At 59.7% G+C, this 113161-nt stretch carries 109 protein-coding genes and 1 pseudogene (2 of these 110 only partly in view); 48 read left to right on the top strand and 62 right to left on the bottom strand.

What is annotated here, in order from left to right; all coding sequences use genetic code 11:
* The 6 genes from BT204_RS17610 to tsaA all read left to right on the top strand — a co-directional run.
* Positions 1–32 carry the 3' portion of an addiction module antidote protein gene (locus BT204_RS17610; protein ID WP_060764521.1) on the top strand. 304 nt of this gene lie to the left of the window's left edge, so the window shows 32 of its 336 coding nt (coding positions 305–336); its start codon lies beyond the left edge, outside the window; its stop codon occupies positions 30–32.
* A gap of 193 nt (positions 33–225) precedes the next feature.
* Positions 226–1554 (top strand): 30S ribosomal protein S12 methylthiotransferase RimO, encoded by a 1329-nt coding sequence (rimO, locus tag BT204_RS17605; protein WP_169855583.1) that lies wholly within the window; start codon positions 226–228, stop codon positions 1552–1554.
* A gap of 100 nt (positions 1555–1654) precedes the next feature.
* The gene (locus BT204_RS17600) at positions 1655–2125 is read left to right on the top strand and encodes a GNAT family N-acetyltransferase (protein ID WP_072447648.1); all 471 of its coding nucleotides are present in this window, start codon (positions 1655–1657) and stop codon (positions 2123–2125) included.
* Between the two features lie 207 nt (positions 2126–2332).
* Positions 2333–3043 carry an rRNA pseudouridine synthase gene (locus BT204_RS17595; protein ID WP_014717183.1) on the top strand — a complete coding sequence of 237 codons (711 nt, stop codon included), beginning with the start codon at positions 2333–2335 and terminating at the stop codon, positions 3041–3043.
* 68 nt (positions 3044–3111) lie between these two features.
* Positions 3112–3573, top strand: coding sequence for a YehS family protein (locus BT204_RS17590; protein WP_005785469.1), 462 nt, complete (start codon positions 3112–3114; stop codon positions 3571–3573).
* A gap of 3 nt (positions 3574–3576) precedes the next feature.
* On the top strand, positions 3577–4272 hold the full coding sequence (gene tsaA, locus BT204_RS17585; RefSeq protein WP_054897101.1) for a tRNA (N6-threonylcarbamoyladenosine(37)-N6)-methyltransferase TrmO: 696 nt from the start codon (positions 3577–3579) through the stop codon (positions 4270–4272).
* A gap of 57 nt (positions 4273–4329) precedes the next feature.
* Here tsaA and BT204_RS28315 read toward each other — a convergent pair.
* A pseudogene (locus BT204_RS28315) lies at positions 4330–4428 on the bottom strand (outer membrane lipoprotein carrier protein LolA); the annotation flags it as partial.
* Positions 4429–4453: 25 nt separating this feature from the next.
* Positions 4454–5233 carry a ferredoxin-NADP reductase gene (fpr, locus tag BT204_RS17580; protein ID WP_003189055.1) on the bottom strand — a complete coding sequence of 260 codons (780 nt, stop codon included), beginning with the start codon at positions 5231–5233 and terminating at the stop codon, positions 4454–4456.
* 125 nt (positions 5234–5358) lie between these two features.
* Here fpr and BT204_RS17575 point away from each other — a divergent pair, with 125 nt between their 5' ends.
* Positions 5359–6285 carry a LysR family transcriptional regulator gene (locus tag BT204_RS17575; RefSeq protein ID WP_003189054.1) on the top strand — a complete coding sequence of 309 codons (927 nt, stop codon included), beginning with the start codon at positions 5359–5361 and terminating at the stop codon, positions 6283–6285.
* Between the two features lie 3 nt (positions 6286–6288).
* On the opposite strand, the gene BT204_RS17570 is transcribed toward BT204_RS17575, so the two are convergent.
* The 3 genes from BT204_RS17570 to BT204_RS17560 all read right to left on the bottom strand — a co-directional run bounded on the left by BT204_RS17570 (position 6289) and on the right by BT204_RS17560 (position 8348).
* Complete coding sequence (locus BT204_RS17570) at positions 6289–6651, bottom strand: diacylglycerol kinase (protein ID WP_003189051.1); 363 nt, start codon at positions 6649–6651, stop codon at positions 6289–6291.
* Positions 6652–6726: 75 nt separating this feature from the next.
* Positions 6727–7377 (bottom strand): response regulator transcription factor ErdR, encoded by a 651-nt coding sequence (erdR, locus tag BT204_RS17565; protein ID WP_003189050.1) that lies wholly within the window; start codon positions 7375–7377, stop codon positions 6727–6729.
* A 251-nt stretch (positions 7378–7628) separates the two neighbouring features.
* Positions 7629–8348 carry a tRNA-uridine aminocarboxypropyltransferase gene (locus BT204_RS17560; RefSeq protein ID WP_072447646.1) on the bottom strand — a complete coding sequence of 240 codons (720 nt, stop codon included), beginning with the start codon at positions 8346–8348 and terminating at the stop codon, positions 7629–7631.
* Between the two features lie 178 nt (positions 8349–8526).
* On the opposite strand from BT204_RS17560, the gene BT204_RS17555 reads away from it, so the two are divergent.
* Positions 8527–8961: a PA3611 family quorum-sensing-regulated virulence factor gene (locus BT204_RS17555; RefSeq protein ID WP_034126491.1), complete on the top strand. Its 435-nt coding sequence runs from the start codon at positions 8527–8529 to the stop codon at positions 8959–8961.
* 295 nt (positions 8962–9256) lie between these two features.
* Positions 9257–10369, top strand: a complete 1113-nt coding sequence (locus BT204_RS17550; protein WP_034126490.1) for an LOG family protein — start codon at positions 9257–9259, stop codon at positions 10367–10369.
* Positions 10370–10426: 57 nt separating this feature from the next.
* On the opposite strand, the gene recX is transcribed toward BT204_RS17550, so the two are convergent.
* The 24 genes from recX to BT204_RS17440 all read right to left on the bottom strand — a co-directional run bounded on the left by recX (position 10427) and on the right by BT204_RS17440 (position 26762).
* Positions 10427–10894, bottom strand: coding sequence for a recombination regulator RecX (gene recX, locus BT204_RS17545; RefSeq protein WP_034126489.1), 468 nt, complete (start codon positions 10892–10894; stop codon positions 10427–10429).
* Positions 10895–10902: 8 nt separating this feature from the next.
* The gene (recA, locus tag BT204_RS17540) at positions 10903–11961 is read right to left on the bottom strand and encodes a recombinase RecA (protein WP_014717176.1); all 1059 of its coding nucleotides are present in this window, start codon (positions 11959–11961) and stop codon (positions 10903–10905) included.
* 83 nt (positions 11962–12044) lie between these two features.
* Positions 12045–12545, bottom strand: coding sequence for a CinA family protein (locus BT204_RS17535; RefSeq protein WP_054897099.1), 501 nt, complete (start codon positions 12543–12545; stop codon positions 12045–12047).
* A gap of 81 nt (positions 12546–12626) precedes the next feature.
* Complete coding sequence (locus BT204_RS17530) at positions 12627–13121, bottom strand: lysis system i-spanin subunit Rz (protein ID WP_034126487.1); 495 nt, start codon at positions 13119–13121, stop codon at positions 12627–12629.
* Positions 13109–13666 carry a glycoside hydrolase family 19 protein gene (locus BT204_RS17525; RefSeq protein WP_054897097.1) on the bottom strand — a complete coding sequence of 186 codons (558 nt, stop codon included), beginning with the start codon at positions 13664–13666 and terminating at the stop codon, positions 13109–13111. The genes BT204_RS17530 and BT204_RS17525 overlap by 13 nt, the downstream gene beginning before the upstream one ends.
* 22 nt (positions 13667–13688) lie before the next feature.
* Positions 13689–14690: a contractile injection system protein, VgrG/Pvc8 family gene (locus BT204_RS17520; RefSeq protein ID WP_057976031.1), complete on the bottom strand. Its 1002-nt coding sequence runs from the start codon at positions 14688–14690 to the stop codon at positions 13689–13691.
* 9 nt (positions 14691–14699) lie between these two features.
* On the bottom strand, positions 14700–14912 hold the full coding sequence (locus BT204_RS17515; protein WP_054897095.1) for a tail protein X: 213 nt from the start codon (positions 14910–14912) through the stop codon (positions 14700–14702).
* On the bottom strand, positions 14905–15288 hold the full coding sequence (locus BT204_RS17510) for a phage tail protein (protein ID WP_034126484.1): 384 nt from the start codon (positions 15286–15288) through the stop codon (positions 14905–14907). The genes BT204_RS17515 and BT204_RS17510 overlap by 8 nt, the downstream gene beginning before the upstream one ends.
* Positions 15288–17429 carry a phage tail tape measure protein gene (locus tag BT204_RS17505; protein WP_083544071.1) on the bottom strand — a complete coding sequence of 714 codons (2142 nt, stop codon included), beginning with the start codon at positions 17427–17429 and terminating at the stop codon, positions 15288–15290. The genes BT204_RS17510 and BT204_RS17505 overlap by 1 nt, the downstream gene beginning before the upstream one ends.
* Before the next feature lie 87 nt (positions 17430–17516).
* Positions 17517–17642 (bottom strand): hypothetical protein, encoded by a 126-nt coding sequence (locus BT204_RS28300; RefSeq protein ID WP_014717169.1) that lies wholly within the window; start codon positions 17640–17642, stop codon positions 17517–17519.
* Positions 17639–18211 carry a phage tail assembly protein gene (locus tag BT204_RS17500; RefSeq protein WP_072447642.1) on the bottom strand — a complete coding sequence of 191 codons (573 nt, stop codon included), beginning with the start codon at positions 18209–18211 and terminating at the stop codon, positions 17639–17641. The genes BT204_RS28300 and BT204_RS17500 overlap by 4 nt, the downstream gene beginning before the upstream one ends.
* Positions 18212–18391: 180 nt before the next feature.
* Entirely contained in the window at positions 18392–18898 is a 507-nt protein-coding gene (locus tag BT204_RS17495; RefSeq protein ID WP_072447640.1) for a phage major tail tube protein, read from the bottom strand.
* Entirely contained in the window at positions 18898–20064 is a 1167-nt protein-coding gene (locus tag BT204_RS17490; RefSeq protein WP_072447638.1) for a phage tail sheath protein, read from the bottom strand. Before BT204_RS17490 ends, BT204_RS17495 begins: the two co-directional genes overlap by 1 nt.
* 2 nt (positions 20065–20066) lie before the next feature.
* Positions 20067–20240: a hypothetical protein gene (locus BT204_RS27905; RefSeq protein ID WP_172415461.1), complete on the bottom strand. Its 174-nt coding sequence runs from the start codon at positions 20238–20240 to the stop codon at positions 20067–20069.
* Between the two features lie 87 nt (positions 20241–20327).
* Positions 20328–20564, bottom strand: coding sequence for a tail fiber assembly protein (locus BT204_RS17485; RefSeq protein WP_054917790.1), 237 nt, complete (start codon positions 20562–20564; stop codon positions 20328–20330).
* An 11-nt stretch (positions 20565–20575) separates the two neighbouring features.
* Positions 20576–21340, bottom strand: a complete 765-nt coding sequence (locus BT204_RS17480; RefSeq protein WP_072447636.1) for a hypothetical protein — start codon at positions 21338–21340, stop codon at positions 20576–20578.
* 94 nt (positions 21341–21434) lie between these two features.
* Positions 21435–21971: a phage tail protein gene (locus tag BT204_RS17475; RefSeq protein ID WP_072447634.1), complete on the bottom strand. Its 537-nt coding sequence runs from the start codon at positions 21969–21971 to the stop codon at positions 21435–21437.
* Complete coding sequence (locus tag BT204_RS17470) at positions 21968–22606, bottom strand: phage tail protein I (protein ID WP_072447632.1); 639 nt, start codon at positions 22604–22606, stop codon at positions 21968–21970. Before BT204_RS17470 ends, BT204_RS17475 begins: the two co-directional genes overlap by 4 nt.
* Complete coding sequence (locus tag BT204_RS17465) at positions 22603–23598, bottom strand: baseplate J/gp47 family protein (protein WP_072447630.1); 996 nt, start codon at positions 23596–23598, stop codon at positions 22603–22605. The genes BT204_RS17470 and BT204_RS17465 overlap by 4 nt, the downstream gene beginning before the upstream one ends.
* Positions 23595–23927: a hypothetical protein gene (locus BT204_RS17460; RefSeq protein ID WP_060772877.1), complete on the bottom strand. Its 333-nt coding sequence runs from the start codon at positions 23925–23927 to the stop codon at positions 23595–23597. Before BT204_RS17460 ends, BT204_RS17465 begins: the two co-directional genes overlap by 4 nt.
* Positions 23928–23936: 9 nt before the next feature.
* Complete coding sequence (locus BT204_RS17455; RefSeq protein ID WP_057976049.1) at positions 23937–24548, bottom strand: phage baseplate assembly protein V; 612 nt, start codon at positions 24546–24548, stop codon at positions 23937–23939.
* 3 nt (positions 24549–24551) lie between these two features.
* Positions 24552–25067: a hypothetical protein gene (locus BT204_RS17450; protein ID WP_072447628.1), complete on the bottom strand. Its 516-nt coding sequence runs from the start codon at positions 25065–25067 to the stop codon at positions 24552–24554.
* A 22-nt stretch (positions 25068–25089) separates the two neighbouring features.
* Positions 25090–25428 (bottom strand): phage holin family protein, encoded by a 339-nt coding sequence (locus BT204_RS17445; RefSeq protein WP_034126475.1) that lies wholly within the window; start codon positions 25426–25428, stop codon positions 25090–25092.
* 590 nt (positions 25429–26018) lie between these two features.
* Entirely contained in the window at positions 26019–26762 is a 744-nt protein-coding gene (locus BT204_RS17440; protein ID WP_169918753.1) for a LexA family transcriptional regulator, read from the bottom strand.
* A 225-nt stretch (positions 26763–26987) separates the two neighbouring features.
* Here BT204_RS17440 and BT204_RS17435 point away from each other — a divergent pair, with 225 nt between their 5' ends.
* From BT204_RS17435 to fdxA, 4 genes are all read left to right on the top strand, one after another.
* On the top strand, positions 26988–27476 hold the full coding sequence (locus BT204_RS17435; protein ID WP_034126473.1) for a Panacea domain-containing protein: 489 nt from the start codon (positions 26988–26990) through the stop codon (positions 27474–27476).
* Positions 27469–27840 carry a hypothetical protein gene (locus tag BT204_RS17430; protein WP_032893301.1) on the top strand — a complete coding sequence of 124 codons (372 nt, stop codon included), beginning with the start codon at positions 27469–27471 and terminating at the stop codon, positions 27838–27840. Before BT204_RS17435 ends, BT204_RS17430 begins: the two co-directional genes overlap by 8 nt.
* A gap of 384 nt (positions 27841–28224) precedes the next feature.
* Complete coding sequence (gene mutS, locus BT204_RS17425) at positions 28225–30816, top strand: DNA mismatch repair protein MutS (protein WP_057976051.1); 2592 nt, start codon at positions 28225–28227, stop codon at positions 30814–30816.
* 142 nt (positions 30817–30958) lie between these two features.
* A complete protein-coding gene (gene fdxA / locus BT204_RS17420; RefSeq protein WP_003172109.1) occupies positions 30959–31282 on the top strand; it encodes a ferredoxin FdxA in 324 nt (107 codons plus the stop codon).
* A gap of 524 nt (positions 31283–31806) precedes the next feature.
* Here the strand turns inward: fdxA and apbC are convergent.
* Positions 31807–32901, bottom strand: a complete 1095-nt coding sequence (gene apbC / locus BT204_RS17415) for an iron-sulfur cluster carrier protein ApbC (RefSeq protein WP_034126470.1) — start codon at positions 32899–32901, stop codon at positions 31807–31809.
* 172 nt (positions 32902–33073) lie between these two features.
* On the opposite strand from apbC, the gene metG reads away from it, so the two are divergent.
* From metG to BT204_RS17395, 4 genes are all read left to right on the top strand, one after another.
* Positions 33074–35125 carry a methionine--tRNA ligase gene (gene metG / locus BT204_RS17410; RefSeq protein WP_072447624.1) on the top strand — a complete coding sequence of 684 codons (2052 nt, stop codon included), beginning with the start codon at positions 33074–33076 and terminating at the stop codon, positions 35123–35125.
* Between the two features lie 88 nt (positions 35126–35213).
* Positions 35214–36182 (top strand): electron transport complex subunit RsxB, encoded by a 969-nt coding sequence (gene rsxB, locus BT204_RS17405; protein WP_072447622.1) that lies wholly within the window; start codon positions 35214–35216, stop codon positions 36180–36182.
* A gap of 60 nt (positions 36183–36242) precedes the next feature.
* Positions 36243–36881 carry an endonuclease III gene (gene nth / locus BT204_RS17400; protein ID WP_072447620.1) on the top strand — a complete coding sequence of 213 codons (639 nt, stop codon included), beginning with the start codon at positions 36243–36245 and terminating at the stop codon, positions 36879–36881.
* 107 nt (positions 36882–36988) lie between these two features.
* On the top strand, positions 36989–37171 hold the full coding sequence (locus tag BT204_RS17395) for a PA3496 family putative envelope integrity protein (protein ID WP_014717144.1): 183 nt from the start codon (positions 36989–36991) through the stop codon (positions 37169–37171).
* An 83-nt stretch (positions 37172–37254) separates the two neighbouring features.
* On the opposite strand, the gene BT204_RS17390 is transcribed toward BT204_RS17395, so the two are convergent.
* The 3 genes from BT204_RS17390 to BT204_RS17380 all read right to left on the bottom strand — a co-directional run bounded on the left by BT204_RS17390 (position 37255) and on the right by BT204_RS17380 (position 40755).
* Positions 37255–37887: a response regulator transcription factor gene (locus tag BT204_RS17390; RefSeq protein ID WP_072447618.1), complete on the bottom strand. Its 633-nt coding sequence runs from the start codon at positions 37885–37887 to the stop codon at positions 37255–37257.
* Between the two features lie 612 nt (positions 37888–38499).
* Positions 38500–39717 carry an argininosuccinate synthase gene (locus tag BT204_RS17385; protein ID WP_003188984.1) on the bottom strand — a complete coding sequence of 406 codons (1218 nt, stop codon included), beginning with the start codon at positions 39715–39717 and terminating at the stop codon, positions 38500–38502.
* Between the two features lie 129 nt (positions 39718–39846).
* Positions 39847–40755 carry a flagellar protein MotY gene (locus tag BT204_RS17380; protein ID WP_072447617.1) on the bottom strand — a complete coding sequence of 303 codons (909 nt, stop codon included), beginning with the start codon at positions 40753–40755 and terminating at the stop codon, positions 39847–39849.
* Between the two features lie 156 nt (positions 40756–40911).
* Here BT204_RS17380 and pyrC point away from each other — a divergent pair, with 156 nt between their 5' ends.
* Together pyrC and rnt are read left to right on the top strand one after the other, a co-directional pair.
* Positions 40912–41958 carry a dihydroorotase gene (gene pyrC, locus BT204_RS17375; protein WP_032893318.1) on the top strand — a complete coding sequence of 349 codons (1047 nt, stop codon included), beginning with the start codon at positions 40912–40914 and terminating at the stop codon, positions 41956–41958.
* Complete coding sequence (gene rnt / locus BT204_RS17370; protein WP_003188980.1) at positions 41955–42626, top strand: ribonuclease T; 672 nt, start codon at positions 41955–41957, stop codon at positions 42624–42626. Before pyrC ends, rnt begins: the two co-directional genes overlap by 4 nt.
* Before the next feature lie 65 nt (positions 42627–42691).
* On the opposite strand, the gene BT204_RS17365 is transcribed toward rnt, so the two are convergent.
* Complete coding sequence (locus BT204_RS17365; RefSeq protein ID WP_003172097.1) at positions 42692–43294, bottom strand: peroxiredoxin; 603 nt, start codon at positions 43292–43294, stop codon at positions 42692–42694.
* A gap of 243 nt (positions 43295–43537) precedes the next feature.
* Here BT204_RS17365 and BT204_RS17360 point away from each other — a divergent pair, with 243 nt between their 5' ends.
* Together BT204_RS17360 and bfr are read left to right on the top strand one after the other, a co-directional pair.
* Positions 43538–43756, top strand: a complete 219-nt coding sequence (locus tag BT204_RS17360) for a bacterioferritin-associated ferredoxin (RefSeq protein WP_017526354.1) — start codon at positions 43538–43540, stop codon at positions 43754–43756.
* Positions 43757–43956: 200 nt separating this feature from the next.
* Complete coding sequence (gene bfr / locus BT204_RS17355; protein ID WP_054898039.1) at positions 43957–44427, top strand: bacterioferritin; 471 nt, start codon at positions 43957–43959, stop codon at positions 44425–44427.
* Between the two features lie 68 nt (positions 44428–44495).
* Here bfr and grxD read toward each other — a convergent pair whose 3' ends face one another.
* Together grxD and BT204_RS17345 are read right to left on the bottom strand one after the other, a co-directional pair.
* Positions 44496–44834, bottom strand: coding sequence for a Grx4 family monothiol glutaredoxin (gene grxD, locus BT204_RS17350; RefSeq protein WP_054898038.1), 339 nt, complete (start codon positions 44832–44834; stop codon positions 44496–44498).
* A gap of 77 nt (positions 44835–44911) precedes the next feature.
* Positions 44912–47020 (bottom strand): molybdopterin oxidoreductase family protein, encoded by a 2109-nt coding sequence (locus tag BT204_RS17345; protein ID WP_072447615.1) that lies wholly within the window; start codon positions 47018–47020, stop codon positions 44912–44914.
* A 433-nt stretch (positions 47021–47453) separates the two neighbouring features.
* Here BT204_RS17345 and argF point away from each other — a divergent pair, with 433 nt between their 5' ends.
* Both argF and BT204_RS17330 read left to right on the top strand, forming a co-directional pair.
* Complete coding sequence (argF, locus tag BT204_RS17335) at positions 47454–48374, top strand: ornithine carbamoyltransferase (RefSeq protein ID WP_034126463.1); 921 nt, start codon at positions 47454–47456, stop codon at positions 48372–48374.
* Complete coding sequence (locus BT204_RS17330; RefSeq protein ID WP_034126462.1) at positions 48371–49480, top strand: ABC transporter ATP-binding protein; 1110 nt, start codon at positions 48371–48373, stop codon at positions 49478–49480. The genes argF and BT204_RS17330 overlap by 4 nt, the downstream gene beginning before the upstream one ends.
* A gap of 134 nt (positions 49481–49614) precedes the next feature.
* Here the strand turns inward: BT204_RS17330 and ybaK are convergent, their stop codons facing one another.
* A complete protein-coding gene (ybaK, locus tag BT204_RS17325) occupies positions 49615–50085 on the bottom strand; it encodes a Cys-tRNA(Pro) deacylase (protein ID WP_014717137.1) in 471 nt (156 codons plus the stop codon).
* A gap of 325 nt (positions 50086–50410) precedes the next feature.
* Here ybaK and BT204_RS17320 point away from each other — a divergent pair, with 325 nt between their 5' ends.
* The 3 genes from BT204_RS17320 (at position 50411) to BT204_RS17310 (ending at position 53700) form a co-directional block, all read left to right on the top strand.
* Complete coding sequence (locus BT204_RS17320) at positions 50411–51268, top strand: MIP/aquaporin family protein (RefSeq protein ID WP_014717136.1); 858 nt, start codon at positions 50411–50413, stop codon at positions 51266–51268.
* Positions 51269–51344: 76 nt separating this feature from the next.
* On the top strand, positions 51345–52850 hold the full coding sequence (gene glpK, locus BT204_RS17315; protein ID WP_032893327.1) for a glycerol kinase GlpK: 1506 nt from the start codon (positions 51345–51347) through the stop codon (positions 52848–52850).
* 94 nt (positions 52851–52944) lie between these two features.
* Positions 52945–53700: a DeoR/GlpR family transcriptional regulator gene (locus BT204_RS17310; RefSeq protein WP_003188962.1), complete on the top strand. Its 756-nt coding sequence runs from the start codon at positions 52945–52947 to the stop codon at positions 53698–53700.
* A gap of 54 nt (positions 53701–53754) precedes the next feature.
* Here the strand turns inward: BT204_RS17310 and BT204_RS27565 are convergent, their stop codons facing one another.
* Positions 53755–53973, bottom strand: coding sequence for a hypothetical protein (locus tag BT204_RS27565; protein ID WP_139271523.1), 219 nt, complete (start codon positions 53971–53973; stop codon positions 53755–53757).
* Between BT204_RS27565 and glpD the strand changes: the two genes are divergently transcribed.
* From glpD to BT204_RS17270, 8 genes are all read left to right on the top strand, one after another.
* Positions 53960–55498: a glycerol-3-phosphate dehydrogenase gene (gene glpD, locus BT204_RS17305; RefSeq protein WP_072447611.1), complete on the top strand. Its 1539-nt coding sequence runs from the start codon at positions 53960–53962 to the stop codon at positions 55496–55498. The two genes, BT204_RS27565 and glpD, sit on opposite strands and share 14 nt — an antisense overlap.
* A 370-nt stretch (positions 55499–55868) precedes the next feature.
* Positions 55869–56795, top strand: coding sequence for a glutamate/aspartate ABC transporter substrate-binding protein (locus BT204_RS17300; RefSeq protein ID WP_003188957.1), 927 nt, complete (start codon positions 55869–55871; stop codon positions 56793–56795).
* 194 nt (positions 56796–56989) lie between these two features.
* Positions 56990–57736, top strand: a complete 747-nt coding sequence (locus BT204_RS17295) for an amino acid ABC transporter permease (protein WP_014717132.1) — start codon at positions 56990–56992, stop codon at positions 57734–57736.
* Positions 57736–58407 carry an amino acid ABC transporter permease gene (locus BT204_RS17290; protein ID WP_003188954.1) on the top strand — a complete coding sequence of 224 codons (672 nt, stop codon included), beginning with the start codon at positions 57736–57738 and terminating at the stop codon, positions 58405–58407. Before BT204_RS17295 ends, BT204_RS17290 begins: the two co-directional genes overlap by 1 nt.
* Positions 58404–59138, top strand: coding sequence for an amino acid ABC transporter ATP-binding protein (locus tag BT204_RS17285; protein ID WP_003188952.1), 735 nt, complete (start codon positions 58404–58406; stop codon positions 59136–59138). The genes BT204_RS17290 and BT204_RS17285 overlap by 4 nt, the downstream gene beginning before the upstream one ends.
* A gap of 172 nt (positions 59139–59310) precedes the next feature.
* Positions 59311–61212, top strand: a complete 1902-nt coding sequence (locus BT204_RS17280; protein ID WP_054897713.1) for a two-component sensor histidine kinase AauS — start codon at positions 59311–59313, stop codon at positions 61210–61212.
* The gene (locus BT204_RS17275) at positions 61209–62546 is read left to right on the top strand and encodes a two-component response regulator AauR (RefSeq protein ID WP_034126459.1); all 1338 of its coding nucleotides are present in this window, start codon (positions 61209–61211) and stop codon (positions 62544–62546) included. Before BT204_RS17280 ends, BT204_RS17275 begins: the two co-directional genes overlap by 4 nt.
* Positions 62546–62884 (top strand): GlpM family protein, encoded by a 339-nt coding sequence (locus BT204_RS17270; protein ID WP_014717129.1) that lies wholly within the window; start codon positions 62546–62548, stop codon positions 62882–62884. The genes BT204_RS17275 and BT204_RS17270 overlap by 1 nt, the downstream gene beginning before the upstream one ends.
* Positions 62885–63023: 139 nt before the next feature.
* Here BT204_RS17270 and BT204_RS17265 read toward each other — a convergent pair whose 3' ends face one another.
* The 6 genes from BT204_RS17265 to BT204_RS17240 all read right to left on the bottom strand — a co-directional run bounded on the left by BT204_RS17265 (position 63024) and on the right by BT204_RS17240 (position 70415).
* The gene (locus tag BT204_RS17265) at positions 63024–64421 is read right to left on the bottom strand and encodes a sigma-54-dependent transcriptional regulator (protein ID WP_034126458.1); all 1398 of its coding nucleotides are present in this window, start codon (positions 64419–64421) and stop codon (positions 63024–63026) included.
* The gene (locus tag BT204_RS17260) at positions 64411–66189 is read right to left on the bottom strand and encodes a sensor histidine kinase (protein ID WP_057976061.1); all 1779 of its coding nucleotides are present in this window, start codon (positions 66187–66189) and stop codon (positions 64411–64413) included. The genes BT204_RS17265 and BT204_RS17260 overlap by 11 nt, the downstream gene beginning before the upstream one ends.
* Positions 66189–67313: a GNAT family N-acetyltransferase gene (locus BT204_RS17255; protein ID WP_054917754.1), complete on the bottom strand. Its 1125-nt coding sequence runs from the start codon at positions 67311–67313 to the stop codon at positions 66189–66191. Before BT204_RS17255 ends, BT204_RS17260 begins: the two co-directional genes overlap by 1 nt.
* A gap of 165 nt (positions 67314–67478) precedes the next feature.
* Positions 67479–68327, bottom strand: coding sequence for an alpha/beta hydrolase (locus BT204_RS17250; RefSeq protein WP_072447609.1), 849 nt, complete (start codon positions 68325–68327; stop codon positions 67479–67481).
* Complete coding sequence (locus BT204_RS17245; RefSeq protein WP_072447608.1) at positions 68324–69718, bottom strand: aspartate aminotransferase family protein; 1395 nt, start codon at positions 69716–69718, stop codon at positions 68324–68326. The genes BT204_RS17250 and BT204_RS17245 overlap by 4 nt, the downstream gene beginning before the upstream one ends.
* Complete coding sequence (locus BT204_RS17240; protein ID WP_054897708.1) at positions 69711–70415, bottom strand: MtnX-like HAD-IB family phosphatase; 705 nt, start codon at positions 70413–70415, stop codon at positions 69711–69713. Before BT204_RS17240 ends, BT204_RS17245 begins: the two co-directional genes overlap by 8 nt.
* 241 nt (positions 70416–70656) lie before the next feature.
* Between BT204_RS17240 and BT204_RS17235 the strand changes: the two genes are divergently transcribed.
* Complete coding sequence (locus BT204_RS17235) at positions 70657–71427, top strand: MipA/OmpV family protein (RefSeq protein WP_054897707.1); 771 nt, start codon at positions 70657–70659, stop codon at positions 71425–71427.
* Positions 71428–71560: 133 nt separating this feature from the next.
* Here BT204_RS17235 and BT204_RS17230 read toward each other — a convergent pair whose 3' ends face one another.
* The 5 genes from BT204_RS17230 to BT204_RS17205 all read right to left on the bottom strand — a co-directional run bounded on the left by BT204_RS17230 (position 71561) and on the right by BT204_RS17205 (position 75780).
* Positions 71561–71965: a transporter gene (locus tag BT204_RS17230; RefSeq protein ID WP_054917752.1), complete on the bottom strand. Its 405-nt coding sequence runs from the start codon at positions 71963–71965 to the stop codon at positions 71561–71563.
* Positions 71962–72342 carry a DMT family transporter gene (locus BT204_RS17225; RefSeq protein WP_003188930.1) on the bottom strand — a complete coding sequence of 127 codons (381 nt, stop codon included), beginning with the start codon at positions 72340–72342 and terminating at the stop codon, positions 71962–71964. Before BT204_RS17225 ends, BT204_RS17230 begins: the two co-directional genes overlap by 4 nt.
* On the bottom strand, positions 72339–73259 hold the full coding sequence (locus BT204_RS17220; protein ID WP_057976072.1) for an arginase family protein: 921 nt from the start codon (positions 73257–73259) through the stop codon (positions 72339–72341). Before BT204_RS17220 ends, BT204_RS17225 begins: the two co-directional genes overlap by 4 nt.
* 789 nt (positions 73260–74048) lie before the next feature.
* Positions 74049–74702: a DsbA family oxidoreductase gene (locus BT204_RS17210; RefSeq protein ID WP_034126450.1), complete on the bottom strand. Its 654-nt coding sequence runs from the start codon at positions 74700–74702 to the stop codon at positions 74049–74051.
* Between the two features lie 58 nt (positions 74703–74760).
* Positions 74761–75780 (bottom strand): alpha/beta fold hydrolase, encoded by a 1020-nt coding sequence (locus tag BT204_RS17205; protein ID WP_034126527.1) that lies wholly within the window; start codon positions 75778–75780, stop codon positions 74761–74763.
* 182 nt (positions 75781–75962) lie between these two features.
* Here BT204_RS17205 and metR point away from each other — a divergent pair, with 182 nt between their 5' ends.
* Positions 75963–76880 carry a transcriptional regulator MetR gene (gene metR, locus BT204_RS17200; RefSeq protein WP_003188924.1) on the top strand — a complete coding sequence of 306 codons (918 nt, stop codon included), beginning with the start codon at positions 75963–75965 and terminating at the stop codon, positions 76878–76880.
* Between the two features lie 132 nt (positions 76881–77012).
* Here the strand turns inward: metR and BT204_RS17195 are convergent, their stop codons facing one another.
* Positions 77013–77513, bottom strand: coding sequence for a GNAT family N-acetyltransferase (locus tag BT204_RS17195; RefSeq protein WP_072447606.1), 501 nt, complete (start codon positions 77511–77513; stop codon positions 77013–77015).
* Positions 77510–77920 carry an NUDIX hydrolase gene (locus tag BT204_RS17190; protein ID WP_034126447.1) on the bottom strand — a complete coding sequence of 137 codons (411 nt, stop codon included), beginning with the start codon at positions 77918–77920 and terminating at the stop codon, positions 77510–77512. The genes BT204_RS17195 and BT204_RS17190 overlap by 4 nt, the downstream gene beginning before the upstream one ends.
* Before the next feature lie 197 nt (positions 77921–78117).
* Here BT204_RS17190 and BT204_RS17185 point away from each other — a divergent pair, with 197 nt between their 5' ends.
* Complete coding sequence (locus BT204_RS17185; protein WP_072447604.1) at positions 78118–82299, top strand: dermonecrotic toxin domain-containing protein; 4182 nt, start codon at positions 78118–78120, stop codon at positions 82297–82299.
* On the opposite strand, the gene BT204_RS17180 is transcribed toward BT204_RS17185, so the two are convergent.
* Positions 82300–83613 (bottom strand): response regulator c-di-GMP phosphodiesterase, NosR family, encoded by a 1314-nt coding sequence (locus tag BT204_RS17180; protein ID WP_072447602.1) that lies wholly within the window; start codon positions 83611–83613, stop codon positions 82300–82302.
* 200 nt (positions 83614–83813) lie between these two features.
* Between BT204_RS17180 and BT204_RS17175 the strand changes: the two genes are divergently transcribed.
* From BT204_RS17175 to BT204_RS17160, 4 genes are read left to right on the top strand one after another with little or no spacing between them, the layout of a single operon-like run.
* On the top strand, positions 83814–85688 hold the full coding sequence (locus BT204_RS17175; protein ID WP_072447600.1) for a putative bifunctional diguanylate cyclase/phosphodiesterase: 1875 nt from the start codon (positions 83814–83816) through the stop codon (positions 85686–85688).
* Positions 85689–85722: 34 nt separating this feature from the next.
* On the top strand, positions 85723–86688 hold the full coding sequence (locus BT204_RS17170; protein WP_072447598.1) for a cytochrome-c peroxidase: 966 nt from the start codon (positions 85723–85725) through the stop codon (positions 86686–86688).
* Entirely contained in the window at positions 86685–88502 is a 1818-nt protein-coding gene (locus tag BT204_RS17165) for a DAHL domain-containing protein (RefSeq protein WP_054897696.1), read from the top strand. The genes BT204_RS17170 and BT204_RS17165 overlap by 4 nt, the downstream gene beginning before the upstream one ends.
* The gene (locus BT204_RS17160) at positions 88499–89878 is read left to right on the top strand and encodes an ATP-binding protein (RefSeq protein WP_072447596.1); all 1380 of its coding nucleotides are present in this window, start codon (positions 88499–88501) and stop codon (positions 89876–89878) included. Before BT204_RS17165 ends, BT204_RS17160 begins: the two co-directional genes overlap by 4 nt.
* A gap of 20 nt (positions 89879–89898) precedes the next feature.
* Here the strand turns inward: BT204_RS17160 and BT204_RS17155 are convergent, their stop codons facing one another.
* Positions 89899–90171, bottom strand: coding sequence for a type B 50S ribosomal protein L31 (locus tag BT204_RS17155; RefSeq protein ID WP_034126440.1), 273 nt, complete (start codon positions 90169–90171; stop codon positions 89899–89901).
* 160 nt (positions 90172–90331) lie between these two features.
* Positions 90332–91210 (bottom strand): hypothetical protein, encoded by an 879-nt coding sequence (locus tag BT204_RS17150; protein WP_072447594.1) that lies wholly within the window; start codon positions 91208–91210, stop codon positions 90332–90334.
* Between the two features lie 253 nt (positions 91211–91463).
* On the opposite strand from BT204_RS17150, the gene BT204_RS17145 reads away from it, so the two are divergent.
* The 4 genes from BT204_RS17145 (at position 91464) to BT204_RS17130 (ending at position 94994) form a co-directional block, all read left to right on the top strand.
* The gene (locus BT204_RS17145) at positions 91464–93083 is read left to right on the top strand and encodes an FMN-binding glutamate synthase family protein (RefSeq protein ID WP_054897693.1); all 1620 of its coding nucleotides are present in this window, start codon (positions 91464–91466) and stop codon (positions 93081–93083) included.
* A gap of 12 nt (positions 93084–93095) precedes the next feature.
* Positions 93096–93380 carry a putative quinol monooxygenase gene (locus BT204_RS17140; protein ID WP_054897692.1) on the top strand — a complete coding sequence of 95 codons (285 nt, stop codon included), beginning with the start codon at positions 93096–93098 and terminating at the stop codon, positions 93378–93380.
* A gap of 61 nt (positions 93381–93441) precedes the next feature.
* Complete coding sequence (locus BT204_RS17135; protein WP_054897691.1) at positions 93442–93738, top strand: cupin domain-containing protein; 297 nt, start codon at positions 93442–93444, stop codon at positions 93736–93738.
* Positions 93739–93863: 125 nt separating this feature from the next.
* A complete protein-coding gene (locus BT204_RS17130; RefSeq protein ID WP_054897690.1) occupies positions 93864–94994 on the top strand; it encodes an OpgC family protein in 1131 nt (376 codons plus the stop codon).
* Positions 94995–95193: 199 nt separating this feature from the next.
* Here BT204_RS17130 and BT204_RS17125 read toward each other — a convergent pair whose 3' ends face one another.
* Together BT204_RS17125 and BT204_RS17120 are read right to left on the bottom strand one after the other, a co-directional pair.
* The gene (locus tag BT204_RS17125; protein WP_054897689.1) at positions 95194–96612 is read right to left on the bottom strand and encodes an amino acid permease; all 1419 of its coding nucleotides are present in this window, start codon (positions 96610–96612) and stop codon (positions 95194–95196) included.
* Between the two features lie 376 nt (positions 96613–96988).
* The gene (locus tag BT204_RS17120) at positions 96989–101569 is read right to left on the bottom strand and encodes a hypothetical protein (RefSeq protein ID WP_072447592.1); all 4581 of its coding nucleotides are present in this window, start codon (positions 101567–101569) and stop codon (positions 96989–96991) included.
* Between the two features lie 183 nt (positions 101570–101752).
* On the opposite strand from BT204_RS17120, the gene BT204_RS17115 reads away from it, so the two are divergent.
* Positions 101753–104851, top strand: coding sequence for a transglycosylase domain-containing protein (locus BT204_RS17115; RefSeq protein ID WP_072447590.1), 3099 nt, complete (start codon positions 101753–101755; stop codon positions 104849–104851).
* A gap of 776 nt (positions 104852–105627) precedes the next feature.
* Here BT204_RS17115 and BT204_RS17105 read toward each other — a convergent pair.
* The 5 genes from BT204_RS17105 to BT204_RS17085 form a co-directional block, all read right to left on the bottom strand.
* Positions 105628–106110 carry a CS1 type fimbrial major subunit gene (locus BT204_RS17105; protein WP_034127990.1) on the bottom strand — a complete coding sequence of 161 codons (483 nt, stop codon included), beginning with the start codon at positions 106108–106110 and terminating at the stop codon, positions 105628–105630.
* Between the two features lie 5 nt (positions 106111–106115).
* Complete coding sequence (locus tag BT204_RS17100) at positions 106116–106874, bottom strand: pilus assembly protein (protein ID WP_072447588.1); 759 nt, start codon at positions 106872–106874, stop codon at positions 106116–106118.
* Positions 106875–106940: 66 nt separating this feature from the next.
* Entirely contained in the window at positions 106941–108188 is a 1248-nt protein-coding gene (locus BT204_RS17095; RefSeq protein WP_054922508.1) for a hypothetical protein, read from the bottom strand.
* A 21-nt stretch (positions 108189–108209) separates the two neighbouring features.
* Entirely contained in the window at positions 108210–110732 is a 2523-nt protein-coding gene (locus BT204_RS17090) for a CS1-pili formation C-terminal domain-containing protein (RefSeq protein ID WP_072447689.1), read from the bottom strand.
* 112 nt (positions 110733–110844) lie between these two features.
* Positions 110845–111345 (bottom strand): CS1 type fimbrial major subunit, encoded by a 501-nt coding sequence (locus BT204_RS17085; protein ID WP_054897684.1) that lies wholly within the window; start codon positions 111343–111345, stop codon positions 110845–110847.
* 462 nt (positions 111346–111807) lie between these two features.
* On the opposite strand from BT204_RS17085, the gene BT204_RS17080 reads away from it, so the two are divergent.
* Both BT204_RS17080 and BT204_RS17075 read left to right on the top strand, forming a co-directional pair.
* On the top strand, positions 111808–112317 hold the full coding sequence (locus BT204_RS17080; protein ID WP_034127994.1) for a PadR family transcriptional regulator: 510 nt from the start codon (positions 111808–111810) through the stop codon (positions 112315–112317).
* The gene (locus BT204_RS17075; RefSeq protein WP_072447586.1) at positions 112314–113081 is read left to right on the top strand and encodes a siderophore-interacting protein; all 768 of its coding nucleotides are present in this window, start codon (positions 112314–112316) and stop codon (positions 113079–113081) included. The genes BT204_RS17080 and BT204_RS17075 overlap by 4 nt, the downstream gene beginning before the upstream one ends.
* A 47-nt stretch (positions 113082–113128) precedes the next feature.
* On the opposite strand, the gene BT204_RS17070 is transcribed toward BT204_RS17075, so the two are convergent.
* Positions 113129–113161, bottom strand: the final stretch of a protein-coding gene (locus tag BT204_RS17070) for a Pr6Pr family membrane protein (RefSeq protein ID WP_054897682.1). Its footprint extends 594 nt past the window's final position; the window shows 33 of its 627 coding nt (coding positions 595–627); its start codon lies beyond the right edge, outside the window; its stop codon occupies positions 113129–113131.

The following is a 113161-nucleotide window of genomic DNA, read 5'->3' as shown; positions in this document are numbered from 1 at the left end:
CGCACCGAACAGAACAAGACGTCCAGGCTTAAGCGCGCGCCAGTAGCTATGGGGATTACCCGGCGCAGCACTCGTCGCATTTCCCTGCATAAAGCTGGTCAAGTGCGCTGCCCGTCGATAGAATTGCGCACTTTTTGATCAGAGGCGCACCAAGCGCCCATCCGTTGCCTTGTCGTGCACGACCGGCAGCGTCATTCAATACCGAGGTTAGACATGTCCACCACCATCGCAAAAGCCAACCCCAAGGTTGGCTTTGTTTCCCTGGGTTGCCCGAAGGCGCTTGTCGACTCCGAGCGCATCCTCACGCAATTGCGTATGGAAGGCTACGACGTCGTGTCCACTTACCAGGACGCCGATGTGGTGGTGGTCAACACCTGCGGCTTCATCGACTCGGCCAAGGCCGAATCGCTGGAAGTGATCGGCGAAGCCATCAAGGAAAACGGCAAGGTCATCGTGACCGGTTGCATGGGGGTGGAAGAAGGCAATATCCGCAACGTGCACCCGAGCGTGCTGGCCGTGACCGGCCCGCAGCAGTACGAGCAGGTGGTCAACGCCGTGCACGAAGTGGTGCCGCCACGTCAGGACCACAACCCGCTGATCGACCTGGTGCCGCCCCAGGGCATCAAGCTGACCCCGCGTCACTACGCGTACCTGAAGATTTCTGAAGGCTGCAACCACAGCTGCAGCTTCTGCATCATCCCGTCGATGCGCGGCAAACTGGTAAGCCGCCCGGTGGGTGATGTGCTCGACGAGGCCCAGCGCCTGGTCAAGTCCGGCGTCAAGGAGCTGCTGGTGATCTCCCAGGACACCAGCGCCTACGGCGTCGATGTGAAATACCGCACCGGTTTCTGGAACGGCGCGCCGGTGAAAACCCGCATGACCGAGCTGTGCGAAGCCCTCAGCAGCCTGGGCGTGTGGGTGCGCCTGCACTATGTTTACCCGTACCCGCACGTGGACGAATTGATCCCGTTGATGGCCGCCGGCAAGATCCTGCCGTACCTGGACATCCCGTTCCAGCACGCCAGCCCGAAAGTGCTCAAGGCGATGAAACGCCCGGCGTTCGAAGACAAGACCCTGGCACGCATCAAGAACTGGCGCGAAATCTGCCCGGAGCTGATCATCCGCTCCACCTTCATCGTCGGTTTCCCCGGCGAGACCGAGGAAGACTTCCAGTACCTGTTGGACTGGCTGACCGAAGCGCAGCTAGACCGCGTCGGTTGCTTCCAGTACTCGCCGGTGGAAGGTGCACCGGCCAACCTGCTGGACTTGGCCGTGGTACCGGACGACGTCAAGCAAGACCGTTGGGAGCGCTTCATGGCGCACCAGCAGGCCATCAGCTCGGCACGCCTGCAACTGCGCATCGGCAAGGAAATCGAAGTGCTGATCGATGAAGTCGACGAGCAAGGCGCGGTAGGTCGTTGCTTCTTCGACGCCCCAGAAATCGACGGTAACGTATTTATCGACGATGCCAGCGGCCTGAAGCCGGGTGACAAAGTCTGGTGCACCGTGACCGACGCCGACGAGTACGACTTGTGGGCTGAAAAGCGCGACTGATCGCACGGTGATAAAAAAGCCTCGCCTCTGAGAAGATGCGGGGCTTTTTTAGGTCTATCGTATTGTCCATCAACCCCGAATACAGCAAGGGACAGCGGGCATGCGTCAGCATTCGGTGATTCACACACCTAAAACCAGCGACTACGCACGCCTGGTGCAGATCTGGGAGGACTCGGTACGCGCCACCCACGACTTCCTCCCGGACAGCTATATCGACATGTTGAAAAACCTGGTGCTGAGCCGCTATCTCGATGCGGTCATGCTGATCTGCACCAAGGACGTGCGCCAGCACATTACCGGCTTCGCCGGGGTGTCGGCGGGCAAGGTGGAAATGCTGTTTATCGACCCGCGCTACCGTGGCCAGGGGCTGGGCCGGCAATTGCTGGGCTACGCGATCGAACACATGAACGCCGATGAACTGGACGTCAACGAACAGAACCCCCAGGCCCTGGGTTTTTACCTCAAGCAAGGCTTCGAGGTGATCGGGCGAACGGACCATGATGGGCTTGGGCAGCCTTATCCGTTGTTGCACCTGCGTCTGCGCCAGCAGCAACAGGCCCGTAATGCCTGAACTGTGGGAGCTGGCTTGCCTGCGAAGGCGTCGGGTCAGTCTACCCATCCGGTGCTGGTATACCGCCATCGCAGGCAAGCCAGCTCCCACATTTAACCCGTGTTGTGTCAGTTAAGTAATTGTTATGGCCCATGTGCTGAAATGGGGCCGGGATTAACCGGCGCCAGGCAGGTACAATAGTGGCCCCCTTTTGTTACGGCCCTTGTCATGACTGACCCCATACGCCTCTCCAAACGCCTTATCGAACTGGTCGGTTGCTCCCGTCGGGAGGCTGAGTTGTTTATCGAAGGCGGCTGGGTCTCGGTGGACGGCGAAGTGATCGACGAGCCGCAGTTCAAGGTCACTGACGAGAAGGTCGAGCTGGACCCGGAAGCTAAAGCCACCGCGCCAGAGCCGGTGACCATCCTGATGCACGCCCCCGCAGGCATGGATGCTGAAACCGCCATGGCCTCGATCAGCGCCGAAACCCTTTCTGAAGAGCACCGCTTCGGCAAGCGCCCGCTCAAGGGGCACTTTCTGCGCCTGAGCGCCAGCGCCGACCTGCAAGCCAAGGCCAGTGGCCTGCTAGTGTTCACCCAAGACTGGAAGATTCTGCGCAAGTTGACCGCCGATGCCGCCAAGATCGAGCAGGAATACGTGGTGGAAGTCGAAGGCGACATGGTTGCCCACGGCCTTAACCGCTTGAACCACGGCCTGACCTACAAAGGCAAAGAGCTGCCTGCCGTCAAAGCCAGCTGGCAGAACGAGAACCGCCTGCGCTTTGCGATGAAAAACCCGCAACCCGGCGTGATCGCGCTGTTCTGCGAAGCCGTTGGCCTGAAAGTCATCGCCATCCGCCGCATCCGCATCGGCGGCGTGTCCATTGGCAAGGTGCCAGTCGGCCAATGGCGTTACCTGTCCGGCAAAGAAAAGTTTTAAGCCGTTCCCTTTTCCCGACACCGCCTGATTCCGGCGGTGTCATCAGTTGAATACCAGGATTGCCCATCATGATTCACAACGACGTACTGCGCAGCGTGCGCTACATGCTCGACATCAGCGACAACAAGATGGTCGAGATCATCAAGCTCGGCGGCATGGACGTGACCAAGGAAGACCTGCTGACCTACCTCAAGAAAGATGAGGAAGAAGGCTTCGTGTTCTGCCCGGATGAAGTCATGGCTCACTTCCTCGATGGCTTGGTGATTTTCAAGCGCGGCAAGGACGAAAGCCGCCCGCCGCAGCCGATCGAAACCCCGGTGACCAACAACATCATCCTGAAAAAGCTGCGCGTGGCCTTCGAACTGAAGGAAGACGACATGCATGCAATCCTCAAGGCGGCGGAGTTCCCGGTGTCCAAGCCAGAGCTGAGCGCGCTGTTCCGCAAGTTTGGTCATACCAACTACCGCACCTGTGGCGATCAGTTGCTGCGCAACTTCCTCAAGGGCCTGACCTTGCGGGTCCGTGCCTAAGCCATGAGTTACCAGGTCTCGCCCGTCGGCTTCGTACGCTCCTGTTTCAAGGAGAAGTTCGCCATCCCGCGCCAACCGCAACTGGCACCGGCTGCCCGTGGCGTGCTGGAGCTGGTGGCGCCGTTCGACCAGGGTGAGGCGGTGCAGGGGCTGGAGCAGGTCAGCCATGTGTGGCTGCTGTTTCTGTTTCATCAGGCCCTGGAAGACAAGCCACGCCTGAAAGTGCGCCCGCCACGCCTGGGCGGCAATACGTCCATGGGCGTGTTTGCCACCCGCGCAACCCATCGCCCCAATGGCATCGGCCAGTCGGTGGTGAAGCTGGACAAGGTGGAACCGGGGCGCCTGTGGATTTCCGGCATAGATTTGCTCGATGGCACGCCGGTGTTGGATATCAAGCCGTATGTGCCTTATGCCGATATCGTGGATGCCGCCACCAACGACATCGCCAGCGATGCGCCCGCGCTGATCGGCGTGCAATGGCTCAAGGCTGCACTGCAACAGGCGCAAGGCCATGCACAGCGCCTTGGTGAACCGTTGGTGGAGCTGATTGAACAGTGCCTGGCACAGGACCCGCGGCCGGCGTATCAGATTCCGACGTCGGAACGCGAATACGGTGTGCGGTTCTGGGATGTGGATGTGCGCTGGCACTACCCGGAGCCGGGGATGATTTGTGTGCTGGAAGTGGTTTCGGCGCAGTAAATCGCAGAAACGCAAAAGCCCGCGCTGCCTTCACAGGCAACGCGGGCTTTTCTTTGCAACGCATTCGACTGTAGGAGCGAGCTTGCTCGCGAAAAACGAGCAGGCACCGCGTTCAGTCAAGATGCCAGCGTTATCGTTGGCGTTCTTCGCGAGCAAGCTCGCTCCTACAAGTGACCCGAAGTCACTTCTCGACGAACGCACGCTCGATCAGGTAGTCACCCGGCTCACGCATCCGTGGCGAAACCTTGAGGCCAAAGCTGTTCAACACTTCGCTGGTCTCGTCCAACATGCTTGGGCTGCCGCACAGCATGGCGCGGTCGTCCTCGGGATTGATTGGCGGCAGGCCGATGTCGCTGAACAGCTTGCCGCTGCGCATCAGGTCGGTCAGGCGGCCTTCGTTTTCGAACGGCTCGCGGGTCACGGTCGGGTAGTAGATCAACTTGTCACGCAGGGCCTCACCGAAGAACTCGTTCTGCGGCAGGTGCTCGGTGATGAATTCGCGGTAGGCGACTTCGTTGACGTAGCGCACGCCGTGGCACAGGATCACTTTTTCGAAACGCTCATAGGTCTCCGGGTCCTGGATCACGCTCATGAATGGAGCGAGGCCAGTACCGGTGCTGAGCAGGTACAGGTGTTTGCCCGGCTTCAAATCGTCAAGCACCAGAGTGCCCGTCGGTTTTTTGCTGATGATGATCTCGTCGCCTTCCTTCAAATGCTGCAATTGGGAAGTCAGCGGGCCATCGGGCACCTTGATGCTGAAGAACTCCAGATGCTCTTCCCAGTTCGGGCTGGCAATGGAGTAAGCGCGCATGAGCGGGCGGCCGTTGGGTTGTTGCAGGCCGATCATCACGAACTGACCGTTCTCGAAGCGCAGGCCCGGATCGCGGGTGCACTTGAAGCTGAACAGAGTGTCGTTCCAGTGATGAACACTGAGGACACGCTCGTGGTTCATGTTGCTCATGTACGGGGGACTCCTGGAAATGGGTCTGCGCCAAAGGTATGGATGCGCAATTGCACAGCATTCTAATGGCGGCGACAATATCTGTTAACTGGATTATTAAGATAAGGGTTATCGGTTATATCGATATGCGATTTACTCTCCGTCAACTGCAAGTTTTCGTCGCCGTCGCCCAGCAGGAAAGCGTCTCGCGCGCTGCTGGCCTTCTGGCCTTATCTCAATCCGCCGCCAGCACCTCGATTACCGAGCTGGAGCGTCAATCCAGCTGCCAATTATTCGACCGCGCCGGCAAACGCCTGAGCCTCAACGCCCTCGGTCACCAGCTGTTACCCCAGGCCGTGGCATTGCTGGACCAAGCCAAGGAGATCGAAGACCTGCTCAACGGCAAGTCCGGCTTCGGTTCCCTGGCGGTCGGCGCCACGCTGACCATCGGCAATTACCTGGCGACGCTGCTGATTGGCAGCTTTATGCAGCAGCATCCCGAGAGCCAGGTGAAACTGCATGTGCAGAACACTGCGCATATCGTGCATCAGGTGGCGCACTACGAAATTGACCTGGGTCTAATCGAAGGCGACTGCAGCCACCCGGATATCGAGGTGCAGACGTGGGTAGAAGATGAGCTGGTGGTGTTCTGTGCGCCCCAGCATCATTTGGCCAAGCGTGGCGTGGCCACCATGGACGAGTTGACCCACGAAGCGTGGATCCTGCGAGAACAAGGCTCGGGCACGCGCCTGACCTTCGACCAGGCTATGCGTCACCACCGTAGCGCACTGAATATCCGCCTGGAGTTGGAACACACCGAGGCAATCAAGCGAGCTGTGGAGTCAGGCTTGGGGATTGGCTGCATTTCGCGGCTGGCGCTGCGTGATGCCTTCCGCCGTGGCAGCCTGGTGCCGGTAGAAACCCCGGACCTGGACCTGGCCCGGCAGTTCTACTTCATCTGGCACAAGCAGAAGTACCAGACCTCGGCGATGCGCGAGTTTCTCGAACTATGCCGCGCTTTCACCGCTGGGGTGCAGCGCAGCGACGAGATCGTACTGCCGAGTATCGCGTGATCCTCAGATCAGGATCACCGCCCATACCAGGGTGATCATGGTCAGTGCCACGAATTGCGCGGCGCTGCCCATGTCCTTGGCGTTTTTTGACAGCGGGTGGCGGTCCAGGGAAATACGGTCAATGGCCGCTTCTACCGCTGAGTTGAGCAATTCGACGATCAGCGCCAACAAACACACTGCAATCAGCAGCGCCCGTTCAACCCGGCTGACCTGCAGGAAAAAGCTCAAGGGGATCAGGATGACGTTCAGCAACACCAACTGGCGGAATGCCGCCTCGCCAGTGAAAGCCGCACGCAGGCCATCCAGGGAATAGCCCCCTGCGTTGAAGATACGTTTGATACCGGTTTGACCCTTGAAAGGCGACATAGATGTAGGCAACTGAACCAAAGAAGTGGGGAAGCTAGATCACGCAAAGTCAAAAAAGCGTGAAGCGGCTGTAACTTAATGTTGCGAGATTGACTCAAGTTGCTGCAAAAGCAACGCCGCCTGAGTGCGCGTACGCACGCCCAACTTACGGAAAATCGCCGTAACGTGGGCCTTGATGGTCGCTTCCGACACACTCAACTCGTAGGCAATCTGCTTGTTCAACAAACCTTCGCAAACCATGGTCAATACCCGGAACTGCTGGGGCGTCAAGCTGGCCAGTCCATCGCGGGCAGCCTTGGCTTCGTCGGACACATTGATTTCTTCAAACGCCTGGGGTGGCCAGGACACATCGCCGTCCAACACCGTGCGCACGGCTTTCTGGATATCTTCCATCGCGCTGGACTTGGGAATGAAACCGCTGGCGCCAAACTCCTTGGAGCGCACCACCACGTCGGCTTCTTCCTGGGCCGACACCATCACCACGGGGATCTGCGGGTATTGGCCACGCAGCAGCACCAGCCCTGAAAAACCGTAGGCGCCCGGCATGTTCAGGTCGAGCAACACCAGGTCCCAGTCGGATTTTTCAGTCAGGCGGGCTTCCAGTTCGGCAATGCTGGCTACTTCGACCAAACGTACATCGGGGCCAAGGCCCAGGGTTACGGCCTGATGCAGTGCGCTGCGAAACAGCGGGTGGTCATCGGCAATCAGGATTTCGTATGTGGCCATTGGTTAAATGATCCTGTTTTTTATGGGAGCCCTGATGGGTTCAGGGTTCACCAATACACGAGGCGACGGCCGGGCAGCGATCGCCACAGGGCCCGCTCAACGTCAAAAACACATGAAACGACGTCGATAATTCACGGTTGCGCCCAATCGGCGCACAGCATGCCCAGCGTAGCCTGGAGGGTCAAGCACTACGCCCGTGGGGATTTTAGCGGGTTGCGGGCTTACAGTGCCATCATGCAAACGTCGTCTGGCTATACCGCCGGGATGTAGGGTGCAAGGCGGGTATGCACGGTGTCTGCCGCATCCAGTGGCAGTTGGAACTTGGCAGCCAGGTAATGGGTGCTGAACACATCGAGGTAGGCATCCAGCACTTCGCTGGCGGCCAGGTCCTCGGCCAGTTCCAGGCATAGCGCCGCCACCTCGGCCGTGCAGAAATGGTCATCGCGCTTGGAGCGCCGTAGCTTGTAACGCGACAACTGCTCGGGCGCCAGGCTCAGCACCGGCAAATGTTCCAGATAGGGACTTTTGCGAAACATCTTGCGCGCTTCGCTCCAGGTGCCGTCCAGCAGGATGAACAGTGGGCGCTTGCCCTCCTCCACGCGCACTTCACTGACCACCCGTTGCGGCGCCACGAATTCACCGGGAAATACGATGTAGGGTTGCCACTGCGGGTCGGCCAGCAACCTGAGCAACTCGGGGTCGACTTCGGTACGCGACCAGGCGAATGCGGTGGTGTCGTGTATGACATCGGCGATCAGCCAGCCCGTGTTACTGGGCTTCATCGGTTCAACGTCATGCATCAATAGGCACATGGCGGACTTGGCTTTTACCTGAGGCCGCCAGGCACACAGGCAGTACTCAGGAATGACCCGACAGCCGGGACAGCGCTCAGCACGGGAACCCCGATTGAGAAACGGCCTGACGGCACGCGCCAGACGCTGGGTACGCAAACGGGAGACGGCGTGACTCATCGGGCACGCGGCGCAGTAGAAGAAATCGACACGGAACAAACTCGTGAAAAACAGAAGTCCCGCAGTTTACCAGCGATACGCCTGGCTGTAGTGGCAAGGGCTCACCTATAATTGCGCGCCACTGAACGCACAGCCCAGTGGCTGGTCTATGCAACAGTAACCGAATCAGGAGAGTTTCATGCTGCGTTCCATGCTGCGCCTTGTTGCCCCATCCGTCGCCCTTGCGCTGGTCTTGCCTATGGGCGCCCACGCGGCCTCGCTGCTGGAGGCTCAAATGAACAAGAAGCTGCAAAGCGTCGCGGCCGAAAGCAACAAGGACCTGCCCCGGGAAATCGATGAAAAAACCCTGGAAGTCGCCTACACCGTTGAAGGGATGCAACTGATCGATCACCTCAGCGTGCTGCCTGACCGTGCCGAACAGATGCGCGCCAACCCCAAGGCTGTGTATTTCCAGCTGGGCCGCAGTGTGTGCACCAACCCGGGCTACCGCGAGCTGATGGCCAAGGGCGCAGTGATGCGCTACGAAATTACCGAGAACAAGACCAATCGCCCGGTGGCTTCCGTCAAGTTCGCAGAGGCCGATTGCCCGGCTCCGGCGAAAAAGAAAAAGTAACCTCTGCTTGACCCTCCCGCGCTGCTTCCCAGCGGCGCGCACGCTTCCTCTGCGTTTGCCACCAACGACTAAACTGCGTAATGAACCCCCAATAAGCGGTTGCCAGCCAAGGGTTTTTCGGCCCATGATCAGTTCATCCCAGATGCCCGCCCACCACAGTTTTTAATGCTGTTCTGTCATATTTTCAGGGCAAAAAAAGGCCTGCCCTCCTGCGGCATGCCGCGACACAAGCAGTGTCGTGGCCCAGGCGACGTTCTCGTCGACTACCCAGGCCCTGTAAAGAAGGAGAAATTGAATGCCTTATGAATCGAATGATTTGCTGCTTCGTCATTTTGAAGAAAACGGGACCGACCTCACTCAGCAGGTCGACGCACAAATTCAGTTGATCGCCCCCAACAGCCCGAATATCCCTCTTTATCGAGACATGATCCTCACCGTCCTGCGCATGGCCCAGGACGACCGTGATCGCTGGAACGCCAAGATCACCCTGCGTGCCATCCGCGAACTGGACCATGCCTTTCGGGTGCTCGAACAATTCAAGGGCCGGCGCAAAGTCACGGTATTCGGCTCGGCGCGTACGCCAGTGGAAAGCCCGCTGTATGCGCTGGCCCGAGAGGTGGGTGCGGCGTTGGCACGTTCCGACCTGATGGTCATCACCGGTGGCGGTGGCGGGATCATGGCCGCAGCCCACGAAGGAGCGGGCCTGGAGCACAGCCTGGGGTTCAATATCACCCTGCCCTTTGAACAGCATGCCAACCCAACCATTGATGGCACCGACAACCTGCTGTCATTCCACTTCTTCTTTACCCGTAAGCTGTTCTTCGTCAAAGAAGCCGACGCGCTGGTGTTGTGCCCTGGCGGCTTCGGCACCCTCGACGAGGCATTGGAAGTGCTGACCCTGATCCAGACCGGCAAGAGCCCGCTGGTGCCGGTAGTGCTACTGGATGCGCCGGGCGGTGGATTCTGGCAAGGCGCCCTGGATTTCATCCGCAGCCAGCTGGAAGCCAATCGCTACATCCTGCCCACCGACCTCAAACTGGTCCGCCTGGTCTACAGCGCCGAAGAGGCGGTGGACGAAATCAACCAGTTCTACGCCAACTTCCACTCCACCCGTTGGCTTAAGCGTGAGTTTGTGGTGCGCATGAATCATCCACTGAGTGACCGCGCCCTAGCCCATATGCAGCAAGCGTTTGCCAGCTTGCGGCTCAGTGGCGAGTTCCAGCAACTCGCCTATACGGGCGAAGACCATGACGAACCGAGGTTCAGCCATTTGACGCGTTTGGTGTTCAATTTCAACGGTCGCGACCAGGGGCGATTGCGGGAGTTGGTGGATTACATCAACCTGCCGGAGAACTGGGCACAGGCCCAGGGCAAGGCACAGCAACGGATGACACCAGAAACAGCGTGATTTTTTGCAGGCAAAAAAAAGGCCCACTATTTTCATAGTGGGCCTTTTGTTTTTTGCTCAGTCGTCCATATCCCGACCGCTCAATAAACGGCTGATCATGTCCATCGAAAACCCGCGATAACTCAAGAAGCGACCTTGCTTCGCACGCTCCTTGGCATCAATAGGAAGATGCCCAGCAAACTTGCGACGCCAGGTTTCCTCCAACTGCGACTGCCAACTGATACCGCACTCACGTAGCGCAAGGTCAATATCGGCACGTTGCAGTCCACGCTGGCTCAACTCTTCGCGAATCCGCGCAGGTCCATAACCGGAGCGTGCGCGGTAAGACACAAAGCTTTCGAGGTAACGGGCTTCCGACAACAGCCCTTCTTCCGTCAACCGGTCGAGGGCTGTTTCGATCATCTCAGGCTCTGCGCCGCGCTGACGCAACTTACGTGTCAGCTCGACTCGACCATGCTCGCGGCGAGCGAGCAGGTCCATCGCAGTGCGCCGAACGGCGACGAGTGTATCCAGTACAACAGTCATCGCTTGCTTCAGACGTCAGTATCGGCTTCTTCCATTTCATCTACCGGCTCGCGGTTGGCAGCCGCCTTCACGTCCGGCGCTGCGGTCAACAGCTTGTCGCGGATCTGCTTCTCAAGCGTGGCAGCGATATCCGGGTTATCCGCCAGGAACTTGGCCGAGTTGGCCTTGCCCTGACCGATCTTGCTGCCGTTGTAGGCATACCAGGCACCGGACTTCTCGACGAAACCGTGCAGTACGCCCAGGTCGATCATCTCGCCGTTCAGGTAGATACCCTTACCGTAGAGAATCTGGAACTCAGCCTGACGGAATGGCGGGGCCACTTTGTTCTTCACGACCTTGACGCGGGTTTCGCTACCAACAACCTCGTCACCTTCCTTCACCGCGCCCGTACGGCGGATATCCAGACGGACCGAAGCGTAGAACTTCAGCGCGTTACCACCGGTGGTGGTTTCCGGGCTGCCGAACATCACGCCGATCTTCATACGGATCTGGTTGATGAAGATCACCAGGCAGTTGGCGTTCTTGATGTTACCGGTAATTTTACGCAGCGCCTGGGACATCAGGCGGGCTTGCAGGCCCACGTGCATGTCGCCCATTTCGCCTTCGATTTCAGCCTTGGGTACCAGGGCAGCCACGGAGTCGACCACGATCACGTCGATGGCGTTGGAGCGCACCAGCATGTCGGTGATTTCCAGGGCTTGCTCGCCGGTGTCCGGCTGGGAAACCAGCAGGTCATCAACGTTGACGCCCAGCTTGCCGGCGTATTCAGGATCCAGGGCGTGCTCGGCGTCGACGAACGCACAGGTGGCGCCCATTTTCTGCGCCTGGGCAATCACCGACAGGGTCAGGGTGGTTTTACCGGAAGATTCAGGACCGTAGATTTCAACGATACGGCCTTTTGGCAGGCCGCCAATGCCGAGCGCGATGTCCAGACCCAGAGAGCCAGTGGAAATAGCCGGGATCGCCTGACGGTCGTGATCGCCCATACGCATTACGGCACCCTTGCCGAATTGACGTTCGATCTGACCCAGGGCCGCAGCCAAGGCTTTCTTCTTGTTGTCGTCCATTAAAGTCCTCACGTAATCAATAAGGCCTGACGGCCAACACCTGTATAAGTAGACAGTATTGTTCCACAAAGATCCAAGATCGCCTACCCCTGATTGTCTATTTCTGCTGCAGCTCGTCGCAACAAGCCCTCCAGCGCGGCTTTTACCGTTTGTCGGCGGACCTCGTCGCGGTTGCCGGTGAAGTGCGCAAGCTCAGCCGTCACCTCTTCGCCCACGGCAAAAGCCAGCCAAACGGTGCCCACCGGCTTGTCCGGCGAACCGCCATCGGGGCCGGCAACACCGCTGACCGCCACGGCAAACCGCGCCAGGCTTTTTTCCTGCGCGCCGCGGGCCATCGCCTCCACCACTTCCTGGCTGACGGCCCCGACTTTGGCGAACAGTTTTTCCGGTACATTCAACTGCCGGGTCTTCTGTCGGTTGGAATAAGTGACATAGCCCGCCTCGAACCAGGCCGAACTGCCCGGGATCCGCGTGATGGCTTCGGCGATGCCGCCGCCGGTACAGGACTCGGCAGTGGTGACGTGGGCACTGAGCACCTGCAAACGGCGACCCAGTTCGGCAGCCAGTTGAGTGATTTCCTTCACGGTCGTCTCCAGGAATGGGCGGGGGTTTGCCTACCCTACAGGAGCCCATCGACCATGCAAGGTACAGAGTGCATCAAGACGCTAATGCGCGACGGCCTGCACGTAGGCCTGGCAAGCACGCAAGGCGATCAGGGCGTTATCGCCGTCGTCGGTGATGCGGATAATTCGCTGAGCATGCGCCGGGTCAAGTCGGGCTCGCGAGGTTGCATGAACCACGCCGCCGGGGCTGGGGGCGGCAGGCACTGTGCAGCCAGTGGTGACGGTGGCGAGAAGGACTGACAGCCGCACATCAGCAGTGGCCAGGCGATCGCGCAGAGCCGCTTGATTACGCAGGGCATCGTTCAATTCCTGAATGTGTTGGTGATCGCTAGTAGAGATTTGCTGTTCAAGGGCCAGGCGTTTGGCCTGTTCAGCCTGTTGTTGCTGAAGAATTGCCTGGCTTTGTTGGCTGAGCGCCTGTGTATGTCGGACCGATTGCAGCTCCAGCTGCGCCCCGTATCGCCACGCCTGCACCTGCCAAACAAGCGCCATGAGCAGGCACACACCGACCAAGCGAAACGCACCTAGGAAACGCATAGCACCGCCTTCGCTCGCACCCACAACCGCAAACGATCGTCCAGACCGTTGAGCCCACCATTGATACGGCGAGTGATGGTGGTGAACTGGTCTTTGTCGGCGAGCTCATTGAGGCCGTTGCTTTGCCAGAACCAGGCGGCAGATTCGCAGGCCCACTGTGGCTGCTCCAGCAATTTTGGTTGTCGCAGCAGACGATCGTCACCAAACAGAGCTTGGCTGCACGCCATGTAATTACGGCGCCCGGTGATCTGGATCAGCCCCCTGCCCCGATACATTTGCCCATCACCGTCCGCCTCAGGGGTGTTGCCCAGCCGCGCGGCCAAGCTGCCGGTGTCGTACTTGCTCAGGTATTGATCGCTACCCAATTCGCGCACGTACTGTAACTGGGCAGACTCGTGACCGATTTGGGCGAGGAAGGCGGCGGCGCGACGGGCCGTATTGATCTGATGCCCCGCAAAGGCCGCATTTAGAAAGGTTAAAAAAATGCCCGCGCGAAGGCGGGCTCCAGGCATTACACCCAGAAGCTGAGCATGTGTGATTACCATGGGTTTTACTCTAAGGAAGGATCTACACCGACAAACCGCTGGCCTGGACCGTACTCCGATAGCCACCTTTTCGCTCGCCCCTGGATTTCACCGTTTTAATCGACCAGCGCCCTTGCATGAACCCCGGCCACGACTCATCCAGCAGCAACAGGCCTTCAGCAGCCAACGAAGGATTACCCGGGCAGACCACATCGATCTGCAACCCTTCGCGCCCCACCCGCCGCATCTCTCCCTGCGCCGCCGAGCGTGCTTCGTCCTCGCTCTGGTATCGCGGTGTCACCATTTTGAAGGGTGCGATGCCCACCTTGACGACACGCTGTTTTCCGGCTGCCGCGTCCCACCATGACGTTTGCGCACCGTTGTATTTGGCACGGCTGGTCTCGGTGAAACTGGCGCTGATGAACGCGCGGTCACCTGGACGATTGTCATGGGTGATCGACAACCGTACATCCGGCAATGCCTTGCCCGACAGCGTCTTGATCTGGCCTTTGCGCCCCAGTACATACAGCTCATCGACAGGCTTGGCCACCGCATCGAAGCGCTTGGCCAAGCGCGTCAGAAAGGCCATGTCGCTTTCATTGGTCTGATCGATGTGCGCGATCGGCTCACTGTCGAGTTCAGGCGCCACACGCGGTGAAAAACCATATCGGGTGGTCAGTTGGCGAAACAGCGCACCCAGGGTTATCGGCCCATGGCTGGCGGTGCGGCGCTGTTTGAATTCGTGCTCGTCGAACGGTGCCGCCGTGGCCACCAGCACCAGTCGCAATGGGAACATCGACGGCGTGCGCTGGGTGATCTTGAACACGCCCTTATCCACCAGGCCCGATTCCAGATAGCCAATACGCAGGCCAATTTTGCCGCCCAGATCGGGCAGCCCTTCAAGCCCCTCGATATCGAGGGTCAACTTCAGTTGATCAGATACAAACCCCGCTGCGTCGGTATGCTCCCACTCCAAGAGCCTCTCGTTGAATAACGCGGCATTGGCTCCGTATAGCTCCACTACAGGTGTAAATCCGAGTGCCATGATGGCTCCTTAATCCCAGGCGGAAACCGGCCGACTCGCAACCGGTTGCGCGTCCAATTCGGGCACCAGCACGCTGACGCCCGCCGGCAGTACCGCGCACTGTTCGGCCAACTCCGGGTTCAAGCGCCACAACGCTTCTTCTGCGGCATCATCACTGCGCCCCAGTTCGCGGTAGAGCAACAGGTTCACCGAGTCGCCGGCAATACTTCGAACCCTACGCATTGACGAACTCCTCCAGTAACAATGTCCAATTGATCACCATGGCCGTCCCGTCGTCGATCACGCTGGCTTGTTTTTCACTGATCGACTGGATGGTCCATAGCCCCCAGTTACGCCCCAACCCGTCCACCAAAGGCAACGGCGCCCGCAGGGCCTGCAGGGTGCGCAACTCATCCAGGCGCGCCATGCCATCGGCACGCGCAGCCTTGCCGCCCAATGCCAGCGTTTCGAGCCCCTGGCCGACCTGGCTGGATTTAGGTTTGCCGGCAATGATGTCGAGACTGACCCAGCCCCCGCTGCTACCACGATCAAGCGTGTCGTAGGCGAACCCACGGGACAGCCCGAAAATAAAAGTACCCAAGACCATCTGTTGTCGCATCACACAGCTCCATCGGTGAGTGCTGCGCCGCGTCGGGTCGCCAGCAGGTTGTCCATCGACAGCGGGGTAAATTGCGCTTCGATCTGTTGCACCACGAGCGCCGCCAGTTGTTGATGGCTGGCTTGCTCAGGCGCGGTGATGGTGATTTGCGGGGCGAAGTTGATTTGGCGGTTGTCGGCCTGAGGGGCGTTGAGGTTTTTGCTGACCTCCGTGGGGGATGGCAGGCGATCGCCCGTCCCCATCACTTTTTCAGCCAGCCACGCACCGACGTCACTGCCCACGAAAGTGCCCACGGCGCCACCGACTACCTTACCGATTGCGCCCCCGGCGACGCCGCCCATCACACCGCCCAACACTGTGCCGGCACCCGGAACAACCGAACCGATAACAGCTCCCGCCAGCGTGCCGACCGCTCGGCCTATCGCCATCCCGGCCACATCACCGACGACACCGCCGGCAACACCGCCGCCGATGGAGCCCACGCTAGTGCCAACCGCTTGACCCAGGTTTCCGGTCATCGCGCCTTGCGTCATCTCGACACCGGCCTGGGCCACCACCAAACCCAGGGGGACCCCTTTGGCCAGCTTGCTCACCTTCGCCGCCTTGCCAGAGATGCCAGGGCCGGAAGCAGACGGGCGATTACCGTTGTGCCCGTCATTACTCGGGGCGTTGCGCTGGCTGTCCGGCGGTGTGGTTTTATTCCCGGCTGCCGGCCCCTCTCCGAGCACTTTCCCTGCGACCTTTTCGAAAATCTTGTCCTTCACGGCACCGAAAACACCGGAAACCACCGGGATCAGCACCGCCCCCGCCAGGGTGACGGCAGCGGCAGCCTTGGGCAGGCCTTCCGCGAGCCAAGCCACGCCACTGACCAGGCCGTTCATTGCGGTCAGCGAGGCATCCACAACGGGGGCCAGCGCTGTATCAGAGGCGGTGCTCAAGCGTGTGGTACTGGCCTCGTAGGCTTGCCGACGTGCGTAAGTAGAGTCCGCACGAACCGCGGCCGAACGCAGCACCGAACCTTGGTCGCCCAGCGTCGAAGTGGCGTAGGTGGATTTTTCTGCGACCAGCGAAAAGGCCTGTTTCACGCTGTCGATCACCGGTACCAGGCTCAGAATCGTCTGGTTGCCGTCGAACAACTGCGTCGCCAGCACCGCCTGCCTTTCGGCAGGTTGCGACTTGAGCGCCTCCAGCACCGTAAGCACGGCCTGTGGGGCGTCCTGTTTCATGCCCGCCGCGAGTACTTTTGGATCAAGCTTGAGCTCTGCCCAGGCACTGCGTTGCCCTGCAGAGGCGTTGTCGCCTTTAGCCAGGACGGCGCTGATTTTTTCCAGCCCGGCACCAGCAACAACCTTGCTGTTACCTGCGCTCAACAACGCCGCCGAAAGCGCTGCAGCCTGTTCGGGACTCATGCCCGCAGCCTTCGCGGCAGCGCCTTGGAGTTGCACAACAGCGCCGATATCCGCCGATTCGGCCTTGAGCGATACCTGGGTGCCCAGCACGTTTGTTGCGTCGGCAAGGTCCAAGGCTTGTGCGCGATCAAGGTGCATTGACTCGCGCCAGCCGCCCATGATTTCGCCGGCATTTTTGACGTCGATCTTGAACGCCGTCGCCAGGATCGCAGCGTCGCGAGCGAACTGCTGCAGGTCTGCCCGGCGCCCAACGGGGTCGATATTGCCCGAAGCGTCCTTGCGATCACTGCCGATACCGGAACGGGCGGCGGCATACTCGACCTTTGCGAGGTCGACGGCACTGGCACCACTGGCAGCCACCACCGGCTCGGACGCCATGGCAAGGTTGGCTTCACGCAATGCCTTGCGCTCATGCCGGGCAAGCATCAACAGTTGATCAATATCGGTCATCGCGGCGTCCAGCGCCTGCGAGGGTGTGCGCTTGTCTGTAGCCGCGACGGTCTTCGTAGCCTCTGCGTTCCCGGCAGTTTGAGCTTGCCGGGCGTCCATCACCTTGAGCAACGAGACGTTGAACAGCTCCAGCGTATCGACCAACCGTACCTGCCCGTCCGCCAGATGCTTGATCTGCAAGCTGGCATCGGCCAATGCCAGGGCCAAACTCGCCGCACTCCCCGGTGCCACCTCAAGCGGGCTCGGCAGCGCTTGGGTGATAGGTTTGAGACTGGCCTGCATTCCTGTCACCTGAAGTGCGCCCTGAGTCATCACGCCGTCCTTGGCAATGGCTGACCCTGCTCCATTATTACTATCTGCCATTGCGCTCTACTCCTGTTTGACGCCAAGACGACTGATTGCGATGTCGTAGCGGCGCAATGCTTTGCCGGCTTCCCAATCGAGGATTTCCGCTTCGTTTACCGAGTAAACCAGCGGCACTACATCGAGGATCACTTCGATGTCGCGCTCCGAAAGAAGTCCGCCGGTTTGTTTAAAAAATCGTCGATGCGCTCCTGCAGCTCGGTCCAGTCGGGCACGGTCAGGCCGGCAAGATCGGGAATCATCAGGCCGGTGCAGTGGGCGGTGATGAACTCGGCACGGTCTTTGTTGGTAGCGAGCTTTTTCATCACCTTGGTAGCGCGCAGAGCGGGCATTTCCAGAGGCAGTTCGGTCAGGGTTCGGCCGGCGGCTTCCAGGGGTAATAGCAGGTGGACAGGCTGGTCGTGGGTCGTCACGTCCTGTTCGTTCAGGAAGAACGAGGCCGGGCGCGTCGACATTTCGTGTACGTACTGCGCAATGCTTACGTAGTCCGGGCGCTTGAGTTGGTCGAGCTCTTTTTCCGACAGGCCGGTGGCGAGTTTCGCCAGTTCGAAGAACTGGTCGTCCTCGTCATCACCGGCCCGGGCCAGCGCGTCTTTTTGCGCGGCGTAGAACAACGGTTTGAGTTGAACCTGCTCGATCATTGCACCGGTGTCGGCGGTGATCGGGGACAGCAGGATGTGCAACGGTGGCATCCAGGCCATGGGGAATTCCTTGTTGAGCGGTGTTGAAAAGTGCGAAAAATCTAAACCTGAGCATGGCCCCTGTGGGAGCTGGCTTGCCTGCGATGGCATCCACTCGATACACCAGGGATACCGAGTCGCCTACATCGCAGGCAAGCCAGCTCCCACCTTGACCGTGCTCGCTTCAGATTGCGCCGGCCCTTAAGGCATCAGCACGGCGCGGCGGGCATCGCCAAGAATGTCGACGCCGTTGAGCACGAACTTCTGGGTGCGCACATCGATGTCGATCACCGAAATGCCATTTTCCAGACGGTTGTAGGTACGGCAGGACAGTTCCAGCGTGGTGGTAGCCTTGTCGCCCATTTTCAGCTTCGCCTCCTCCAGGGATTTGAGCTTGCCGCCCACGGTGTGGTAGGTGAAGTAGGTCTTGCCGTCCTGGTCTTGGCCGGCTTCACGCACGTTCAGCAAGATGTCGTCGCCCGTGCGCACGCCCAGGGCCAGCATGATTTCCGGGCCGGCACCTTGCAGCACCAGCTTGGCGTTGAGCACCTTGCCGCTCTTGGCCATTTCCTCGGCAATAAAGCGCCCGCCGGACATAAGCTCCATGTCGAACTCGATCTTCGGCGGGGTGAACTCTTCCACGGTTGCGGACAACGGCAGGCCTTGAAGGGTGGCCGCAATGGCCTGTCTGACTCGGTTGGTAAACATTAGAGAACGTCCTCCAGGAACTGCTCGATGATTTCATCGCGGGCGTTGAGTTGATAAACCATGTGTTCGTTCGGCGCGTAGCGGCCGTAGTCGATGACGATGAACCAGGTGCCGTTTTTGTACTTCTCGACGCTGTTCAGCTCCGGGTGCAGGTACACGCTGCCGCCGGGGATGGTTTCGTCGGCCACCAGGGTTTGCAGCCAGTCGTTGATGCGCTTGACCTCCTGGTCCATGAAGGACTTGGTGAGGTTCTTGGCCATGGCTTTCTGGCCAGCCTTGACCAGCTTGCGGCTGATGGCATCTTCCAGGCCAACGTAGCTGATGAACTTACCGGTGATGGAGCGGTTACCCAGCAGCGAGAAGCCGCCGAGGATGGTGCGAGCGTAGTAGCTCACGCCGTAGCGGTTGAGCAGGTCGCCTTCGGTGGAGGTGTCGAGGATGTTGTACTCGACCACGCGGGAAACGTCCTCGGCGAAGGTCACCTGGTTACCTGGGCTTTCCCACTGCTTGACCTTGGCCAATGCGGCGATGGCCAGCGAGGATGGCGACAGGAACACGTTCTTCTTCGCGGCCTTGGAGTACACCGACGGCATGTTGTGCACCAACAGGCAACGGTCGAAGCCCAGGTCGGCCCCGCCCAGTTCGCCGCTGTAGGTCACTTGATCGGCAACGGACGCGTCCTTGCCATCCAGCACCACACGGGCCTTGATGCGCTTGCCGAAGGAGGCGAACTCACCGGCCACTGCCTTGGTGCCGGTAAAGCCTGGAGCGCCGATGATGGTCAGGTCTTCAGGCACGCTGCTCAGGGCCGCCAGGCCCAGCTTGCGACCGGTGGCCGGGTCGTTGCCGCCGATCACATTGTTGATCGTATCGGCCGGGGTAGCGCCTTCTTCGACGATGACCACATAGACCGGCACCTTCACCACTTTGAGGATCTGGTACACCGCTTGGAACAAGGTTCCCGACTCAGTGCCGGTAGGGTCCAGCAACGCCTGAGTGGTAAAGCTGTTGATGCGAAACGGCGCGTTTTTCGGGATCGACGCATGGGCATTCGGTGCAGTGCCGACCAGGCCGATGACGTTATCGCCAAGGCCACCCATGGCCTCGGGGGATTCAGTGGCATTTACAGTGATGCCGTTGTGCTCGAAGTTCAGGACTTCTGCCATGGTTATTCAGCCTTCTTGGGGGTGGAGTTGAGGGCGCTGGTCAGTTCCAGGCGGCCAGCGGTGCGCAGGGCGGATGCTTCGACGTCGAGCAGTTCCAGCTCCTCACCGGCGGTAGACCAATGGCCGTTGCCGGTGGGGAATGGGATGAGGACGGTGTAGGTTTGGCGGGTGGGCATGGGTGGAGATCTCCGGGATGGAAAATGTTAAAGCCCCTGCAGGAGGGGCTTTCGGGGGGCGAAAAAACCGCTTTCGCGGTGGGGGGCTTACTTCAGGAAGCGGGGCTTTTCAGGCCATACCACCGCGTCCGGGTCGGCACCCTGATCGGGGATGTCGCGCAGAGCTTTACGGTAGGCCACGAACACTGAGCGATCTTCGTCGGCCATTGGGTAATCAGGCATGGCCGCATAGTCGCTAGATGCCAGGTCGGCGTCCCGGGACTTACGAATGAGCGTCCACTTGATCAAAGGGTGAAGCTCAGCAGGTACAAATTCAGGTTTCATCAATATTCTCCTTAACCCAAAGCCAACATGGTTCCCCAGTCAGCGGGGTGGGCAACTACGCCCGTACAAGCGCCCGCCAGCATTACTTCAACAACTCCACCCTCGGAGTTGCGCATTGGATGAAGATGCGCGTAATACCCAAAACGCTGGGCCGGCAATACCACCTCAGAACACCAACGCCACTTACCCTTTTCGCTCTGTGTACTCCAAAAACCTGAAACAGCGCCCTCAATCACTCGAACAAAAGCTCCGAAAGTCATACACGAATTCAGACTCACGGGCGTCCCTCCGCTTGCCCTGTCGCTGTCAACAGAATAAGGAAACGCAAGCCACATGCCGCTCTGCGGGGTGCCTTGATTGTCCGACCATTTCATTTGCCAGACGTTAATACTGGTGCGCCAATATCCAGTCGAGCTTATGTCGAAATCTGGATATTGCTCACGCACATCCGCCTGTACCTGAAGCATAAAGTCGACGTCCGCCTGAGGCCGCCCCGCAGTGTGCGCCGCCGCGGTCACCGTCCGCAGTTTTGTAGCAGTTACCTGTTGATGAACAGCCCACCCATCAATCAGGGTTCCCGTGGCATCCGCTGTCATATTGAAGTTTCGCGTAAGCGCCAGCCTAGGCAACCTCTGCTCCAGGCTTACAAGCTGTGCCTCATATTTTCGACGCGAAGCTTCAAGCGCCTTATCAATATCATCGACCTTGCTCGTAACGATGTTCGTCAAATTATTTGCCGCGCTTACAACAGCGGCCAATTGCTGTTCAGTACTCACTGTTTGAACTCCCTGTATTCCATTAATATTTCCCCTGAGTTTTCAATCAAGCCCAAAGAGCGGCTTCATGGTGACAAGTAAAATGGCTCTGTCGCTAAGTCGCATTCTTTTCCAAAGCCATTACCCGAAATAGAACCCCTACACCTCGGGCCATGTTGTCGACGCTTGCCGCCGAAAGAGAAGCAAGCTCTTCGACCAGCAAAATATTGAGGTTTTCAGACCCCACTACCACCGTAACGCTATCCGCCGGCAACGGCGAGACATCCAGCGTAAACTTCTGCAGCACCCGCGCCGCCGCCGCTTTATACGTCAGCAACTTCCCCGCCACGGAATACACCGCCAACAACGTCCCGCTGGCGAGGTAAAACCCGAACTCGCCAATCTCATACTCACCATCGCCATCGAACAGCGCGGCCATCCTGAGTTGGCGCTCGCCCAGGTCTTCGTAATCAACGATGGCCACCCGTTGGCGCTCGTCACGCAAGGCCACTTCGCTGCCGTCGGGGTTGTAGCGTGCGGTGCCGGCGCCGATGTGGGTGATTTCGCCTTTGAGGCCCTGGTTCTTTGCCTGCAGCACTTCATCCAAACCTTTGGAGGTGAAGCGCACCAGGCGCGTGATTTCATCTGTCATGGCTGCGCCCTGAGGTCGTAATCGTTAATGGTGTAGTGCTGGGCAACCCCGGCACTGTTTAGTCGGGCCACCAGCGCCAGGTCCGGCAGCGCGCCGTTCAGATAGAACTCGCCGTCGCTTAAAGGCGCGTCGAGCACTTGCGTGAGCGCGAGCTGGCCTTCGGTCTCATGCACGATGGTAATCGTCGCCTGATCACGCTCACTTTTTGCCGCGTTGATGCGGCGGATCAGCCGGTTGTGATCGCCGCTGGACCAGCTGCGCCCGATGATCGCCTGCACGTCGAAGGTGTAAGGCACGCCCAGCGGACGTTGCTGGTACCAGGCGCTGATATTGGGCGTGAAGCCCAATGACTCCACCGCATGACTCAGCGCCTTGGGTGTGCCGGCCTGGCGCTGGATCTGCCAGGACAACGCTACGGTCAGACGCTTTTCCGCCTCGCTGGCCTCGGCATCCCATTCGCTGACGCCACGGTCGGCGGCCAGGTAAGGCAGGAATTCGCTGGGGGTGTGCAGCGGGTTCATCAGTGCCGGAAACGGCGGCGTGACACGCTCAATCAATGTGCCGAAGCCCAGGTCCAGGGCCTTTTCCAGCGGTGAACTGTTGGCAGGCAGCAAACTCGCTTTGGGTTCACTCATAGGGTGCGCACCTCCACCTCGACGCCCGTGCAATACGGGGCCTGGAACGCGGTGCTGACAATCGGCGCCAGCGGTTCCAGGATGTGCAGTTGCGCAGCGCCGGCGCTGTGGATGGCGTAGTCGATCCAACTGGGGTCGACCCGCCCTTCCAGGCGATGGCAGGACTCTGCGTAGTCTTGCAGCAGTTTCTGCGCCGCCACTTGGGTCAGGCCCGAGTCCGGACCGGCGTTGATCTTGGCCACCACGCGAATTTTGTAGGGTTGAATCTGCGCGCCTTGGACGCTGACCAGGTCGGTTTCGGGCCGTACATCCGGCCGTGCGAAATGTCGACGTACACCGTCAAGCAAGTCGGCAGATGGCGTGCCGTCACCCTCCCTGGAAAGCACGGTGACCATGACTTCCCCCGGTGCGGTGCGTCGGGCGTTGCCGTCCTTGATCTGGGCCGCATAGCCGTCCGGGTCGAAGGTGTAGGTGACCGTGACCACCCCCGGCGTCGCGCTCTGTACTTTCACCACTGGACGCTCGCCAAGGGTGAACACTTCACGGCGATACTGCATCCGCGAGCCTGCTGCTGGAGCGTGGGGTGCCAGGTAGTAACGCAGGCGGGCGTCGTCGTCGCTTTCCAAGGTGGGCGGCACCGGCGGGAACGCGGCCGGGTCGCCGGGGTCGAGCACTTGGCGTTCCAGGCCCATATCGGCCAGGCGCGCATCCAGGTTGCTACCGGTGGCCCACCACGCCAGCATCTGTTTGATGCGGGCGTTGTATTTGCGTTCGTGGGTTTGCAGGCGCACGCAAAAGGCTTCCAGGGCCAGGGTCAGCAGTTCGCTTTCGTTGTCGAGGCTGACCTGAAGTTTGGCCGCGCTTTGCGGCGCACGGGTGGCGACATAGTCGATGACAAACGCTTTGAATTCGGCCAGCAACGGTTCGAACTCATCGACCTTAATGATGGCCGGTTCCGCCAGTTGGTTCTGGCCGGGGATCAGCATGCTCATGTCACGACCTCGAAGGATTGTTGGCGGTTTTTCCAGGTGCCGGCAAACCGCAACAGCAGGCCGGCGTCTTGGCGAGTGGCGACGATGACCTGAGGGTCAAAGTCACCAATGCCGTTATGGATGTTGTAGAACGCTTGGGCGGCGTGGCTTTGGGCGAGGATCAAGAGGTCGTCACCGAGGTTCTGGCCGAGCAACTGCGGGATCAGCGAGCCGTACAGCGGGCGTTTTTGCCGCGTTCCAATGGGAGTGGTCAGCGCTCGGGTGGCGCGCTGCACAAATTGCAGCCAGTCATCGACGGCTGCCCCGGTGTTCCTATCGATTCCGAGCATAGGGTGTCCTTATCGGGGGCTGATGACGCGTCCTTGATGGTCCACCACCGGGCCGCTGAAGTGCGCGCCGCCGGCATCCAGCAACAGGCTGGTACCGCCGATTTGCAGGGTGATGCTCTGGGCATTCATGGTCAGGCTGGCAGCGCCGACTTTAATGTCGACCTGTTCACGGGAGCCGCTGACGGTGGTTGGGCCGTTGACCCAGTTGAAGGTATGGCTGGCATCGTCGTAGTCGCTTTGGGTGCCGTCCTGGTGTCGACGCCGGGTCAGCGTCGCAACGCTGGAAACCGGCGGAAAGCGATCACTGTTAAGGCCGAACAGAGCCACGGATTGCACACCGCCCTCGCCCCCGCCGTAGTTGAGCAGCAGGCATTGTTCACCCACCGTGGGGATACGGGTTTCGGTTTGCGCACCGGCGCTGGGGTTGAAAAAACGGATCGCCGGGGTGAGCAAGTCACCATGGCTGACCTTGCAGGTGTTGCTGGCCGCGTCGACCTGCTGGCAGATGCCGATCCGGCAGAAGCTCTCGGCGCGGCGGTAGAGGTCCTCGAGCTGGGACTCCATCTCGGCCAGGCGTTCGACGATCGGTCCCAATTGCATGCGTAACAGCGCGTCGAACATGGGCTACTCCGCCAGTGGCTTGTATTGGGTTGGGTCGTCGATGTTGGAGACGTCCCAGGTACAGGCAAATAGCGGTTGGCCTGTGGGATCGTCGAGTAACGCCGGCCCCAAATAGAGGGTTTGCGTGAAGGAAACCGTCCAGGTGTCGTAGTCCGTTTCTACGGAAGTGCGCAAAGCGGGCGCAGCGACGATATTCGCTGGCAAATCGCACTGTGCCGAGGGCAGGTCCCATCGGTTATCCAGCACCAGGTCCATCAGTTGGCTGGCCAGGTCGCAGGCATCGAACGCCAATGCACCGGGAGCAACCATGGCCCTGAGTGAAATGGCCAAGACGTGGGCTTTGCGCCCCTCGCGAGAGCGAATGCCAGGGCCATTACCTTCGACCGTAACCATTACGCCGTTTTTTTCAGCGTCGCCCTGGAAATCCTGGTGGCTCCCCACCTTGAGGCCCGGAAGGGCTGCATGCAGCGCCGCGCCAATGCCCTGGGGCAGTTGCGATGGCTTTTCGATAAGCGTCATTTTAGTAGCGTCCTTGCAACAATTACTGCGGGTCCTGGCGGGAGCCTTGGTTGATCCCGATGCGCTTGGCCGCCCACCGCTCGTAAAGGCCGATAGCCACGTCGGCACCGGCCATGGCGGTCAGGCAACCAATGGCGCCGGCGGTCCAGATCGACATGCCGGCGGCGTAGCACAGCATCAAAGCCGAAACCCCGCAAACCATGCACGCCCCGGAACGCAGGGCCAGGCGGCGGATCAACGACCAACCGCGGGCGCCCTCCTTGTCGGCCCGCCACATCTCGCCGGATACACCGCCGATCACTGCCAGTACGATGACCAGCCAGATAGGCATCTCCGCTAACGCTTGCTGTTCACTTGTCATGTCACGCCTCCTGGCTGAGCAATAAATAGTCCGTATTTCATTTACAAATGCTTGAGTAGGTAGGCATTCCAAAAAGCCCGGTCGCCCGGGCTTTTCAGTAATGATGTCCTCGGACTTTCGGCGCTACTGGCGCGGTACGGTCCTTTCCTCGATGTTTTTCCGACCACGATCCCTGTCTGCCGGATAACTGCTTTTGGTGCTTTACGCTGCACACCCGGGTCAGTTGCCAACCCTCTGAACCGTTAAGGCCGGTTCATCGCTGCCTGTTGTTGAAGCGTTGAAACTAAAGAGCGTCGGCATCCTTGCCGGTGTTGCCTGGCATCCCTGTCATCGCTTCGATGGCGTCCTTGCCGATGTTGCGTGCCTTCCTTGTCTTCCTTGGCAGCATCCTTGCCGCCTCCACCAGGCCTTGTTGGCTGGCTTGAGATGAAGAATATGCATGTATGCATATACAGTCAATGCACAAATGCATTTATTTTTGCTACAGGAATGCACGGATGCATTCGAAGCCTGGCGGGCTTGGGTTTTGCCGGTTTTCTATGGACGAAAAAAAACCCGCACATGGGCGGGTTTCTTCTTACGCGTGGAGGTTAGCGGGCGTACATGCCCCACCAGAAAACATGACCGAGGATGCTGATCTGCTCATCCTGGATATCCTGGAAGCTGTAGTCCTCATCGGGGTGTTCATCACGGTTGAAGCTGCGCAGGCGAATACCGGAAGGTAGGCGGTAGAGCTGTTTAACCCGCAACTGGCCGTTGTGATTGATGGCATACAGGTCACCATCCACGATATCGCCAATGCCGCTCTTGCCGGCATTCACCCCTACCGTGGCGCCGTCGCGCAATACCGGCAACATACTGTTGCCACGTACCGTCACGCATTTGGCCTGGTCGAACTGCACACCATTATGCCGCAGGCTGCGCTTGCCGAACCGCAGACTGGCCTTCTCACTTTCCTCGATGACGAATCTTCCTGATCCAGCAGCCAATTCAACCTCGCGCAGAAAGGGGATCGACACCTCGTCATCATTAACGGGGGTGTCGTCGTCCCACAGGCTTATGTCCTTGAGTTCCGAATGCATCGGGTCGCGCCCATCGTCGCGCACAACGCCCACTGCTGCGCGCCCGCGCAGGTAATCAGTACTGACGCGAAAATACTCGGCGATGCGCGAGATGTGTTTATCCGACGGATCAACGATCTTGCCGCTGAGGATCCGGGACAGTGTGGATTGAGGCACGCCGGTGCGCCGATGGAGCTCCGTGGGGGAGATCCGGTCGCGATCCAGCAGTTCTCTTAAGACGATAGAAACGTTGCGTTTTTGCATAACGCGGATAGTGACGGGAGTTTCTGAGGTTGGCAAATGCTAATTTGCATATTTATGCATTAAACATCCGACTTTCAATTAATTCGAATCAAAATACTGTACATACACCCAGTTATCGGCATTCTACTATTCTGCCAGCTTGGTATTGCTGCCGATCAACACCTTGCATGTCGACAACTCAAGGCCTATGTATAAAACTCTTTGACAACGTAGCCAGCAACGACGGAGGTGCTCATGGCTTATTCAGCGCTAGCTGTTGCTAACGCCTTCATTGAACGCGCGAAGGAAGGCAAGGTTTCGGGCCTGACCCCGATGAAGCTGCAGAAACTGCTGTTCTATACACAGTCCTGGCATTTGCGCGAACGGGACCAGCCCCTGATGGATGACCACTTCGCCCGCTGGCAATATGGCCCGGTCATCCCGTCGCTTTACCATGAGTTGAAATCCTACGGTAATCGCCCGGTGACCGCGCTGCTCAGCAACCTGAAGCCCGACGCCGAAGACATTGTCTTCGTGACACCGAGGGTTCCTGAGAGCGATACCTACACCCATCGTTTGATTGACCGGATCATTAACAAATATGGCAAATGGTCCGGCACCCAACTGTCCAACCTGTCCCACGAGGACGGCACAGCCTGGGCCCTCAAGGGTGCCGACGGTTCCGCCATCGACTGGGAAGACATGGCAACACTCATTCACCCAAAGAGCCGCATCCGTGAGTGAAGAACTCGACAACCTGGAACTCACCCTGCCCCCCGCGGCAGGGCCTGACCAGGACACCCAAGCCGGTGGCGAGCAAGCCATAGGCACCGACGATGAAAGAAACCAGAACCTAAAAGACCAGAAGGCCGAACGGCAACTGCGCAAGAAGTATGCGGGACGTGCATTCTGGTTTGCCGCCTGCGGTGTGATCTTCTGGGCGGTTCTTTTGGTTTGGAATGGGTGGTCGACGTATTACTCGGGTAAAGCGCCGTTCTCGGACAATGTATTGATTGCCATCACTACGGCGACTTCAATCAATTTGTTTGCTGCGTTTCTTGGGGTGATCAGAGGGTTGTTTCCGGCCAGTGGGCGTAGATCCAAATAGTCTGATCGTATTCACGACCTGCGTTTCTATCTCGTATTGAGATATGAATGCGCGTGAGTCAGCCCCTGATTTTCAGGGCTCTGACCGGATTGTCTAACGCTGCTGCAATGCCTGATTGAACCGCTAACCTGTGGCGAGGGCGCTTGCTCCCGCTCGGCTGCGTAGCAGCCATTTTCCAGGGACGCTGCGCGCTCCACCGGGAGCAAGCTCCCTCGCCACGGTTATGTTGGTGTTTCTTGAGGCGGCACCGCTTTCGTGGTTTACCTGGCCGCTTGCGACCTGCGAAGGTCCGACCTCGCGTGTTAACCTTGCCGCCATCGCAAAAAATGCTGGGCCAAGCGCCCCCTTTGCCCCATCACTTTCAACGAATTTGCCTATTACCCAATGAGTAAAAACTCCTCAGATCTGTCCTCCCACACCCCGATGATGCAGCAGTACTGGCGCCTGAAAAACCAGCACCCTGATCAGTTGATGTTCTATCGCATGGGCGACTTTTACGAGATCTTCTATGAAGACGCGAAGAAGGCCGCCAAGCTGCTGGACATCACCCTGACCGCGCGCGGGCAGTCGGCGGGGCAGTCGATTCCGATGTGTGGGATTCCTTACCACTCGTTGGAAGGCTACCTGGTCAAGCTGGTGAAGCTGGGTGAGTCGGTGGTGATCTGTGAGCAGATCGGCGACCCGGCCACCAGTAAAGGGCCGGTGGAGCGTCAGGTAGTACGCATTATTACGCCGGGCACGGTGAGTGATGAGGCGTTGCTGGATGAGCGTCGCGACAACCTGATTGCGGCGGTGTTGGGCGATGAGCGTTTGTTCGGCCTGTCGGTGCTGGATATCACCAGCGGCAACTTCAGCGTGCTGGAGATCAAGGGCTGGGAGAACCTGTTGGCGGAACTTGAGCGTATCAATCCGGTGGAGTTGTTGATTCCGGATGATTGGCCCAAGGACTTGCCGGCAGAGAAACGTCGTGGGACCAAGCGTCGTGCACCGTGGGATTTCGAGCGCGACTCTGCGCTGAAAAGTCTGTGCCAGCAGTTCTCGGTGCAGGACCTTAAAGGCTTCGGTTGCGAAACCCTGACCCTGGCCATCGGTGCCGCAGGCTGCTTGCTCAGCTACGCCAAGGAAACCCAGCGCACTGCTCTGCCTCACTTGCGCAGCCTGCGCCATGAGCGTCTGGACGATACCGTGGTGCTCGATGGCGCCAGCCGTCGCAACCTGGAACTGGACACCAACCTGGCCGGTGGGCGTGATAACACCCTGCAATCGGTGGTGGACCGTTGCCAGACCGCGATGGGCAGCCGTTTGCTGACCCGTTGGTTGAACCGTCCGCTGCGGGATTTGACGGTGCTGCAAGCGCGCCAGTCTTCCATTACCTGCCTGCTCGACGGCTATCGCTTTGAAAAACTGCAGCCGCAACTGAAAGAGATTGGCGATATCGAGCGCATCCTGGCGCGGATCGGCCTGCGCAATGCGCGGCCCCGCGACTTGGCGCGCCTGCGCGATGCCTTGAGCGCCCTGCCGCAGTTGCAAGTCGCGATGACCGAACTGGACACGCCGCACCTGCAACAGCTTGCCGTCACCGCTGGCACTTACCCGGACCTCGCGGCGCTGCTGGAAAAGGCCATTATCGACAACCCGCCGGCGATCATTCGTGACGGCGGCGTGTTGAAAACCGGCTACGACAGCGAGCTGGATGAGCTGCAATCCCTGAGCGAAAACGCCGGGCAGTTCCTGATCGACCTGGAAGCCCGCGAAAAAGCCCGTACGGGCCTGGCCAACCTGAAGGTCGGCTACAACCGCGTGCATGGTTACTTTATCGAGCTGCCGAGCAAGCAGGCCGAGTCGGCGCCTATCGACTATCAACGTCGCCAGACCCTCAAAGGCGCCGAGCGTTTTATCACCCCTGAGCTCAAAGAGTTCGAAGACAAGGCGCTGTCAGCCAAAAGCCGCGCCCTGGCGCGGGAAAAAATGCTCTACGAAGCCTTGCTCGAGGACTTGATCAGCCGCCTGGCGCCGTTGCAAGACACCGCCGCCGCCCTGGCGGAGCTGGATGTATTGAGCAACCTCGCCGAACGTGCGTTGAACCTGGACCTCAATTGCCCACGGTTTGTCAGCGAACCGTGCATGCGTATCGTGCAAGGTCGTCACCCGGTGGTAGAGCAGGTGCTGACCACGCCGTTCGTCGCCAATGACCTGTCGCTGGACGACGATACCCGCATGTTGGTGATCACCGGTCCGAACATGGGTGGTAAATCCACTTACATGCGCCAGACCGCGCTTATCGTGTTGTTGGCGCATATCGGCAGCTTCGTACCGGCAGCCAGTTGCGAATTGTCCCTGGTAGACCGCATTTTCACGCGGATCGGCTCCAGCGATGACCTGGCCGGCGGCCGTTCGACCTTTATGGTGGAAATGAGCGAAACCGCCAACATTCTGCACAACGCCACCGAACGCAGCCTGGTGCTGATGGACGAAGTGGGCCGCGGCACCAGCACCTTCGACGGCCTGTCCCTGGCCTGGGCCGCGGCCGAACGCTTGGCGCATCTGCGTGCGTACACGCTGTTCGCCACGCACTACTTCGAGCTGACGGTGTTGCCGGAAAGCGAGCCGCTGGTGGCCAACGTGCATCTCAATGCCACCGAGCACAACGAGCGCATCGTGTTCCTGCACCATGTGCTGCCAGGGCCGGCGAGCCAGAGTTATGGTCTGGCCGTGGCGCAGTTGGCCGGTGTGCCGAACGAGGTGATCACTCGTGCCCGCGAACACCTCAGCCGGCTGGAAACAACGGCGCTGCCCCATGAAACGGTGGTCGCCAGCCCTGCCAAGGCCAGCAAGAAACCTGCCGCGCCGCACCAGAGCGATATGTTCGCCAGCTTGCCCCATCCAGTGCTGGATGAGTTGGCAAAACTTGACCTGGATGACTTGACGCCGCGTAAAGCGCTCGAAATGTTATATGCACTGAAGACTCGGATATAACGCAGACGCTTGCAAGCTGATAGAATCTCGCGCGGTTTGGGATGCTGCGGGCTTTTAGCCTGGTCCGCAGACTATCGCTCTCAAACCTCGCGAACCCCACCACAAGGGGTTTCGCTGCCGCCGCCTGAGGAGAAAATTAGAAATGACCTTCGTCGTCACCGACAACTGCATCAAGTGCAAGTACACCGACTGCGTAGAAGTCTGTCCGGTGGACTGCTTCTACGAAGGCCCGAATTTCCTGGTTATCCACCCGGATGAGTGCATCGACTGCGCCCTGTGTGAACCAGAATGCCCGGCCGTCGCGATTTTCTCCGAGGACGAAGTGCCTGCGGGCATGGAGCAATTCATTCAATTGAACGTCGAGCTGGCCGAAGTGTGGCCAAACATCACCGAGCGCAAAGATCCGATGCCGGATGCCGCTGAATGGGATGGCAAGCCCAACAAAATTGAGCAACTAGAGCGCTAAAGCGCCGCTGCCCAACAAAAAAAGGCCCCTTGAGGGCCTTTTTTGCGTTCGGGTGCCTGCATTCACTTTTCTACAGGCAAAAAAAAGGGGCGGTATGACCCGCCCACATTTTTTCCCTAGTCCCTGTATTCCTTTTCATCATCCTGATGAATCGCATCCTGCGACGTTCCTTCAAACCATCGTTCCTTGATGGCTGTGCCAATCCGTGGACACGGGGCTGATGTTAGAGCGTTCCCAGAGAAGTTCAACGCGATCCCCACGGCGGGCTGACAAACTTTTCCGCTCGCCAGAATTAAAATAATCTTTATTTTTCAAAAGCTTAGATAATAGCTTCGTCGATTCAAGACGTACGTAACCGCTAAAAAAACCAAACACTTACGGAAAAGTAAGCGAATGCTTACACGCGCATTACGCAAAGTAGCAGCAAGCCCTATTGGCGCCCCACCTGTAGGAGCGAGCTCGCTCGCGAAAAACCTGAGAGCACCACGGATCGTCAGGCTTTTCGCGTAACCGTTAAAGCCTAATCAATCGTCGCTCACGGTAATGGTCGGCATCGCCGGCGTCGTCGCTTCCTGCAAAACAATCCGCGCACCGACGTGACGGGCCAATTCCTGATAGATCATCGCGATCTGCCCATCAGCCTCTGCCGCTACGGTAGGTTTGCCACCATCGGCCTGCTCGCGAATCTCCATCGCCAATGGCAACGATGCCAACAGTTCAACGCCATACTGGGTAGCGAGCTTCTCGCCCCCACCTTCACCGAACAGATGCTCGGCATGCCCGCAGTTGGAACAGATGTGCACCGCCATGTTTTCCACAACACCCAGCACCGGGATGTTGACCTTGCGGAACATCTCCACACCTTTCCTGGCGTCGAGCAGCGCCAGGTCCTGAGGCGTGGTGACAATCACTGCACCGGCCACCGGAACTTTCTGCGCAAGGGTCAACTGAATGTCGCCGGTGCCTGGCGGCATGTCGATCACCAGGTAGTCGAGGTCGCCCCAAGCCGTTTGTGTGACCAGTTGCAGCAACGCACCGGAGACCATCGGCCCGCGCCAGACCATCGGCGTGTTGTCATCGGTGAGAAACGCCATGGACATCACTTCCACACCCAGCGACTCGATGGGCACAAACCATTTTTGATCCTTCACCTTCGGCCGCGTGCCTTCGGCGATGCCGAACATCACGCCCTGGCTCGGCCCGTAGATGTCGGCATCGAGAATGCCCACGCGCGCACCTTCCCGCGCCAGGGCCAGGGCCAGGTTGGCCGCCGTGGTCGATTTACCCACACCGCCCTTGCCGGACGCCACCGCCACCACGTTCTTGACGTTGGCCAGGCCCGGGATCTGCGCTTGGGCCTTGTGCGGCGCGATCACACATTGGATATCGACCTTGGCCGAACCCACGCCGTCCAGGCCCTCGATGGCCATTTGCAACATCTGCGCCCAACCGCTTTTGAACAAACCCGCGGCATAACCCAGTTGCAACTGCACCGACACCTGGTCGCCCTGGACCTCGATGGCACGCACACAACCGGCACTGACCGGGTCCTGGTTCAAATAAGGGTCGGTGTACTGGCGAAGAACGGCTTCCACCGCTGCGCGATTGACGGCGCTCATGGGCTACTCCCGAAAAAAGACTGACTGAAACAGGCGGCTATCCTAACCGTTCCAGCCGCCGAACGGCATGCTTTCGAAGGTGCGCAAGACACTGAAACAGCGTCACGGGGTGAAATAAATTTCCCGGCGCTTTATAGTGGCCGACCTCCGTTTCATCAAGTAGCCGAGCCCCATGTCCGAGCCACGCAAGATCCTCGTTACCAGCGCCCTGCCCTATGCCAATGGTTCGATCCATCTTGGCCATATGCTTGAGTACATCCAGACCGATATGTGGGTGCGCTTCCAGAAGCATCGCGGCAATCAATGCATTTATGTCTGCGCGGACGACGCCCACGGTTCGGCCATCATGTTGCGCGCCGAAAAGGAAGGCATCACCCCGAAACAACTGATCGCCAACGTGCAGGCTGAACACAGCGCCGACTTTGCCGAGTTTCTGGTGGACTTCGATAACTTCCATTCGACCCACTCGGACGAAAACCGCGAGCTGTCGAGCCAGATCTACCTGCGGCTGAAAGAAGCCGGGCACATCGACCAACGTTCGGTGACCCAGTATTTCGACCCGGAAAAGAAGATGTTCCTGGCCGACCGTTTCATCAAGGGCACCTGCCCGAAATGCGGCACCGAAGACCAGTACGGCGACAACTGCGAAAAATGCGGCGCGACCTACGCACCGACCGACTTGAAGGATCCCAAGTCAGCGATCTCCGGCGCCACTCCGGTGCTCAAGGACTCGCAGCACTTCTTCTTCAAGCTCCCGGATTTCCAGCAAATGCTGCAAACCTGGACGCGCAGCGGCACCTTGCAGGACGCCGTGGCCAACAAACTCTCCGAATGGCTCGACAGTGGCCTGCAGCAGTGGGACATCTCCCGCGACGCGCCGTACTTCGGCTTCGAGATCCCGGGCGAGCCGGGCAAGTACTTCTATGTATGGCTGGACGCGCCGATCGGCTACATGGCCAGCTTCAAGAACCTGTGCGACCGCACCCCGGAGCTGGACTTCGACGCGTTCTGGGGCAAGGACTCCACCGCCGAGCTGTACCACTTCATCGGCAAGGACATCGTCAACTTCCACGCGCTGTTCTGGCCAGCGATGCTTGAAGGCTCGGGCTATCGCAAGCCGACCGGTATTGCCGTGCACGGCTACCTGACGGTCAACGGCCAGAAAATGTCCAAGTCCCGTGGCACCTTTATCAAGGCGCGCACCTACCTGGACCACCTGTCGCCGGAATACCTGCGCTATTACTACGCGTCCAAGCTGGGCCGTGGCGTCGACGACCTGGACCTGAATCTGGAAGACTTCGTACAGAAGGTCAACTCGGACCTGGTGGGTAAAGTCGTCAACATCGCCAGCCGTTGCGCCGGGTTTATCCACAAGGGCAACGCCGGTGTACTGGTAGCCGAGAACGCCGCACCGGAACTGACCGACGCCTTCCTGGCCGCCGCGCCGAGCATCGCCGACGCTTATGAAGCCCGCGACTTTGCCCGCGCCATGCGCGAGATCATGGGCCTGGCCGACCGCGCCAACGCCTGGATCGCCGACAAGGCGCCGTGGTCACTGAACAAGCAGGAAGGCAAGGAAGCTGAAGTCCAGGCGATCTGCGCCACCGGAGTCAACCTGTTCCGTCAGTTGGTGATCTTCCTCAAGCCGGTGCTGCCATTGCTGGCCGCCGATGCCGAGGCGTTCCTCAACGTACCGCCGTTGAGCTGGAACGATCACACCACCTTGCTCGGCAATCATCAGTTGAACGCGTTCAAGCCCTTGATGACCCGAATTGACCCGGTGAAAGTCCAGGCAATGACCGACGCTTCGAAAGAAGACCTGGTCGCCAGCCAGACTGATACCGGCCAATCCACGCCGGCGGGCAATGGCGAGCTGGCCAAGGACCCGATTTCCCCGGAAATCGATTTCGACGCCTTTGCCGCCGTGGATCTGCGCGTGGCGCTGATCATCAAGGCCGAAGCCGTGGAAGGTGCCGACAAGCTGCTGCGCCTGACGCTGGATATCGGCGACGAGCAGCGCAACGTGTTTTCCGGCATCAAGAGCGCTTACCCGGACCCGTCCAAGCTCGATGGCCGCCTGACCATGATGATCGCCAACCTCAAGCCACGGAAAATGAAGTTCGGCATTTCCGAAGGCATGGTGATGGCTGCGGGCCCTGGCGGCGAAGAAATCTACCTGCTGAGCCCGGACAGCGGTGCCAAGCCGGGTCAACGCATCAAGTAACCTCTGCAAAATGCCCCGCTGTTGCTAACGGCGGGGCTTCTCAGCTTGCCCTCCTCCCTGGGCCGGGCGTCAACGCTATGATCACAGCATGAACCTCATTCAACGTATCGACGCGCTGCTGCCGCAGACTCAATGCGGCAAGTGCGGGCACCCGGGTTGCAAGCCTTACGCAGAAAGCATCGCTAAAGGCGAAGCCATCAACAAGTGCCCGCCCGGTGGGCAGGAAACCATTGAGGGGCTCGCGCAACTGCTGCGCCTGCCGGTACTGGAGCTGGACACCAGCCGTGGAGATGCGCCTGCGCAAGTCGCCTATATCCGCGAGGGCGAATGCATCGGCTGTACCAAATGCATCCAGGCCTGCCCGGTGGACGCCATTGTGGGTGCCGCCAAGTTGATGCACACCGTGATTGTCGACGAGTGCACCGGTTGCGACCTGTGTGTTGCGCCCTGCCCTGTCGACTGTATCGAGATGCGCCCGCTTGCTGACGTTGTGCCTATCGTCGGTGACTTGGCCAGCAACGATGATGAACGGCGTGCACGCGACCTCAAACGCAACCGGACGCGGCGACGCTTCGAACAACGTAACGCCCGCCTGCAACGTGAAGAAGCCTGCAAGCTCGCCGAACGCCTGGCACGAGCCAAGCGCGCAGCGCCGATGGAGGTTGCACCGGTCGATAACACTCAGGCCGCTCAGGACGCTGCGATCAAGCAGGCCAAAAGCAGCGTAGCCATGAGTCGCGCTCAGTTGCACAAATCCTTGAAAGCGTTTGGGCATCCGCCGACCTTTGAGCAACAGTCGCAATTGATTATGCTGCAGCGACAGTTTGAGGCATCCGAGCAGGCGCTTGCCGCACTGGAGGCCAACAGCTCACCGCAGCCACCAAAGACGACCACTAAAAGCGCCGAGTTCAAGCGCGCAAAAATCCAGCTGGCCATGCGCCGTGCAGCGTTGAAAAAGGCTCAGGATCACCATGCTGACGAGCATCAATTGGCAACCTTGAAAGCTGCATTGAATGACGCCGAGCAAACGCTGCAAGATGCCGAGGCCAACGGCTGACCCACTGCGCTGTGTATTACTAACATCACGCCGACCGCCTGCAAGGAAACGTCTGTCCCTATGAATGCCGCAAAACGCCTGGAAATCTTCCGCAGGTTTCACGAAGACAATCCGGAACCGAAAACCGAACTGGCCTACTCCTCACCGTTCGAATTACTGATTGCGGTGATCCTTTCGGCTCAATCCACGGACGTTGGCGTTAACAAGGCCACGGCGAAGCTGTACCCCGTGGCCAATACACCCGCCGCGATTTACGCTCTGGGTGTGGAAGGCCTGTCCGAATACATCAAGACCATCGGCCTGTATAACAGCAAGGCCAAGAATGTGATCGAAACGTGCCGCCTGCTGTTGGAGCTGCATGGAGGCGAGGTACCACAAACCCGCGAAGCCCTCGAAGCCTTGCCTGGCGTGGGCCGCAAAACGGCAAACGTGGTGCTCAATACGGCGTTTCGGCAGTTGACCATGGCGGTGGACACGCACATTTTCCGCGTCAGCAACCGAACCGGCATTGCACGGGGCAAGAATGTGGTTGAGGTGGAAAAGCAATTGATGAAGTTCGTGCCCAAGCCCTATCTGCTCGACTCCCACCATTGGCTGATCCTGCACGGACGCTACGTTTGCCAGGCCCGCAAGCCGCGCTGCGGCAGCTGCCGTATCGAAGAGTTGTGCGAATACAAGGACAAGACCTCCGACGATTGAGCGATCATTGGTTTTTGTGATCAGACGATTGAAAAAATCTTTTTTACCCGTTCGCGGATTATCGCTATAAGGAGCCCCAACGGCAGTCTTAGCCTGGAGTTGACCTTATGAGCGCTGGCAACGAACAACTGGAAGTGGAAGACGACCTCGTTGAGTCGGATGACGATGTGGTAGAGGCACCTGTGGCAGAGGTGGCCAAGACCAATTTAAGCAAACGCCGCACTATCGACAATCTTCTGGAAGAGCGACGCTTGCAAAAACAGCTGGCCGATTACGACTTCGATCTCTGATCGAGCCGTTGACGGCCGGAAGCCTCCCTGCCGGAGGCTTTTTTCTGCCGGTTACACGGGTATTCAAGGGGGGCAATATCCTCCTAGACCAAGCCGTTGCGCTGGGCCAGTTCGATCAGGTCCACGAGGGACCTGGCATTGAGCTTGAGCAGCAAGCGCGTCTTGTAGGTACTGACGGTTTTGTTGCTGAGGAACATGCCATCGGCAATTTCCTTGTTGGTTTTGCCACGGGCCAGTTGCTGCAGCACCATCATCTCCCGTCCCGATAAGCGTTCGACCATGTCGGCTTCACTGGCATTGCCCATGGTTGACCGCACTGAGTTGAGCGCCTGGTTCGGGAAATAGCTATAGCCGGAAAGCACCGCCTTGATGGCACTGAGCAACTCTGTCAGATCCTGCTGCTTGCACACATAGCCGGCGGCACCCGCCTGCATGCAGCGCATGGAAAAATGGCCAGGCGCCTGGGACGTCAGCACCAGCACCTTGAACGAGACGGCTTGCTTGGTCGAAGCCAGCCGACAAATAACTTCCAGGCCGTCGAGCTTGGGGATTCCGATATCCAGTATCACAATATCCGGCATATGTTCCCGTGCAAGTTGCAACGCATCGACACCGTTATCAGTCTCGGCAACGACCTCATAACCATGACTCTCCATTAGCATGCGCACAGCAAGACGAATGACGGGATGATCATCCACGATCAGCACTTTATTCATGAGAAAGTCCAATTTCGCTGTTCGAATTATTTAGAGCAAACACAATAGCCTAGTCGATTACTAGTTGGCATAGCATTCCCCCCCGAGCAAGAGCAGGCAGAGACCCAACCCACAAGAAGATAGGAATTAGCCTACAAAAATTCGCCAACTTAGATGCATAGAGCTTTATGGTTGCTTTCAGACCTTTCTCGACGCGTACATATTTTGAGTGAAAGATCATGACCATCAGCCCGTAAAAGTAAACGTGCCGCACAAGTCTTTCAGGAAATACCCCTTGTTTGTCGCAATGGCGCCAGCAAACCGCCCCGAAAAAACTATTCGCATTAGTTCCATTTAACATATTTCGACACTTCCATAATTCCTACAGAAAATTCAACAACTCACATATCCATTGCAGCTACATGAGTGAATTTTCTGTCAGACATAGTTCCTCCTCAGATGTAAAAAATCATTCAACCTTAAAAACATAAAGATAAACTGGATAATAATTGCGCAAGTTAGGGAAAATCCTTAAACACACGCTAAACGCTAATAAACAGCGCCGCATCTAAAATCCAGGCAAAAAAAATGACCCCTTGCAAAAGGGGCCATTTTTCACGACGGGCGCACGGTTCAGAACAACGAGCGGCCCTTGTTGGCAGCGATGCGCATGCGCAGTGCGTTCAACTTGATGAAGCCTGCCGCGTCCGCCTGATTGTAGGCGCCGCCGTCTTCTTCGAAGGTGGCGATGTTGGAGTCGAACAGCGACTCATCGGACTTGCGGCCGGTGACGATCACGTTGCCCTTGTACAGCTTCAGGCGCACGACACCGTTCACGTGGGCCTGGGAAGCGTCGATCATCTGTTGCAGCATCAGACGCTCAGGGCTCCACCAGTAACCGGTGTAGATCAGGCTGGCATACTTGGGCATCAGCTCGTCTTTAAGGTGGGCGACTTCACGGTCCAGGGTGATGGACTCGATGGCGCGGTGGGCACGCAGCATGATGGTGCCGCCCGGGGTTTCGTAGCAACCGCGAGACTTCATGCCCACATAACGGTTCTCGACGATGTCGAGACGGCCGATACCATGCTGACCGCCGATGCGGTTCAGGGTCGCCAGTACGGTGGCCGGGGTCATTTCAACGCCGTCCAGCGCAACGATGTCGCCGTTGCGGTAAGTCAGTTCCAGGTACTGCGCCTTGTCTGGAGCGTTCTCCGGGGAGACCGTCCATTTCCACATATCTTCTTCGTGCTCGGTCCAGGTGTCTTCCAGCACGCCGCCTTCATAGGAAATGTGCAGCAGGTTGGCGTCCATCGAGTACGGCGACTTCTTCTTGCCATGCCGCTCGATCGGAATAGCGTGCTTTTCAGCGTAATCCATCAGCTTTTCACGGGACAGCAGGTCCCATTCACGCCACGGCGCAATGACTTTAACGCCTGGCTTGAGTGCATAGGCACCCAGTTCGAAACGTACCTGGTCGTTGCCCTTGCCGGTGGCGCCGTGAGAAATGGCGTCGGCGCCCGTTTCGTTGGCGATCTCGATCAGGCGCTTGGCGATCAGCGGACGTGCGATGGAGGTACCCAGCAGGTACTCACCTTCGTAGACAGTGTTGGCGCGAAACATCGGGAAAACGAAATCGCGGACGAACTCTTCGCGCAGGTCGTCAATGTAGATCTCTTTCACGCCCATGGCTTGCGCCTTGGCACGTGCAGGTTCGACCTCTTCACCCTGACCCAGGTCAGCGGTGAAGGTCACCACTTCACAGTTATAAGTATCCTGCAGCCACTTGAGGATCACCGAAGTGTCCAGGCCGCCGGAATACGCGAGAACGACCTTGTTTACGTCGGCCATGCCATCACTCCACGGGGTTGTACGGAAAGGCGACGATTCTACCGATCAAAACCGTGAAATTACAGGGGCGCGACAGCAAATGAAGATAAAGCGACAGATTATGTCGAGTGGGCGACCGATGGTCGCCTCTTATGAGGTAGCCGCCGGGTTGCTCGGCGCAGTGGCCTGAGGCGCCGGTTTCTCTGGGGCAGCCACCCGCTCAAGCTGAATATTTACACGGCGGTTACGCGCACGGTTGGTGGCATTAGTGTTGGGCGCCAAGGGGTAGCTTTCGCCATGGAAGCGCATCGTGATTTGCGATTCCTGAATGCCGTTGGCCTTGAAGTAGTCCATCACCGCCAGGGCGCGGCGCCGTGAGACGTCACGGTTGGTCAGGCGATTGCCACTGTTATCGGAATGACCGTTCAACTCGACATGATTGACCGTGGGATCGGCTTTCATGAATGCCAGGATCACCGACAACTTCTTCTTGGCCGCCGCGTCCAGCTCAATACCACCACCGGGGAAGCCCACTTCAGTCTGTTTGACCTGGTCGTAATTCATGGGCAGCAGCTTGGTGGTGCACACCTGATAATCGTTGTACGCCTTGTTGAACTTCACAGGCAGCAGGCGAATTTCCGAGTAGCCGCCTTGACGCCCGTAATGCCGCACGGTCGGGCTGCGCCCTTCAAGCAAACCCGTGAACAGGCGGCCGGCCTGGGCCTGGGAGCTATTGAACAGGACGTCGCCGCTGCCGACACGCACGGCCCCAAGGTTGATATCACCTCGGCCCGGCTGCCACGGCGCGGCCGCGGCCAATAAGGTTGCCGAGCCGGCGCCGAGGGTGCCGCCATAGGTTTTCAGACGAAACGTTGCCTGCTCGCCGGCCCGGCGCACGAACTCACCGGAACCGAAATCGGTGATCGGCTGGGTCAGGCGGCACTCGAACTGATCGCCCTCTACCTTCCACTCAATATTCTCCAGACGTGTCTGGAACGTGAGGGCCGCCGCAGGCAGGCTGGCGAACACACTGAGCAGGGCTAGACAATACTGGCGCACGGGAGGCTCCACTGGTTTCTACAACACTTCAAAGCGTCATACATCGTTAAGGCATACCCGGAGATATCGGTAGCATCCGGCAAAACTTGATAGCGAGTGCCTGCAAGAGTCTTTTCCGGTAGCATTCCCACCAGATTGACCCGCCTGGAATCCCCAATGTCCGACCGCCTGACCCTGCTGCGTCCCGACGACTGGCATATTCATCTTCGCGATGGTGCTGCGTTACCCCAAACCGTGGCCGATGTGGCCCGCACGTTTGGCCGTGCCATCATCATGCCTAACCTGGTACCTCCGGTGCGCAATGCCGCAGAAGCCGACGCCTATCGCCAGCGCATCCTCGCTGCACGACCGGCCGGCAGCCGCTTCGAACCGTTGATGGTGCTCTACCTGACCGACCGCACCCAGCCTGAAGAAATTCGTGAAGCCAAGGCCAGCGGTTATGTGCACGCCGCCAAGCTGTACCCGGCAGGTGCGACCACCAACTCCGATTCCGGTGTAACCAGTATCGACAAGATCCTGCCGGCGATCGAAGCCATGGCGGAGGTCGGCATGCCATTGCTGATCCACGGGGAAGTCACCCGTGGCGACGTGGATGTGTTCGATCGCGAAAAAATCTTCATCGATGAACACATGCGTCGTGTGGTCGAGTTGTTCCCTACGCTCAAAGTGGTGTTTGAACACATCACCACCGCCGATGCGGTGCAGTTCGTCAGCGAAGCGTCGGCCAACGTTGGCGCGACCATCACCGCTCATCACCTGCTCTACAACCGCAACCACATGCTGGTGGGCGGGATTCGGCCGCATTTCTATTGCCTGCCTATTCTCAAGCGCAATACCCACCAGGTGGCACTGCTGGATGCCGCCACCAGCGGCAGCCCGAAGTTCTTTCTCGGCACCGACTCTGCGCCACACGCCCAGCACGCCAAGGAAGCCGCATGCGGCTGCGCCGGCTGCTACACCGCGTTTGCCGCCATCGAGTTGTACGCCGAAGCTTTCGAACAGCGTAACGCGCTGGACAAACTCGAAGGTTTCGCCAGCCTCAACGGCCCGCGTTTCTACGGCCTGCCGGCGAATACCGACCGCATTACCCTGGTCCGTGAAGACTGGACCGCCCCTGCCAGCCTGCCGTTTGGCGAGCTGACCGTTATCCCGCTGCGCGCCGGTGAAACACTGCGCTGGCGCCTGCTGGAGGAAAGCAAGTGAGTGAAGACCATTACGACGACGAACAAGAGCACGGCGGTGGCGGCTCGCGCCATCCGATGGCCGAGCGTTTTCGCGGTTATCTTCCGGTTGTCATCGACGTAGAAACCGGTGGTTTCAACTGCGCCACCGACGCCTTGCTGGAAATCGCCGCAACCACCATCGGCATGGACGAACAGGGCTTTGTGTACCCGGAACACACCCATTTCTTCCGCGTCGAGCCGTTTGAAGGCGCCAATATCGAAGCCGCTGCCCTGGAATTCACCGGGATCAAGCTCGACCACCCACTGCGTATGGCGGTAAGTGAAGAAGCGGCGCTGACCGATATCTTCCGTGGCGTGCGCAAGGCGTTGAAGGCCAATGGCTGCAAACGTGCGATCCTGGTCGGCCACAACAGCAGTTTCGACCTGGGCTTCCTGAACGCCGCCGTGGCGCGGCTGGACATGAAGCGCAACCCGTTTCATCCGTTCTCCAGTTTCGACACCGCAACGCTTGCCGGCCTGGCCTACGGTCAGACCGTTCTGGCCAAAGCCTGCCAGGCGGCCGGTATCGACTTTGACGGGCGTGAAGCCCACTCGGCCCGCTACGACACCGAGAAGACCGCCGAGCTGTTCTGCGGCATCGTCAATCGGTGGAAACAGATGGGCGGCTGGGAAGACTTCAACGACTGAAGGCAAATCCCACGCATAAAAAAACCGGCCTTTTCAGGCCGGTTTTTTTGTACCGTGACGTTGGCTTACAGCTTGCCAGCGTTCTCGGTCAGGTAAGCCGCGACGCCTTCTGGCGAAGCGTTCATGCCTTTGTCGCCTTTTTTCCAGTTGGCAGGGCAGACTTCGCCGTGCTCTTCGTGGAATTGCAGCGCGTCGACCAGGCGGATCAGCTCTTCCATGTTACGGCCCAGCGGCAGGTCGTTGATGATCTGCGAGCGCACAACGCCCTTGTCGTCGATCAGGAACGCGCCACGGAACGCCACGCCGCCTTCGGACTCAACGTCGTAGGCCTTGGCGATGTCGTGCTTCATGTCGGCAGCCATGGTGTATTTGACTTTGCCGATGCCGCCGTCGTTGATGGCGGTGTTGCGCCAGGCGTTGTGGGTGAAATGGGAGTCGATGGAAACCGCGACCACTTCAACATTGCGCGCTTTGAAATCGTCCATGCGGTGGTCCAGGGCGATCAGCTCTGAAGGGCAGACGAAGGTGAAGTCCAGCGGGTAGAAGAACACCAGGCCGTATTTGCCTTTGATGGCTTCAGACAGCTTGAAGCTGTCTACGATTTCGCCATTGCCGAGGACGGCTGGTACGTCGAAATCCGGGGCTTGTTTACCGACGAGTACGCTCATTGGATATCTCCTGATATAGGGGTGACGATTGAAGTAAAAGGACCGGTCGAGTCTGCCTGTGGAAACAGACAGAAATATGACGCAATCACGCTTCGTGAAGACCGACCATCATACACCGAAAAAACCGTTCGTCAGCGCACGGGCAATTCCCCCCGGATTGCTGCTGAAACTATTTTGACAATCATTCTCGTTAACATTAAGATCCATCGCACTTAAGCCATAAACCCGCGACGGTTCTCACTTATGTATGTCTGCCTCTGCACTGGCGTCACCGACGGACAAATCCGCGAAGCAATCTATGAAGGTTGCTGCAGCTACAAAGAAGTGCGTGAAACCACCGGCGTTGCCAGCCAGTGCGGCAAATGTGCTTGCCTGGCCAAGCAAGTGGTACGGGAAACCCTGACGCAGCTGCAAACAGCCCAGGCCGCACTCCCCTACTCGACAGAATTTACACACGCCTGATAGGCATGTTTTAAAGAACCGGACCTTGTGTCCGGTTTTTTTATGCCTGTAATTCAATTAGTTAGCGCCAAGACGCGGAACACAAACATTCTTATTCCGATTAATTTTCATTTATTATTCAATAACTTAGGTTTGACACTAGGATTTTCACCGCTCAGACTCCTCCCTATACACAGCTATTACAGGGCAGGACCCCAGTCATGAAAGGCGACATCTCAGTCATCCAGCAACTCAACAAAATCCTTGCCAATGAACTGGTCGCGATCAATCAGTACTTCCTGCATGCGCGCATGTACGATGACTGGGGCCTGGAAAAGCTCGGCAAGCGTGAATACAAAGAATCGATCAAGGCCATGAAGGACGCCGACGCGCTGATCAAGCGCATCCTCTTCCTGGAAGGCCTGCCGAACGTGCAGGACCTGGGCAAGCTGAACATCGGCGAGCACACCCAGGAAATGATCAGCAGCGACCTGGGCTTTGAGCGCAAGAGCCACAGCGACCTGAAGGCTGGTATCGCTCACTGCGAAACCAAGGGCGATTTCGGCAGCCGTGAACTGTTGGAAGATATCCTGGAAGATCAGGAAGAGCATATCGACTGGCTTGAAACCCAGTTGGGCCTGATCGACAAGGTCAGCCTGGAGAATTACCTGCAATCGCAGATGGGTGAATAACCCGTAGCGTTCAGGCACAAAAAAGCCCCGCTCTCACCAGAGAAGCGGGGCTTTTTATTGCTCGCCAATTAGGCGTCAGTCTTGACTGCTGCTTTTTGCGCTGCGTCTTTGATCAGCGCTTGCAGCGAACCATCAGCTGCCATTTCAGTGATGATGTCGCTACCGCCAACCAGCTCACCGGCTACCCACAACTGCGGGAAAGTCGGCCAGTTGGCGTACTTTGGCAGGTTGGCGCGGATTTCAGGGTTTTGCAGGATATCCACGTAAGCGAACTTCTCGCCACATGCCATCACAGCCTGGGACGCTTTCGCGGAGAAACCGCACTGAGGCGCGTTAGGTGCACCTTTCATGTAAAGCAGAATGGTGTTGTTGGCAATCTGCTCTTTGATCGTTTCGATGATATCCATGGAACACCTCTGCAGGAACTTTGCGACTCACGGGTCGGCACGGTGGCGCATTGTAACGCAAAAATCCAGCAGGATGCTCAGGCCGCCACCACCTTCACCGGTACGCCGTTGAGCGCCGCATTACCCGACAACTCGTCCAATTGCCGCTCGTCGGTCAAGTCATTGGCACTCGCCCCCGGCTGGCCGCTCGCAATGCTCATCTGCACGCCCGGACGACCGTGGCCCCAGCCGTGAGGCAGGCTGACCACACCCGGCATCATGTCCGTGCTGGCCGCTACTTCCACCTCGACCATACCGATACGCGAACTCACCCGCACCCGCTGACCATCGCTCAACTGACGGCTAGCCAGATCATCGGGGTGCATCAGCAGTTGATGGCGTGGCTTACCCTTCACCAGCCGGTGATAGTTATGCATCCAGGAATTATTGCTGCGCACATGCCGCCTGCCAATCAATAGCAGTTCGTCGGCCACCGGCACCGGCTGCGCGGCGAAACGCGCCAGGTCTGCCAGTATCACGGCCGGTGCCGCTTGCACCTTGCCATCCGCGGTTTTCAAACGTGCCGCGAGGTTGGGCTTGAGCGGCCCCAAGTCGACGCCATGGGGATGATCCGCCAGCATCGCCACCGACAGTTTATGACTGGATGCGTCACCATAGGCACCCGCACGCAGGCCAAAGTCGATCATCTGTGCCGGTGGCAGGGTGGGCTTGAGCACCGCGCCAGTGTGCGCCGCAAACGCCTTGGCCAAGCCGACAAAGATCTCCCAGTCATGCAATGCACCCTCAGGCTTGGGCAGGATGGCGCGATTGAAGCGTGTGACATTGCGTACCGCGAACAAATTGAAGGTAGTGTCGTAGTGATCGTTTTCCAGCGCCGAGGTGGAGGGCAAGATCAGGTCGGCATAACGCGTGGTCTCGTTGATATACAGGTCGATGCTGACCATGAACTCCAACCCGTCCAGGGCTTGTTCCAATTGGCGGCCGTTAGGCGTGGACAGTACCGGGTTGCCGGCCACCGTCACCAGGGCGCGGATCTGCCCTTCACCCTCGGTCAGCATTTCTTCGGCCAGGGCTGACACCGGCAGTTCTCCGCCGTACTCCGGCCGCCCGGACACGCGGCTCTGCCAGCGGTTGAAATGGCCGCCGCTGGTGGAGGCCACCAGGTCCACCGCGGGGCTGGTGCAGAGCGCGCCGCCGACACGGTCCAGGTTGCCGGTCACCAGGTTGATCAGTTGCACCAGCCAATGGCACAGCGTGCCAAACGCTTGGGTCGAGACCCCCATGCGGCCATAACAAACGGCCTTGTCAGCGCCGGCGAAGTCCCTGGCCAACTGGCGAATCTGCTCGGCAGGCACCGCACACTGGCGGCTCATGGCCTCGGCATCGAAGCCGGCAATCGCCTTGCGTACATCATCCAGGCCTTGCACCGGCAAATGGCTGTCGCGTGTCAGCCCTTCGGAGAACAAAGTGTTGAGCACCCCAAACAACAATGCCGCATCGCCGCCGGGGCGTACGAACACGTGCTGGTCCGCGATGGCTGCCGTCTCGCTGCGCCGAGGGTCGACCACCACCACTTTTCCGCCCCGCGCCTGGATGGCCTTGAGGCGTTTCTCCACATCGGGCACAGTCATGATGCTGCCATTGGAAGCCAGCGGGTTGCCGCCGAGAATCAACATGAAGTCGGTCTGGTCGATATCGGGTATGGGCAACAACAGGCCGTGGCCGTACATCAGGTGACTGGTGAGGTGATGAGGCAGTTGGTCTACCGAGGTCGCGGAAAAACGATTGCGCGTCTTCAACAGCCCTAGAAAGTAGTTGCTGTGGGTCATCAACCCATAGTTATGCACGCTTGGGTTGCCCTGATACACCGCCACCGCGTTCTGCCCATGCCGCGTCTGGATACCCGCAAGCCGCTCGGCCACCAGGGCAAAGGCTTCATCCCAGCCAATCGGCTGCCATTCGCTGCCCACCCGCCGCATGGGTTGGTGCAGGCGGTCCGGGTCATTCTGGATGTCCTGCAGGGCCACCGCCTTGGGGCAGATGTGGCCGCGACTGAAACTGTCCAGAGGGTCGCCCTTGATCGAGGTGATCGCCAGGCTACCGTCTTCGGCTTGGGTGGTTTCCAGGGTGAGGCCGCAGATGGCTTCGCACAGGTGGCAGGCACGGTGGTGGAGAGTCTTGGTCATGGCCAGTCTCTTTTATAGGGGCTTTGACTCAACTATGGGCCGCGACCACTTGGCGCGCCAGCAACCTTCGCGTTGTGAATCGACGGGCATAGGCCAGGGCATGGCTAAGCATGAGCAAATGTTTCAGAAACCTTGTCAGCAGGCGCTGAAACCGACGCGACCTGGCCCAAGCCCGCCCCCGCGCATTGCAAAAGGCCTGGACGCCAGTGTACAAATGGTTCGCTGCTGTCAGGAATTCGTCTTCAAACGCGCGCCAGCGCCCTGCTTGAACACCCCTAAAGCCGTAGCCCTATTGGTAAAACGCGACATTTAATGTCAATATCGCGTCTTCCCCTATTTCGTCGCCCCGTGCGGCTTTCGCCGCAGGTCTCGCCCGTTGTCGCAATAAACAAGGCTTTGAGTATCTGCGGTCTGTTGCAAAAGGTAGTTAATGATGAGCGCAAGGCACTTTCTCTCCCTGATGGATTGCACGCCCGAAGAGCTGGTCAGCGTGATCCGTCGAGGCATTGAGCTTAAAGACCTGCGTAACCGCGGTGTACTGTTTGAGCCGTTGAAAAACCGGGTACTCGGGATGATTTTCGAAAAGTCCTCGACCCGCACACGCCTGTCGTTCGAAGCCGGCATGATCCAGCTGGGTGGCCAGGCCATCTTCCTGTCACCGCGCGACACCCAACTGGGCCGTGGTGAGCCGATCAGCGATTGCGCCATCGTGATGTCGCGCATGCTCGATGCCGTGATGATCCGTACCTTCGCCCACAGCACCTTGACCGAATTTGCCGCCAACTCCCGTGTGCCCGTGATCAACGGCCTGTCCGATGACCTGCACCCCTGCCAGTTGCTGGCCGACATGCAAACCTTCCTCGAGCACCGTGGCTCGATCCAAGGCAAGACCGTGGCCTGGATCGGCGATGGCAACAACATGTGCAACAGCTATATAGAAGCGGCGATCCAGTTCGACTTCCACCTGCGCATCGCCTGCCCTGAAGGCTACGAGCCCAGCGCCGAGTTCATGGCCAAGGCCGATGGCCGTGTGCAACTGCTGCGCGATCCGAAAGACGCAGTGGTCGGCGCGCACCTGGTCAGCACCGACGTCTGGACCTCCATGGGCCAGGAAGACGAAACCGCCAAGCGCCTGGCCCAGTTTGCGCCGTTCCAGGTGACCCGTGCGTTGCTCGACCTGGCCGCGCCAGACGTGCTGTTCATGCACTGCCTGCCCGCCCACCGGGGCGAAGAAATCAGCCAGGACCTGCTCGACGATTCGCGCTCAGTCGCGTGGGATCAGGCCGAGAACCGCCTGCATGCGCAAAAAGCCTTGCTCGAATTCCTCGTACCACCGTCGTACCACCACGCATGAGCCAGTCATTACTGCTGAACCTGCGCAATCTGGCATGCGGTTATCAAGACCAGCGCGTCGTGCAGAACCTCAACCTGCACCTCAACGCCGGCGATATCGGTTGCCTGCTCGGCTCTTCAGGGTGTGGCAAGACCACTACCCTGCGCGCGATTGCTGGCTTTGAGCCAGTGCATGAAGGCGAAATCAGCCTGGCGGGCGAAGTCATCTCCCGTGCCGGTTTCACCCTCGCCCCGGAAAAACGTCGTATCGGCATGGTGTTCCAGGACTACGCGTTGTTCCCGCACCTGAGCGTGGCTGACAACATCGCCTTTGGCATTCGCAAGCACCCGCAAAAAGAGCGCGTAGTTGCCGAGTTGCTGGAACTGGTCAACTTGAAGAACCTGGGCAAGCGCTTCCCCCATGAGCTTTCCGGTGGTCAGCAACAACGCGTCGCTCTCGCCCGGGCCCTGGCGCCGGAGCCGCAACTGCTGTTGCTGGATGAACCCTTTTCCAACCTCGATGGCGAACTGCGCCGCAAGCTCAGCCATGAAGTGCGCGACATCCTCAAGGCTCGCGGCACCAGCGCGATCCTGGTAACCCATGATCAGGAAGAGGCCTTCGCCGTCAGCGATCACGTCGGGGTCTTCAAGGAAGGCCGCCTTGAGCAGTGGGACACGCCCTACAACCTCTATCACGAACCGCAGACGCCTTACGTCGCCAGTTTCATCGGCCAAGGGTATTTCATCCGTGGTCGGCTGAACTCGCCCGAATCGGTCAGCACTGAACTGGGCGACCTGCGCGGCAACCGTGCCTACACCTTGCCGACCGGCGCTGCGGTGGACGTGCTGCTGCGCCCGGACGATATCGTGTATGCGCCGGACAGCGCGTTGAAAGCCCGGATCGTCGGCAAGACCTTCCTCGGCGCCTCAACGCTGTACCGGTTACAGCTGCCGACCGGCGCTCAGCTGGAGTCGATTTTCCCCAGCCATGCCGATCACCAAGTGGGCGCGGAGGTGGGGATTCGTGTGGCGGCTGAGCATTTGGTGGTGTTCCAGGCATCCGGCAGCACAGCGGCGCAAATTCCTGCTGTTGAGTCAGGCGTGCGCCGCCACAGCGTCGCTCACTGATAAAACCGGGTCGGGATGTAGGAGCTGGCTTGCCTGCGATGCAGACAACTCGGGTTATCTGTTACACCGCGTTGATGCTATCGCAGGCAAGCCAGCTCCCACATTTGATCCTCATAGACTTCAAAGAATGAATATCAGGCCCGCCCGATCGGTGCGAATTTGGCCTGGGTGTGTTCAGCCAACACCGCCGCTGGCAATTCAACTTCCAATCCTCTTCTGCCCGCGCTGACAAAAATCGTTGCAAAGGGTTGCGCCGTTTCATCGATAAACGTGCGCAGCCGCTTCTTCTGACCCAGCGGGCTGATGCCGCCCAACAGATAACCCGTGGAACGCTGCGCCGCTGCCGGGTCAGCCATTTCGACTTTCTTCACACCCGCAGCATGAGCCAGGGCTTTCAAGTCCAGACTTCCGACGACCGGCACAACCGCCACCAACAATTCACCCTTCTCACTGCTCGCCAGCAGCGTCTTGAACACTTGGGCCGGGTCCAGGCTCAATTTTTCCGCGGCCTCCAGCCCATACGAGGCTGCCTTGGGATCATGTTCATAACTATGCACACGATGTTCGGCGCGAACTTTTTTCAACAGGTCCAATGCAGGGGTCATAACGGCTCCGGGCGGGCAAACTGATGGCCAATTCTAGGCCAAGCCTACCTAAAACGCTCTAGCACAGACCTATCACCGCAAAAGCAACGTGCCTTGGCCATGATCATTCACCACACCAATAGTTCGGAAATGACCAATGGTTCACTTTCGACCTTTGACAGCGGTCATTCTTGTCTATATTTTTTCGTTTCCGAATACCGTAGGAATAATTCTCTGGTACTCCGCAGTGAGCCACGATCCAGGATGGGGATCCTTCTCGTGGTGAATATCGCGCAACTGCCCGTTGAGGCCGTGCGCAAGACAAGAACAACAATTGAGGTTTTCCATGACAACTGCTCTTCAACAGCCTTCACTTTCGAGCCAATGCATGGCCGAATTCCTGGGCACCGCGCTGCTGATCTTCTTCGGTACAGGATGCGTCGCCGCGCTCAAGGTCGCGGGTGCGAGCTTTGGCTTATGGGAAATCAGTATCATCTGGGGGGTCGGCGTGAGCATGGCGATCTACCTGAGTGCCGGTATTTCCGGGGCTCACCTCAACCCGGCGGTCAGTATCGCCCTGTGCATCTTTGCCGATTTTGAAAAGCGCAAACTGCCCTTCTATATTCTTGCCCAGGTCGCCGGCGCCTTTTGCTCCGCCGCCCTGGTGTACACGCTCTACAGCAATCTGTTTTTCGATTACGAACAAACCCACCACATGGTCCGCGGCTCACAAGCCAGCCTGGAATTGGCGTCGGTGTTCTCCACCTATCCCCATGCGCTGCTGAGCACGGCCCAGGCATTCCTGGTGGAGATGGTCATCACCGCCATCCTGATGGGCGTGATCATGGCTCTGACCGATGATAACAACGGCCTGCCACGCGGCCCCCTGGCCCCCCTGCTGATCGGTTTGCTGATCGCCGTAATCGGCAGCGCCATGGGCCCGTTGACTGGCTTTGCGATGAACCCGGCACGGGATTTCGGTCCCAAGCTGATGACCTTTTTCGCCGGTTGGGGTGAAATGGCCTTTACTGGCGGTCGCGATATTCCTTATTTCCTGGTGCCGATTTTCGCTCCGATTGTCGGCGCATGCCTGGGCGCTGCGGCCTATCGCGGGCTGATTGCTCGCCACCTGCCGAGCGCCGCACCGGCTATCGCTGAAGAAACACCTGACACGGCTGTCAACGGCAAGACTCGTATTTCCTGAAAGCGCCAGCCTGGTCCCCTGCCCTTCGCGGCCCAGGCTGATTTCTGACTTCCTTATTTCGTCCAAGGCAATTGACATGACCGACCTTCAGAATAAGAACTACATCATTGCCCTTGATCAGGGCACCACCAGTTCCCGGGCGATCATCTTCGATCGTGACGCCAACGTGGTGTGTACCGCCCAGCGTGAATTCGTCCAGCATTACCCGCAGGCTGGCTGGGTTGAACATGACCCGATGGAAATCTTCGCCACCCAGAGCGCGGTGATGGTCGAAGCGCTGGCGCAGGCCGGCCTGCACCATGACCAGGTGGCCGCCATCGGTATCACCAACCAGCGTGAAACCACGGTGGTCTGGGACAAGATCACCGGCCGCCCGATCTATAACGCTATTGTCTGGCAGTGCCGCCGCAGTACCGAGATCTGCCAGCAGCTCAAGCGCGACGGCCATGAGCAATACATCAGCGACACCACGGGCCTTGTGACCGACCCGTACTTCTCCGGCACCAAGCTCAAGTGGATCCTCGACAACGTCGAAGGCAGCCGCGAACGTGCGCGCAATGGCGAACTGCTGTTCGGCACCGTCGACAGCTGGCTGATCTGGAAATTTACCGGCGGCAAGACCCACGTCACCGACTACACCAACGCGTCGCGCACCATGCTCTTCAACATCCACACCCTGGAGTGGGATGCGAAGATGCTGGAGATTCTCGACATCCCACGGGAAATGCTCCCTGAAGTGAAGTCGTCGTCGGAAATCTATGGCCGTACCAAGAGCGGCATCGCTATCGGTGGCATTGCCGGCGACCAGCAAGCGGCCCTGTTTGGCCAGATGTGCGTGGAAGCGGGCCAGGCCAAGAACACCTACGGCACCGGCTGCTTCCTGCTGATGAACACCGGCGACAAGGCGGTGAAATCCAAGCACGGCATGCTCACCACCATTGCCTGCGGCCCGCGCGGTGAGGTGGCCTATGCCCTGGAAGGCGCGGTCTTCAACGGTGGCTCCACCGTGCAATGGCTACGTGACGAGCTGAAGATCATCAACGATGCCCACGACACCGAATACTTTGCCGGCAAGGTCAAGGACAGCAACGGCGTGTACCTGGTACCCGCTTTCACCGGTCTCGGCGCGCCCTACTGGGACCCGTATGCCCGTGGCGCACTGTTCGGCCTGACCCGTGGCGTACGCGTAGACCACATTATTCGCGCAGCCCTGGAGTCGATTGCCTACCAGACCCGCGACGTCCTCGACGCCATGCAACAGGACTCGGGCGAACGCCTCAAGGCCCTGCGCGTGGACGGCGGCGCGGTTGCCAACAACTTCCTGATGCAATTCCAGGCCGACATCCTCGGCACCCAGGTAGAACGCCCGCAAATGCGCGAGACCACTGCCCTCGGCGCGGCCTACCTGGCGGGCCTGGCGTGTGGCTTCTGGGGCAGCCTGGACGAGTTGCGCGGCAAGGCGGTAATCGAGCGCGAGTTCGAGCCACAGCTGGACGAGGCGGCCAAAGAGAAACTCTACGCCGGCTGGCAAAAAGCTGTGAGCCGCACCCGTGACTGGGAGCCGCACGAAGGCGCCGAATAAACCAAGCGCTGGCTTACGGCAGGTTGTAACTGGCAGGGAGCGGATTCCTGCGTCATCATGGGCCACTTTTGTATGGCAGCCCAAAGGACGCCCCATGAATCTGCCTCCCCGCCAACAACAAATCCTCGAACTGGTCCGCGAACGCGGGTACGTCAGTATCGAGGAAATGGCGCAGCTATTCGTTGTCACCCCGCAAACCATCCGCCGCGATATCAACCAGCTGGCGGACGCCAACCTGTTGCGCCGCTACCACGGCGGCGCAGCCTATGACTCCAGTGTCGAGAACACCGCGTACGCCATGCGTGCCGACCAGATGCGCGACGAGAAGCAACGCATCGGTGAAGCCATCGCCGCGCAGATTCCCGATCATGCCTCGCTGTTCATCAACATCGGCACCACCACCGAATCCATCGCCCGTGCGCTGCTCAATCACAGCCACCTGAAAATCATCACCAACAACCTCAACGTCGCCACCATGCTCAGTGCCAAGGACGACTTCGATGTGTTGCTCACCGGCGGCAATGTGCGCCGTGACGGTGGTGTGGTGGGCCAGGCCAGTGTCGACTTCATCAACCAGTTCAAGGTCGACTTTGCCCTGGTGGGCATCAGCGGGATCGACGAGGACGGCAGCCTGCTGGACTTCGATTACCAGGAGGTGCGGGTTTCCCAGGCAATCATCGCCAATGCGCGGCAGGTGATCCTGGCGGCGGACTCCAGCAAATTCGGGCGCAATGCCATGATTCGCCTGGGGCCGATCAGCCTGGTGGACTGCCTGGTGACTGACCAGCAGCCGGTGCCGGCGTTGGTGCAAGTGCTGAATGAGCACAAGGTGCGGCTGGAAGTCGTGTAGCGCTTGTACCGCCGCCTTCGCGAGCAAGCCCGACTCCCACAATTTGAAATGCGATCAAATGTGGGAGCCGGGCTTGCCCGCGATGACGCCCTCAACAACACCGATACATTCACCTTTGTTCATAATTCTTCCTTTCTCCGCCCTTCGATGAGTTTTTTCAATCGAAGTCGGGTGGCTGTGCCCGCAATTATCAGCTACCATTTTCGCAAATGAACATTCATGTTCGAATTCCAAGACGAAAAGATCGCGAGGCCAGCCGATGAACCCTTCCACCTTGCCTGCTCCACCGCTTGCCGAAGTCTATGACGTTGCCGTAATTGGTGGCGGGATCAATGGCGTCGGGATTGCAGCAGACGCAGCCGGTCGCGGTTTGTCGGTATTCCTTTGCGAAAAGGATGACTTGGCCAGCCACACCTCATCGGCCAGCAGCAAGCTGATCCACGGTGGACTGCGTTACCTGGAGCATTACGAATTCCGTCTGGTGCGTGAAGCATTGGCCGAACGCGAAGTACTGCTGGCCAAGGCACCGCACATCGTCAAGCAAATGCGCTTCGTACTGCCGCACCGCCCGCACCTGCGCCCGGCCTGGATGATTCGTGCTGGTCTGTTCCTTTATGACCACTTGGGCAAGCGCGAAAAGCTCGCGGGTTCCAAAAGCCTCAAGTTCGGTGCCGACAGCCCGCTGAAAAGCGAAATCACCAAAGGCTTTGAATACTCCGACTGCTGGGTCGACGACGCCCGCCTGGTGGTACTCAACGCCATGGCTGCCCGCGAGAAAGGCGCGCACATCCACACCCAGACCCGTTGCGTCAGCGCCAAGCGCAGCAACGGCATGTGGGAAATGAACATGGAACGTGCCGACGGCAGCCTGTTCTCGATCCGCGCCCGCGCCTTGGTGAATGCCGCCGGCCCATGGGTGGCCAAATTCATCCGGGACGACCTGAAGCTGGATTCACCGTACGGCATTCGTCTGATCCAGGGCAGCCACCTGATCGTGCCGAGACTGTACGAGGGTGCTCACGCGCATATTTTGCAAAACGAAGACCAACGCATCGTCTTCACCATTCCGTACCTGAACCACCTGACCATCATCGGCACCACCGACCGCGAATACACCGGCGACCCGGCTGCAGTGGCGATCACCGAAGGTGAAACCGACTACATGCTTAAAGTGGTCAACGCGCACTTCAAGAAACAGCTGAGCCGCGACGATATCGTCCACACCTACTCCGGCGTGCGCCCACTGTGCAATGACGAGTCGGACAACCCGTCGGCCATTACGCGTGACTACACCCTGTCGCTGTCCGGCAGCACCGGCGAAGCGCCGATCCTGTCGGTGTTCGGCGGCAAGCTGACCACCTATCGCAAACTGGCTGAGTCGGCCATGGCCCAACTGTCGCCGTACTTCACCCAGATGCGCCCAAGCTGGACTGCCACAGCCAGCCTGCCCGGTGGCGAACACATGACTACCCCAGAAGCCCTGGCCGATGCCATCCGCGCCAAGTTCGACTGGGTACCGAGCGAGATCGCCCGTCGCTGGTCCACCACCTACGGCAGCCGCACTTGGCGCTTGCTGGAAGGTGTGCAATCGCTCGCCGATCTGGGTGACCACTTGGGTGGCGGCCTCTATACCCGCGAAGTCGACTACCTGTGCGCCGAAGAGTGGGTAACACAACCGCAGGACGTGCTGTGGCGCCGTACCAAGCTTGGCCTGTTCACCACGCCGCAAGAGCAGGAAAACCTGCAGCGCTACTTGTCCAAGGTCGAGCAGAACCGCAGCAAGATCGAAGCCGCCTGACCGCCCCAGTGTAGGAGCGAGCTTGCTCGCGAAAAACCCGAGAGCGCCGCGTTTATTCAGCATAAACGCGGCGTTTTTGCGTTTTTGCGTTTTTCGCAAGCAAGCTCGCTCCTACGGACTATTCGGTTTTCCGAACGCACACCTCTGCCCTATTCGGTTTGCCGGACTACCGACCGAAAATACTGCCGACACAAAAAGTTAATTTCCATATAAATCATGAAGTTATCCTTTTGTTTTCGGTATGGCACGACTCATGCTCTACACTCTTCAACGATTGCCTGAGGCGCCTTAGGAGCCGTCACGGGCAGTCGCTTTACAAGAGAGCCGTTCAGCTGGCTTCATAAAAAAAACAAATGTCGAGGAAGTATTGATGCGCATCGTTCCCCATATCCTGGGCGCAGCTATCGCTGCTGCTCTGATCAGCACTCCAGTTTTTGCCGCCGAACTCACCGGCACACTGAAGAAAATCAACGACTCCGGCACCATCACTCTCGCTCACCGCGACAGCTCCATTCCGTTTTCCTACATCGCGGATGGCTCGGGCAAACCCGTGGGCTACTCCCACGACATCCAGTTGGCCGTTGTCGAGCAACTGAAAAAAGACCTGAACAAACCCGACCTCAAAGCCAAGTACAACCTGGTGACCTCGCAAACCCGTATCCCGTTGATCCAGAACGGCACCGCGGATCTGGAGTGCGGCTCCACCACCAACAACACCGAACGCGCCCAGCAAGTTGATTTCACCGTCAACATCTTCGAAATCGGCACCCGCCTGCTGGTCAAGAAAGACAAGGAAGGCAAGCCGTCCTACGCTGACTTTGCCGACCTGAAAGGCAAAAACGTCGTGACCACCGCCGGTACCACGTCCGAGCGCATCATCAAGGCGATGAACGCCGACAAGCAGATGGGCATGAACGTTATCTCCGCCAAAGACCACGGCGAATCCTTCCAGATGCTCGAAAGCGGCCGCGCCGTTGCATTCATGATGGACGACGCCCTGCTGGCCGGTGAAGAAGCCAAGGCCAAGAAGCCGGACGACTGGGTCATTACCGGTACTCCGCAGTCCTTTGAAGCCTACGCTTGCATGGTTCGCAAAGGCGACCCGGACTTCAAGAAAGCCGTGGATGACGCCATTGTCGCCCTGTACAAGTCCGGCGAGATCAACAAGATCTACGCCAAATGGTTCGAAAGCCCGATCCCACCGAAAGGCCTGAACCTTAACTTCCCGATGAGCGACAAGGTCAAGGAGCTGATCGCTAACCCTAGCGACAAACCAGCGCCAGAAGTAAAAATCTGATACCTGACTAAGCTTATGTCCTGAGGGAGCCAACCCTCCCTCAGGCGTCTGTAATTACCTGCTGGTTTTAACTTGGAACACTCGACCTGGCGGTTTTCGAGCCGATCGTGTGTGCCTGGCGTTCAACGTCAGGCGGGAACGGATCTTCCCCAAGCGGGTGCTTGTACATCGATCGATCTCGAGGGGAGACCCTAATGAATTACAACTGGGACTGGGGCGTGTTCTTCAAGTCCACCGGCGTGGGCAGCGAGACTTATCTCGACTGGTACCTCTCCGGGCTGGGCTGGACCATCGCCATCGCTGTCGTGGCATGGATTATCGCCTTGCTGCTGGGCTCCATTCTGGGGGTCATGCGCACGGTGCCAAACCGCCTCGTATCGGGCATCGCGACCTGCTACGTGGAACTGTTTCGTAACGTGCCGCTGCTGGTTCAGCTGTTCATCTGGTACTTCCTGGTACCGGACATGCTGCCGCAGAACCTGCAGGACTGGTACAAACAAGACCTGAACCCGACCACTTCAGCCTACCTGAGTGTCGTAGTGTGCCTGGGCCTGTTCACTGCCGCCCGTGTGTGCGAGCAAGTGCGTACCGGTATCCAGGCGCTGCCACGGGGCCAGGAATCCGCGGCGCGCGCCATGGGCTTCAAGCTGCCGCAGATCTACTGGAACGTGCTGCTGCCCCAGGCTTACCGCATCATCATTCCGCCGCTTACCTCGGAATTCCTCAACGTGTTCAAGAACTCCTCCGTGGCGTCCTTGATCGGCTTGATGGAACTGCTGGCGCAAACCAAACAGACCGCCGAGTTCTCGGCCAACCTGTTTGAAGCCTTCACCCTGGCCACGCTGATCTACTTCACCCTGAACATGAGCCTGATGCTGCTGATGCGCGTGGTCGAGAAGAAAGTCGCAGTGCCCGGCCTGATCTCCGTGGGGGGCAAATAATGGACTTCGATTTCAGCGGCATCATCCCCGCCATCCCGGGCCTGTGGAACGGCATGGTCATGACCTTGAAGCTGATGGTCATGGGTGTGGTCGGCGGCATCATCATCGGGACCATTCTGGCCCTGATGCGCTTGTCGTCCAACAAACTGCTGTCCCGCGTGGCCGGCGCCTATGTGAACTACTTCCGCTCGATCCCGCTGCTGCTGGTGATCACCTGGTTCTACCTGGCGGTACCGTTCGTGCTGCGCTGGATCACCGGCGAAGACACCCCGATCGGCGCGTTCACCTCCTGCGTCGTGGCGTTCATGATGTTCGAGGCCGCGTACTTCTGCGAAATCGTACGAGCCGGCGTGCAGTCGATTCCCAAGGGCCAGATGGCGGCAGCACAGGCCATGGGCATGACCTACGGCCAGACCATGCGCCTGATCATCCTGCCCCAGGCGTTCCGCAAGATGACGCCGTTGCTGCTGCAACAGTCGATCATCCTGTTCCAGGACACCTCCCTGGTCTACACCGTGGGCCTGGTGGACTTCCTCAACTCCGCCCGCTCCAACGGCGACATCATCGGCCGCTCCAACGAGTTCCTGATCTTTGCCGGTGTCGTCTACTTCATCATCAGCTTTTCCGCCTCGCTGCTGGTCAAGCGTCTGCAAAAAAGGTTTGCCGTATGATCTCTATCAAGAACATCAACAAGTGGTATGGCGACTTCCAGGTGCTGACCGATTGCAGCACCGAGGTTAAAAAAGGCGAAGTGATCGTGGTGTGCGGGCCATCCGGCTCGGGCAAATCCACCCTGATCAAGTGCGTCAACGCACTGGAACCGTTCCAGAAGGGCGACATCGTGGTCGACGGCACCTCCATCGCCGACCCGAAGACCAACCTGCCAAAACTGCGTTCGCGCGTAGGCATGGTGTTCCAGCACTTCGAGCTGTTCCCGCACCTGACCATCACCGAAAACCTGACCATCGCGCAGATCAAGGTGCTGGGCCGCAGCAAGGAAGAGGCCACCAAGAAGGGCCTGCAACTGCTCGACCGCGTGGGCTTGTCGGCACACGCCCACAAGCACCCAGGCCAGCTCTCCGGCGGCCAGCAACAACGTGTGGCGATTGCCCGCGCCCTGGCCATGGACCCGATCGTCATGCTGTTCGACGAACCGACCTCGGCGCTGGACCCGGAAATGGTCAACGAAGTGCTCGACGTGATGGTGCAACTGGCCCACGAAGGCATGACCATGATGTGCGTGACCCACGAAATGGGCTTTGCGCGCAAAGTGGCCGACCGCGTGATCTTCATGGACGCCGGCAAGATCATCGAAGACTGCCCGAAAGAAGAGTTCTTCGGCGACATCAGCGCCCGCTCCGAGCGTGCGCAGCACTTCCTCGAGAAAATCCTGCAGCACTAAAAGCAACACCGTTCGTCCTGTAGGAGCCGGGCTTGTGTGGGAGCTGGCTTGCCTGCGATGGCATCGCCTCGGTGCAACTGTTACACCGAGGCGCCTGCATCGCGGGCAAGCCCGGCTCCCACACAAGCCCGCTCTTACACTGGCGAGAAGTAGCTGACCCAAGGCATCTGTGATGAAATGCGACCCCAATCAATATCGCGCCGCGCCGCCATCACTTGCCGTGAAGCCTCGTCTGATACGCCAACTGTTCCTGCCGCCGTTGATCATCGCCCTGATGGTCGGCCTGGGTTATATCGGCTTCTGGGTCAGTGACTACTACGGCATCCGCACCCTCAGCGACAACGGCGAACGCCAGTTGGAGCTGCACGCCCGCACCGTCGAAAGCGAACTGAGCAAGTACACCTACCTGCCCAGCCTGCTGGAACTGGAGTCCAGTGTTTCCCAACTGCTCGCCGACCCGAACCAGGAAACCCGCAAGACGGTCAACGACTACCTCGAAGGCCTGAACCGCCGCAGTCGCAGCCGCGCCATCTATGTAATGGACACCACCGGTCGTGTGCTGGCCACCAGTAACTGGCGCGATGCCGACAGTTACCAAGGTGAGGACCTGTCCTTTCGCGCCTATTTCCAGAACGCTGTACGCGGCCAGCCCGGTCGTTTCTACGGCATCGGCAGCACCAACGGCGAACCCGGCTATTACCTGGCCCACGGCCTGGAAGAGCACGGCAAGATCATCGGCGTCGCCGTGGTCAAGGTGCGCCTCGAAGCCCTTGAAGAGCGCTGGCAACGTGCGCGCCTCGAAGCTTTCGTGAGCGATGAGAACGGCATCATTATTCTTTCCAGCGACCCGGCGCGTCGCCTCAAGGCTGTACGCCCGCTGAGCGATGACACCAAGGACCGCCTGGCCCACAGCCTGCAATATTACTGGGCGACGCTCAATGAACTGCAACCCCTGGCCCGTGAGCGCCTGAACGAAGGCACCGAGAAACTGACCTTCCCGGCCAACACCGAAGTGGTCAACGACCAGCACGCCGTCAGCTACCTGGCGCAGACCCGCCCGCTCAACGACACGCCGTGGAACTTCACCCTGCTCACCCCGCTCAACGACCTGCGCCGCGCCGCGATCAACCAGGGCATCCTGGTGGCCGTCGCCTTTGGCCTGGTCGCCTTCCTGCTAATCGCCTGGAACGAACGGCGCAAGGTCATCGCCACCCGCCTCGCCGCACGGGAAGCCTTGCAGGAAGCCAACAGCCAGCTTGAGCGTCGGATTGCCGAACGCACCGCCGACCTGCGCGCCAGCAACGAACGGCTCAAGGGCCAGATTCGCGAACGACGCCAGGCCGAAGAAACCCTGCGCCACGCCCAGGACGAACTGGTGCAGGCCGGCAAACTCGCGGCCATCGGCCAGATGTCCACCAGCATAGCCCATGAACTGAATCAGCCGCTGGCGGCGCTGCGCACGCTGTCGGGCAACACCGTACGCTTCCTTGAGCGCGGCGCCCTGGACACTGCCAGCACCAACCTCAAGACCATCAACGAACTGATCGACCGCATGGGCCGCATCACCGCCAGCTTGCGTTCCTTTGCCCGGCGCGGTGACGACCAGGGCGAAGCCAGCCTCGGCAAGGCCGTGGACGCCGCGTTCCAGGTGCTCGGCGCGCGCCTGGACAGCCTGCCGTTGACCGTGCACCGTGACTTTGCCAACGCCCAATTGCAGATCGACCAGACCCGCCTGGAGCAGATCCTGGTCAACCTGATCGGTAACGCGCTCGATGCGATGCAGGCCCAAGCAGTGCCGCAACTGTGGCTGGAAGGCCAGAACGGCGATGGCAAATACCGCCTGTTGGTGCGTGACAATGGCCACGGCATCGACCCCGAGGCGCGCAAGCATTTGTTCGAACCCTTTTTTACCACCAAGCCCGGCGAACAAGGCCTGGGCTTGGGCCTGACCCTTTCCGCAAGCCTCGCGGCCGCCACAGGCGGTAGCCTTGCCGTGGAACATCCGGCCAATGGTGGTACCGCCTTTGTCCTGAACCTGCCATTGGTGGGCGCTCAACGAGCTGAGTCGACATGAATACACAAGCCCAAGACCTTACCGTCCTGATCGTCGAAGACGACCCCCATGTACTGCTCGGTTGCCAGCAAGCATTGGCGCTCGAAGACATCACCAGCGTCGGCGTGGGCAGCGCCGAAGAAGCGCTCAAGCGCATCGGCGAAAACTTTGCCGGCATCGTCATCAGCGATATCCGCCTGCCGGGCATCGATGGCCTGGAACTGCTGACCCGCCTCAAGGCCCTGGATAAAAGCCTGCCGGTGGTGTTGATCACCGGGCATGGCGATATCTCCATGGCGGTGGGCGCCATGCGTAACGGCGCCTACGACTTCATGGAGAAACCCTTCTCGCCCGAACGCCTGGTGGACGTGGCACGCCGCGCCCTGGAACAACGCGGGCTGGCGCGGGAAGTCTGGTCGCTACGCCGGCAACTGGCCGAACGCGACTCGCTGGAAGGCCGCATCATCGGCCGCTCGCCGGCCATGCAAAACCTGCGCGAACTGATTGCCAATGTCGCCGATACCTCGGCCAACGTGCTGATCGAAGGCGAGACCGGCACCGGCAAGGAACTGGTCGCGCGCTGCCTGCATGATTTCAGCCGGCGCCATACCCACCAGTTCGTCGCCCTCAACTGCGGTGGCCTGCCGGAAAACCTGTTTGAAAGCGAGATTTTCGGCCACGAGGCCAACGCCTTCACCGGCGCCGGCAAACGTCGCATCGGCAAGATCGAGCATGCCCATCAAGGCACGCTGTTCCTCGATGAAGTAGAGAGCATGCCGATCAACCTGCAGATCAAATTGCTGCGGGTGCTGCAAGAACGTACGTTGGAACGCCTGGGTTCGAACCAGAGCGTGGCAGTGGATTGCCGGGTAATCGCTGCCACCAAGTCCGACCTCGACGAGTTGAGCCGCGCCAGCCAGTTCCGCAGCGACCTGTACTACCGCCTCAACGTCGTCACCCTGGAACTGCCGCCTTTGCGCGAACGGCGCGAAGACATCCTGCAACTGTTCGAACACTTCCTGCAGCAATCGTCGCTACGCTTCGACCGGGCGGTGCCGGAGCTGGACAACCAGACCCTGTCCAGCCTGATGAGCCACGACTGGCCAGGCAACGTGCGTGAGCTGCGCAACGTCGCCGAACGTTTCGCCCTCGGCCTGCCCGCCTTCAAGAAAAGCGGCGCCGGCAGCGGCAACCAAGGGGTTGCCTTTACCGAGGCGGTGGAAGCCTTTGAGCGCAACCTGCTCAACGATGCCCTGCAACGCAGCGGCGGGAACCTGACCCAGGCCAGCCAGGAACTGGGGATGGCCAAGACCACCCTGTTCGACAAGGTCAAGAAATACGGGTTGAGTCACTGATGGATCTGTTCCTGAAGGCTGCACTTGGCGCCGCAGTGGTGCTGATCCTGGCGGCGCTGGCCAAGACCAGAAACTATTACATCGCAGGCTTGGTGCCGCTGTTTCCCACTTTTGCGCTGATCGCCCATTACATCGTCGGCAAAGGCCGAACGGTTGCGGACTTGAAGACCACGATCCTGTTCGGGATGTGGTCGATCATTCCGTACTTTGTGTATTTGGCGACGCTGTATGTGATGGTCGATCGGCTGCGGTTGGAGGCATCGCTGGCAGTCGCCGCCGTGGCCTGGTTGATGGCCGCGACGGTGTTGGTCAGCGTGTGGGTACGCCTGCACACCTGACGCAACACGGCAGATCGTTCCCACGCTCCCGCGTGGGAATGCAGCCAAGGACGCTCCGCGTCCACACGCGTGACGCAGAGCGTCACCAGAGGCACTCCCACGTGGAGCGTGGGAGCGATCATGAGTTACCACACTCAGATCAGCGCACGATCTTGTCGACCTGAATCCCCAGCTTCTTCAGGCGATACCAGAAGCTCCTTTCGGAAATCCCGATCCGCTGCGCCGCCGCGGCCTGCACCCCATTGCTCTCCTGCAGCGCCGCAAGAATATAGGCTTTCTCCACTTCGGCCAGCGCCGCATCCAGATCCCGCGGCACGCCTGGGCCGTCGCTGAGGATCGCGGTCACATCACCCTCGCTCGGTGTGGAAGCAAACAGATACCCCGGCAAATCAATATCCTCGATCACCGATGAAGCCGCCACGATGGTTGCGCGCTCCACGCAGTTTTGCAGCTCGCGGATATTGCCCGGCCAGTGATACGCCGCCATGGCCTGCAACGCCTCGGGGCTGAAACCGGTGATACGTTTGCCAGTGGTGGCGCTCAAAGTGTGAGCGAAGTGGCGCGCCAGGGGCGCGATGTCTTCCACGCGTTCGCGCAACGACGGCAACGGAATCGGAAAGACATTGAGGCGGTAATACAGGTCTTCGCGAAACTCCTTGGCCGCCACCGCATCCAGCAGGTTCTTGTTGGTGGCGGCAATTACTCGTACATCCACCTTGCGCTCGCGGGGGTCGCCTACCGGCTCGATAACCCGCTCCTGCAAGGCGCGCAGAATCTTGGCCTGCAACGCCAAGGGCATATCACCGACTTCATCCAGAAACAGCGTGCCCTTGTCGGCCTGCATGAAGCGCCCTACCCGGTCAGCCACGGCGCCGGTGAACGCGCCTTTGCGATGGCCGAACATTTCGCTTTCCAACAAGCCTTCAGGAATGGCTGCGCAATTGACCGCCACGAAGGGTTGGTCGGCACGGCTGCCATGCTTGTGGATGGCGCGGGCGACCATTTCCTTGCCAGTGCCGCTTTCGCCGGTCAGCAGGATAGTAGCGTTGCTGTCACGCACCGAATCCACCGCCTGGAGCACTTGGCGAAACGCCGGACTGTCGCCCACCAGGCTGTCGAACTGAGCATGCTCGTCCAGCTCGGCGCGCATGCGCGCGTTGTCGCGCATGATGTCGCGAAATTGCAGGGCCTTGGCCACGGTGATGTCCAGCTCGTCGATGTCGAACGGCTTGGCAATGTAGTCATAGGCACCGTTACGCATCGACTGCACGGCGTTTTTCACCGTGCTGTAGGCCGTCATCACGATTACCGGCAAAGTCGGATAACGCACCTTGATCTCGGCCAGCAACGCCGGCCCGTCCATGCCCGGCATGCGCCAGTCGCTGATGACCAGGTCGATGTCCTCCTCCCCCAGCACCTTGAGCGCATGCAGGCCATTGCCCGCGCTGAACACCTGGATGCCGTTCTGGCTCAAGGCCTGGGTCAGCAGATCACAGAGCTTGGGCTCGTCGTCGACCACCAATACGTTATGCGTCATGCCCGTCCTCATCTTCACCGTCGTCTTCACCGTCAGCCGGAATGTACAGGCTGAAGGTCGCGCCGGCATCTTTCTCACTGGCGCATTCGATGCTGCCGTCGTGACTTTCCATGATCGAATAGACTTTGGCCAGGCCCAGGCCTGTGCCCGAGGCCTTGGTGGTGACGAATGGCGTGAAGATGCGCTCCACCATGTCCGCCGGGATGCCTTCGCCGGTATCGGCGATGCTGATCACAGTGTTGTCGCCCACGCTGCGAATGCCCAGGGTCAGGCGCCCGCCGTCGGGCATCGCGTCGACGGCGTTGAGAATCAGGTTGAGACAGGCCTGTTTGAGCTGCTTGGCATCGGCGTAGATCGTCGCGCCAGGCGCCTGGTCGTCGATCTGCGCGTCAATGCGATGGCTACTCAGCTCCGGGCCGCAGAAACCGAGGATTTCTTCCACCAGGGCGCGTGCCGGTTGCTGCACGCGTATCGGCGGGTTGGGCTTGGCGAAATCGAGGAACTCGGTAATCAGCTCGTTGATGCGGCTGACTTCGCTGATGACATATTCCAGGTGACGCTTGTCGGTTTCCGCAAGGTCAGCGCGCCGATGCAACAGTTGGGTGGCGGTCTTGATGATGCCCAGTGGGTTGCGAATTTCGTGAGCCAGGCCCATGGCGACTTCACCCAGGGCATGCAAGCGGTCACGCCGACGCAGTTGGGCTTCCAGGTGATGCAACTCGCCCAGGCGTTCGGTCATGTGGTTGAAGGTGCTGCTCAATTGCGCCAGTTCGTCACCGCCACTGACCACCACACGGTGCGCATAACTGCCCGAGATCACCGCATCCACGCCTTGGGACAAATCGCGCAGGGGCTTGGTCAGGCGCCGCGACACCAACAACCCGGCCGCCAGTGACAGCGCCGAGCTGACCAGGAAGATCAGCACGAACAAGTTGCTCTGGTTCACCAACCCCACCAGGCTGGTATGGCGTAGCAGGCCGCTGAAGATCACGCCTTGCAACTCGCCGGCATCATTGAAAATCGGCCAATACAAACCGCTGTACTGGTTAGTGAACTGCTCGCTGGGCTGCTTGGTGCTGCGCAGGTAGGCCTCGACATTCTTGGGGATGCGCGAGGGGTGATTGGCGAAGCGCTGGGTGGAAAATATTTCGGAAAAACCGGCAGGGTTGGCCAGGTACAAACGCAGGTCGAGGGAATGCACATCGGCCACGCTGGTGAGAAAACTGCTGTCCAGGTAAGTGGCGACCAGCAACAGGTAATCAACTCCGTCACGGCTGGTTTCGAAGGTGGACACCACAAGGCCCGTGCTCACGCCGGCGACTTGCACGGTTTGCAGCACCGCGTTGCTGGTGAGGTTGATCTGCCTGACGATGTCATCGGCGGCCGTGCTGAACATCACTTTACGGTCGCTGGTGCGGATCAGCGCGACCACGTCGATATCGGTGGCATCGGCAATGTCGGCGGTGAGCCGGTCATGCTTCTCGGCATTTTTGGACGACGGCGGGCTGGTATAGCGCAGGAACAGCTTGGCCATGCGCGCGTTGTCGTGAAGGATGTCGCCGATTTCGTCCTTGACGATCTTGGTCGACTCTTGCAGCCAGATACGCACGTTGCTGTCGAAAATCTGCGACAGCGTGGTGGCTGCCAGCTCAGCCGCGATCATGGTGGGAATCACGCTGACCAGCCAGAACGCCAGCACCAGCTTGCGCTGGACGCTCCAACGCGAGATGGCAAAGGGGCGGGCTTTCTGGCGGGTCTTGGTAATCATCAGGTTTCGCTTATCGCAGCAGCCATGGCAGGGTCGGAACGATCCGGTCGAATAAACAGTTTTACAAGCTTGAGCAGGCCGTTGACCAGCCGGTTACGGTGGCGGAAGAACAGGCTGTTGCCCTCGAACTCGCACCCCAGGCGCAGTTTACTGGCATACCCGGCCTGGCCACACTCGTACACCGGAATACGGTGTTCAATACAATAGTCGACATTGGTCAACCAACTGCGGAAGTACAGGTTGTACTCGCGGCTGAACTCAAGGTCATGGCCAAAGAACTTGTCCACCAGCCGATGCTCATCCAGCAGGATAAGGTTGAACGCCACCAAGCGCTCGTCCACCCAGTACAGAACACAGACCGCCCGCTCGTGCAGGTGTTCGAGCACGCCCGTGAAGTAACCGGCGGGCAGGCGTTCGAACTGCAAGTCTGCGCGCGCGAGCGTGGCTTCATACAGGCGCATGACCTCGGGCAGCACGTCATCGATATTACGCCGCCACTCGACCCGCGGCCCTGGTGCGCGCAGTTTTCGGCGCAGGTCCTTGCGCGTGGATTTGCCCAGCGAACCCAGGTAGGCATCCACCGAGCCATAAGGCAGCGGCAACACCCCCGTGGGCAAGCTGGGCATGCTTTGAAAACCTGCGGCAAGGCAGCTCTGGGTCCAATGCGGGTCGTTGGTGGGCGCATCCTTGACCGCCAGCAAGCCGATACCGAGCGCGTCGGCATCGCTGCGCGCAGCCTCCAGTAACTGCTGCAACAGCAACGGGCGCCGGGATTCGGGCACATGGCTGGCGACACCGGCATCACAGCGTTCAGCCACCGGCGAACCGATGGCGTACAACGCCAATTGCAAAACGCCAGGCCACAGCTGCTCCAGGCGCTCGGTCAAGCGCTTGCCGGCCCCCGACACCGTGGTGTCGAGGCGATAATGGGTGACGAACGCGGCAGCCACGGCCACCAGCATTTGATCCTCGAAGACCGCGAGGTAACGCCACTGAAAGTCATCGATCGCGGCGTTTTCCACGGCCAGGTAATAGTCCCAATCCTCCAGGGCACCGGGAAAACAGTCGTTCCAGGCATCGCGCTGGATAGCCCGGATGGTCGGGAAGGCTTGGGTGGTTATCACAGTTTTTCCTTATCAACACCGTTCTACTGTAGGAGCGAGCTTGCTGTGGCGAGGGAGCTTGCTCCCGCTCGACTGCGCAGCAGTCGCAGGCTTTTGGGGGTGCTTCGCACCCCAGCGCAAGCAAGCTTGCTCGCCACAGCAAGCTCGCTCCTACAAGTAAACTAATCACGCCACACGATTGAGTTGCACTGCGTGCTGCTCGACAAACTTGGCACTCAACTCGATCACCCGCCGGTACTGCAAATCGACCGTGATCATGTGGTAGCAGTTGTCCAACAGGATCTTTGTCACCGGCCCGCCGAGGTGGCGCTCCACGTAATCGGCGTTCCAGCGGCTGGTGATGTCGTCCTCGATGGAGTGCAGCACCAGCGCCGGCACCTTGATCTGGTGCATGCGCTTCTTGACCACGGCGTTCATGCGGTGCAGCTCGCGCACGGTGATGCCTTCCATGGTCAGCAACCCCGCCTCGCTGCTCTCGCCTTCCTTCATCTGCCGCTCGACGATGGCCCGCAGGCGCTCGTTCTTGATGCCGTAGGGCGGCTTCTCTTCGAAGCTGCAAATGTGTACGCCGAATGGAATCTTCATCAGCAACGGCGTGAGGAACGCCAGCTTGTTGATGCTCCAACCGTCGTACTTCAAGGTGGTGGAATACATCAGCAACCCGGCGACTTGCCCAGGATGTTCGGACGCCACATACATCGACATCACCGCGCCCATGGACAAGCCACCGACAAACACCTGCCCGTGGCGTTGCTTGACCTGTACGAAGGTCTTGCGCACGCCTTCGTACCAGTCCTGCCAGCCAGTGGCCTGCAAGTCGCTGTTGTCGCCGCAGTGCCCCGCCAGTGTGGGCACATACACCGTGCAGTTACCCACCTTGGCCAGGCCCTTCGCGACCTGGCGCAACTCGGTCGGCGTGCCGGTCAGGCCGTGGATCAACAGGATCCCGACCGGACCTTCACCGAGAACGAAACCGGCAGTACCTTCACCGAGGTCGATCCCTTGAGCATTCACCGCGTGGTCGCTCGCACCAGCAGTTGCTCGAGCAACTTCAGGCCCAGATCGATTTCCGGGTAGCTGATTTCCAGCGACGGCGCCAGGGTGATCACGTTCTTGTAGTAACCGCCTACGTCGAGGATCAGCCCGAGTTTCTGGCCGTCTACCAGCATGTCGCCTTTCATGCCTTCTTCGACCATGTAGTCCAGGGTCGCCTTGTCCGGGGTGAAGCCATCCGGGCCGCAGATTTCGCAGCGCAGCGCCAGGCCCAGGCCGTCCACATCGCCGATGATCGGGAAGCGTTTTTGCAAGTCTTGCAGGCCTTCCAGGAAGTATTTGCCCTTGGCCATGACCATGGCGCCGTAGTCGACTTCGCTGGTCATCTTGAACATTTCCAGGCCCACCGCCGTGCCCAAGGGGTTGGAGGCGAAGGTGGAGTGGGTAGAACCTGGCGGGAAGATCTTCGGGTTGATCAACTCTTCACGGGCCCAGATGCCGCCCAGTGGGTTGAGGCCGTTGGTCAGCGCCTTGCCGAACACGATCACGTCCGGCTGTACGTCGAAGTGTTCGATCGACCAGAGTTTGCCGGTGCGGTAGAAGCCCATCTGGATTTCATCCGACACCATCAAAATGCCGTGCTGATCCAATACGTGCTTGAGCTCGCGGTAGAAGTTCATTGGCGGGATCACATAGCCGCCAGTGCCCTGGATCGGCTCTACGTAAAACGCGGCGTATTCGCTGCTGCCGACTTTCGGGTCCCACACGCCGTTGTATTCGGTCTCGAACAGTCGGGCGAATTGCTGCACGCAGTGGCTGCCGTACTCTTCCTTGGTCATGCCTTTAGGGCCACGGAAGTGGTACGGGAACGGGATGAACTGCGCACGTTCGCCAAAGTGGCCGTAACGACGACGATAGCGGTAGCTGGAGGTGATCGACGAGGCGCCAAGGGTACGCCCGTGGTAACCGCCTTCGAAGGCGAACATCAGGCTCTTGCCGTTGGTAGCGTTACGCACCACCTTCAGGGAATCTTCGATGGACTGCGAACCGCCGACGTTGAAGTGCACACGGCCATCGAGGCCGAACTTGTTCTTGGCATCGACCGCGATCATTTCCGACAGCTCGATCTTGCCTTTGTGCAGGTACTGGCTGGCGATTTGCGGCAGCGTGTCGATCTGCTTTTTCAGCGCGTTGTTCAAGCGCGGGTTGGCATAGCCGAAGTTGACGGCCGAGTACCACATTTGCAGGTCGAGGTAGGCCTGGTCTTCGGTGTCCCACACATAAGAGCCTTCGCAGCGGCTGAAAATACGCGGCGGCTCGATGTAGTGAACGGTGTCGCCGTAGGAGCAGTACTTGGCTTCTTTATCCAGGAGAACCTGGTCTTCGGCGGTAGCGATACGGATATCAGACATGATGGAAGAGTTCCTGATTGTCAGAAGAGGTGTTGAAGGTGGTGGCGTTGGCGGCGAGGCCTTGAGGCAGCTTGGCCAGCAACGCCGGCACTTGCGCAAAGGTGTCGAAGCGCGCATGAGGGATCTGGTGGGCGACGCAGTAGTCGGCGAGGCTGCCCTTGGCGAACACGAAGTCGGCGGTGGAGGCCACGCACATGTCGGACTTGCCGTCGCCGATCACCAGCACGCGCTTGTTGCGCGGCGTGGATTTGCACTTGCAGTTGCCGGCAGCAGCGCGACAGGCATCGCTGGCATACGGGAAGTCGATGCGCCAGCTGTCCTGGTCAACCTGGCGCAGGCGGTTGGCGAGGATCGGCAGCAGGGTCACGTAGTTGCGCGAAAGGATGCGGGCAATGCCCTGCTCGATGCCATCGCTGACCACTTCGATGGAAGCACCCAGGCCCATGACGTGATCGACAAAATCCGGGAAGTCCGGGTCGATCTCGACGCTGTCAAAGTACGCCAGCAGTTCAGCCGGGGTGGCCTTGATCAGCGCCAGTTGGCGGCTCAGGCATTCGCGTGAACCGATATGCCCATCCAGCCATTCCTGCTCAATGGTTTCCCACTCGGGGCCGGCGAAGCGTTGGAGGACGTTGTCGATGACATCCGTGGGAGTAATGGTCCCGTCGAAGTCACACACGATATGCCAGTTGATCATCTGCCTTTCCTTTAGGTAAAGGGCCTTGGAGGAGCGCGCTGTATGCGCTTGCCAAGGGATAGAGCAGGGACTGTGCCAACTGGCGAAAACCCCGCAGGGCTGGGGGTTAGGGCGAAATGCGCGGTGATAGGTGTCGCGGGAGCTACAATTTTTGTAGCTTGCTACAAACAACATGAGTGCTTGCGCAGGCGCGTCGGTTTGCGCGTTCATGCGCGCCTGCCCACCTTCAGGAAACGTCCCCATGTCCAAGCTCGCTGCTGCTGTATTCACCGGTTTACTTGGAGGGTGGGGCCTTTGCAGCGCCGCGTGGGCAGAAGGCATCACGGGCGACGTGGGCGCGGGCCTCAGCTATCAGCCCCACGACCCCAGCGGCAGCCGCTACGAAACCCGGCCTGTGCCTTACCTGGACCTGGATTGGGGCGACGTCAGCCTGAGTACCGATGACGGCCTCACCTGGAGCGCCCTGGATACCCACGGCCTTACCGCTGGCCCCTATATCAACTACCTGCCGGGGCGTACCTCCAACGGCGAATTGCAGGGCCTGCGCAACGTGTCGGACATGGCCGAGGTGGGCGGTTTCGTCCAATATGCCCCGGCCAATTTCTGGCGGGTCTACGCGCAATTGGGCCAGGCCGTGGGCGGCGGGCATTCCCAGAGCGGCGCCCTGGGTAAAATCGGCGGCGAACTGGGTTACCCCGTGGGTGGCGGGATTATCGGCAGCAATAGCCTGGTTGCGCATTTTGCCGATGCGCGCCAGACCAACACCTTCTTCGGCGTGGACAACAACGAAGCCGTAGCTTCAGGCTTGCGGCCTTATAACGCGAGCGGGGGCTTCCAGAACGTGACGCTGAGCCAAAGCTTCGCCTTCCCCCTGGCGCCCCATTGGTCGCTGCTGACCAGCGCCAGCTGGGTACACCTGGTGGGGTCGGCGGCCAAGAGCAGCATCGTCAAGGAGGCTGGCCATGTGAATCAGGGCCAGGTGCAGACGGCGATCAGCTACACCTTTGACTGAATCACCTGGGAGCAAAATGTGGGAGCGGGCTTGCTCGCGAAAGCAGTGTGTCAGTCACCCGATACTTCACTGATCCACCGCATTCGCGAGCACGCCCGCTCCCACAATGGGCCTGTGTTTCATAGCTCTATCTTCAGTGTTCCTCGCCCTCAGCCAACAGTGCGATACCACCGATAATTACCACCACGCCCACCCAATGCAACGCGCTGATGTGCTCCCCCAACCCCAGCCAAGAGCCCAGCAGCACCGCCACAAACACCAGCGAACTCAGCGGAAACGCCAGGGACAAACTGCTACGCCGCAGGATCAGCATCCACACAAAAAACGCACCCAGATAGCTGGCAATCGCCGCCAGAATCCCCGGGTTGCGCGCCACGTCCGCCAGCCATTGCCAACTGAAGTCCATCGGCCCCAACTGATCGCCGGCCACCTTGGTGAACAACTGCCCGGCGCTTTCGGTGGCGATCAGCAGTGCCCATAGCACCAGGGTGCCAACACGCCCGTGCAGCCAGCCGGTATTGATTGTTTGCGTTGTCATGCCTGATTCCCCGCGATCGCTACCAACATCACACCTAAAGTAATCACCAGCGTGCCCAGCCAACGACGCCGACTGACGGTCTCCTTGAGCACCACCCTGCCTGCCAGTACCACCAGGCAATAGGCCAACGCCGCCAGCGGAAACAGCAGACTCAAGGGCGCACGGGACAGCGCTTCGAGCCACACAAAAAACTCAATCACGTAGGCGCCGACGCCGGCCCACAACAGCGGCGCATTGAACACCTGGCCCCAGAACGCACGCAGGCGAAAACCGCCATCGAGTTGCGGCAAACGGTCCACGCCCAATTTGAAACACAGCTGGCCAATCACATCGAGGACGATGGAAAACGCCAGTAACAGCACCACGGTCAGGGTCACGGGAACAGCTCCTCAAACAGGTCGATCAAGGCTTCATTGGTTGCGGCATTGCGCTGCAAGTCTTGCGGGCTCCAGCGCTCCGGTGGCGGCTGGTCGGACTTGGCTTCCCAGCGCTTGAACGCGTTGCTGAATGCCGGCGTAGCGAACTCACCGCAGACGTCAATGCCAATGATGCGTTTACCCGCCGCCAACGCCCGCAGGGCCTGGAGCAAATGGGTCAGGCGCATGCCGCCCTGGTCCCAGTTGGTGGCGGCGTCTTCACTGGCGAGCACATCTTTGTCGATGGTGATCCAGATCGCCTCGGTGGGCAGGCTGGCAATCATCTGGTCGAGGAAGGCGCCCCAATCCAGGTCCGCCAGGTTGCGCCAGTGCAGGAGGTTTTCCTGTTGCTGGTGGCCGGCGCCGTCCCCCACCCGGCCCCAGACCTTGGACGGCGGATGCTGCCAGGGAAACAGCTGCAAACGCCCGCGCTTGAGGGCGCCAAGGTTGCCGCCGCGCAGTTGCGGGTTATGCAGGTCATCGCTGCACGGGCCGAGGGTGACGATGCGTTGGATCGCTGGCATCTTCAGCGCCCGGTTGACCCACGAACCACAGTGCCGCTTGGGCGCAAAGCGCACCCAGTCTGGGTGGTTGTCAAAGTGAATCAGGCTGACGGGCTCTTTGAGGTCGGCCAAAAACGCTGGCGTAAGGTGGTGATAATCGCCGGAGCCGACAAACAGGATTTCCGGGCGCGCGTCACGGGGCCGTGGCCGTTGGGCCAGGCGCTCGACGAAACGCTTCCAGGTTTTTTCGGTGGACCACAAACGCAATTTCGGGCCCAGGTCCAGCAGGTCCAGGCGCGTGGCCCGACCGCTGGCCAACCGCCGGGCAATCGGTGCCTGGCCGGTGAGGCTGTGGTCAAGGTCAAGAATATTCAAGGTAAGTTTCACCCCTAATGGCAGTGCCCAACCGCAGGCCGGTTGGGCTTTAGGGGGGTAATGCAAGGGATGGGCCAGCGCTTCTCTTAATGCCGACACAGATCAAATGTGGGAGCTGGCTTGCCTGCGATGGCCTCTACACAACTTTGTGGGTTGTAACAGCAGACGCTAACCACGATGCGAAGCGAGTCGCTCTTGCTCTTGCTCTGCTTTTGATCTTAAGCGCCCCGTTAAACCACGCTGGCCGAACGCAGGCTTGAATTCGTGGGTAACCCGGCAGGACGCCGGGTTAGCCGCCCCGCGCCATGGATGGCGCGGGGCGGCGGCCCACGGATTCAAGCCTGCGTTCGGGCACACCGAGCCTAAGCGAGGTGCCGAGTGGTGGGGCAAGAGCGTTTTGCTTACTTTTGCGATTTTCAAAAGTGAGCCGCTGTCAGAGCGGAACCCTAAGTGGCCGTTACCGCAGCAATGGATATGTACACGGTCCAACTGTGTCGCCTGTCAGGCCGCCTTCGCGAGCAAGCCCGCTCCCACAGTTTGATCGCGGGGTGTCAGGTAGATAGGCATTGGCTGGTAGGCCGCCATCGCAGGCAAGCCAGCTCCCACATTTGAATCGCGGGGTGTCAGGTAGCTAGGCGCCGGCTGTCAGTCCGTCACGGGAGCAAGCTCCCTCGCCACAGGTCCAGCGTCACACCAAAGCTGTGTAGATACCTATGCTGCGATGGCGGTGTTTCAGCCAACTCATTTGCAACTGACAGCCAGCTCCCACATTTTGCTGCGTGCTCGGCCTCAGGATTTCGATTCGTTGATGATCTGGCGAATCGCGCCGACGAAGGCTTCCGCCGGTTGCCCACCGCTCACCGCATATTGGTCATTGAAGACAATGGTCGGCACCGAACTCACTCCACGAGAAACCCACAGCTGTTCCTGCTCGCGGACTTCGGCGGCGTATTCATCGCTGGCAAGAATCTCGGCGGCGCGCGCAATGTCCAGCCCTACGCTCTCGGCGATGATCGCCAGGGTCGCGTGGTCGGAAGGGTCCTGGCCATCGCTGAAATACGCCTTGAACAGCGCTTCCTTGAGGTTGTATTGCAAACCTTCCAACCCGGCCCAATGCAACAGGCGGTGCGCATCGAAAGTGTTGTAGATACGGCTCTGGCCGTCGGTGCGGAACGCAAAGCCCAATGCGGCGCCCATGTCGCGGATACGCGCACGATTAGCCTGGGACTCTTCAGCCGTGGAGCCGTATTTTTCAGTGATGTGCTCGACGATGTTCTGACCGATGGCGGGCATGTTCGGGTTCAGTTCGAACGGCTGGAAATGAATCTCGGCCTGCACTTCGCTGCCGAGCTGGTCGAGGGCTTCGGTCAGGCCGCGCAGGCCGATGATGCACCAGGGGCAGGATACGTCGCTGACGAAATCGATTTTCAGGGGAGTACTCATGGTGGGCAACCTCGCGTGCAGTCATGCGCATACATAAAGGTTGCACGATACACCACCTTCACAGCACCTTCGAAGGCTCGCTCAAATCGATCTGCGCCCAGTGCGCGGCATCCTGGCGATGGGCTTGCAGATAGGGCAACACCGCCGCCAGCAAGGGCGCCTTGAACGCTTCCTGAAAACGGTGGGCCAGGCCGGGAATCAATTTCAACTGGCTGCCCTGGATATGCGCGGCCAGATGCACGCCGTGCATCACCGGCAGCAAGGGGTCGGCGGTGCCGTGGACGACCAACGCCGGCACGCGCAGTTGGTTGAGCAAGGGCACACGGCTTGGCTCGGCCAGGATTGCCATGATCTGGCGCTTCACGCCTTCGGGGTTGAAGGCGCGGTCATAGGACAGCGCCGCCTGGTGCAACAACGCCTGGCGATCGTCCTTGATATCCGGGCTGCCCAACGCCGCGAGCAAATCCGCCTGTTGCTCCAGCGCCACCTCACGATTGGGCGCGCTGCGCCGCGAGAGCAATTGCACCAGCGCCGCGTTCGGCGCGGGCAAGCCCTCGGCGCCGGAGCTGGTCATGATCAGGGTCAGGCTTTCCACCCGCTGTGGCGCCATGGCCGCCAGGTGTTGAGCGATCATGCCGCCCATGCTCGCGCCGAGTACGTGAAATTGCTGCACCTGCAGCGCGTCCATCAAGCCCAGGGCGTCGTCGGCCATGTCGGTCAACGTATAAGGCGCAGCCACCGGCAAGCCGAGCTTGTAGCGCAGCACTTCGAAGGTCAGGTTGGCGCTCGCCGGCGCCTGCCGCCAGGTGGACAGGCCGACGTCGCGGTTGTCGTAGCGAATCACCCGAAAGCCTTGTTCGCACAGGGCCACCACCACTTCGTCCGGCCAGTGAATCAACTGCCCGCCCAGGCCCATCACCAGCAGCAACGCAGGGTCGGACGCACGGCCGATACTTTGATAGGCGATGCTCACCTGAGCCAGGTCGACCGTTTGGGTCGGGACATTGACATCACATCGAGACGCCGCAAAAGACGGCAGGCCGAACAGTAGAGCGGCCACTAAAAACAACGCACGCATGAAAAACACCAAAACGCAGAACCCCAGTAGAGCGCGAGTCTGATGAAGTTTGTTCAAGCGCGCTGCCACAGTTCGATGACAGTTTGATGAAGAGCGCCCAGTGGTCATGGTCGACACGCCCCACAACATGAGACAAAATCAAGCATTCCGTTTTCGTCGCAAATTTTCTTCATGGAGCGCCTGTGCTCGAAATCCGTCACTTGAAAACCCTGCACGCCTTGCGCGAAGCCGACAGCCTGGTGGAAGCCGCCGAACGCCTGCACCTGACCCAGTCCGCCCTCTCCCATCAGTTCAAGGAACTGGAAGAGCGCCTGGGCATGCCACTGTTCGTGCGCAAGACCAAACCGGTGCGCTTCACCAGCGCCGGCCTACGCCTGCTGCAATTGGCCGACGCCACCCTGCCGTTGTTGCGCGGTGCCGAGCGCGATATTGCGCGGCTGGCCGGGGGTACCGCTGGGCGCTTGCACATGGCGATCGAATGCCACAGTTGTTTCCAGTGGCTGATGCCGACCATCGACCAGTTCCGCGATGCCTGGCCGGAAGTCGAGCTGGACCTGGCCTCGGGCTTTGCCTTCGCGCCGCTGCCGGCCCTGGCCCGTGGCGACCTGGACCTGGTGGTGACCTCCGACCCGCTGGAACTGCCGGGTATCACCTACGTGCCGCTGTTCACCTACGAAGCCATGCTGGCGGTGGCCAACCAGCACGCGTTGGCGAACAAGTCCTACATCGTGCCGGAAGACCTGCTGACAGAAACCCTGATCACCTACCCGGTGGAACGTGACCGCCTGGACATCTTCACCCGCTTCCTGGAACCGGCCGACGTTGAACCGGCCCAGGTGCGGACTTCGGAGCTGACCGTGATGATGATGCAACTGGTGGCCAGCGGCCGTGGGGTGTGCGGTATGCCCCACTGGGCGCTGCATGAATACAGCTCACGCGGGTATGTGAAGGCCAAGCGGTTGGGTGAGAAGGGTTTGTTCGCCACCTTGTATGCGGGCATTCGTGCCGACATGCTGGATGCACCTTATATGCGCGACTTCTTGCTGACGGCCAAGGACACCTCGTTTTCCACCTTGGATGGCGTAAGCGCGGTGCGTTGAGCGGGCTCTGAGTGTGCGGGCGAGTGCCGATCGTTCCCACGCTCTGCGTGGGAATGCCGCCAAGGACGCTCTGCGTCCACGTGGTGACGCGGAGCGTCACGGGATGCGTGCCCACGCAGAGCGTTGGAACGATCAATGTAGCTCGCGCCACATGTGGATCTTGTCGAAGTATTCGACGCCTACCCGCACGGCCAGTGGCTCCAGGCCGTACTGAATGAAACCGCAGCGCTGGTAGAGCGCAAAGGCCGCGTCATTGCCGGCGGTGACGGTCAGCTGGATCAGTTTCAGGCGCGGATGCCGGCGAGCCTCCTCAAGCGCTGCTTGCACCAGTTGCCGCCCCATTCCCTTCTTCTGATAAGCCTCGGTCACGTACATGCCGAACAAGGTCACCTTGTGCCGCGCCTTTTCGCGAGGCTCGTAGGCCAGGCCGACGATGCCGGCCAGTCGCGCCCCATCAAAGCCGCCCAACAGGCAATCCAGCGGGCTGTCGAGACGCTTTTCCCACCAGCTCAATGGCATCGAGGCGCGCTCCGCGACACTGGACGTGAACGCTTGCGGGTACGCGCCATAGGCCTCGAGCATCAATGCCCGATAGGCTTGCGCATCGTCGGCGTCCAGCGGGCGAATCATCATGCGGTTGCCAGCGAATCACGATAGAACGGCAGGATCAAATCGCGCGTCAATGGCGCCAGATGCAAGTCGCCTTCGCCCATGGGATCGATCCAGCACACCTCTTCAATCTCCGCTGCAGGGGTGACGGCGACGTCGACCTGCACCTTGAACAACTCCGCCTCTACGGTAAAACCCGGTTCGTTGGCCGCGGGTGCCGAGAACTGGCCAAGATAGACGGCTTGGCTCGGATCAACGCGCAGGTTCAGCTCCTCGTGCAACTCACGGACGAGCGCCTCGGCAGGTTGCTCGCCGGCGTCGATTTTGCCGCCCGGTTGCATGAAAGCCAGGGTATCGCGCTTGCGCACAAGCAGGGTTTGACCGTCGCCACGGACCAACAGCGCGGCTGCAATGCGGATAGTCTTGGACATGGAAAGCCCTCTCTCGGATTGAAAAGCGGCCAAGGATCCCACGCGCATTCTGCACACGCAACTCGCGAGTGCAGGGCGATTTTTTCCGACATACATACACCGCAGGGTCCAGTTTCGGCCACCCTAAACTCGCAAACTCATATTCAGCAGGGCTCGCTGCACCTCGGTGCGCCGCGCTCTTTTATAAGAGTTTACTCATGCACAATTCATTGCCCACCCTCAAAGAATCATCCACTGACGAACCACAACCGCTGCCGGCCGACAGCACGTCAACCCCTACCGTGCAACCGATGACGCTTGCGGTCGTGCCGCCGGCGTCACTTTCTGCCGAAGAACAACTGGCTTACCTCACCCGTGAACTCGACAAACTCAATGCACAGACCTCTGAACTGGTAAGGCGACAGCCGAGTGTCGGCCGCGTGTACCAGCAGCAATTGGCCGAGATGTTTCCCGATGCACATCTGCCCATCAATCCCAACCAGATTTTTTATAGCCGCTATCGCGAAGACCAGGAAGGACAAAAGCACCTGCTGTCCTGCGAACCACTGGGCTCGCTGCTGGCCACCTTACGCGCGCCTGGCGCAGAGTCTTATCTGACCCAGGAGAGCGGCGCCTTCTACCGCGAATGCAACACCCTGGACACCGATAAAATCCTCTCTGCCAATGCCTCGACGACAACCCTGGCCGCCAGGCTGGAAATAGCCATCACGTTGAGCCTGAATACATTCTGGGGGGCTGGCGAGCCCTCCCAACCCAACACGGAGGAGCAATTGGTCGCGCTGCGACGACAAGTGCTAGCCCATCAACTGGCATTGCGCTCGGTGGACGGCACGTTGTCGGCGCATGCACGGACGCTGGCGCAGAACGTGCTCAAGTACCCAAGTGCTGCGGTACGTGAACAGGTGTTTACCGTCGACAACAGGCCCACGGTGTACCGACTGGCCCTGGAGAATGGCAGTGAATTCGCCGGCGCATTCATTCTGACCCCCACGGGCACGACGCCTCTGACGGGCAAAGTGATGCTCTATAGCCCAAGCGAGGAGTTTGAGGAGTTTGAAAACCTGGCGCGTTTGAATGACACCGTCGCAGCCCGCATACAAGACGGCGCAGCGCCAGGCAAGCTGTTGATCGCAAGCCTGCCGACAGCCGCTCGTACCGCGCTGAGCGGCTTGCCCGTACTGACGACGGCCCCGTCCCAGATAGACGCTGACGTGATTGCTGACAGTGTCCGCGCATTGCGAGTCAGGCAACATTTCTCCGTTCGCGAAGCCTTGCGCAGGGAGACGTTGCCCTCCACAGGCGAGCTCGACCTGGCCGCAGACCTGACGCCACAGTGGGATGTCGCTAATGCTTTTATGGTGCGCAATCTACGCCTGTTGACGGCCGAACCCGCATGGTTGAAAACCTCCGGCGAGCAAGACCAGGCTCGGTACAGGCAACTGGAACAAGAACTGATCGACAGCAATGAGGAACTCACACCTCATCTTGAGAGAATCTTGACACTGGAGGCGTTCTCCCAACAGGAGACCGACAAGGTGCTGAAAAAACAGAAACCTGTGTATGCCAACGTTGATATTGACCCTTATAGAAGCCTGGTTCATCTGCGCGTCACAACGTCCTCCCGGTCGGCCGAGATGACCGGGTATCGTAACGAGGAAGCCACCATTGTCTACATCAGCGAAGACCGCAAGATCAATATCCCGCAGTGCCTGCCAGGCAAAAAACTGACGTGGGGCACCTGGCGTACCCAAACCGTGGTGGATCTGCGCACACTGGGAAGTTATACCCAACGTAATGTCGACCCATGGTCGGTGCATGGCATACATAGAACGATCAGTGCCACCGCCAACATTATTGACACAGCCGGCAACCCTCACGGAAAACTTGGCAACGATGATTTGCGCGCACTCGCAACAGAAGCTGACATTGGCCAAAAATACGATACGTATCTGCGGTCAACCTTCTCGCTGAGCAGCGGGACAAGCAGCTTCGCTACAGTCTGGCAGCGCGCCAACGCGGCAAAAATGAATAAGGACGCGCTTGAGAACCGTCTCAACCCTGACGCAGCCAAACTGTTTACGTTCCAGACGCCAGGCAGTGGGTTTGACTGGATAAAAGCTGTCACTGAACACCCTGATTCAACCACCCGCCCCCGAGTCAGCGAATTCGAGATAGAGGTCAACCTGCTGGTATTGGGCGCCGCGCAAGAGAGGGGCCAAGGCGGGCAGGTCATGCATCGTGTCCTGGTCATTCATCGAAAAGGCACCAAGCCTGACGGGGTCAGTGTGCTGTATACCCCGGATGCACCAGATGGCGTTGCCTTCCGGGAGCTGACCAAGGGGCTGGTGGAGCTGGACACGCTGAAAACAAAACCGGAATGGCAGGCCTATTTCACTTCCCAGATGGCCACTAAGGATACGAAAGAGATCACACGGATCTTCAACGATACGCGCAGTGTGTACCGCTATACCTTGACGCCGATAACCGGCAATTTCCACGCATACCTGTATTCGGCGCAACTGGGTTTTCAACTCGCGCACGCCGACTATCGTTCACGGAGCAATGCGCAAATTTTCCGCGAATCGGCGGTAAACGCCTTTATGTTCGGGGTGGAAACCGCCGATTTTCTGCTCGGGTTGATACCCGGCAAAACCGCCCTGTCGTTTTTGCGCCGAGCTATCAACCGCGGATTAGGCGTGGCCAAGCAGCTGGGGCGGCGCATTCCGGGGCTGGCCAGTAAAGTCGGTACGGACAGGAGCACCGCCATTGTACTGACGGGTGCCTCCCTCCGCCCGTTGGAACCCGCCTGGGTCAATGTGATGCCATATCGGTTGCCTGAGCAAATAGAGCCGTTCTTTGACGTAGTGGAGTTTGCCGACACCCACCGATACAGACTGTCGCGCCAGTCGGGCCGCGCACCGTGTTTTTTTGATAAACACAATAACCAGTTCATCGCGATGCGCGACCCAACAGGCCGCTATCACCTGTATCAGTCCTATGTAGAAGACGGCGCACGCTATGTAAAAGACCCGGCAGGTCACCACGTGGACTTTATGGTCGTACCGGGAGACGCAAAGAGCTGGAAGCCCCGTTTCGAACGAAACGCTGTGGGCGGAGGTTCCGTTCTGGGCGCCCTGCGTCCTCTCACCCCTGAACAGCAAGTGGATGCGGACCTGATCGCGGCCATGCGGCTTTTTGCAACAGAAGGGGAAATGCGGGATTTCGTGCGCGTCATAGAACAAACCGACGCTTCCCTGAAGCTCGATTTGATCACTCGCGCCCGACAACAGCTTGGCACCCTGGATGAAGATGAATTTCGCCGCTGGATGTCGAACTCGAAAAGCTTGAGCCGAGCCAATCAAGAGAGATTACGTAGTTCCCTGTTAAACCTGCGGCTCGAACTGGCCACGGTTGAACATATACACCTGTCGACACAACATTTTGCGCAACCCCTGTCTGCGCGGGACAAGGAAGAACTGTTTAAAAAAGTCAAAAGGCTCATTGGCAAAAACGAGAACCTCGACAAACAAATCAGAACATCGATTGCCGTTGCCGACCCCGATACTGGCGCACAATTTGTCGGGTACGCCATCACCCACAAACACCAGCATGCGATGGATAAATTCGCAGCAAAATATGAACTTTATACTTGGCGGGATGCTGCACTGAAAGTATTTGCATACAAGCCCGAACACCTCGTACGTATTAATCAACTCGCCTCGGATCTGGGAATTACACGCCAGGAGGCGATACGTCGATTCTTACTGCTGCCTGAGACAAAAAGCACCCTGGATGCCTTCATGACGGAGACCTTCAAGGCCAAACTCGCCAAGCTTCAAGTCACCTCCTTTTCAGAGGATTTCAAAAAATCCGGTATTCCCTATATCGCCCTATCCCGAGGCCAGCATGGGGCAGATACTGGCGTAGCGATGGTAGACAGTAGAGACGTCACAGCATTCGAAAAAGCCCTGCCCAAGTTTGCAACGCCTCTGGAGTTCGAAGTCCCCCGCGTTCAAACCCATAGAGTTGAAAGGCCAGCGCCGGCGCTGCCCGTCGGGCCGGAAGTCGTGCCCACTCGCGATCCGCACATCAACATCGTGAAGCTGGATGAACTGGCGAAAACCCAGAAAAAACTCCTGCCCGCCCCTGCCACCGCCAAACTTGAGGAGATCACCCAGGATATCCAAGCCGGTCGCCTCAGCCGCAAGCGAATAGGCAACTTCACCTATGTCGATCTCCCTCAGGTGCAGCCCGGCACGGGCCGTGGTCTTTGGCGCGTGGCAATTGAACAAAACGGCAAAGAAGGTGGCAAAGATGTCTACATCATCAGGGGTATCTTTGATTACCACGCCAGCAAGCACGTAGCCTGGGGCGTATAACTACAGGAGGGGCGGCACCTCGTCCGGCGCCCTGATAAACACACTGTACTTGGCGCCCTCCATCGCCTCGAACGCGATCAGCTTGTCCACCAGCGGCAGGTTCAGCACCTTGCCGGCATTGAGCAATAACATGCCGTTGTCGGCATTGAGGTTGCGCGCCAGCACCATGCCGGCTTCCAGCTCACGGGTGGAGAGGACTTTTACCGTCGGATCACCCAGGGTCACATCGCTGAGGAAGGTCGCGCAGGCTTGCACGAAATCTTCCACCAACGCCGGGTCATACAGGCGCCCGGCGTACTTGCGGATATACAGCAGCGCCTCGTCGCTGTTGAGGTGCCGCTCCAGGATCAGGCCTTTCTGCAATTCGATAAAGTCCACCGCCAGCTTCAGCAGCCGTGAACCGGGCGGGATGGTATCGCCCTTGAGGTGGTCGGGAAACCCCGTGCCGTCCCAACGCTCCTGGTGATGGCGAATGATCCGCGCCGCATCCTTCATCGGCTCCAGGGTCATCAGCAGCGACTCGCTCTGCCCCGGATATTCACGGTACAAGCCGCGGTCGGTGCTGTGCAGCTTGTCCGACGGTGCAACCATCATGCTGTCGGTCCAGCTCAACTTGCCGATGTTGTACAACGCGGCGGCCATGGTCAGGTCACGGGTGCTGGATTCGTCCATGGACTGGGCGGCGCAATACACCCGGATCAACTCGATCAACGCACGGTTGGTCTGTTTGTCCTTGGGCAAGCGCAGGTTGGCCAGCAGCGAAAACACTTCGGTCCCGGTCACGTAGCTGCGCTTGAGCTCATCGTAGGCCAGGTCGAGCATGTCGGCGGTTTGTTGCAACTCGGCGGTACGCGCCGCCACGCGTTTTTCCAGGGTGGCGTTGAGTAGCTTGAGCTGTTCGGTCTGGTCTCGGGCCAGGCGTTCAAGGCGTTGGTGCTCGAGGGTTTGCTGCAACACCAGTTGCAACTCTTCGTCGTTCCAGGGTTTGCTGATGTAGCGGTGGATCTGCCCGTCGTTGATCGCCTTGATGATGGTGGTCAGGTCGGCGTAGCCGGTGAGCAGGATGCGGCTGGTGGCGGGATAAAGGCGGTGGACCTCGGCCAGCAGCGTGGCGCCGTCCATGCCGGGCATGCGCGCATCGCTCATCACCAGATCGATAGGCCGGGTCGCCATGATCTCCAGCGCCTGGGCGCCGCTGGTGGCCAATACCACCTCATAGGGCTGGCCGCGCAACAGGCGGCGCAGGCTGTTAAGGATCGACTCTTCATCGTCGACCAGCAAAACAGCGGACTTCGTAGCGAGTGGTTCATCCATGGCGACTCTGCCTTCAAATTAAACGAAGCTAGGCTAAATTGAATCCGTGTAGCACCAAAACGATGTTGATTTGACGCCAACTGGCCGTCGATATCAAGGGAACTCGACTATGCTGCAGTGCATGCTCGCGCCCCGTTCAGTTGTGGAACCAGGGAAGGAATTGTCATGCCATCAAGCCTTTTGCACGTGCCGAGTGCGCCATGAAGACGGAATCGGGCCGGGCCAACCGGCGCATCCTGATCGTCGACGACACCGCTTCGATCCACCAGGATTTTCGCAAGATCCTCTGTGTCGACGAGCACGGCGAGCCCTCCCTCGACACCCTGGAGTCCACCCTCTTCGGCACCACCGCGCCGGCGCGCCAGGCGTTTGACCTGGATTCGGCCTATCAGGGCCAGGAAGCCTTGGCGCTGGTCAAGAAGGCCCTGGACGCCCACTCGCCCTACGCCATGGTGTTTATCGACATGCGCATGCCCCCAGGCTGGGACGGCCTGCACACCATCGAACAGTTGTGGGAGGCGGACCCCAACCTGCAAATCGCGCTCTGCACGGCCTATTCCGACTACTCCTTCGAGGCAATCGAAGCGCGCCTGAAATACAACGACCAACTGCTGATCCTGAAAAAGCCCTTCGACCACCTGGAAATCCGCCAGATGGCCAGCGCCCTGACCTGGAAATGGCAACTGGCCCAGGACGCGGCCCTCAAAGTGATCAGCCTGGAACGCACCATCGAGGAACGCGTGCAGGAGCTGCTCAAGGTCTCGCACTTATTGCAATACGACGCCCTGACGGAGTTACCCAACAGCACGTTGCTGGGCGACCGCCTGACCCAGGCGATCGCCTTGGGCCGCAGGCACGACACGCAACTGGCGGTGATGTTTCTGGGGCTCGACCGCTTCAAGCGCATCAACAACGCCCTGGGCTATCCGGCCGGCGACGAGGTGCTTGCGCAGGTCAGCCTGAGCCTGGTGGCGGCGGTGCGGGCGTCGGATTCGGTGTTTCGTTATGGCTCTGACGAGTTCGTGGTGCTGCTTAACGATATCCTGCATCCCCAGCAAACCCAGCACATTGCGCAAAAGGTACTCAATGCCGTCAGCGCGACTCGCCATGTTGCGGGGCATGACCTGAGTGTGAGCGCCAGCCTGGGCATCAGTATTTACCCCGATGACAGCGACAATGCCGTGGGTTTGCTCAAGCACGCTGAAACCGCGATGCGCACCAGCAAAGAACGCGGCCCGGGGGATTTCAGCTTTTACACCGAAGACATGAACCTGCGCGCCCAGCATCAGCAAAACCTGGAAAGCGCGATCCGCCAGGCGCTGGACCGCGATGAATTTGTGCTGCATTACCAACCCAAGCTGGCGCTGGAGTCCGGGCGCATCGTCGGTGCGGAAGCGCTGACCCGCTGGTTTCGACCGCAGTCGGGTTGGGTCAGCCCGGCGGAGTTCATTCCGGTCGCCGAAGACAGCGGCCTGATCGTGCGCCTGACTCAGTGGGTACTGCGCCAAGCCTGCGCACAAGCCCAAGCCTGGCGTGAGATGGGCCTGGCGCCCCTGCGCATGTCGGTGAACATTTCGGCAATCGACTTTCGCCAACGGGACTTCGTCGACAACCTGGCCGCCATCCTGAAAGAAACAGGCCTGCCGCCCACCCAACTGGAACTGGAAATCACCGAAAGCGTGCTCATGCAGAACGTCGACGAAACCGTGGAAACCCTGCAAAAGATCAAGGCCATGGGCATCCGCCTGGCCCTGGACGATTTCGGCACCGGCTACTCCAGCCTCAGCTACCTGCGGCGCTTTCCCATCGACGTGCTGAAGATCGACCAATCCTTCGTGCGCGGCCTGCGCATCAATAGCCAGGACGAACAACTGATCAGCGCTATCATCGGCATGGGCAAGAGCCTGGAGCTGAACATCATTGCCGAAGGTGTGGAAACCGTCGACCAATTGAATTTCCTCAAAGCCCAGCGGTGTGAGGAGGGCCAGGGCTTTCTGTTCAGCAAGGCGCTGCCTTCGAAAGATTTTGTGCAGCTGCTGCAAACGGATAGCGCGACACTGATGCCGGATCAATAAAATAAATAGCCCTGGGCCTGCAAGGAGTGCTCGCTTGAGCAATGTCGTAAACTACCGTTCCGGCCTGATGTTCGCGTTATGCCTGAGCACCGCATCGCTGTCAGCCGCACCGCTGGACGAAGCGCTCAAGCCCTTGCCGGCGGTTCCAGTACTGGACCCGGCCAAGGTTGAGTTGGGTCGCCAGTTGTTCAATGAGCCGCGCTTGTCGGTCAACAACACCTTGTCCTGCGCGAGCTGTCACCAACTGACCAGCGGCGGCGCCGACAACAAGCCATTCTCCATTGGCTTTGACGGCAAACCGGTGCAGATCAATACCCCTTCCGTATTCAATGCCAGCCTGAACTTCAAACAGTTCTGGAACGGTCGGGTGGACACGCTGCAGGCCCAGGTCGAGCAGGTGGTGATCAGCCCGGTGGAAATGGGCAGTGACTGGAATACCGTGGTGCGCAACCTGTCCGCCCTGCCCGCCTACCAGAACGCGTTCAAACAGGCCTATCCCGATGGCGTCACCGCTTCCAATGTGCAAAACGCCCTGGCCACCTACGAGCGTACGCTGCTGACACCCAATTCGCGGTTTGACCAATACTTGCTGGGCAACACCGATATCCTGACCCGCCAGGAAAAATACGGCTACCAACGCTTCAAGGATTACGGCTGCATTGCCTGTCACCAGGGCGTGAACATTGGCGGCAATATGTTCCAGAAATTCGGCGTGATGGGCGATTACTTCAAGGCCCGCGGCAACCCGCTGGAATCGGACCTGGGGCGCTACCTGCTGACCCAGGATGAAGAAGACCGCCATGTGTTCAAGGTGCCCAGCCTGCGCAATGTGGCCGTCACGGCGCCGTACTTCCACGACGCCTCGGCCAAGACCCTTGAAGAGGCGGTTGACGTGATGTTCAAGTACCAGTTGGGGCGCAACCCGTCCCAGGAAGACAAGGACCTGATTATCCAGTTTCTCAAGACCCTGACCGGCGAATGGGCGGGCAAGCCGTTATGAGACCCTTGTCACGCCGACGCACCAGCCAAATCCTGCTAGGCCTCATCACCCTGTTCCTGGCCTCCACCCTGGTGTTTTTGTACCTCAAGTCTTCACGCGACCAGACAGCCACTTATACCCAGTCGCGCGACTTGATCCGCCAACTCCAGCAGCTCAATGCTCAGTGGGACAGCGAAGTACTCAAGGCCCGCATCGCGATCACCCACAACTACGACCCACTGGTCACACCGCTGACCGAGATGACCCGTATCGGCGCTGAACTGGAAAGCCGCGACACCTACCACAGCGCTGCCGACCTGCCCGGTTGGCAAGCCAGCCATGCGGCGTACCTGACGGCCATCGAGGAAAAAGCCCGGCTCGTCGACCAGTTCAAATCCCACAACGCAGTGCTGCGTAACTCATTGGCTTTTTTGCCGACGGCCGAAGACGACATCCAGGCCCAATTCAACAGCATGACCGACGAAGGCCGCCTGCAACTGCAAAGCGTGGCCACCGACACTTACGACCTGCTGCTCAGCAGCCTGGAGTTCGCCCAAGTCACCAGCGACGAACGTGCCGCCGATATCCTGGTGGGCCTGGGCAAGCTGGCCATCAACCAACAGAGCCTGCCCAGCGAGTTCCAGGCACCGGTGGAGATCCTCAGCAATCATATTTCGCTGATCCTGCGCGAACAGCCACTGGTCAACAGCCTGCTCGAGCGGATTGCCGCCGTGCCGGTGGCCGAACACCTCGATGACCTGACCACTCACCTCAATCAGGACCAGCAGGCCACTGACCTCATCGATCATCAGTACCATCGCTACCTGCTGATCTTCTCGACCTTGCTGGTGGTAATGCTGCTCTACCTGGCGGTGCGCCTGTTGCGTAGCTTCGCCGAGATCAATCGCGTCAACCGCGCGTTGCAGGCCGCCAACGAAACCCTGGAGCAACGGGTGGAGCGGCGCACGCAACAGCTCAAGGATGCCCAGAGCGAGCTGATGAACAGCGCCCGCCAGGCCGGCATGGCGGAGATCGCCACCAACGTGCTGCACAACGTCGGTAACGTGCTCAACAGTGTGAACATCTCTGCCGACCTGGTCAGCCGCAAGCTGCGCAGCAGCAAGGCACTCGGCCTGGGCAAGGCCATGCAACTGATCAACGCTCACCAAGGCGACCTGGGCACTTTCCTTACCGAGGATGAAAAGGGCAAGTTGCTGCCGGGCTATCTGAACCAGTTGGTCGAAGCGATTGCCATCGAACAGCAAGGCATGAGCGATGAGCTGGTGCAGTTGAGCAAAAGCGTGGACCACATCAAGGACATCGTCTCGACCCAGCAATCCTATGCGGGTGCGTCTACCTTGCTGGAGCCGGTCAATATCAGCGCCTTGATGGACGACGCCCTGCGCATGAACGCCGGCGCGCTGAGCCGTCACCATGTCACTGTTGTGAAGGCGTACGCCCCGGTGCCGGAGATCTTGGCGGACAAGCACAGGTTATTGCTGATCATGGTCAACCTGATCAGCAACGCCAAATACGCCATGGACAAACTGTCTGAGCGGCCACGGCAAATCACCCTGGCGGTGGAATCGGTAGGCGACCAGACCCTGAAGATCAGTGTGAAGGACGATGGCGAAGGCATACCGCCCGAGAACATGGCACGTATCTTCACCCACGGTTTTACCACCCGCAAGGAAGGTCACGGCTTCGGCCTGCACAGCTGCGCCCTGGCCGCCGTGGAAATGAACGGCCAGCTCAGCGCCCACAGCGACGGGCCGGGCCTTGGCGCCGTCTTCACCTTGACCATCCCCCTGACCCTTGCCGGAAGCAGCTCATGAACCAACCTCCCAACCGGCGCATCCTGCTGATCGATGACACACCGTCCATTCATGAGGATTTTCGCAAGATCCTGATGCCCGACGAAGCCTCAACCGAAGCGCTGGATGAAATGGAGTCGGCGTTGTTCGGCGACACCGCCAAACCTCAAGCCCAGGCATTCGAACTGCACGGCGCGTATGGCGGCGAGGAAGGCCTGGGCTTGCTGACCAGCGCCATGGCGCAGCAGCGCCCCTACGCCTTGGCCTTCGTTGACATGCGCATGCCCCAGGGCTGGGACGGCGCCAAGACCATTGAAGAACTATGGAAAGTCGCCCCCGACTTGCAAGTGGTGGTGTGCACCGCCTACTCGGACTATTCCTGGGATGACCTGTTGTTTCGCCTGCACGCCCACGACCGCCTGCTGATCCTGAAAAAGCCGTTCGACAACATTGAAGTCCAGCAAATGGCCAACACCCTGGCCAACAAATGGGACATGGCGCGCCGCGCTTCCCTGCAAACCTCGCAGCTGGAGCGGTTGGTGGAAGAGCGCACCCAAGCGCTGCAACTGGAAATTGAAGAGCGCAAGCACCTGGAAAGCCAACTGGTGCAGTCGGAAAAACTCGCCTCGCTGGGGCAACTCGCGGCCGGCGTCGCCCATGAGATCAACAACCCCGTGGGCTTTATTTCCTCCAACCTCAGCACCCTCGACAGTTACTTCAAGCAGCTGCAACAGATGCTCGATGCCTACCAGCGCAGCGAAGCGCACATCGGGGCGCCAGAACATCGCGAACCGCTCATGGCATTGCGCAACGAGCTGGACCTGGATTTTCTCAAGGACGACATTCCGATCCTGATCCGCGAATCCAAGGAAGGCATCGGCCGTGTGGTGCAGATCGTCAAGGACCTGAAGAACTTCTCACGGGTGGATAACGACCAGACCTGGCAATTCGCCAACCTGCAGCAAGGCATTGATTCGACGCTGAACATCGTCGCCAGCGAACTCAAGTACAAGGCCGATGTGGTCAAGCACTACACGCCGCTGCCGGAAATCGAGTGCCTGGCCTCGCAACTCAACCAGGTGGTGATGAACCTGGTGATCAACGCCGCACAAGCCATGGGCCCTGAGCGCGGCACCATCACCATCAGCAACGGGGTGGACGGCGAGAACGTGTGGCTGGAAGTCGCAGACAACGGCTGTGGGATTGCCCCCGACACCGTGCAGAAGATCTTCGACCCGTTCTTCACCACCAAGCCTGTGGGCGAAGGTACCGGGTTGGGTTTGTCGTTGTCCTACGGGATCGTCAAGAAACACCGTGGCGATATCAGCGTCAGCAGTGAGGTGGGCAAGGGTACGAAGTTTCGGGTAGTACTGCCGATTCGGCAGACGGCGGCGTAGGGCACGCCGCCGAATCATGCTCATGCGTCAGCTTTTTTCGGGCTCGACCCAAACGATGCAAAACGCTTGTTGAACCCGGCAATCCGGCCTTCGGCCTGGGTCTTGCGCTGCTGGCCGGTGTAGACCGGGTGCGAGGCGCTGGAGACGTCCAGGGGGATGTAGGGATAGGTGTTGCCGTCGCTGTGTTTCTGGGTGCGATCACTGTCGGCGGTGGAACCGATGAGGAAGAACACATCGGCGGCGGTGTCGTGGAACAGCACGGTGCGGTAGTCGGGGTGGATACCAGCTTTCATGAGGCCTCCGGGGCGTCTGGGTGCGGTTGATTTGTTATACAGTAACACAACACCGAACATCCAAACGAGAACCTCTTGCAATAAAGGTAGAGCGCGAGGAGCTATGGGGCCTTCTGGAAATCCGTTTCCTGGGGCGTCCAACCATTAAAACCAAACTGGCTTAACTGCTGATCTTATCCAGTGCTGACTGGGCCTCATTCGGCTTGGCTTCGTTGTTCTTCACGGCATTGATATACCCTTTAACGACGCCGACAAGATCTCCTCTCGTAGCGCTGGCGAGCGCTTCATCGAAGCCATCAGCCCGAGTTTTGTCAAAACCCGCCTTGGCCCCTTTGATAGCTCCGATCACTCCCGGTTCCGAATCGCCAATACCTAGAAGAATGTTGCTGAGCCCAGGGACAAACCGGATTCTCTTTCCAGCCTCGCCGGCAGCCCACTGCACGTTATCTTTGTTGGTGCCGTCCTTCCTGACATGGGTGTCGCTGGTACTATCCAGACGGTGATGCTCATGCAAGGCTAAATAACCCTGTTCCGTAAAGTCTTTCCACATGCCTGCAGGTGTACCGTGCCGAGCGTCGCCGCTACGGGTAATGCCTTCAAGGTCGCCATTTCCGTGCGCCTTGCCTCGGTGTTCGCCGTCAGCCGATAAAGACGTATCGATATAGTTGAGCACCCGCGCAGCGTTGAAGGCTGCATCAGCCCGTGCGTCCGGGTCTTTGTTGTTACTCGTCCAATCCCCCAGAAGTTTGTAAGCCAATGAGCGACTGACATCTTTTTGATGACCCAGTTTTTTGAGGATCGGATTATCGTTGACGATTTGTTCGGCGGTGCGGTTATCACCCGGTGGGCGGCCTGTGGCAATCTCCGGCTTTCGGCTCACATCCTGCTCGGGTTTTTCGATACCTTCCATGCGTTTGTGTTCTTGGGCAATTTGCTCCCGTAGCGGGCCGGTTAACTGGCTTTTATTCCAATCGTGGCTGGAGGGGGCAGAATTCCAGACATTGGAAAAAGCATTCCCTACCGCTATCGATGTCGTCATAGGTAAGTCACTCGTTTTGGTCGTTATAAATTCCTTCTTGATAAAGTGTCCTTACTTTCACAGCGCCCGGTCACAACCAGACACTCAATGAATGTGATGGGGCAGCAATACGTTCCTGATCAGCTGATAATTTTTTTCTGTACAAATACGCAGAGGCCCAAATAGCTGACTGGACGATCAATCCTTGTCCGTGCTTTGTCGACAGGTGCAGAATGGTTAATCGACCTGAAGAGTCCGAACCCAAGGAAACCGTATGAGCCTGTCCTTGTTAAGCCGCTACGCCTTCTTTGCTGTGTGCGTCATTTTCACCCTCGCCAGCCTTCCCTTTATCGAACATGAATGGCTGTGGCCGATCACGCTGGTCACCGGTGTACTCAGCCTGATCGGCATTGTCGACCTGCTGCAAAGCCCCCATGCGGTGCGCCGCAACTATCCGATCCTGGGCAATATCCGTTACTTGGTAGAAACCATCCGCCCGGAAATCCGCCAGTACCTGCTGGAGTCTGACAGCGACGCCCTGCCCTTCTCCCGCGCCCAGCGCTCGCTGGTGTATTCGCGCGCCAAGAACGAAACGGCAGACAAACCCTTCGGCACCCTGATTGACGTGTACCAGTCAGGCTTCGAATTTATCGGCCACTCCATGCGCCCTGCGCCACTGAGCGACCCCAGCAGTTTTCGCGTGATGGTCGGCGGCCCGCAGTGCACACAGCCGTACTCGGCGTCGGTGTTCAATATTTCGGCGATGAGCTTCGGCTCATTGAGCGCCAACGCGATCCGGGCACTCAACCACGGCGCCAAGCTCGGCAACTTTGCCCACGACACCGGCGAAGGCAGCATCAGCCCCTACCATCGCGAAAACGGCGGCGACCTCACCTGGGAACTGGGCAGCGGCTACTTTGGCTGCCGCACCAGCGACGGCCGTTTCGACCCCGAACGCTTCGCCGTGCAGGCTCAGAACCCCCAAGTGCGCATGATCGAAATCAAGATGAGCCAAGGCGCCAAGCCCGGCCATGGCGGGATTTTGCCCAAGCACAAGGTCACCCAGGAAATCGCCGACACCCGCGGCATCATGATGGGTGAAGACTGCATCTCGCCGTCGCGTCACAGCGCGTTTTCCACGCCGATCGAGCTGATGCAGTTCATCGCTCAGTTGCGCGAACTGTCCGGCGGCAAACCTGTGGGCTTCAAGTTCTGCCTGGGCCATCCGTGGGAATTCATGGGCATCGCCAAGGCCATGCTCGAAACCGGCATCCTTCCGGACTTTATCGTGGTGGACGGCAAGGAAGGCGGTACCGGTGCCGCGCCGGTGGAATTCACCGACCATATCGGCGTGCCGCTGCGCGAAGGCCTGCTGTTCGTGCATAACACCCTGGTGGGCCTGAACCTGCGCGACAAGATCAAGCTCGGCGCCAGCGGCAAGATTGTCAGCGCGTTCGACATCGCCAGCGTCCTGGCCATCGGCGCCGACTGGGCCAACTCGGCGCGTGGTTTCATGTTCGCCATTGGCTGCATTCAGTCGCAGTCATGCCACACCAACAAATGCCCGACTGGCGTCGCCACCCAAGACCCGCTGCGCCAACGCGCGCTGGTGGTGCCGGACAAGGCCCAGCGCGTGTTCAACTTCCACCGCAACACGCTGCACGCTTTGGCAGAAATGCTCGCCGCCGCCGGGCTCGATCACCCGTCGCAGTTGTCGGCCAAGCACTTGGTACGACGCATGTCGGCGACCGAGATCAAACTGTTTTCGCAGTTGCATGTATTCCTCAAGCCTGGGGAATTGCTCACAGGGGAAGTGAACGGCGAGTTTTATTCGCGGATGTGGCAGATGGCGCGGGCGGACAGTTTTGAGCCGCATGAAATTGCTGCAGCCTAAAGGACACCTAGCATGTTGAAAGTCATCGCCGAAGACTTTATCAAGCCCGAACATTTGGAAACCGTGCGCCCTTGGTACGCTGAACTGGTGGAAAAAACCCGCCAGGAACCGCTGTGCATCGCCTACGATTTGTTCATCGATCAAAAAGACCCTGGGCACTTCATTTTTATCGAGCAATGGCCAGATCAAGCGGCGCTGGATGCGCACTGCCAGACCGAGCACTTCACCCGGTTGGTGCCCCAGATCAATGAGCATCAAGCCAAGCCGTGCCGGGTCTTGTTGATGGACATTTTCTGACAAGACCCACCGCCTGCTGAACCGGACCACCGACGGCATCGTTGAAAACAAGGAGATTCACATGCCGTTACTGGACTTCGCCGTAATCGCCGCGCAACTGCCCGACAGTTGGACATCCACACGGCTGGGCCAGGTTGGCCCGGCGCGGATCAAAGTACTGCGCATGGATGAACAGACGTACGAGGAAGAAACCCACGACTACAACGAAGGGTTGTTGGTGATCAGTGGGTACTTGCACCTGCGTATCGGTGATCAAGCCATCAGGGTGGACGCCGGCCAGATGTACCTGGTGGAAGCCGGCACTGCCCACGGTGTGCTCGCCGGCAGCCAGGGCACCCTGGTGATCATTGATCTCTAGAGACATTCAGTAATACCCAGCCTTTGCAATTGCTTACAAATACCGCCAACCTCCGCCCGCCCGACGTGCGGCGACGCCCGCGCTCACCTATCGTCATTAAACAACTTGTTCAAGAGCCCGCTGCCATGCTGAACGGACGCGACCCGCGCATCGACTTTTTTCGGGGCCTGGCGTTGATCTTCATTTTCTGGGATCACGTGCCTCACAACCCCCTCGCCAACATCACCGTGCAGAACTTCGGGTTCAGTGACGCCGCGGAAATCTTCGTGTTCCTGGCCGGCTACGCAGCCGTGCTGGCCTACGGCAAGATTCTGCAGCGCGAGGGCTATCTCTTCGCCTGCCTGAAAATCCTGCGTCGGGTGTGGACACTCTACGTGGCGCATATTTTCCTGTTGGCGCTGTTGATGGGCATCGTGATTTTCGCCAACAGCCATATCGAGACTCGCGACCTGGTGCAGGAAATGGGCCTGGGGTATTTTCTCAGCGATACCCAACAGGCCTTGATGGATGAGTTGCTGCTGCGCTTCAAGCCCAACCTCACCGACCCGTTGCCGTTGTACATCGTGCTGATTCTGAGCCTGCCGCTCACCCTGCCACTGCTGGTGTATGTGCCCAACGTGATGGTGGCGATCTCGGTGGCGGTGTACCTGCTGGCGCCCTGGCAGGGCTGGAATTTGCCCGCGAGCAACGGCGGAGTGTGGTACTTCAACCCCATCACCTGGCAATGCTTGTTCATCCTCGGCGGCGCAGCCGCGTTGCGCTCACCCAGCCGCGCCGAAGCGCGGCCGTTGCTGCGCCAACCCTTGTTCGTGGCCGCTGCGCTCTACGTGTTGGTGACTTGTGTGATCACCCTGTCGTGGCGCTGGCCCGAGGTGCATGACGCCTGGATGCCACGCGTAATTGGCGAATGGCTGTACCCCATCAGCAAGACCGACCTGTCCCCGGTGCGCCTGCTGCACTTCCTGGCATTGGCCTACGTCACCGCCAAATTGCTCCCCGACGTCGGCTGGACGCAGCAGTGGCTGGCCCTGCAATTGGCGAGGATGGGGCGTTACTCCCTGGAAGTGTTTTGCCTGGGCGTGGTGCTGGCGCCACTGGCCGACATGCTCAATGCCATGGCCGGCGACAGCCTGGCGATCAAGTTATGCACGGCCTTGGCGGGGGCTGTGTTGATGGGCGTATTGGCGGCATGGCTGGACCTGAACAAGCGCCTGGACCAACGCTACGCCAGCCGCGCCGTCGTCGCGACTACATAGTTAGCGACGCCGCCGGACACGGGGGTGGCAACTGAACCACCGCTTTCGCAGGCAAGCCAGCTCCCACATTGGTTGGGTATTGCCCACGGAGTCAGCGTCCGGCACCAATCCCCTGTGGGAGCGGGCTTGCTCGCGAAGGCGAGGGGTCAGTCAATTAATCTGCAACTGAACCACCGCTATCGCAGGCAAGCCCGCACATTTAAACGGAGCGGGTCGCGCTGCTATTGGCGACGGCGGGCTGCAACTTGAATACGTAGTACAACACGGTCAACAGCACCAGGAACGCAGGCCCGACATACAGCGCCACACGGGTCTCCGGGAAGTACGCCATCAGGCCCACCACCAGCACCAGGAACGCCAGCGCCAGGTAGGAGCTGACCGGGTACAGCCACATGCGGTACTTGAGGCCCGCCTGCTCCGCCGGGCTCAGGCCTTTGCGGAATTTGAGCTGGGCCAGCAGGATCATCAGCCAGGTCCAGATCGCGCCGAAGGTGGCGATGGAGGTCACCCATACGAACACCTGGTCCGGCACCAGGTAGTTGAGCAGTACGCCCAATAACAAGGCAAAGATCGACAACAGCAAGGCCTTGCGTGGCACGCCGTTACTGGAGGTGGTGCCGAACGTCGCCGGCGCCTGGCCGTTCTGCGCCAGGCTGTAGAGCATACGCCCGGTGCTGAAGATGCCGCCGTTGCAGGACGACAGCGCGGCGGTGATCACCACGAAGTTGATGATACCCGCGGCAGTCTTGATGCCCAGACGCTCGAAGGTCATCACGAACGGGCTGCCCTGGGTGCCGATTTCATTCCACGGGTAGATCGACAGGATCACGAACAGCGCGCCCACGTAGAACAGCAGGATGCGCCAGAACACCGAGCCGATGGCGCTGGGAATGGTCTTCTGCGGGTTACGCGCTTCACCGGCGGTAAGGCCGATCATCTCGACGCCCAGGTAGGCGAACATCACCATTTGCAGGGACATCAACACGCCCTGCACACCATTGGGCATGAAGCCGCCATGGGTCCACAGGTTGGAAATGCCCAACGCCACGCCGTCATTGCCGAAACCGAAGGCGATGATACCGACGCCGCCGATCACCATTGCAATGATGGTGACGATCTTGATCAGCGCGAACCAGAACTCGAACTCACCGAACGCCTTGACCGCGATCAGGTTGATGGTGCCCATGCTGATCAGCGCCGCCAGTGCCCAGATCCAGCGTGGCGTATCGGGGAACCAGACCCCCATGTACACCGCCACCGCGGTAATTTCTGCGACGCAGGTCACCAGCCACAGGAACCAGTAGTTCCACCCGGTGAGAAAGCCTGCCAATGGACCGAGGTAATCCTGCGCATAGCGGCTGAACGAACCGGCCACCGGGTTGTGCACGGCCATCTCTCCGAGGGCGCGCATGATTACCAGGATCGCCAGGCCGCCAATGATGTAGGAGAGCATGATCGCCGGGCCGGCCATTTCGATGGCCTTGGCCGATCCCAGGAACAGCCCCACACCGATACACGCGCCGAGCGCCATCAGGCGGATATGCCGTTCGCCGAGTTCGCGTTTGAGCGGGCCGCCTTGAGCGGTCTCGCCAGGGGGCAGTGGTTTGCCGACAGGCATAGGAATACAACCTCATTTTGTTATTGGATTTAGCCACCGAGCCTGGGCGTATCCGCGGATGGGCTGATACACCGGCTGGACCGAACTCGCCTCATGGGCAAATCCGCCTGGTGCGACTCACGCGCACAGGTCAGCGGGCGTGCAGTATAAAAAGCTAACGTCAGGTCTTTTCACTCAATAAACAAGGAAATTTGGCGATAAGCCCCGAGAAAAACCGCTTGGACGGTGCAAGCACCAAGCGTCTAGATCGGCCTTCCCGGCGCAAAACGGCGCAGAGTATTGCATAACCGGTCAGGATCGGGACACCTGGGGGCAAGCACATGATGGCGCGGTTCTGCACCCCGAGGCCGTTCAAATGTGGGAGCCGGCGTGCCGTTCAGTCCACACTGAAAAACAAACGTCTGGCCAGCAGCCGGGAAATGCTCGCACGGTCGATGTCCAGGGTTTGCTGCACGCGCCCGGTCTGGCCGCTGCGCATGCGGGCGAACGCCTGGGCTTCAGCTTCGGCCTGGGCCTGGCGCCCCAAGCGCTGCTGCTCGGGGCTTTTGATGTGGGCGGCGGTGTAGTGATCGTCCGGGCCCAGGCGGGTTCCATAGTGAAAGTGCGCGTAACACAGCGGCTGCGCCGTTTGCGCATCCTGCACAACATAGACTTGCAGAAAATCCACGGTTTTACCCTTGAGGCGTACGCGGGCACCTTGTCGCTGGATGCGCACCTCATTGAGCGCGTGCAGGAAATCGACATCTTCGGCCCGCGTCAGCTTGAGTTTGCTGGCCCGGACACGCGCCTCGACACCCGCCGCCTCCAGGCGCGTCGCCGCGGCCCGCAAGTCGCTGGCCCGCACCCTGGCGTTGGCCTGCTGGGTGGCGGCCAGCCGTGAGACGTCCAGGCTGCGTAATTTTCTGTCGATATCCGCCGCCACCATACGCCGACTGTTGGCTTGCGCCACCAACAGGGCTTGCAGGGATTCGGGCTCACACCTGTCCGACATGCCTTGCACCTTCGCAATCGCGTTGTCGACGCCTGCCAACAGCCGCAGGCCCTTGTTCACCAGCGCACCCAGTTGCGGATTGGCCGTACGGGGTTTGGCCGGCGGTTCCACCGCTTCCCATACGCCGTCGTCGGCCTCGGTGAAGGTGGCGATCACACTGCCCTTGTCGTCCACCAGCTCTGCGGTGCCGGTCGGGCCTTTGACCCGGGCCACATACACATCGCGGTTGCGCGTGCGGATGATCTTTTTTTGCCGCGAGCCTGCTGCCTCTGCCTTGACCGACACCACGCCGGGGGCGGTGTCCAGCAGGTCAGCCAGTTGCTCCTCAACCTGACGGTGCAGGCCAGACAGCAACGTCTGGAGTTTTTGCAGATTGGCCAAGTCAAAGGTGTCCGGCGCCATGGCGCGCCAGAACTGAATGTGGTCGTCGGTGAGCGCATAGATGCGCCCCAGGCTTTTGAGCACTTCTACACGTTCTTCCCGCGCGATGGAAAGATGCTCCAGGTCCGCCAGGGAGCGGCTGGCCCAGCGGGCACGATTGATCACCTGGTTCAAGCTGTCAAAAAACTCCGCCTCCAGCGGTGGGCCTTCGATATCAATGGTGATGCCCCACAGTGTGGTCACTTGCAACGCTTGCAAATCCAGGACCGAAGGCCGTGCAGCCAAGTCATTTTGCAGCTCGCGGGCCTTGTTGCGCCCAAGCCGCGGCACTGCCCTGAGTTGGTCAATATAGGTTTTTTCCAGCGTGCGCCAGCGAATCGCCGCCTCCTCGGCTGCCACTTGCTCACGCATGTTGCGGTCCAGGTCAGCATGGGCCTGGCGATTAAGATCGGAGCCGGCTTCGTCCTCACTCTCATCTTGCAGGACATCGAGCAGAGGGCGGATGCGCGCATTGATCTGCAGCATCTGCTCACGCGTGTCGGCATCCAGTAATTGCAGGCCCAGAATCAGTGATTCCAGCACTTCACAAAGTTCTTCTTCATACCGAGGCCGTGGCTTGATCGCACGCAAACGCATCAGCAATTGCAGCTCTTGTTGCGAGGACGTCACCTTATTCTGCATTTCCTTGCGGTAGCGTTCCTCAAGTTGCGCCAACTGTGCCTCGGTAACCTTGCCCTTTGATTCGCGCGCCAGCTTACGCGCCACGATCATGGCTGCACCGGCCCTGTCACGTGCGCGCCCAGCATCACGATATTGCTGTTCAAGGCTTGGCTCGGACACTTCAAGTGCCTGCAGTTCGGCTTCGAGCGCGGAATCGGCATTGCCCCCTGGCAAGTGCAATCGCGCATCAAAATCCCAATACCCGTCACCCAAGGATTTCAACCAGGGACCTTTCTCGCGGCCATCGGCGCTGACGACCCGCACCGCATTGGCCTCGTCCAACACCCGATACACGTGCCCGCGTACCAAGGCATGCCATTGCGGTGGTGAAAAGGAAGTGTCATAGACCAAACCCTGGCGCGGGCCGCTTTGCTCGGCGTTGCTCCATTCTCCGGAGAAAACCCTGAGGCTCAGGCGGCGTGCCCGAGCATTCTGCGCGGTGGTCAGGTCTTTACGCGCATTACTCCAACGGATCGGGGTGTGGAACATTGCAGGCACGGGGACACGAACGGGCACCGACGCGGCGGGCTCGGCGCGTGCCAACGGCGCAAAGACGGGGTGCTCCAGTTGCAGCGCCTGATGGGGGGCGTGGGGCGTGGCCTGGTGCGCAAGAATTGCCATCAGGTTGCTCAGTACATCCGTAACGGCTTTGTTCCTGGCCTGTTCATCGTCGCTGGCCAGGTCCTGAATATCCTGCTGCAGGCTGTCGACCAATTGCACCAGCCATCCGCCCAATTGCAACGGCCCGCTGGTCAACGGCAGGACACTGGCAAACAACAGCCAACCTACCTCTTTCATATGGGCCCAGCGTTGTTCGGCGTTCGATACCGATTGCCGGTCAGCCAGGGCAACCAGAGCCTTTGCCGTGCCGTTGAACACCAGGGTGCAGGGGCCTTGCGTGCCCAACTGCTTGTGCAGTTGCGCCGCCGGCGGTTTGTCATACACGCCGAACTCATCGCCAGGCAAAAAGCGACGGATATGCGGTTCATTGAAGCCGCCGTTGGCGTAGACCGCCTGGCGTGCCGGAGCGATCCAGGTCAACACGCTGTCCTGTAATGGGCCTGGCGCCTTGATGGCCTCGAACAACGCTTGGATCGACGCGTACTCCTGCAACATCGGTTCGAGCAATGGCCGGTACAGCAGATGCACGCCCGCCTGCCCGGCCCTTGGGCCAATGATGAAGTGCGCGGTCACCTCATCGGCGTCAGCAGCCGCCGAAGCCTTGAACGCCAGCGGCCACAGCGCCATTGCCTGGCCCTGTACCGTACGATCGGCCAGGCGCGATTGCAGCGCAGCCTGCACGCGCCTGAAGCCATCCAGCGTCAGGCCGTGCTCGTCCTTGATCTTCAGTTCCAACGCCAGCATCGGCAACTGCACGCGTAATTGGCGCTTGAACAACTGCAAGCGCCGAGCGTTTTCGGTTGGATCATCCAACAGCTTTCTTTTCAACAAAGCCGGGTAAGCCTGGCCGACGTCAGCCGTTTGCACACACCCGCTGAGCAGGTCGTAAGTCAACCAACCGGGCGCCGGGGCGTCGTTCAACGTGATGCTGGTGACGGTGTGAGGGAACCCGGCCAGGTTTTCCAGCGCCAGTTCGGTCAGGCTTACGGTGATCAGGTCGACTTCGCCCGCTATGAAACCTCCCGGCACCGGCACTGCGGCGGCAATCACCCGTTTAAAGGTCAGCTGAACATCGGCAGGCAGCACTTTGCGCGCCGCTGGTTGAGCGTGCAGGCAAGTTTTGAGCGCGTCATCGGCAAACTGACGGATCGAGTCGATACCGTCGAGATACTGTTTTCCGCCATTTTGCTCGCGGGCCACCACCAGCGCCTGGAGCAGGCGCGCATAGGCGATGCTGTCTTGCTCGTCGGCGTGAGCCAGCCACAGCGGCATGGCGCTGCGCAGCGCTTGCTGACGCGCGCCCAGGCTGGCGACGAACCAGCGTCGCGGATCGGTGATGTAGTCGAGCAACGCCTGATGCTGCCCCGGTGCAAGTGCCAGGTTGCGGTCGATCCGGTCGATGTCGCGCAGTTGACGTGCCAGGTAGCTCGCGGCCAGGGCGTCGAACGGATCGCTGTCAACGTCCTCGGCAAACCATTGCTCTACGCGCGCGCCCTCAGCAAAAGCCGGCAACCATGCAGCGATTTCGTCCTCGTCGCGCAGCGGGTGCAGGCCACTGGCCGGGCTGAACAGCAAGCGCTGTTGCCCGTGAATAAGGACCAGCACCGGCAGCATCTCGACGGGCGGCCCCGCCAGGTAAACCGCCTGCACCCGCAATGCGTCGCCGTGGGCGCTCCACTCGTTATCCGGGCGAATCGGATGCAGCAGGGTTTTGGGGAACAGTGTGGCGAATTGCTCCTCGCTGTATCCCGGCGGCTTGGGTGAGTCATATAGCAGTGTCAGCAGGTCATCCGACAGGTAGCCCCAGCGCGTCATGTTCACCGGCAGCTCTTCAGACCACCAGGCTTGCAGGCGTTTCACATAGGTCCTCCACAGCAGCGCGCCGCAACGGTTGATCAGCCGTTCCAGTTCAACCAGGCTCGGGCCACCTTCCACAAACACCTCGCGCACCCGTTGGGCGACCACGTGATAGTCCGCCACCAGCAACACCGGGCCGGCGAGGGCCAGGCGTTGCAGCAGCCACTCGGACAAGGCCTGGTAAACGAGGCTACCGTCAGTGTCGGCGGGCGCAGCGATATAAATCAGACCGGCCTGCCATTTGTGTTCAGCAAAATGCTGGTCAAGGTAGGCCTGGGCGCTTTCTTGCGCTACCGCCAGCAATGACGGCGGCTCGCGAAACAACGTTTCGATTTGCTCGCTCGTGATGAGGTGCTGTGAGTCGGCTGGAGGGGTGGAAGCGGTCATGTTGATACTCTGAGGGCAGTTAAAATCAAACGCTAACCGCCGCCGAGCGACCCGCTGGCCTAGACAATTAACGCCTGCCATGACGCGCTGTGTGCTGTTCCGTCGACAAACTTCATGGGCAAGGCAATTCGCGTCTACGCTTCAGACAAGTCCGATCAATCTGTAGGAATGGATCAGTCGACTATGGGCGCACTGTGGCAAACCGACTCGCACCAGGCTGAAGCCGACAGCCCGTCACCCGCCCCATTGCCGAAAAAATTCAGACCGCCCCGGCCATGGCGCCGGCTGTTCTGGCTGATCCTCCTGCTGGTGCTGCTCGCCCTGGGTTTTGCCGCGTTGCGCGAGATGCACGGCGCTCGCTGGCAAGCTCGCACCTTCAGCCAATGGGCCGCGCAGTTGACCTACCGCGTCGAACCCGGATCCAGCGATGCGATCCTGTACCCCGGCGCCGGGCCCTTCGATCAGCGCCTGGGCTACAGCGCCCTGGGCGACTTCCTGCCGCGCCTGCTCAAGCGTAATTACGTGATCGAGTCCCAGGCACGCTTCTCCGCGGCGCTGATGAACTACAGCCGTCACGGCCTGTTTATTCCCTACGCAGAAAAAATCCAGGCCGGGCTGAGCATCACCGATTGCCGCGCCGCGCCGCTGTATCAATTCAATTACCCGACGCAGTTGTATGAGCAGTTCAGCGACGTGCCACCGTTGATGGTGCGCAGCCTGCTGTTTATCGAAAACCGCGAGTTGCTCGACCCGCAGCCGGCCCAGGCCAACCCGGCGGTGGACTGGCCGCGCTTTGCCAAGGCCGCGTGGTCACAGGTTGCGCGCCAGTTGCACCTGCCGGGGCAAACGGCGGGCGGCAGCACCCTTGCCACGCAGTTGGAAAAGTACCGCCATTCGCCGGACGGCCTGACCCTGTCGGGCAGCGAAAAACTGCGCCAGATGCTCTCGGCCAGTGTGCGCGCCTATCAGCACGGCCCCGACACCCTCCTCGCTCGGCAGAACGTGGTGCGCGACTACCTCAACAGCGTGCCGCTTTCGGCAGTGCCCGGCCACGGCGAAGTGCACGGCATGGCCGAAGGCCTGCGGGTGTGGTATGGCGCCGACTTCAACCAGGTCAACCGGGCCCTGGCCGACACCACGAACACCGAGCCCAGCCTGGCGGCCCGTGGCCTGGCGTTGCGCCAAGTGCTGTCGCTGATGATCGCCCAGCGCCGCCCGTCCCACTACCTGACCAAGGGCCGCGATGAGCTGGCGCAGTTGACCGACAGTCACCTGCGACTGCTGGCGCAACAGGGCGTGATCGAGCCGGGATTATTGAAGGCAGCGCTGGCCAGCCAGGTCACCTACCGCGACTGGCAGCAACAACCGACCACCCAGAAGATCGAGGCCAACAAAGGCATCAGCGTGGCCCGCAGCCGCCTGGCCGCGCTGCTCGATCGCCCGCTGTACGACCTCGACCGCCTGGACCTGTCCGCCACCAGCACCTTGCAAGGCCGACTGCAGGAGCAGATCACCGCGTACCTCAAGCAACTGGCCGACCCGGTCTATGCCAAAGAGATCGGGCTGCTGGGCGAGCGCTTGCTCACCCCCGCCAGCACGCCGCAGGTGCGCTACAGCTTTACCTTGTTCGAGCGCACCGCCGACAGCGCGCGCGTGCGGGTGCAAACCGACAACACCGACCAGCCGTTCGACATCAACGAGGGCAGCAAGCTTGAATTGGGTTCTACCGCCAAGTTGCGCGTGCTGACCACCTACCTGCAAATCATCGCCGAGCTACATGAGCGCTACGGCGCATTGACGCCAGCAGCGTTGAAAAAAGTCGAGGTCGCCGAGCAGGACCGCCTCAGCCGTTGGGCCGTGGACTACCTGCTGCAAAATCCCGGTAAATCCTTGGCAGACATGCTCGAAGCGGCCTTGGACCGCACCTATTCGGCCAGCCCCGGCGAAAGCTTTTTCACCGGTGGCGGCCTGCACCGCTTCCATAACTTTCGCAACCAGGACAACGGCCGCAACCCGAGCCTGCGCGATGCCCTGCGCGAGTCGATCAACCTGCCGTTCATCCGCCTGATGCGCGACCTGGTGCGCTACGTCACCTACAGCAGCGCCAACAACAGCGCGCAGTTGCTCAAGGACGACAGCGAGCCACGCCGCCAGGAATACCTGGCGCAATTCGCCGACCGCGAAGGCACCGCTTTTTTGCTCAAGTTCTGGAAGAAGTACCAGAAAAAAGACACCCAGGCGCGCCTGGAAACCTTCCTCGACAGTCTGCATCCCACGCCGATCCGCCTGGCGGCCGTGCACCGATACCTGCTGCCCGACGCCAGCCGCGAGAGTTTCAACAGCTTCCTGCGTGCGCGCCTGGCGGGAACCAAAGGCCAGCAGACGCTGAACGACAAACGCCTCGACACGCTGTACGACAGCTACGGCCCAGGCGCCTATGACTTGCCTGACCAGGGCTATATCGCCAAGGTGCACCCGCTGGACCTGTGGCTGATGGGCTACCTGCTCAACCATCCGGACGCGACGTTCAGCGAGATCGTCAAAGCCAGTCAGTTCGAACGCCAGGAGGTTTACAGCTGGTTATTCAAAAGCCGCCATCAGAGCGCCCGCGACGGGCGTATCCGCACCATGCTGGAGATCGAAGCGTTTCTGGATATTCATCAGCGCTGGAAAGCGGTGGGTTATCCGTTTGACCATCTGGTGCCATCGTTGGCGACCGCCATCGGCAGCTCCGGCGACCGCCCGGCAGCGCTGGCCGAGTTGATGGGCATCATCCTCAATGACGGCGTACGCATTCCGGTGCTGCGCATTGACAGCCTGCACTTTGCTGCCGGCACGCCCTATGACACCCGCCTGATCAATGCCCCCGACCGCGCCCGCCGAGTGATGCCTTCCGAGGTGGCGACGGCCCTGCGCGGCGCGCTCTCCCAGGTGGTCGATGCCGGCACCGCCAAACGCGTCGCCGGCAGTTTCAAACACGCCGACGGCACACCGTTGGCCATGGGCGGCAAGACCGGCACTGGCGATAACCGTATCGAAGCCATCGGTGCCGGCGGGCGCATTCTCAGCTCCAAAGCGATCAACCGCACCGCCACCTTTGTGTTTTATATCGGCGAGCGCCACTTCGGCACGCTCACCGCCTTCGTGCCCGGCAGTTCGGCGCAGGGTTTCACCTTCACCTCGGCGCTGCCGGTGCAGGTGCTCAAAGGCATGGCGCCCCTATTGATGCCATACCTGCAAGGCGACGAGCAGAACGCCTGCGTGAGCAGCACCGGTAAATAAGCGTGCAGCGCAAACTGCGATGCAATGGTTATGTATTGGCCTTTCATGGGCATGGGTATCTACACAACTTTTGTAGCCACTGCCGACGCTAACCACGATGCGAAGCGAGCCGCTCTTGCTCTTGCTCTTGCTCTGCTTTTGATCTTGATCTTAGGCGCCCCGTCAAACCACGCTGGCCGGAATTCGACAGGGATTTGGGGGGTAAACCGGCAGGGATGCCGGTTTAGCCGCCCCGCGCCATGGATGGCGCGTGGCGGCGGCCCCCCAAATCCCTGGCGGATTACGGGCACACCGAGCCTAAGCGAGGTGCCGAGTGGTGGGGCAAGAGCGTTTTGCTTACTTTTGCGCTTTTCAAAAGTGAGCCGCTGTAAAAGCGGAACCCTAAGTGGCCGTTACCGCAGAAATGGATATGTACACGGATAACAGCTTCAGCTGTCAGGCCGCCTTCGCGAGCAAGCCCCCTCCCACAGGTCCGGCGTCGCACCAAAAAGTTGTGTAGATACCCATGCTTTCATGGACGTGATTAGGATAGGTCATCAGACTTACAGACTACCCAACCCTGTTATTCGAGCCCCCCTACCCGCACGCAGCTGGACCAGCACCGGCTCACATCGGACGACGAGGCCGGTATTCATCTGGCCTATCGCAGTACGCTGGTAGCCCGGTTGAGAAGGTTGGAAGCGTTACCTTGAGCAGCAGAACCCCACCGCCAAATGAAACAACGGCAACACCTTCGACCTGAAGTACCAGCAGCTCGATGAAATGGGCCCGAGCGGTCAAGGCGCCAGAAAATCAAACATCAGGTGCACCGTGCCGTAGTAGGACCCGCCCTGGTATCCACCCTGCGGCTCGATCGGAGCAATCTCCAGCTCGACGCGCCGGCCCATGCCCGCCTCGTCAGCGCTGAGTATCTGGGTCGAGTCCAGGGTCAGGGGCACCCGGTTGAACAGCACGCGCAAATCAATACGGTCGCGGCCGCTCAACAGATAGGGCACGTCCCCCAGCCGCGCGGCTACGCCGCCATTGAGGTTTTTCACGTCGAAGTTCTTGCGCAGGCGCCCGAGCCTGGAGGTCGCCAGGTCCCATGCCAGCAGTTGGTCCTGCGCCATCCAGTCGGGTTCGGAGGGCAGCACATAGGCTTCGTGGATCGGAATAGTGACCGACACATCAAAACTCTGGCGTTCCTGAAACGCCTGTACCGGCGCGCCGATGAATAACGTTGCGACCAGCCCCGCCCATACCGTCAGTTGCTTGAACATTGTCATCACCCGTTGCTGTTGACCGTCATCGGTGTTTTGTCGCGGCCTTCGATCATCTGGAAGCGGTATTCACGCCCGGGCTTCTTCTCGAGCTGCCATTGGCGTCCCGGCAGGATGTGGTGCTTGGTGGTGGCTTCGCAGTCGGTTTTTTTCGCCGCTGAACAGTCCCGGAACTCATCGAGCACCACCACGCTGTTGCCGGCGTTGCGCAGGGTGTACTGGTCGGCGGTCTCGACGACCTTCGTATCGAAGCGGGTGTCCTTGGGCCGCACGAAAAACACCGTGCCGTAACCGGCCATGACGTTGACGCCGGCGGCGAGATCTTTTTTGTACTCGTCGCGCTCGGCGTCGGTCACGGCGAAGTCGTCTTCCTTCTCCGGCACCACCGGGATGAAGCGCACCCGGAAGTAACGCTCCTTGTCGCGCTCGCCCATGTACAGCAAGCGCGTCCCCTGGCGCCCGCCCGCCGGAACGATCAACCGCGCCGGGCTGGCCATCAGGCCGTCGCGGCTGGTGGCGGCGCCCTTGTCATCCGTCAGGGAGGCCACCGGGATTTCCCTGGACGTGCCGTCGGCGTTATAGACAATTTCCAGCACATTGACCTTGATAAAGGCGGTGCTGGTGCCGCCGTTGAACACCCGCTTGAGATAAGAACTGCGGTCGCCCTCCAGGTAGTCATACACCACGCCGACATTGATCGCCGGCCCGGCCTGCGCCGCCAATGACATCAGCAACAGCCCAGCCCCTAACACTGCTTGTTTCATGTTTGATTACGCCTTATTGATTGAACGCGGCCCACCACAGGGAGCCGATATGCGAGCCGGGCTCGCCTAGACTTCCGAATCCCAGATCACCGTGGCCACGCCGGAATAGGTGCTGCCGGGTTTCTTGAGCATGTCGGCCACGTCATCCTTGCCCACCTCGAAATGCAACTTGCCCTCGCGGTTGTTCACGTACTGCAACGGCTGGAACAGTTCGGTGCCGACGCCGTCGAGGCGCAGGGGCAGTTTGTTCACGCCCTGGTCGTGCTGATCACGCAAGCCATAGGGCAGGCTCACGGCGACTTGAAGCGGCACTTCGTCACCGTCGTTGTTACGCAGGCCACAGGTGTTGCCGATCACCAGCCCGCACTCCAGGGTCATCTTGAAACGTGAGCTGGCGGAGATTGCGAAGGTCTGGTCACGCCATAGCCGCGAGGGGCGCCGCCCCTGGTTGAGCCAGGCTTGCCAGCCGCCTTCGGGTAACAGCTCGATGCGATTACCGCCCGCCGGCAGGTCAATCTTGAGCACGTGCTCCACCGACAAGATGAAGTTGAAGGTCAGGGTGTTTTCGTCGGGGATCATGGTGGTGCCGAAATCCATATCGCCGCCCGGGCCCATGGTGTAAGTGATGGAACCCTCATAAGTACCAGCGTCCATACCCAGAGGGTTTGGTGTCTTGAGTTCGTAGCCATACTCAAGCGTGCTGTAGCTCATCCGCCCGATTTCCATACCATTTGTAACGCTGCAGGCTCCGGCGTTCTCTGGAACGATCCAGAAAAAAAGCGCATACGCTTGTCCCGCCGCCATGTAATTGATCGGCAAGCACGGTGCCGGCGCCCCTCGCCAATAAGCGTTCCAGCCTACGCCTGGCGTGGCCCAGCCGGACACACCCGGTGGATAAGAGACATTCCACCGTCCCCCAATACCGGCAATGCGCATCTGTACCGTCTCTGCACGACCGGTGACGGTGTGAGTCACTTGCAGATCGCGAAATGCCGAGGGCACCTTGAAATAGGCGCTCTGGCGCGGATCCTCCGGAAACGCCGGTATCGGCCCATTGGAATAGGCCCGGAACGAACTGTTACGGATACTGAAGGTATTGACCGCCTCGCACCTGGCTGGAACGTGCCAGGGACACAAGCCACTTTGCGGCGTGGTATTGACGAATTTATTGCTCGTTGGGTTGGCCGGATCGGGGCGGAACACCGCCGTGATCTGCTCGACGATAGCCAGTGCCGGCAAGCTGTAGGTAGCGCCCAAAACCAGCGCGAATGCACAGAGCCCCAAGCGTTTTTTCATTGCGGTAATCAAGGTCATGAACTCCCGTTTCAACCGCCGTCAACCGGCGGTTTCGCCCTTGTGGTTAGCTTCGGCCAGCGTGTCCGGCGTGCAGCGCAGATCACCGATCATCAGCACGTCGTTTTCATCCGGCGCAGTGCTCGGGTCCAGGCGGAACTGGCAGAGCAACTGGTTCTGGTAGCGCACCTGCAGGGTCGGCGCGCTGGCGCTCATCTCCATAGAGAAGAACCCGTCCACTTCACTGACCCCACGGCTGGCGTGATTGATTAAGTGATGGCCTTTAAGCGGCGCGCCGCGCTCATCCAGCAGGCGGCCGAGTACGGTGACGGTTTTCATCACGGTGATCTTGCGGTAGTCCACGCCGCCCTTGTTCAGGTGGTAACTGGAGCGTGCGGGCTGGATGTTCGCCGCCGGCGGGTGGTTGCCTTCGAAGTCGAAGCTCACGCTGCTGCTCTTGTAGGCCGAGACCGGCACGTAGTTGCGCCCCGGACGCAGTACCGCGCTGCCGCCGCCCAGGTCGTCGGCGCGCAGGGCGATCTCGTCGAGGTCGGTTTCCACATCGATGATCATCCCAGCGCCGTTGCCCTGGTACTGGCTGCTGAGCAGCATTTTCCCGGCGCCCGCGACGAAGGTGCTGTTGAGGTTCAAGCCACCACTGAAATCGCCATTGAAGGAGCTGCGCTGCACGAAGCCGTCGCCGCTGACCACGTCGGTGCTGAAGTTGGCCATGCCTGACAGGCCGACGCCGTAGGTATCAGTGATCGCCGTGGCCGAGACACTTTGCAGCACATGGTCGGTGAGGTTCTGCCGATACGTGATCGACGCATTGTTATCGCGGCCGCCATCACGTGCGGTACGGGTGCCGATGCTGCCGGAAATCTGCCGGCCATCGCTGCCCAGGTTCACGCTCAGGCTCACATCCACGCCACGGTTGCGCTGGTCATTGGTGCCGGCGCTGCCGGGGCGGTCGAACACCGAGAAACGCCAGTTGGCATCACTGCCGAAAAAGCTGTCGTGACGGCTCCAGCCCAGGTCCAGCCCCGCACCTTCGACGTTGCCTTGGCTGTGGGACACTCGCATGTTCAAAGTGTTTTTCGCATCAAGGCGATGGTTGACCGACAACGCCGAATTGCTGGCCTGGCCGACAAAGGTGTTGCGCCGCAGGCGCGTGCCGTCGGGCAGGGTTTCGTAGGTGTCGCGGGTGTCGAGCCAGCTGCGGTTGTGACTGAACACCAGGTTGGTCGCGCCGAAGCTGTAGAGCCCTTGCAGGTCAAGGCCCGTGCCATGTTCACGGGTTTGATAAACATTGGCATAGAGGCTGGTGTTGTCGGCAACGGTCCAGTCCACCGAGCTGCCATATTGCAGTTGCTCGCGCACCTGGCGGGCCGACAGGCCAAGAATCACCCGTGGGTGCAGCAGGTAATTGAGCGACGCGCCGGCCGTCACCGCACCCGAGGCTTGCTCGTCCCAGTTGCTGAACAGCTTGGTTTCGCGCCCGGCGAACAGGTTGTAGCGCCAGCGGTCTTCGGCGTTGCGCCAGTTACCGGGCTTGTACACCAGCTCCTGCGTAGTGCTGGTGGTGAGGCCGTCTTCCACCAGGCGTACTTCCACTTCATAGATACCGCCGGGCAGTGGCCGGGTGTCCAGGGTTTGCAGGCCGGCGGCCACGGCCTGGGTGTTGATCAACAAGCCGTTGCGATAAATCTCTACCGCTGCCTGACGGTTGGCGGTGACGTAGATCGGGTACACGCTGGGCTTGGGGTTGTTGATCGCCAGGCTGTCGGAACTGCCGTACATGATGCCCAAGGCGGTGTCGGGGCTGGCGCCGAAGCTGCGCAGTTGACGGGTCAGGCCATCGGAATTGGGGGTGAAGTGGCCGAGGCGAAAAAATCGCCCTTCCAGTTCACGCTGGGTATACAGCTCATGAATCGCGTGGCGCATGGGTTGGTCATTACCGCTCTGGCGCGCCAGTTGCAGGTTGAACACCTGGCTCCAGTTGCCCACGCTGGAACTGGCTTGCAAACCATAACGGCCGCCGAGGCTGTCTTGCTGACCGCCATTGAGGTTGAGCTGGTTGTTGATGATCAACCCCAGGCTGCCGCCGTCGGGCTGGTCGTAAAAGCGCGGGGCTTCGCTACTCAGTTCAACGTCCTGCGTGAGGATCGACAACTGCGAGCTTTCCAGATTGTAGTAAGCAGAGATCATCTTTTGCGGGCAAGACTGGGTACAGGCGCCCAACGCCACGCCTTTTTCCAGCAGACCTTGCCAAGTGTCGCGGGTCGCAGCCGGCACCTTGCTGTCGCCGGTGTCGGTGAATTCGAGCAGGGTAACGCGGTCATCCCGGGACAGCACGATCAGCGCTTCGCCAAGCAGTTGGTGGTCCAGGTCTACGCGCACCGCCAGGGGTACATCGAAAAAGTGATCGGCAAAGCCTGCGGGCAAGCCTTGGGCCTGAGTGATCAGGCTGCCGGGCGTGGCTGCACCGGAAGCAGCAGGTGCCGCCAGCGCACTCGTACATATCAGCAGCGCAAGCGCAGCCGCGATAGGCGTCATCGGGAACATGAACGGATACTCTGAATGCCAGGAGACCAGAATCGAAAACCAGGCCGGCGAACGGAGGAGGCATTCGCCGACCTGAAAAGTCATGCCCGCGCCAAGCGGGCATTAAGTGGCATCAAGGCGCTACTGGCAGTACCGCGTCGAAGACCACTGGCATCACGGAGGTGTACGAACCGCGCTGAGTCGCCGAAGGCTTGGCTGCGACGATGCGCATCTCCGCACCTACGCCTGGGGTGGAGTCGGCTTCGTTGACCACTTCCTGTGGGGTGCCGGTCAGGGTCACGCCATTGAGGGTGGTGGTGAGCGGGATGTTCTGGCTTGGGTCACCGTTGAACAGCACGGCCGGGCCGCCTTCGATGTAGGCGTGAACCGAACCATTGGTGTTCTTGATGTCGTAGATGGCGCTCAACGGCGCCAGCTCACCGCTGACCAGGTTGTAGGTCATGGTTTCATCGCGACCCCAGTTCGGGTCACGCGGCTGGGCGTGGAACACGGTAGTCGGGATGGTGGCCTTCATGTTGACGGTGTGGCTGGCTTCACCGGCAGCAAAAGCTGTTACCGAGGAGGACAGCGCCATAACAGCCAGGGGAACAGCAATCGCAAACTTCTTGAACATGGTCAATACCTGTAGTTATCAACATTGAGTGATTCGTCGCCAAGTAACCGCCTTAACAACGAACGCGCCGCCGTTAGTTGCAACGCCAAACAATGATCAACTCAAAACAACAGTAGGTATGCAGGCAACCTCTCACGCCTGCGTAGCCCTATTAATCAGGGATTGAGAGAAAAACATGGCACTTTGCCAAAACTTTTAAATTAGCTGTAAGAACAAGACTACAACACAAAAAACAGGGCCAACCAAAAGAACTTTCGCTCAGAAAAATACCACAAACAAGCTGCCGGACATAAACTTAACTGAGTTTAAACTCTAATTAAAGTTATAACTCTAAAATTAATTGTATTCCACGTATTCCAAGGTCCTCTGCCGGAAAAGGCGTCGATGACCGTTGGTCGCCAAGCCCTATCGTCACATTAAGATATATCTTAAGTTATATCTAAATCTGTCTGGAGAGCCTGCATGAGAAACGAACCTCGCGGTGAATTCGAAAAACGTGGCGGTCGCGGTCCTCGCGTCTTCGCACCGGGTGATCTGAAATTACTGCTGCTGGCGCTGATCGCCGAACAGCCATGCCACGGCTACGACCTGATCCGCCGCATCGAAAGCCTGTTCGACGGCGCCTACAGCCCCAGCCCCGGCGTGATCTACCCGACCTTGACCTTCCTCGAAGAGAGCGAGCTGATCAGCGGCAATGCCGAAGGCGGGAAAAAGCACTACACAATCACCGACGCCGGTCGTCTCTTTCTAAGTGAACAGGCCGTTGCTCTGGACGGCGTGCGCATGCGCATCGACGTCAGCAAGCGCTCGCTGCGCGGCCACGACCGCCCACCTGAAATCCACGAAGCGGTGCATAACCTGCGCCATGCCTTGCATTCACACAACGGGCACTGGAGCCCGCAGGAAATCGTTCGTGTTGCGGCGCTGCTCAACCGCACCGCTCAAGCCATTGCCGACGGGACAGACCAATGAACACACAAGCCATTCACCGCGTAACCCATGAAATAAAACGCCGCCGCCTGGAAGTGCTGCGGGTGGTGGACATCACCCCGCGCATGCGCCGCATCACACTGGGCGGGCCTGAGCTGGCGGGCTTTGTCAGCCTGGGCAGCGACGATCACATCAAGCTGCTGTTCCCACAGAACGCCGCCGAGCAAGCGGCGCTGGAAAGCCCGACGTTCGCCATCAAGGGCGACGGCCCGCAACCGGCCATGCGCGACTACACGCCACGACGCTACGACCTGAAAATCGGCGAGCTGGATATCGACTTCGTGCTACATGGCGATGGCCCTGCGTCTACCTGGGCCGAGCAGGCGCAGGTCGGTCAGCACCTGTATATCGGCGGGCCACGAGGCTCGATGATCGTGCCGGACATTTTCGACAGCTACCTGCTGATCGGCGACGAAACCGCCCTGCCCGCCATCGGTCGACGCCTGGAAGAACTGCCGGCCGGGCGCAAGGTGCTGGCGGTGATTGAAATCGCCGATGCGGCGGAGCAACAAGCGCTGCAAAGCGCGGCGGACGTCGAGATTATTTGGGTGATGCGCGGCCAGGATGACCTGCTCGACGTGGTGCGCAACCTGACGCTGCCCAGCGGCACGCTGTACAGCTTTGTCGCCACCGAAACCAAGTTGTCACGCCAGGTACGGCGGGTGCTGCTGGATACGCACAAGGTCAATGAGGAATACCTCAAGGCCGTGGGTTACTGGCGTGCTGAGGGCAGCGAAGAAGAATGAATAAGGTGGGAGCTGGCTTGCCTGCTCCCACCTTAATGGTGCTCACTTTAAATCGAGGGTGATTTGAGGCGCTTGTCCAG

The sequence above is a fragment of the Pseudomonas sp. NFPP02 genome (genome assembly GCF_900119355.1).
Taxonomy (GTDB): domain Bacteria; phylum Pseudomonadota; class Gammaproteobacteria; order Pseudomonadales; family Pseudomonadaceae; genus Aquipseudomonas; species Aquipseudomonas paracarnis.
The sequence above is the reverse complement of the archived record's forward strand: the minus strand, read 5'-3'. Positions and strand labels throughout refer to the sequence as shown.

What these genes read in the sequence shown, in the direction of transcription:
- BT204_RS17600 (WP_072447648.1), top strand. Translation starts at nt 1,655, where the DNA reads ATGCGTCAGCATTCGGTGATTCACACACCTAAAACCAGCGACTACGCA.
- BT204_RS17595 (WP_014717183.1), top strand. Translation starts at nt 2,333, where the DNA reads ATGACTGACCCCATACGCCTCTCCAAACGCCTTATCGAACTGGTCGGT.
- BT204_RS17590 (WP_005785469.1), top strand. Translation starts at nt 3,112, where the DNA reads ATGATTCACAACGACGTACTGCGCAGCGTGCGCTACATGCTCGACATC.
- tsaA (WP_054897101.1), top strand. Translation starts at nt 3,577, where the DNA reads ATGAGTTACCAGGTCTCGCCCGTCGGCTTCGTACGCTCCTGTTTCAAG.
- fpr (WP_003189055.1), bottom strand. Translation starts at nt 5,233, where the DNA reads ATGAGCAACATGAACCACGAGCGTGTCCTCAGTGTTCATCACTGGAAC.
- BT204_RS17575 (WP_003189054.1), top strand. Translation starts at nt 5,359, where the DNA reads ATGCGATTTACTCTCCGTCAACTGCAAGTTTTCGTCGCCGTCGCCCAG.
- BT204_RS17570 (WP_003189051.1), bottom strand. Translation starts at nt 6,651, where the DNA reads ATGTCGCCTTTCAAGGGTCAAACCGGTATCAAACGTATCTTCAACGCA.
- erdR (WP_003189050.1), bottom strand. Translation starts at nt 7,377, where the DNA reads ATGGCCACATACGAAATCCTGATTGCCGATGACCACCCGCTGTTTCGC.
- BT204_RS17560 (WP_072447646.1), bottom strand. Translation starts at nt 8,348, where the DNA reads ATGAGTCACGCCGTCTCCCGTTTGCGTACCCAGCGTCTGGCGCGTGCC.
- BT204_RS17555 (WP_034126491.1), top strand. Translation starts at nt 8,527, where the DNA reads ATGCTGCGTTCCATGCTGCGCCTTGTTGCCCCATCCGTCGCCCTTGCG.
- BT204_RS17550 (WP_034126490.1), top strand. Translation starts at nt 9,257, where the DNA reads ATGCCTTATGAATCGAATGATTTGCTGCTTCGTCATTTTGAAGAAAAC.
- recX (WP_034126489.1), bottom strand. Translation starts at nt 10,894, where the DNA reads ATGACTGTTGTACTGGATACACTCGTCGCCGTTCGGCGCACTGCGATG.
- recA (WP_014717176.1), bottom strand. Translation starts at nt 11,961, where the DNA reads ATGGACGACAACAAGAAGAAAGCCTTGGCTGCGGCCCTGGGTCAGATC.
- BT204_RS17530 (WP_034126487.1), bottom strand. Translation starts at nt 13,121, where the DNA reads ATGCGTTTCCTAGGTGCGTTTCGCTTGGTCGGTGTGTGCCTGCTCATG.
- BT204_RS17525 (WP_054897097.1), bottom strand. Translation starts at nt 13,666, where the DNA reads ATGGTAATCACACATGCTCAGCTTCTGGGTGTAATGCCTGGAGCCCGC.
- BT204_RS17520 (WP_057976031.1), bottom strand. Translation starts at nt 14,690, where the DNA reads ATGGCACTCGGATTTACACCTGTAGTGGAGCTATACGGAGCCAATGCC.
- BT204_RS17515 (WP_054897095.1), bottom strand. Translation starts at nt 14,912, where the DNA reads ATGCGTAGGGTTCGAAGTATTGCCGGCGACTCGGTGAACCTGTTGCTC.
- BT204_RS17510 (WP_034126484.1), bottom strand. Translation starts at nt 15,288, where the DNA reads ATGCGACAACAGATGGTCTTGGGTACTTTTATTTTCGGGCTGTCCCGT.
- BT204_RS17505 (WP_083544071.1), bottom strand. Translation starts at nt 17,429, where the DNA reads ATGCAGGCCAGTCTCAAACCTATCACCCAAGCGCTGCCGAGCCCGCTT.
- BT204_RS17500 (WP_072447642.1), bottom strand. Translation starts at nt 18,211, where the DNA reads ATGGCCTGGATGCCACCGTTGCACATCCTGCTGTCCCCGATCACCGCC.
- BT204_RS17495 (WP_072447640.1), bottom strand. Translation starts at nt 18,898, where the DNA reads ATGTTTACCAACCGAGTCAGACAGGCCATTGCGGCCACCCTTCAAGGC.
- BT204_RS17490 (WP_072447638.1), bottom strand. Translation starts at nt 20,064, where the DNA reads ATGGCAGAAGTCCTGAACTTCGAGCACAACGGCATCACTGTAAATGCC.
- BT204_RS27905 (WP_172415461.1), bottom strand. Translation starts at nt 20,240, where the DNA reads ATGCCCACCCGCCAAACCTACACCGTCCTCATCCCATTCCCCACCGGC.
- BT204_RS17485 (WP_054917790.1), bottom strand. Translation starts at nt 20,564, where the DNA reads ATGAAACCTGAATTTGTACCTGCTGAGCTTCACCCTTTGATCAAGTGG.
- BT204_RS17475 (WP_072447634.1), bottom strand. Translation starts at nt 21,971, where the DNA reads ATGACAGATGAAATCACGCGCCTGGTGCGCTTCACCTCCAAAGGTTTG.
- BT204_RS17470 (WP_072447632.1), bottom strand. Translation starts at nt 22,606, where the DNA reads ATGAGTGAACCCAAAGCGAGTTTGCTGCCTGCCAACAGTTCACCGCTG.
- BT204_RS17465 (WP_072447630.1), bottom strand. Translation starts at nt 23,598, where the DNA reads ATGAGCATGCTGATCCCCGGCCAGAACCAACTGGCGGAACCGGCCATC.
- BT204_RS17460 (WP_060772877.1), bottom strand. Translation starts at nt 23,927, where the DNA reads ATGCTCGGAATCGATAGGAACACCGGGGCAGCCGTCGATGACTGGCTG.
- BT204_RS17455 (WP_057976049.1), bottom strand. Translation starts at nt 24,548, where the DNA reads ATGTTCGACGCGCTGTTACGCATGCAATTGGGACCGATCGTCGAACGC.
- BT204_RS17450 (WP_072447628.1), bottom strand. Translation starts at nt 25,067, where the DNA reads ATGACGCTTATCGAAAAGCCATCGCAACTGCCCCAGGGCATTGGCGCG.
- BT204_RS17445 (WP_034126475.1), bottom strand. Translation starts at nt 25,428, where the DNA reads ATGACAAGTGAACAGCAAGCGTTAGCGGAGATGCCTATCTGGCTGGTC.
- BT204_RS17435 (WP_034126473.1), top strand. Translation starts at nt 26,988, where the DNA reads ATGGCTTATTCAGCGCTAGCTGTTGCTAACGCCTTCATTGAACGCGCG.
- mutS (WP_057976051.1), top strand. Translation starts at nt 28,225, where the DNA reads ATGAGTAAAAACTCCTCAGATCTGTCCTCCCACACCCCGATGATGCAG.
- fdxA (WP_003172109.1), top strand. Translation starts at nt 30,959, where the DNA reads ATGACCTTCGTCGTCACCGACAACTGCATCAAGTGCAAGTACACCGAC.
- apbC (WP_034126470.1), bottom strand. Translation starts at nt 32,901, where the DNA reads ATGAGCGCCGTCAATCGCGCAGCGGTGGAAGCCGTTCTTCGCCAGTAC.
- metG (WP_072447624.1), top strand. Translation starts at nt 33,074, where the DNA reads ATGTCCGAGCCACGCAAGATCCTCGTTACCAGCGCCCTGCCCTATGCC.
- rsxB (WP_072447622.1), top strand. Translation starts at nt 35,214, where the DNA reads ATGAACCTCATTCAACGTATCGACGCGCTGCTGCCGCAGACTCAATGC.
- nth (WP_072447620.1), top strand. Translation starts at nt 36,243, where the DNA reads ATGAATGCCGCAAAACGCCTGGAAATCTTCCGCAGGTTTCACGAAGAC.
- BT204_RS17395 (WP_014717144.1), top strand. Translation starts at nt 36,989, where the DNA reads ATGAGCGCTGGCAACGAACAACTGGAAGTGGAAGACGACCTCGTTGAG.
- BT204_RS17390 (WP_072447618.1), bottom strand. Translation starts at nt 37,887, where the DNA reads ATGAATAAAGTGCTGATCGTGGATGATCATCCCGTCATTCGTCTTGCT.
- BT204_RS17385 (WP_003188984.1), bottom strand. Translation starts at nt 39,717, where the DNA reads ATGGCCGACGTAAACAAGGTCGTTCTCGCGTATTCCGGCGGCCTGGAC.
- pyrC (WP_032893318.1), top strand. Translation starts at nt 40,912, where the DNA reads ATGTCCGACCGCCTGACCCTGCTGCGTCCCGACGACTGGCATATTCAT.
- BT204_RS17365 (WP_003172097.1), bottom strand. Translation starts at nt 43,294, where the DNA reads ATGAGCGTACTCGTCGGTAAACAAGCCCCGGATTTCGACGTACCAGCC.
- BT204_RS17360 (WP_017526354.1), top strand. Translation starts at nt 43,538, where the DNA reads ATGTATGTCTGCCTCTGCACTGGCGTCACCGACGGACAAATCCGCGAA.
- bfr (WP_054898039.1), top strand. Translation starts at nt 43,957, where the DNA reads ATGAAAGGCGACATCTCAGTCATCCAGCAACTCAACAAAATCCTTGCC.
- grxD (WP_054898038.1), bottom strand. Translation starts at nt 44,834, where the DNA reads ATGGATATCATCGAAACGATCAAAGAGCAGATTGCCAACAACACCATT.
- BT204_RS17345 (WP_072447615.1), bottom strand. Translation starts at nt 47,020, where the DNA reads ATGACCAAGACTCTCCACCACCGTGCCTGCCACCTGTGCGAAGCCATC.
- argF (WP_034126463.1), top strand. Translation starts at nt 47,454, where the DNA reads ATGAGCGCAAGGCACTTTCTCTCCCTGATGGATTGCACGCCCGAAGAG.
- BT204_RS17330 (WP_034126462.1), top strand. Translation starts at nt 48,371, where the DNA reads ATGAGCCAGTCATTACTGCTGAACCTGCGCAATCTGGCATGCGGTTAT.
- ybaK (WP_014717137.1), bottom strand. Translation starts at nt 50,085, where the DNA reads ATGACCCCTGCATTGGACCTGTTGAAAAAAGTTCGCGCCGAACATCGT.
- BT204_RS17320 (WP_014717136.1), top strand. Translation starts at nt 50,411, where the DNA reads ATGACAACTGCTCTTCAACAGCCTTCACTTTCGAGCCAATGCATGGCC.
- glpK (WP_032893327.1), top strand. Translation starts at nt 51,345, where the DNA reads ATGACCGACCTTCAGAATAAGAACTACATCATTGCCCTTGATCAGGGC.
- BT204_RS17310 (WP_003188962.1), top strand. Translation starts at nt 52,945, where the DNA reads ATGAATCTGCCTCCCCGCCAACAACAAATCCTCGAACTGGTCCGCGAA.
- glpD (WP_072447611.1), top strand. Translation starts at nt 53,960, where the DNA reads ATGAACCCTTCCACCTTGCCTGCTCCACCGCTTGCCGAAGTCTATGAC.
- BT204_RS17300 (WP_003188957.1), top strand. Translation starts at nt 55,869, where the DNA reads ATGCGCATCGTTCCCCATATCCTGGGCGCAGCTATCGCTGCTGCTCTG.
- BT204_RS17295 (WP_014717132.1), top strand. Translation starts at nt 56,990, where the DNA reads ATGAATTACAACTGGGACTGGGGCGTGTTCTTCAAGTCCACCGGCGTG.
- BT204_RS17290 (WP_003188954.1), top strand. Translation starts at nt 57,736, where the DNA reads ATGGACTTCGATTTCAGCGGCATCATCCCCGCCATCCCGGGCCTGTGG.
- BT204_RS17285 (WP_003188952.1), top strand. Translation starts at nt 58,404, where the DNA reads ATGATCTCTATCAAGAACATCAACAAGTGGTATGGCGACTTCCAGGTG.
- BT204_RS17280 (WP_054897713.1), top strand. Translation starts at nt 59,311, where the DNA reads ATGAAATGCGACCCCAATCAATATCGCGCCGCGCCGCCATCACTTGCC.
- BT204_RS17275 (WP_034126459.1), top strand. Translation starts at nt 61,209, where the DNA reads ATGAATACACAAGCCCAAGACCTTACCGTCCTGATCGTCGAAGACGAC.
- BT204_RS17270 (WP_014717129.1), top strand. Translation starts at nt 62,546, where the DNA reads ATGGATCTGTTCCTGAAGGCTGCACTTGGCGCCGCAGTGGTGCTGATC.
- BT204_RS17265 (WP_034126458.1), bottom strand. Translation starts at nt 64,421, where the DNA reads ATGACGCATAACGTATTGGTGGTCGACGACGAGCCCAAGCTCTGTGAT.
- BT204_RS17260 (WP_057976061.1), bottom strand. Translation starts at nt 66,189, where the DNA reads ATGATTACCAAGACCCGCCAGAAAGCCCGCCCCTTTGCCATCTCGCGT.
- BT204_RS17245 (WP_072447608.1), bottom strand. Translation starts at nt 69,718, where the DNA reads ATGTCTGATATCCGTATCGCTACCGCCGAAGACCAGGTTCTCCTGGAT.
- BT204_RS17240 (WP_054897708.1), bottom strand. Translation starts at nt 70,415, where the DNA reads ATGATCAACTGGCATATCGTGTGTGACTTCGACGGGACCATTACTCCC.
- BT204_RS17235 (WP_054897707.1), top strand. Translation starts at nt 70,657, where the DNA reads ATGTCCAAGCTCGCTGCTGCTGTATTCACCGGTTTACTTGGAGGGTGG.
- BT204_RS17230 (WP_054917752.1), bottom strand. Translation starts at nt 71,965, where the DNA reads ATGACAACGCAAACAATCAATACCGGCTGGCTGCACGGGCGTGTTGGC.
- BT204_RS17210 (WP_034126450.1), bottom strand. Translation starts at nt 74,702, where the DNA reads ATGAGTACTCCCCTGAAAATCGATTTCGTCAGCGACGTATCCTGCCCC.
- BT204_RS17205 (WP_034126527.1), bottom strand. Translation starts at nt 75,780, where the DNA reads ATGCGTGCGTTGTTTTTAGTGGCCGCTCTACTGTTCGGCCTGCCGTCT.
- BT204_RS17195 (WP_072447606.1), bottom strand. Translation starts at nt 77,513, where the DNA reads ATGATGATTCGCCCGCTGGACGCCGACGATGCGCAAGCCTATCGGGCA.
- BT204_RS17190 (WP_034126447.1), bottom strand. Translation starts at nt 77,920, where the DNA reads ATGTCCAAGACTATCCGCATTGCAGCCGCGCTGTTGGTCCGTGGCGAC.
- BT204_RS17185 (WP_072447604.1), top strand. Translation starts at nt 78,118, where the DNA reads ATGCACAATTCATTGCCCACCCTCAAAGAATCATCCACTGACGAACCA.
- BT204_RS17180 (WP_072447602.1), bottom strand. Translation starts at nt 83,613, where the DNA reads ATGGATGAACCACTCGCTACGAAGTCCGCTGTTTTGCTGGTCGACGAT.
- BT204_RS17175 (WP_072447600.1), top strand. Translation starts at nt 83,814, where the DNA reads ATGAAGACGGAATCGGGCCGGGCCAACCGGCGCATCCTGATCGTCGAC.
- BT204_RS17165 (WP_054897696.1), top strand. Translation starts at nt 86,685, where the DNA reads ATGAGACCCTTGTCACGCCGACGCACCAGCCAAATCCTGCTAGGCCTC.
- BT204_RS17160 (WP_072447596.1), top strand. Translation starts at nt 88,499, where the DNA reads ATGAACCAACCTCCCAACCGGCGCATCCTGCTGATCGATGACACACCG.
- BT204_RS17155 (WP_034126440.1), bottom strand. Translation starts at nt 90,171, where the DNA reads ATGAAAGCTGGTATCCACCCCGACTACCGCACCGTGCTGTTCCACGAC.
- BT204_RS17150 (WP_072447594.1), bottom strand. Translation starts at nt 91,210, where the DNA reads ATGACGACATCGATAGCGGTAGGGAATGCTTTTTCCAATGTCTGGAAT.
- BT204_RS17145 (WP_054897693.1), top strand. Translation starts at nt 91,464, where the DNA reads ATGAGCCTGTCCTTGTTAAGCCGCTACGCCTTCTTTGCTGTGTGCGTC.
- BT204_RS17140 (WP_054897692.1), top strand. Translation starts at nt 93,096, where the DNA reads ATGTTGAAAGTCATCGCCGAAGACTTTATCAAGCCCGAACATTTGGAA.
- BT204_RS17135 (WP_054897691.1), top strand. Translation starts at nt 93,442, where the DNA reads ATGCCGTTACTGGACTTCGCCGTAATCGCCGCGCAACTGCCCGACAGT.
- BT204_RS17130 (WP_054897690.1), top strand. Translation starts at nt 93,864, where the DNA reads ATGCTGAACGGACGCGACCCGCGCATCGACTTTTTTCGGGGCCTGGCG.
- BT204_RS17125 (WP_054897689.1), bottom strand. Translation starts at nt 96,612, where the DNA reads ATGCCTGTCGGCAAACCACTGCCCCCTGGCGAGACCGCTCAAGGCGGC.
- BT204_RS17120 (WP_072447592.1), bottom strand. Translation starts at nt 101,569, where the DNA reads ATGACCGCTTCCACCCCTCCAGCCGACTCACAGCACCTCATCACGAGC.
- BT204_RS17115 (WP_072447590.1), top strand. Translation starts at nt 101,753, where the DNA reads ATGGGCGCACTGTGGCAAACCGACTCGCACCAGGCTGAAGCCGACAGC.
- BT204_RS17105 (WP_034127990.1), bottom strand. Translation starts at nt 106,110, where the DNA reads ATGTTCAAGCAACTGACGGTATGGGCGGGGCTGGTCGCAACGTTATTC.
- BT204_RS17100 (WP_072447588.1), bottom strand. Translation starts at nt 106,874, where the DNA reads ATGAAACAAGCAGTGTTAGGGGCTGGGCTGTTGCTGATGTCATTGGCG.
- BT204_RS17095 (WP_054922508.1), bottom strand. Translation starts at nt 108,188, where the DNA reads ATGACCTTGATTACCGCAATGAAAAAACGCTTGGGGCTCTGTGCATTC.
- BT204_RS17090 (WP_072447689.1), bottom strand. Translation starts at nt 110,732, where the DNA reads ATGTTCCCGATGACGCCTATCGCGGCTGCGCTTGCGCTGCTGATATGT.
- BT204_RS17085 (WP_054897684.1), bottom strand. Translation starts at nt 111,345, where the DNA reads ATGTTCAAGAAGTTTGCGATTGCTGTTCCCCTGGCTGTTATGGCGCTG.
- BT204_RS17080 (WP_034127994.1), top strand. Translation starts at nt 111,808, where the DNA reads ATGAGAAACGAACCTCGCGGTGAATTCGAAAAACGTGGCGGTCGCGGT.
- BT204_RS17075 (WP_072447586.1), top strand. Translation starts at nt 112,314, where the DNA reads ATGAACACACAAGCCATTCACCGCGTAACCCATGAAATAAAACGCCGC.